This window comes from Streptomyces sp. NPDC090798, from assembly GCF_044768965.1.
Classification (GTDB): domain Bacteria; phylum Actinomycetota; class Actinomycetes; order Streptomycetales; family Streptomycetaceae; genus Streptomyces.
This window is the reverse complement of record NZ_JBIVXA010000017.1, coordinates 1-112,285: the sequence shown is the minus strand read 5'-3', so window position 1 is coordinate 112,285 and position 112,285 is coordinate 1. Positions and strand designations below refer to the sequence as shown.

At 71.2% G+C, this 112,285-nt stretch carries 101 protein-coding genes and 1 pseudogene (1 of these 102 cut by a window edge); 55 read left to right on the top strand and 47 right to left on the bottom strand.

From position 1 onward, the window contains the following. On the bottom strand, positions 1-6 hold the 5' portion of the coding sequence (locus ACIQTP_RS31885; RefSeq protein ID WP_403406390.1) for a MarR family winged helix-turn-helix transcriptional regulator. It extends 507 nt beyond the left edge of the window; 6 of the gene's 513 nt are visible here — the first part of the coding sequence; its start codon is at positions 4-6; its stop codon lies beyond the left edge, outside the window. A 126-nt stretch (positions 7-132) separates the two neighbouring features. Between ACIQTP_RS31885 and ACIQTP_RS31880 the strand changes: the two genes are divergently transcribed. The 4 genes from ACIQTP_RS31880 (at position 133) to ACIQTP_RS31865 (ending at position 2,599) form a co-directional block, all read left to right on the top strand. Next, the gene (locus ACIQTP_RS31880; protein ID WP_403406387.1) at positions 133-1,314 is read left to right on the top strand and encodes a PP2C family protein-serine/threonine phosphatase; all 1,182 of its coding nucleotides are present in this window, start codon (positions 133-135) and stop codon (positions 1,312-1,314) included. A 126-nt stretch (positions 1,315-1,440) separates the two neighbouring features. After that, on the top strand, positions 1,441-1,584 hold the full coding sequence (locus ACIQTP_RS31875) for a hypothetical protein (RefSeq protein WP_402040389.1): 144 nt from the start codon (positions 1,441-1,443) through the stop codon (positions 1,582-1,584). Then, positions 1,584-2,180 (top strand): PRC-barrel domain-containing protein, encoded by a 597-nt coding sequence (locus ACIQTP_RS31870; RefSeq protein WP_403406382.1) that lies wholly within the window; start codon positions 1,584-1,586, stop codon positions 2,178-2,180. Before ACIQTP_RS31875 ends, ACIQTP_RS31870 begins: the two co-directional genes overlap by 1 nt. After that, a complete protein-coding gene (locus ACIQTP_RS31865) occupies positions 2,177-2,599 on the top strand; it encodes a PRC-barrel domain-containing protein (RefSeq protein ID WP_403406379.1) in 423 nt (140 codons plus the stop codon). Before ACIQTP_RS31870 ends, ACIQTP_RS31865 begins: the two co-directional genes overlap by 4 nt. A gap of 7 nt (positions 2,600-2,606) precedes the next feature. Here the strand turns inward: ACIQTP_RS31865 and ACIQTP_RS31860 are convergent, their stop codons facing one another. Further along, positions 2,607-3,998, bottom strand: coding sequence for a DUF6777 domain-containing protein (locus ACIQTP_RS31860; RefSeq protein WP_403406376.1), 1,392 nt, complete (start codon positions 3,996-3,998; stop codon positions 2,607-2,609). 163 nt (positions 3,999-4,161) lie between these two features. Between ACIQTP_RS31860 and ACIQTP_RS31855 the strand changes: the two genes are divergently transcribed. Next, positions 4,162-5,475: a streptophobe family protein gene (locus ACIQTP_RS31855; RefSeq protein WP_403406373.1), complete on the top strand. Its 1,314-nt coding sequence runs from the start codon at positions 4,162-4,164 to the stop codon at positions 5,473-5,475. Between the two features lie 52 nt (positions 5,476-5,527). Here ACIQTP_RS31855 and ACIQTP_RS31850 read toward each other — a convergent pair whose 3' ends face one another. From ACIQTP_RS31850 to ACIQTP_RS31840, 3 genes are all read right to left on the bottom strand, one after another. After that, positions 5,528-6,154 (bottom strand): hypothetical protein, encoded by a 627-nt coding sequence (locus ACIQTP_RS31850; protein WP_403406370.1) that lies wholly within the window; start codon positions 6,152-6,154, stop codon positions 5,528-5,530. A 5-nt stretch (positions 6,155-6,159) separates the two neighbouring features. Then, positions 6,160-8,493, bottom strand: a complete 2,334-nt coding sequence (locus ACIQTP_RS31845) for an FHA domain-containing protein (protein WP_403406367.1) — start codon at positions 8,491-8,493, stop codon at positions 6,160-6,162. Positions 8,494-8,898: 405 nt separating this feature from the next. Further along, complete coding sequence (locus ACIQTP_RS31840; protein ID WP_261688162.1) at positions 8,899-9,309, bottom strand: hypothetical protein; 411 nt, start codon at positions 9,307-9,309, stop codon at positions 8,899-8,901. 383 nt (positions 9,310-9,692) lie between these two features. On the opposite strand from ACIQTP_RS31840, the gene ACIQTP_RS31835 reads away from it, so the two are divergent. From ACIQTP_RS31835 to ACIQTP_RS31825, 3 genes are all read left to right on the top strand, one after another. Next, entirely contained in the window at positions 9,693-10,073 is a 381-nt protein-coding gene (locus tag ACIQTP_RS31835; protein WP_403406364.1) for a nuclear transport factor 2 family protein, read from the top strand. A 178-nt stretch (positions 10,074-10,251) separates the two neighbouring features. Then, complete coding sequence (locus ACIQTP_RS31830; RefSeq protein WP_403406361.1) at positions 10,252-10,578, top strand: hypothetical protein; 327 nt, start codon at positions 10,252-10,254, stop codon at positions 10,576-10,578. Positions 10,579-10,635: 57 nt separating this feature from the next. Further along, positions 10,636-10,950 (top strand): DUF1905 domain-containing protein, encoded by a 315-nt coding sequence (locus ACIQTP_RS31825; protein ID WP_403406359.1) that lies wholly within the window; start codon positions 10,636-10,638, stop codon positions 10,948-10,950. Here ACIQTP_RS31825 and ACIQTP_RS31820 read toward each other — a convergent pair. Further along, positions 10,940-11,869: an AraC family transcriptional regulator gene (locus ACIQTP_RS31820; RefSeq protein WP_403406356.1), complete on the bottom strand. Its 930-nt coding sequence runs from the start codon at positions 11,867-11,869 to the stop codon at positions 10,940-10,942. The genes ACIQTP_RS31825 and ACIQTP_RS31820 overlap by 11 nt on opposite strands. A gap of 100 nt (positions 11,870-11,969) precedes the next feature. Between ACIQTP_RS31820 and ACIQTP_RS31815 the strand changes: the two genes are divergently transcribed. Further along, positions 11,970-12,965 (top strand): oxidoreductase, encoded by a 996-nt coding sequence (locus ACIQTP_RS31815; RefSeq protein ID WP_403406353.1) that lies wholly within the window; start codon positions 11,970-11,972, stop codon positions 12,963-12,965. A gap of 70 nt (positions 12,966-13,035) precedes the next feature. Here ACIQTP_RS31815 and mgrA read toward each other — a convergent pair whose 3' ends face one another. Continuing rightward, a complete protein-coding gene (gene mgrA / locus ACIQTP_RS31810) occupies positions 13,036-14,028 on the bottom strand; it encodes an L-glyceraldehyde 3-phosphate reductase (protein ID WP_403406350.1) in 993 nt (330 codons plus the stop codon). Between the two features lie 127 nt (positions 14,029-14,155). On the opposite strand from mgrA, the gene ACIQTP_RS31805 reads away from it, so the two are divergent. From ACIQTP_RS31805 to ACIQTP_RS31795, 3 genes are all read left to right on the top strand, one after another. After that, complete coding sequence (locus tag ACIQTP_RS31805) at positions 14,156-15,049, top strand: LysR family transcriptional regulator (RefSeq protein WP_403406347.1); 894 nt, start codon at positions 14,156-14,158, stop codon at positions 15,047-15,049. 100 nt (positions 15,050-15,149) lie between these two features. Next, positions 15,150-16,658: a carotenoid oxygenase family protein gene (locus ACIQTP_RS31800; RefSeq protein WP_403406344.1), complete on the top strand. Its 1,509-nt coding sequence runs from the start codon at positions 15,150-15,152 to the stop codon at positions 16,656-16,658. Positions 16,659-16,685: 27 nt separating this feature from the next. After that, positions 16,686-17,195, top strand: a complete 510-nt coding sequence (locus tag ACIQTP_RS31795) for a DinB family protein (RefSeq protein ID WP_403406341.1) — start codon at positions 16,686-16,688, stop codon at positions 17,193-17,195. On the opposite strand, the gene ACIQTP_RS31790 is transcribed toward ACIQTP_RS31795, so the two are convergent. Together ACIQTP_RS31790 and ACIQTP_RS31785 are read right to left on the bottom strand one after the other, a co-directional pair. Further along, positions 17,183-18,247: an adenosine deaminase gene (locus ACIQTP_RS31790; RefSeq protein WP_403406339.1), complete on the bottom strand. Its 1,065-nt coding sequence runs from the start codon at positions 18,245-18,247 to the stop codon at positions 17,183-17,185. The two genes, ACIQTP_RS31795 and ACIQTP_RS31790, sit on opposite strands and share 13 nt — an antisense overlap. A 61-nt stretch (positions 18,248-18,308) precedes the next feature. Continuing rightward, a complete protein-coding gene (locus ACIQTP_RS31785; RefSeq protein WP_403406338.1) occupies positions 18,309-18,701 on the bottom strand; it encodes a VOC family protein in 393 nt (130 codons plus the stop codon). A gap of 376 nt (positions 18,702-19,077) precedes the next feature. On the opposite strand from ACIQTP_RS31785, the gene ACIQTP_RS31780 reads away from it, so the two are divergent. From ACIQTP_RS31780 to ACIQTP_RS31770, 3 genes are all read left to right on the top strand, one after another. Further along, on the top strand, positions 19,078-19,824 hold the full coding sequence (locus ACIQTP_RS31780) for a phosphatase PAP2 family protein (RefSeq protein WP_403406336.1): 747 nt from the start codon (positions 19,078-19,080) through the stop codon (positions 19,822-19,824). Further along, positions 19,778-20,830: a sodium-dependent transporter gene (locus tag ACIQTP_RS31775; RefSeq protein ID WP_403406334.1), complete on the top strand. Its 1,053-nt coding sequence runs from the start codon at positions 19,778-19,780 to the stop codon at positions 20,828-20,830. Before ACIQTP_RS31780 ends, ACIQTP_RS31775 begins: the two co-directional genes overlap by 47 nt. A gap of 74 nt (positions 20,831-20,904) precedes the next feature. Then, positions 20,905-21,615, top strand: a complete 711-nt coding sequence (locus ACIQTP_RS31770) for a dienelactone hydrolase family protein (RefSeq protein WP_403406331.1) — start codon at positions 20,905-20,907, stop codon at positions 21,613-21,615. 55 nt (positions 21,616-21,670) lie between these two features. Here ACIQTP_RS31770 and ACIQTP_RS31765 read toward each other — a convergent pair whose 3' ends face one another. The 4 genes from ACIQTP_RS31765 to ACIQTP_RS31750 form a co-directional block, all read right to left on the bottom strand. Continuing rightward, positions 21,671-22,579 carry an aldo/keto reductase gene (locus tag ACIQTP_RS31765; RefSeq protein WP_403406328.1) on the bottom strand — a complete coding sequence of 303 codons (909 nt, stop codon included), beginning with the start codon at positions 22,577-22,579 and terminating at the stop codon, positions 21,671-21,673. 54 nt (positions 22,580-22,633) lie between these two features. Next, positions 22,634-23,524 carry a glycoside hydrolase family 19 protein gene (locus ACIQTP_RS31760; RefSeq protein WP_403406325.1) on the bottom strand — a complete coding sequence of 297 codons (891 nt, stop codon included), beginning with the start codon at positions 23,522-23,524 and terminating at the stop codon, positions 22,634-22,636. Positions 23,525-23,777: 253 nt separating this feature from the next. After that, on the bottom strand, positions 23,778-25,136 hold the full coding sequence (locus ACIQTP_RS31755) for an aldehyde dehydrogenase family protein (protein WP_403406323.1): 1,359 nt from the start codon (positions 25,134-25,136) through the stop codon (positions 23,778-23,780). Between the two features lie 113 nt (positions 25,137-25,249). Continuing rightward, complete coding sequence (locus ACIQTP_RS31750; protein ID WP_403406320.1) at positions 25,250-25,660, bottom strand: MarR family winged helix-turn-helix transcriptional regulator; 411 nt, start codon at positions 25,658-25,660, stop codon at positions 25,250-25,252. Positions 25,661-25,774: 114 nt separating this feature from the next. Here ACIQTP_RS31750 and ACIQTP_RS31745 point away from each other — a divergent pair. From ACIQTP_RS31745 to urtE, 6 genes and pseudogenes are all read left to right on the top strand, one after another. After that, positions 25,775-26,887: pseudogene (locus tag ACIQTP_RS31745) on the top strand (substrate-binding domain-containing protein). A gap of 302 nt (positions 26,888-27,189) precedes the next feature. Then, on the top strand, positions 27,190-28,422 hold the full coding sequence (gene urtA, locus ACIQTP_RS31740; RefSeq protein ID WP_403406317.1) for an urea ABC transporter substrate-binding protein: 1,233 nt from the start codon (positions 27,190-27,192) through the stop codon (positions 28,420-28,422). 83 nt (positions 28,423-28,505) lie between these two features. Beyond that, a complete protein-coding gene (gene urtB, locus ACIQTP_RS31735; protein ID WP_403406315.1) occupies positions 28,506-29,402 on the top strand; it encodes an urea ABC transporter permease subunit UrtB in 897 nt (298 codons plus the stop codon). Continuing rightward, positions 29,399-30,514: an urea ABC transporter permease subunit UrtC gene (gene urtC / locus ACIQTP_RS31730; protein ID WP_403406312.1), complete on the top strand. Its 1,116-nt coding sequence runs from the start codon at positions 29,399-29,401 to the stop codon at positions 30,512-30,514. Before urtB ends, urtC begins: the two co-directional genes overlap by 4 nt. Then, a complete protein-coding gene (urtD, locus tag ACIQTP_RS31725) occupies positions 30,511-31,332 on the top strand; it encodes an urea ABC transporter ATP-binding protein UrtD (RefSeq protein WP_403406309.1) in 822 nt (273 codons plus the stop codon). Before urtC ends, urtD begins: the two co-directional genes overlap by 4 nt. 4 nt (positions 31,333-31,336) lie before the next feature. Next, complete coding sequence (gene urtE / locus ACIQTP_RS31720) at positions 31,337-32,029, top strand: urea ABC transporter ATP-binding subunit UrtE (RefSeq protein ID WP_403406605.1); 693 nt, start codon at positions 31,337-31,339, stop codon at positions 32,027-32,029. 75 nt (positions 32,030-32,104) lie between these two features. Here urtE and ACIQTP_RS31715 read toward each other — a convergent pair whose 3' ends face one another. Further along, on the bottom strand, positions 32,105-33,301 hold the full coding sequence (locus tag ACIQTP_RS31715) for an RNA polymerase sigma factor (RefSeq protein ID WP_403406306.1): 1,197 nt from the start codon (positions 33,299-33,301) through the stop codon (positions 32,105-32,107). Continuing rightward, entirely contained in the window at positions 33,301-33,654 is a 354-nt protein-coding gene (locus tag ACIQTP_RS31710) for a YciI family protein (protein ID WP_168488921.1), read from the bottom strand. The genes ACIQTP_RS31715 and ACIQTP_RS31710 overlap by 1 nt, the downstream gene beginning before the upstream one ends. Positions 33,655-33,772: 118 nt before the next feature. Here ACIQTP_RS31710 and ACIQTP_RS31705 point away from each other — a divergent pair, with 118 nt between their 5' ends. After that, a complete protein-coding gene (locus tag ACIQTP_RS31705; RefSeq protein ID WP_403406302.1) occupies positions 33,773-34,864 on the top strand; it encodes an acyl-CoA dehydrogenase family protein in 1,092 nt (363 codons plus the stop codon). Here the strand turns inward: ACIQTP_RS31705 and ACIQTP_RS31700 are convergent. From ACIQTP_RS31700 to ACIQTP_RS31680, 5 genes are all read right to left on the bottom strand, one after another. Beyond that, entirely contained in the window at positions 34,854-35,996 is a 1,143-nt protein-coding gene (locus ACIQTP_RS31700; protein ID WP_402040291.1) for an LLM class flavin-dependent oxidoreductase, read from the bottom strand. The genes ACIQTP_RS31705 and ACIQTP_RS31700 overlap by 11 nt on opposite strands. Before the next feature lie 41 nt (positions 35,997-36,037). After that, the gene (locus ACIQTP_RS31695; RefSeq protein ID WP_403406299.1) at positions 36,038-37,222 is read right to left on the bottom strand and encodes an SfnB family sulfur acquisition oxidoreductase; all 1,185 of its coding nucleotides are present in this window, start codon (positions 37,220-37,222) and stop codon (positions 36,038-36,040) included. A 4-nt stretch (positions 37,223-37,226) separates the two neighbouring features. Then, complete coding sequence (ssuE, locus tag ACIQTP_RS31690; RefSeq protein WP_388149187.1) at positions 37,227-37,781, bottom strand: NADPH-dependent FMN reductase; 555 nt, start codon at positions 37,779-37,781, stop codon at positions 37,227-37,229. Between the two features lie 54 nt (positions 37,782-37,835). Continuing rightward, positions 37,836-38,969: a dimethylsulfone monooxygenase SfnG gene (sfnG, locus tag ACIQTP_RS31685; RefSeq protein ID WP_403406295.1), complete on the bottom strand. Its 1,134-nt coding sequence runs from the start codon at positions 38,967-38,969 to the stop codon at positions 37,836-37,838. 156 nt (positions 38,970-39,125) lie between these two features. Beyond that, positions 39,126-39,203, bottom strand: a complete 78-nt coding sequence (locus tag ACIQTP_RS31680) for a putative leader peptide (protein WP_351520955.1) — start codon at positions 39,201-39,203, stop codon at positions 39,126-39,128. 143 nt (positions 39,204-39,346) lie between these two features. On the opposite strand from ACIQTP_RS31680, the gene ACIQTP_RS31675 reads away from it, so the two are divergent. Then, positions 39,347-40,273, top strand: a complete 927-nt coding sequence (locus ACIQTP_RS31675) for a LysR family transcriptional regulator (RefSeq protein ID WP_403406293.1) — start codon at positions 39,347-39,349, stop codon at positions 40,271-40,273. Between the two features lie 10 nt (positions 40,274-40,283). Here ACIQTP_RS31675 and ACIQTP_RS31670 read toward each other — a convergent pair whose 3' ends face one another. Then, entirely contained in the window at positions 40,284-40,463 is a 180-nt protein-coding gene (locus tag ACIQTP_RS31670) for a hypothetical protein (protein ID WP_402040276.1), read from the bottom strand. A 163-nt stretch (positions 40,464-40,626) separates the two neighbouring features. Between ACIQTP_RS31670 and ACIQTP_RS31665 the strand changes: the two genes are divergently transcribed. The 3 genes from ACIQTP_RS31665 to ACIQTP_RS31655 all read left to right on the top strand — a co-directional run bounded on the left by ACIQTP_RS31665 (position 40,627) and on the right by ACIQTP_RS31655 (position 44,615). Further along, a complete protein-coding gene (locus tag ACIQTP_RS31665) occupies positions 40,627-42,162 on the top strand; it encodes an SDR family oxidoreductase (RefSeq protein ID WP_403406290.1) in 1,536 nt (511 codons plus the stop codon). A gap of 118 nt (positions 42,163-42,280) precedes the next feature. Then, entirely contained in the window at positions 42,281-43,654 is a 1,374-nt protein-coding gene (locus tag ACIQTP_RS31660; RefSeq protein WP_403406287.1) for a cryptochrome/photolyase family protein, read from the top strand. Between the two features lie 238 nt (positions 43,655-43,892). Then, positions 43,893-44,615, top strand: coding sequence for a DUF4142 domain-containing protein (locus tag ACIQTP_RS31655; protein ID WP_403406284.1), 723 nt, complete (start codon positions 43,893-43,895; stop codon positions 44,613-44,615). 30 nt (positions 44,616-44,645) lie between these two features. Here the strand turns inward: ACIQTP_RS31655 and ACIQTP_RS31650 are convergent, their stop codons facing one another. Continuing rightward, positions 44,646-45,677 carry a MerR family transcriptional regulator gene (locus ACIQTP_RS31650; RefSeq protein ID WP_403406282.1) on the bottom strand — a complete coding sequence of 344 codons (1,032 nt, stop codon included), beginning with the start codon at positions 45,675-45,677 and terminating at the stop codon, positions 44,646-44,648. Between the two features lie 132 nt (positions 45,678-45,809). Here ACIQTP_RS31650 and ACIQTP_RS31645 point away from each other — a divergent pair, with 132 nt between their 5' ends. Continuing rightward, complete coding sequence (locus ACIQTP_RS31645; RefSeq protein WP_403406279.1) at positions 45,810-46,403, top strand: sigma-70 family RNA polymerase sigma factor; 594 nt, start codon at positions 45,810-45,812, stop codon at positions 46,401-46,403. Here ACIQTP_RS31645 and ACIQTP_RS31640 read toward each other — a convergent pair. Beyond that, entirely contained in the window at positions 46,336-47,055 is a 720-nt protein-coding gene (locus tag ACIQTP_RS31640) for an MBL fold metallo-hydrolase (protein ID WP_403406601.1), read from the bottom strand. The two genes, ACIQTP_RS31645 and ACIQTP_RS31640, sit on opposite strands and share 68 nt — an antisense overlap. Before the next feature lie 148 nt (positions 47,056-47,203). Here ACIQTP_RS31640 and ACIQTP_RS31635 point away from each other — a divergent pair, with 148 nt between their 5' ends. Continuing rightward, on the top strand, positions 47,204-47,806 hold the full coding sequence (locus ACIQTP_RS31635) for a TetR/AcrR family transcriptional regulator (protein ID WP_403406276.1): 603 nt from the start codon (positions 47,204-47,206) through the stop codon (positions 47,804-47,806). A 137-nt stretch (positions 47,807-47,943) separates the two neighbouring features. Next, the gene (locus tag ACIQTP_RS31630) at positions 47,944-48,384 is read left to right on the top strand and encodes an SPW repeat protein (protein WP_403406273.1); all 441 of its coding nucleotides are present in this window, start codon (positions 47,944-47,946) and stop codon (positions 48,382-48,384) included. 252 nt (positions 48,385-48,636) lie between these two features. Here the strand turns inward: ACIQTP_RS31630 and ACIQTP_RS31625 are convergent, their stop codons facing one another. Together ACIQTP_RS31625 and ACIQTP_RS31620 are read right to left on the bottom strand one after the other, a co-directional pair. Then, positions 48,637-49,218 (bottom strand): hypothetical protein, encoded by a 582-nt coding sequence (locus ACIQTP_RS31625; protein WP_403406271.1) that lies wholly within the window; start codon positions 49,216-49,218, stop codon positions 48,637-48,639. Beyond that, positions 49,196-49,696, bottom strand: coding sequence for an ATP-binding protein (locus ACIQTP_RS31620; RefSeq protein ID WP_403406268.1), 501 nt, complete (start codon positions 49,694-49,696; stop codon positions 49,196-49,198). Before ACIQTP_RS31620 ends, ACIQTP_RS31625 begins: the two co-directional genes overlap by 23 nt. A 375-nt stretch (positions 49,697-50,071) precedes the next feature. Between ACIQTP_RS31620 and ACIQTP_RS31615 the strand changes: the two genes are divergently transcribed. The 3 genes from ACIQTP_RS31615 to ACIQTP_RS31605 all read left to right on the top strand — a co-directional run bounded on the left by ACIQTP_RS31615 (position 50,072) and on the right by ACIQTP_RS31605 (position 52,109). Next, positions 50,072-50,947 (top strand): helix-turn-helix transcriptional regulator, encoded by an 876-nt coding sequence (locus tag ACIQTP_RS31615; protein WP_075025857.1) that lies wholly within the window; start codon positions 50,072-50,074, stop codon positions 50,945-50,947. A 24-nt stretch (positions 50,948-50,971) separates the two neighbouring features. Next, positions 50,972-51,184, top strand: a complete 213-nt coding sequence (locus ACIQTP_RS31610; protein ID WP_402040689.1) for a DUF397 domain-containing protein — start codon at positions 50,972-50,974, stop codon at positions 51,182-51,184. A 112-nt stretch (positions 51,185-51,296) separates the two neighbouring features. Then, entirely contained in the window at positions 51,297-52,109 is an 813-nt protein-coding gene (locus ACIQTP_RS31605) for an SAM-dependent methyltransferase (RefSeq protein ID WP_402040220.1), read from the top strand. A gap of 186 nt (positions 52,110-52,295) precedes the next feature. Here ACIQTP_RS31605 and ACIQTP_RS31600 read toward each other — a convergent pair whose 3' ends face one another. After that, complete coding sequence (locus tag ACIQTP_RS31600) at positions 52,296-54,080, bottom strand: helix-turn-helix domain-containing protein (RefSeq protein WP_403406264.1); 1,785 nt, start codon at positions 54,078-54,080, stop codon at positions 52,296-52,298. A 149-nt stretch (positions 54,081-54,229) separates the two neighbouring features. Between ACIQTP_RS31600 and ACIQTP_RS31595 the strand changes: the two genes are divergently transcribed. The 3 genes from ACIQTP_RS31595 to ACIQTP_RS31585 all read left to right on the top strand — a co-directional run bounded on the left by ACIQTP_RS31595 (position 54,230) and on the right by ACIQTP_RS31585 (position 58,354). Further along, a complete protein-coding gene (locus ACIQTP_RS31595; RefSeq protein ID WP_403406261.1) occupies positions 54,230-56,023 on the top strand; it encodes an Hsp70 family protein in 1,794 nt (597 codons plus the stop codon). A 29-nt stretch (positions 56,024-56,052) separates the two neighbouring features. After that, positions 56,053-56,859: a hypothetical protein gene (locus ACIQTP_RS31590; RefSeq protein ID WP_403406258.1), complete on the top strand. Its 807-nt coding sequence runs from the start codon at positions 56,053-56,055 to the stop codon at positions 56,857-56,859. Positions 56,860-57,136: 277 nt separating this feature from the next. Then, complete coding sequence (locus tag ACIQTP_RS31585) at positions 57,137-58,354, top strand: aminoglycoside phosphotransferase family protein (protein WP_403406255.1); 1,218 nt, start codon at positions 57,137-57,139, stop codon at positions 58,352-58,354. Between the two features lie 175 nt (positions 58,355-58,529). On the opposite strand, the gene ACIQTP_RS31580 is transcribed toward ACIQTP_RS31585, so the two are convergent. Then, entirely contained in the window at positions 58,530-59,984 is a 1,455-nt protein-coding gene (locus ACIQTP_RS31580; protein WP_403406252.1) for an APC family permease, read from the bottom strand. A gap of 133 nt (positions 59,985-60,117) precedes the next feature. Between ACIQTP_RS31580 and ACIQTP_RS31575 the strand changes: the two genes are divergently transcribed. The 3 genes from ACIQTP_RS31575 (at position 60,118) to ACIQTP_RS31565 (ending at position 64,699) form a co-directional block, all read left to right on the top strand. Continuing rightward, complete coding sequence (locus ACIQTP_RS31575) at positions 60,118-61,299, top strand: ROK family protein (protein ID WP_403406250.1); 1,182 nt, start codon at positions 60,118-60,120, stop codon at positions 61,297-61,299. A gap of 183 nt (positions 61,300-61,482) precedes the next feature. Then, complete coding sequence (locus tag ACIQTP_RS31570; RefSeq protein ID WP_403406247.1) at positions 61,483-64,239, top strand: glycosyl hydrolase 2 galactose-binding domain-containing protein; 2,757 nt, start codon at positions 61,483-61,485, stop codon at positions 64,237-64,239. Positions 64,240-64,366: 127 nt separating this feature from the next. Next, positions 64,367-64,699, top strand: coding sequence for a hypothetical protein (locus ACIQTP_RS31565; RefSeq protein ID WP_403406244.1), 333 nt, complete (start codon positions 64,367-64,369; stop codon positions 64,697-64,699). 74 nt (positions 64,700-64,773) lie between these two features. Here ACIQTP_RS31565 and ACIQTP_RS31560 read toward each other — a convergent pair whose 3' ends face one another. Further along, positions 64,774-66,225, bottom strand: a complete 1,452-nt coding sequence (locus tag ACIQTP_RS31560) for a hydrolase (protein WP_403406241.1) — start codon at positions 66,223-66,225, stop codon at positions 64,774-64,776. A 233-nt stretch (positions 66,226-66,458) separates the two neighbouring features. On the opposite strand from ACIQTP_RS31560, the gene ACIQTP_RS31555 reads away from it, so the two are divergent. After that, positions 66,459-66,722, top strand: a complete 264-nt coding sequence (locus ACIQTP_RS31555) for a GlsB/YeaQ/YmgE family stress response membrane protein (protein ID WP_168505697.1) — start codon at positions 66,459-66,461, stop codon at positions 66,720-66,722. Between the two features lie 123 nt (positions 66,723-66,845). Here ACIQTP_RS31555 and ACIQTP_RS31550 read toward each other — a convergent pair whose 3' ends face one another. Beyond that, positions 66,846-67,619 (bottom strand): GNAT family N-acetyltransferase, encoded by a 774-nt coding sequence (locus ACIQTP_RS31550; RefSeq protein WP_403406238.1) that lies wholly within the window; start codon positions 67,617-67,619, stop codon positions 66,846-66,848. Positions 67,620-67,723: 104 nt separating this feature from the next. After that, on the bottom strand, positions 67,724-69,730 hold the full coding sequence (locus ACIQTP_RS31545; protein ID WP_403406236.1) for a ricin-type beta-trefoil lectin domain protein: 2,007 nt from the start codon (positions 69,728-69,730) through the stop codon (positions 67,724-67,726). Between the two features lie 246 nt (positions 69,731-69,976). Here ACIQTP_RS31545 and ACIQTP_RS31540 point away from each other — a divergent pair, with 246 nt between their 5' ends. Beyond that, the gene (locus ACIQTP_RS31540; RefSeq protein ID WP_403406233.1) at positions 69,977-70,726 is read left to right on the top strand and encodes an MBL fold metallo-hydrolase; all 750 of its coding nucleotides are present in this window, start codon (positions 69,977-69,979) and stop codon (positions 70,724-70,726) included. Between the two features lie 22 nt (positions 70,727-70,748). Here ACIQTP_RS31540 and ACIQTP_RS31535 read toward each other — a convergent pair whose 3' ends face one another. Then, a complete protein-coding gene (locus ACIQTP_RS31535) occupies positions 70,749-71,126 on the bottom strand; it encodes a MerR family transcriptional regulator (protein ID WP_403406230.1) in 378 nt (125 codons plus the stop codon). A gap of 64 nt (positions 71,127-71,190) precedes the next feature. On the opposite strand from ACIQTP_RS31535, the gene ACIQTP_RS31530 reads away from it, so the two are divergent. Next, on the top strand, positions 71,191-72,387 hold the full coding sequence (locus tag ACIQTP_RS31530; RefSeq protein ID WP_403406227.1) for an MFS transporter: 1,197 nt from the start codon (positions 71,191-71,193) through the stop codon (positions 72,385-72,387). A gap of 45 nt (positions 72,388-72,432) precedes the next feature. On the opposite strand, the gene ACIQTP_RS31525 is transcribed toward ACIQTP_RS31530, so the two are convergent. After that, positions 72,433-73,059 (bottom strand): TetR/AcrR family transcriptional regulator, encoded by a 627-nt coding sequence (locus tag ACIQTP_RS31525; protein ID WP_403406224.1) that lies wholly within the window; start codon positions 73,057-73,059, stop codon positions 72,433-72,435. 114 nt (positions 73,060-73,173) lie between these two features. Between ACIQTP_RS31525 and ACIQTP_RS31520 the strand changes: the two genes are divergently transcribed. Then, positions 73,174-74,202 (top strand): aldo/keto reductase, encoded by a 1,029-nt coding sequence (locus ACIQTP_RS31520; RefSeq protein WP_403406221.1) that lies wholly within the window; start codon positions 73,174-73,176, stop codon positions 74,200-74,202. Positions 74,203-74,210: 8 nt separating this feature from the next. Here the strand turns inward: ACIQTP_RS31520 and ACIQTP_RS31515 are convergent, their stop codons facing one another. Further along, positions 74,211-75,065 carry a GNAT family N-acetyltransferase gene (locus ACIQTP_RS31515; RefSeq protein WP_403406218.1) on the bottom strand — a complete coding sequence of 285 codons (855 nt, stop codon included), beginning with the start codon at positions 75,063-75,065 and terminating at the stop codon, positions 74,211-74,213. A gap of 111 nt (positions 75,066-75,176) precedes the next feature. Here ACIQTP_RS31515 and ACIQTP_RS31510 point away from each other — a divergent pair, with 111 nt between their 5' ends. Further along, positions 75,177-75,704, top strand: coding sequence for a GNAT family N-acetyltransferase (locus ACIQTP_RS31510; RefSeq protein WP_403406216.1), 528 nt, complete (start codon positions 75,177-75,179; stop codon positions 75,702-75,704). A gap of 103 nt (positions 75,705-75,807) precedes the next feature. Here the strand turns inward: ACIQTP_RS31510 and ACIQTP_RS31505 are convergent, their stop codons facing one another. After that, the gene (locus ACIQTP_RS31505; RefSeq protein ID WP_403406213.1) at positions 75,808-76,518 is read right to left on the bottom strand and encodes a chaplin; all 711 of its coding nucleotides are present in this window, start codon (positions 76,516-76,518) and stop codon (positions 75,808-75,810) included. Between the two features lie 217 nt (positions 76,519-76,735). Between ACIQTP_RS31505 and ACIQTP_RS31500 the strand changes: the two genes are divergently transcribed. Together ACIQTP_RS31500 and ACIQTP_RS31495 are read left to right on the top strand one after the other, a co-directional pair. After that, positions 76,736-78,301: an alpha/beta hydrolase gene (locus ACIQTP_RS31500; protein WP_403406210.1), complete on the top strand. Its 1,566-nt coding sequence runs from the start codon at positions 76,736-76,738 to the stop codon at positions 78,299-78,301. Positions 78,302-78,452: 151 nt separating this feature from the next. Continuing rightward, the gene (locus ACIQTP_RS31495; protein ID WP_403406207.1) at positions 78,453-78,953 is read left to right on the top strand and encodes a DUF4232 domain-containing protein; all 501 of its coding nucleotides are present in this window, start codon (positions 78,453-78,455) and stop codon (positions 78,951-78,953) included. Here ACIQTP_RS31495 and asnB read toward each other — a convergent pair. Continuing rightward, the gene (gene asnB, locus ACIQTP_RS31490; RefSeq protein ID WP_403406204.1) at positions 78,946-80,787 is read right to left on the bottom strand and encodes an asparagine synthase (glutamine-hydrolyzing); all 1,842 of its coding nucleotides are present in this window, start codon (positions 80,785-80,787) and stop codon (positions 78,946-78,948) included. The two genes, ACIQTP_RS31495 and asnB, sit on opposite strands and share 8 nt — an antisense overlap. A 367-nt stretch (positions 80,788-81,154) precedes the next feature. Between asnB and ACIQTP_RS31485 the strand changes: the two genes are divergently transcribed. The 3 genes from ACIQTP_RS31485 (at position 81,155) to ACIQTP_RS31475 (ending at position 85,033) form a co-directional block, all read left to right on the top strand. Further along, a complete protein-coding gene (locus ACIQTP_RS31485; RefSeq protein WP_403406202.1) occupies positions 81,155-82,669 on the top strand; it encodes an FMN-binding glutamate synthase family protein in 1,515 nt (504 codons plus the stop codon). Positions 82,670-82,870: 201 nt separating this feature from the next. Beyond that, the gene (locus tag ACIQTP_RS31480) at positions 82,871-83,968 is read left to right on the top strand and encodes a chemotaxis protein (protein ID WP_403406199.1); all 1,098 of its coding nucleotides are present in this window, start codon (positions 82,871-82,873) and stop codon (positions 83,966-83,968) included. A gap of 51 nt (positions 83,969-84,019) precedes the next feature. Beyond that, complete coding sequence (locus tag ACIQTP_RS31475) at positions 84,020-85,033, top strand: Gfo/Idh/MocA family protein (protein ID WP_403406196.1); 1,014 nt, start codon at positions 84,020-84,022, stop codon at positions 85,031-85,033. On the opposite strand, the gene ACIQTP_RS31470 is transcribed toward ACIQTP_RS31475, so the two are convergent. After that, positions 85,034-87,055, bottom strand: a complete 2,022-nt coding sequence (locus tag ACIQTP_RS31470) for a phosphocholine-specific phospholipase C (RefSeq protein WP_403406193.1) — start codon at positions 87,053-87,055, stop codon at positions 85,034-85,036. Between the two features lie 245 nt (positions 87,056-87,300). Here ACIQTP_RS31470 and ACIQTP_RS31465 point away from each other — a divergent pair, with 245 nt between their 5' ends. Both ACIQTP_RS31465 and ACIQTP_RS31460 read left to right on the top strand, forming a co-directional pair. Beyond that, positions 87,301-87,981 (top strand): TetR/AcrR family transcriptional regulator, encoded by a 681-nt coding sequence (locus ACIQTP_RS31465; protein ID WP_403406190.1) that lies wholly within the window; start codon positions 87,301-87,303, stop codon positions 87,979-87,981. A gap of 305 nt (positions 87,982-88,286) precedes the next feature. Continuing rightward, on the top strand, positions 88,287-89,717 hold the full coding sequence (locus ACIQTP_RS31460; RefSeq protein ID WP_403406187.1) for a PP2C family protein-serine/threonine phosphatase: 1,431 nt from the start codon (positions 88,287-88,289) through the stop codon (positions 89,715-89,717). A gap of 64 nt (positions 89,718-89,781) precedes the next feature. On the opposite strand, the gene ACIQTP_RS31455 is transcribed toward ACIQTP_RS31460, so the two are convergent. Beyond that, on the bottom strand, positions 89,782-91,284 hold the full coding sequence (locus ACIQTP_RS31455) for a hypothetical protein (protein WP_403406184.1): 1,503 nt from the start codon (positions 91,282-91,284) through the stop codon (positions 89,782-89,784). Between the two features lie 232 nt (positions 91,285-91,516). Here ACIQTP_RS31455 and ACIQTP_RS31450 point away from each other — a divergent pair, with 232 nt between their 5' ends. Together ACIQTP_RS31450 and ACIQTP_RS31445 are read left to right on the top strand one after the other, a co-directional pair. After that, positions 91,517-92,662 (top strand): aminoglycoside phosphotransferase family protein, encoded by a 1,146-nt coding sequence (locus tag ACIQTP_RS31450; RefSeq protein WP_403406181.1) that lies wholly within the window; start codon positions 91,517-91,519, stop codon positions 92,660-92,662. Positions 92,663-92,989: 327 nt separating this feature from the next. Beyond that, the gene (locus tag ACIQTP_RS31445) at positions 92,990-94,975 is read left to right on the top strand and encodes an N-acetylmuramoyl-L-alanine amidase (RefSeq protein ID WP_403406179.1); all 1,986 of its coding nucleotides are present in this window, start codon (positions 92,990-92,992) and stop codon (positions 94,973-94,975) included. Here ACIQTP_RS31445 and ACIQTP_RS31440 read toward each other — a convergent pair. Continuing rightward, on the bottom strand, positions 94,918-95,526 hold the full coding sequence (locus ACIQTP_RS31440) for a hypothetical protein (protein ID WP_403406176.1): 609 nt from the start codon (positions 95,524-95,526) through the stop codon (positions 94,918-94,920). The genes ACIQTP_RS31445 and ACIQTP_RS31440 overlap by 58 nt on opposite strands. A 193-nt stretch (positions 95,527-95,719) precedes the next feature. Here ACIQTP_RS31440 and ACIQTP_RS31435 point away from each other — a divergent pair, with 193 nt between their 5' ends. Further along, a complete protein-coding gene (locus tag ACIQTP_RS31435; RefSeq protein WP_403406173.1) occupies positions 95,720-96,739 on the top strand; it encodes an LLM class flavin-dependent oxidoreductase in 1,020 nt (339 codons plus the stop codon). A gap of 16 nt (positions 96,740-96,755) precedes the next feature. On the opposite strand, the gene ACIQTP_RS31430 is transcribed toward ACIQTP_RS31435, so the two are convergent. From ACIQTP_RS31430 to ACIQTP_RS31395, 8 genes are all read right to left on the bottom strand, one after another. Continuing rightward, on the bottom strand, positions 96,756-97,253 hold the full coding sequence (locus ACIQTP_RS31430; protein ID WP_403406170.1) for a hypothetical protein: 498 nt from the start codon (positions 97,251-97,253) through the stop codon (positions 96,756-96,758). A 148-nt stretch (positions 97,254-97,401) separates the two neighbouring features. Continuing rightward, the gene (locus ACIQTP_RS31425) at positions 97,402-100,293 is read right to left on the bottom strand and encodes an AAA family ATPase (protein WP_403406597.1); all 2,892 of its coding nucleotides are present in this window, start codon (positions 100,291-100,293) and stop codon (positions 97,402-97,404) included. A 151-nt stretch (positions 100,294-100,444) separates the two neighbouring features. Further along, entirely contained in the window at positions 100,445-101,074 is a 630-nt protein-coding gene (locus tag ACIQTP_RS31420) for a CGNR zinc finger domain-containing protein (RefSeq protein ID WP_403406167.1), read from the bottom strand. Positions 101,075-101,331: 257 nt separating this feature from the next. Next, positions 101,332-101,574, bottom strand: a complete 243-nt coding sequence (locus ACIQTP_RS31415) for a DUF397 domain-containing protein (RefSeq protein WP_054232930.1) — start codon at positions 101,572-101,574, stop codon at positions 101,332-101,334. Positions 101,575-101,657: 83 nt separating this feature from the next. After that, positions 101,658-102,824 (bottom strand): thiolase domain-containing protein, encoded by a 1,167-nt coding sequence (locus ACIQTP_RS31410; RefSeq protein ID WP_403406164.1) that lies wholly within the window; start codon positions 102,822-102,824, stop codon positions 101,658-101,660. Next, positions 102,821-103,876 carry a thiolase domain-containing protein gene (locus ACIQTP_RS31405; protein ID WP_403406161.1) on the bottom strand — a complete coding sequence of 352 codons (1,056 nt, stop codon included), beginning with the start codon at positions 103,874-103,876 and terminating at the stop codon, positions 102,821-102,823. The genes ACIQTP_RS31410 and ACIQTP_RS31405 overlap by 4 nt, the downstream gene beginning before the upstream one ends. Continuing rightward, positions 103,877-104,818 (bottom strand): Zn-ribbon domain-containing OB-fold protein, encoded by a 942-nt coding sequence (locus ACIQTP_RS31400; RefSeq protein WP_403406158.1) that lies wholly within the window; start codon positions 104,816-104,818, stop codon positions 103,877-103,879. A 212-nt stretch (positions 104,819-105,030) separates the two neighbouring features. Continuing rightward, the gene (locus tag ACIQTP_RS31395; RefSeq protein WP_403406155.1) at positions 105,031-105,831 is read right to left on the bottom strand and encodes a crotonase/enoyl-CoA hydratase family protein; all 801 of its coding nucleotides are present in this window, start codon (positions 105,829-105,831) and stop codon (positions 105,031-105,033) included. 273 nt (positions 105,832-106,104) lie between these two features. Here ACIQTP_RS31395 and ACIQTP_RS31390 point away from each other — a divergent pair, with 273 nt between their 5' ends. Further along, a complete protein-coding gene (locus ACIQTP_RS31390; protein WP_403406152.1) occupies positions 106,105-107,724 on the top strand; it encodes an acyl-CoA synthetase in 1,620 nt (539 codons plus the stop codon). A gap of 236 nt (positions 107,725-107,960) precedes the next feature. Here ACIQTP_RS31390 and ACIQTP_RS31385 read toward each other — a convergent pair whose 3' ends face one another. Next, a complete protein-coding gene (locus tag ACIQTP_RS31385) occupies positions 107,961-109,505 on the bottom strand; it encodes an acyl-CoA synthetase (RefSeq protein WP_403406149.1) in 1,545 nt (514 codons plus the stop codon). Between the two features lie 185 nt (positions 109,506-109,690). Here ACIQTP_RS31385 and ACIQTP_RS31380 point away from each other — a divergent pair, with 185 nt between their 5' ends. Further along, positions 109,691-112,114: a penicillin acylase family protein gene (locus ACIQTP_RS31380; protein ID WP_403406146.1), complete on the top strand. Its 2,424-nt coding sequence runs from the start codon at positions 109,691-109,693 to the stop codon at positions 112,112-112,114. The last annotated feature ends 171 nt before the right edge of the window (positions 112,115-112,285 follow it).

Genomic DNA, 112,285 nt, shown 5'->3' with positions numbered 1-112,285 from the left:
AGGCACCGATCCACCTTGTCATCTCCTGAAGGCCATTACCAGCCGCGCCGGCCCACCGGAGCCCTCGAAACAGACCACTGCGACCACGCAGACCCACTCGCACGACAACCGCACGAGAAAGTCATCACGACCGTGACCTCTGTGAACGACGTCGACAGAGCCCTGCGCGCGGCCCCGCCGCACGCGCTGCTCGACACCCTGCGCCCCCTCCTGACGGATGTCTGGGGGGCGATCGACGCCGACCTGCTGCTGGCGGACTACGGGATGACCGTGCTCCAGCCGGTCGAGGAGCCCGGCGACCCCGCGCGTGCCGTGTCCCTGCACAACAGCCCCGAGAGCCGGGCCTTCGGCAGTCAGGAGCCGCACGAGGAGCGCCCCCGAAACGGCGAGCGGACGCGTCTGCATCTGCCGGTCTCCGCCCGGGGCGAGCGTCTGGGCATCCTCACCGTCCTGCTGCCTCCGGGACCTGTGGACCCCGCGGTGACCGACGAGCTGGCGCAGGTCGCCGATCTGCTGGGCCACGCGATCCTCGTGGCCGAACGGAACACCGACGTCTACCGGCAGGCCCGGCGGGTCGGCCGGCTGACGCTGGCCGCCGAAATGCAGTGGGAGCTGCTCCCGGGCCGGGCCTGTGCCCGCGAGGAGTTCGCCGTCGGCGCCCAGCTGGAGCCCGCTTACGCGGTGCGCGGGGACAACTTCGACTGGTCCTCGGACGCGGACCGGCTCACCCTGTCGATCATCAACGGGATGGGGGACGGCATCCACGCGTCCTTGCTGACCCATCTGGCCGTCGGCGCCCTGCGCAACGCCCGCCGCGCCGGGCTCCCGGTCGCCGACCAGGCCAGACTCGCCGATCAGGCCCTCTACGCCCAGCACCACGGCGACCAGCACGTGTCGGCGCTGCTGCTCTCCTTCGACCTCGCCACCGGCCGCGCGCTCGCGGTGGACGCGGGCTCGCCCCGGATGTGGCGCCGACGGGGTACGGCCGTGGAGCGGATCGAGCTGGAGGCGCAGCTGCCACTCGGCATGTTCGAGGAGTCCGACTACGTGGCACAGGAGTTCGGCGTCCTGCCCGGTGACCGGCTCCTGGTGGTGAGCGACGGCGTGTACGACGCCCTGTCCCCGCTGGGCGAGGTCTTCGGGGAGCGGGCGCTGGCCCGTGCCGTGTCGGCCACCGCCCTGCTGCCCGCGGCCGACGTCCCGCGCGCCGTCCTCGACGAACTGGCCCGCTACCGCGTCACCGAGCCGCTGGACGACGCCCTGATCGTGTGTCTCGACTGGTCCGGCAGACCGGCCGGCACGCCGTCCGGCTGACGCCGGACCCGGGCTCGGCCGCCGAAATGACGGCGGCCACGGCGCATTCCCCGGTCCGCCCGGGGCACCCGGACAGGGCGGAATCCGGTCGACGGCGGCCGGGGCCCGAAGGCCCGGAGGTGGACGGTGGACTGGTTGATGTGGCTGGTCGTCGTGGTCGCGGCCCTGGTGCTGCTGAGCGTGGCGGCGGTCTGGGTGCAGACGAGAAGACGGTCGGGGACCGTCATCGCCGTGCGGCGCGGGCACCGGTTCGGGAAGCGGGAGGTCTGATGAGCGAGTTGATGTCCGCGCGCGACCTCGGTGGACGACCGGTGGTCACCCTGGGTGGTGAGGCGGTGGCGCGGGTCAAGGACACCGTCTTCGACGGGCCCGCGGGACGTGTCACCGGCTTTACGCTCAACGGCCGGGGGTTGCTCGCGGGCCCGTCGAAGCAGAGCCTGCCGTGGAGCGCGGTCCACTCGCTGGGCCGCGACGCCGTCATGATCCTCGGCCGGGAGGTCCTCGCCGAACCGGCCGCGGTGGTCGCTCGGGACGAGGCGGCGCACGGCCGGGTGCTGGGCGCCAGGGTGCTCACGGACGGGGGCACGGAGGTCGGGACCGTGCTGGACCTCGTCGTCCAGGCCGGTATCAGCGGGCGCGTGGTGGGGTTCCGGATCGCGGCCCGCCAGTCCCTGGAGCCCGGTTCGAAGCGCCGCCGACGCAAGGTGTACGTCCCCCGGGGCGAGACGCTCGCCGTGTCGGGACAGGCTCTTGTCATCCCCGCGGACGCGACCCGCTTCGTCGCGGACGACCTGGCCGGTTTCGCCGCCCAGGTCGAGGCGTTCCGGCTCCGGGACACCGCTGACCGGACGGAACCCACACCGTGACACTGTTCTCCCAGATCCGCGGCCTGCCGGTCGTCACGCTCGGCGAGGCGAACGAACTCGGCGTCGTCAAGTCACTCATGATCGATGTCGCGTCGGGGCTGATCGGCCAGGTGCGGCTGTCACCGGCCCGGGGTCGCAAGGACATCGCGATCGACTGGAGCGCCTTGCACGTGATCGGCCCGGACGCCGTCCTCGTCCGGTCGGACACCGCCCTGGACACCACCCCTCCCCCGGCGCCCGTGGATGTCGTGGGCGTCCGGGTCCTGACCGAGGACGGGGACGAGCGCGGCACCGTGCGGGACATCGCCTTCGACCCGGTCACCGGCCGCGTCGAGAACATGTGCACGGCCCTGGGCGACATCCCGGGCGACCGGCTGATCGGACTCGGGGACTACGCCCTGGTCGTACGGACCGGCTGAGGTCGCCTCAGTACCCAGGAGGCGTCGGGGCCGGCTCCGGGGCGCCGTGGGACGACGAGGTGTCCGCCGTCGTGGCGCCCTCACTCGCCGGAGCGTCGGTGGTCGTGCCGGAGGACGTGAGGCCGGAGTACGGCCCCGACTCGGATGCCGTCGTGGGAGGTTCGGTGGAGGGGTAAGACGGATCCGATGACGCAGAGGTGGACGGAGCCGGCACATCGGACGACAGCGCATCGGACGACGACGAGAACGACGAGGACGGGGACGACGCGGAGGACGCGGAGGCAGAGGACGACGACGGAGACGACGAGGACGAAGACTTCGGCGACGGAGACTTCGGCGACGACGACGACACGCTCACCGCGGGGGACGGCTTCGCCGGGGGGTACGTCTTCTCGTCCCGGCGGCCGTCGGTGTCACCCCGGTGGCGGCCGACCCATTCGTCGCGGTCGGCGTCGTAGATGACGAAGACGTCGATGGTGGTCGTGGCGGGCACGACGACCACCACGTTCTGCGACCGGTACGAGGCCCAGGTGTCACCCGTCCGTCTGGGCACGGTCTGCTGCGCGACCGCCGGTGTCAACGGGTTCCCGCAGGCACAGCGCACGCGCGGCACCCCGTGGCCGTCGACGAGGACCGCCGTGCCCGTCTGGAGCACCGCCTGGTAGCTGGTGGCCGCGCCGCCCCGGTAGCCGTGGTTGGTGACGCGGGTGTCCATCCGCAGCTGTACGGGGGTGAGCGAGCGCAGGTAGGCGGGGACCGCGGTGGGCTGGACGCCCTCCACGGAGGCGAACGTCTTGCTCTTCGCCGGGTCCGCCTGGAGCACCTGGATCTGCTTCTCCACATCGCAACTCGCGGTGTCGCGGGTGCCGCCGTAGAGCCCGGGCGCGGAACCCGACACGCCGCGCGTCACATTGGCGGACTCCGGCGCGTTGGCCGCGGGTGTCACCGGCACGGTGGAGCTGTCCTTCGCCGTCGACTCCGTGAACGGGTCGGGACCCGGTTTGTTCGCGGCCTGCAGGAACAGCTCACCGGCCGCCGCCGTGCCGGACGTGCCGCCCGAGCGGGTGAGGACGACACCGAGCACCACCCCGGCCACCACGACTCCGGTGATCAGCGCCATCCGCGGTGCCGACTTCCACCAGGGGCGGTCCGGTCCGCTGCCGTGACCTGGCGGGCCGCCGGGCCCGCCGCCTCCGGAACCACCGCCGCCCGGCGGACCGGTGGGGGGACCGGTCGGCGGACCGGTTGGACCGGTCGGGGGACCGGTCGGCGGTGGCGTGAGTGGGCGGCCGATGCCCTGGGTCGGAGCGTGGTCGGAGGCACCCGGCCGGGGGGAGCCCGACAGCGGGCCCGACGGGGGTCCGGTGGGCCGGTCGGGGAACGACAGGTCGACGCTCACGAACTCTTCTTCCGGGCGTAGGGATCTCGCGGCATTCCATGCGCCTTATGCCGTTTCATTCCGCAACGAGCCCATTGTGTGCTCCCGTCGGGCGCCCCCCGCAAGCCGACGCGGTCGGCCCTCCCGACGCGCGGTGGACCCCGGTGCTGCTTAGCGTGGCAGCGTGAGGCCGCAGACACCGTCCGACCAGGTCGTCGCCGCTCCAGGCGAGCGGACGGCCGCCCGCCACGGCTGGGTCCAGGCCCTGCTGGCGGTGGTGGCCGGGGTGATCGTGATGCTCGCGGTCGCCGCCCTCGGGCTGTGGGGGGCGGGTGCCACGGGCCTGCCCGCGCACGCCTACCCACGGGTCGTCGCGGCGTCCGTCGTGACCGCGGTCGGCGGCACCATCGAGCTCGCGGGTGACGCGGGAGTGATCGCCGACACCCGGGCGGGACTGACGGTGATCCCCCTGTCGGTCACGCTCGCCGGGGCCCTGGTGGTCGCCGCCGGGTTTCTGCGGCCGCTGCGGCACCGGGCTGTCGCGGGCGCCCCCGAGTTGGCCGGCTGGGCCGCCAGGATCGCGGTCCTGTGGCTGCTGGCCCTCCTCGGACTCGCGCTCTACTCGCACCAGAACTTCAAGATCTCCCTCGGCACCGGGACGATCAGCGACCTCGGCGACCTCATCGGGGTCTCGCCCGAGGTGGGCTTCAAGACAGCCGTGCCGGTGACGCTGCTCTACGGGGTGCTGTGGCTCGCGGGTGTCCTCGTCCTCGCCCTCCTGGTGTCGCGCGGAGCCCCGCTCCCGGCCCGGCTGCTGCGCTTCCAGGAGTCGGTGCGTCCGGCCGCGTACGCCATGGTCGTCCTGCTCCTCGCCTGCGTCGCCTTGGGAGCGGTCGTCGCGCTGGTGGTGGCCGCGACGCGCGGACACGTCCCCGAGACCTTCGCGGTGATCTTCCTCGGGTTGCCCAACCTCGCCTGGCTCGCCTTCACGATCGGGCTGGGCGCCACCTGGAGGGGGCGGGTGGACGGGCCGTTCGGGCTGCCCATGCCGCACGTCCTCGACCAGGTGCTGCGCACCCCGGACGTCTCCACGGTCAACCTGCGCACCCTGGGCCACCACGACGGCAAGGTGTGGTGGCTGCTGGTCGTCGACGCGCTGCTGCTCCTGGGCGCCGCGTTCCTGATGGCCGCCCGCTCACCGGCCCGGATGCGGGCCTGGCAGCACGCCGTCCGCATGGCCCTCGCGCTGGCGCTCACGGTGCTCATGATCTGCCTGGTCGGCAGGATCTCGGCGCACTACGCCCTGTCGCTCATCGGCATCGGTGACGCCGCCGGCGGCCTCGCCGGCGAGCTCTTCCTCACACCGGAACTCTGGAGCGCGCTCGGACTCGCCGTCGTGTGGGGCCTGGTGACCGGGTTCCTCGGCGCCCTGCTGGCGAGGGGAGTCCACCGAAAGGGCGAGGTCGTGAAGGACCGAAGGCTGGGGGAGGGGATTTGACGACAGGGCCCAGGAAGGACACCGCGGACCTGGGCGGTCCTCTTCCGCGTCGTCAGCGGTCACGCGGCTCGTCCGTCACCTCCGGGACGAGACGTGTCGGTTCATGGTCGTCGGATGCCCGTACTACATGTGTGCGAGCACGGCCCGGAACACCCCCGTTCCGCTCCGGGGCCGCCGCCGGTTCGTCCGCGACCGCGTACGTGCTCAGCCGCGTCCCGTCGGTGTACACCCAGCGCTCGTGCTCGGCGTCGTACAGCCAGAGGGACTCGCCGTCGACGACCACCCCGATCCGCTGCCCGCGCGTGATGCCGCGGAAGGACGCCCCGTCCAGCCGCCCGGCCGCGAGGTCCTCCGCCGCGCTCCGATAGCGGATGAGGGCCTGCTCGACGCGGGCGAGGAGCGGGCGCGGGTCGGCCGTTCGGGTGAGGGAGTCGCCCTCCGCGGGCGGCGGCTGCGGTACGGCGACCAGCAGCCGGCCGTCGACCCAGGCCGACCAGCCGTTGGCGCAGACGACCCGGCCCCAGTCGCCGAGCCGCTCGACGAGTTGCACCGGGAGCAGCGCGTCGAGCGGCACGGTGGGCCGGGACGGGTCCGGCGTCTCCCAGGCGTGCAGGCCGTCCGGCGGAACGACGTGCGTCGGGCGGAAGTCGTCGGGCGTCGCCGGGTCGGGAGTCGTCATGGCACCTACTTCCGCATGACCTCGGGTTCGTGCCGCCGCAGCAGCCGGGCCACCACGCACCCGAAGACGATCGACAGCGCGACCAGCATGCCCATGTTGACCAGCCACACGCTGGGCTCGTGCCGGAACAGCGGGTCGGAGGTGAGCGTCCCCGGGACGATCCGGCCCAGGGCGATGGTCCCCGACATCGCGCCCAGGGCCCAGCGTGCGGGGACGAGCCAGGCCAGCTGCTCCATGCCGGGCACCCCGTGCAGCTTGAGCAGCGCGCCGCTGAAGACCACCTGGACGACGGCGATCAGCACCAGCAACGGCATGGTGACCTCCTCCTTGGTCACCACGGCGGAAACCAGGAGGCCGAGCATCATCGCGCTGAAGGCCAGCAGGGCCACGGCCAGCGTGATCTCGAGAAGCGGCGGCATGAGGACTCCTTTGCCGCGGGGCGCGTTGAGGTCGACGCCGAACAGCGCGACGAGGGTCAGGACGACGGCCTGGAGAACGGTGATGGTGCCGAGGACCACGATCTTCGACATCAGGTACGCCGACCGGGACAGGCCGACCGCGCGCTCCCGCTGGTAGATGACCCGTTCCTTCACCACTTCGCGTACGGCGTTGGCCGCGCCCACCAGGACTCCGCCGATGCACAGGGTGAGCAGCGCGTTCATCGACGTCTCCAGCGTCAGTCTGCCGCCGGCCACGGCCCGGGCCATCACGCCCATGATGCACGGCAGTGCGATCATGACGGCGAGGAAGGTGCGGTCGGCGCCGAGCACGGCCGCGTACCGGCGCACCAGGGTGCCGAGTTGCGCGCCCCAGCTCTGGGCCTTGGGCGGCGGTCCGACGACGGCGGGCGTACGGGCCCGGGGCAGATGAGGCTGTGGACTGGAACTGTCGATGTACCGGCCCTGGAGCGGCGAGCTCCGGTACTCCCCCGCCCAGTCCCGGTCCTGGTCCCGCTCGAAGGCCTCGAAGGCCTCGGGCCACTGCTCGTAGCCGAAGTAGGCGAGCGCGTCCTCGGGCGGTCCGAAGTAAGCGACCTTGCCGCCGGGCGCGAGCACCAGGAGCCGGTCGCAGACGTCGAGGCTGAGCACGCTGTGGGTGACCACGATGACCGTACGGCCGTCGTCCGCGAGGCCGCGCAGCATGTGCATCACCGAGCGGTCCATGCCGGGGTCGAGGCCGGAGGTGGGTTCGTCCAGGAACAGCAGCGACGGCTTGGTCAGCAGCTCCAGGGCCACACTGACCCGCTTGCGCTGACCGCCCGACAGACTGTGGATGGGCTGGCCGGCGCGCTGCTCCAGGCCCAGCTCCTGGATGACCTCGTCGACCCTCGCCTGGCGCTCCGCCTTCGCGGTGTCCTGCGGGAAGCGCAGCTCGGCGGCGTACGCGAGGGCCCGCCGCACCGTCAACTGGGCGTGCAGGATGTCGTCCTGCGGCACGAGGCCGATGCGCTGGCGCAGCTCGGCGTAGTCCCGGTAGAGGTCGCGGCCGTCGTACAGGACCGCGCCGCGGTCGGCGGGGCGCTGCCCGGTGAGGGCGTTGAGGAGCGTGGACTTCCCGGCGCCGCTGGGGCCCACGACGGCCAGCAGGCACTTCTCGCCGACGGGAAAGGACACCTGGTCGAGGAGGATCTTGCGGCCGCGGTCGACGGCGACGGTCAGTTCCTGGACATCGAGGGAGACCTCGCCGGTGTCGACGTACTCCTGCAACTCGTCTCCGACGAGGCGGAACGCGGAGTGGCCGATGCCGACGATGTCACCGGCGGTGACCGCGGCGCGGGTGACGGGCTGCCCGTTGAGGAACGTGCCGTTGTGGCTGCCGAGGTCGAGGATCTCGTACGTCCGGTCCGGGTGGGCCAGCAGTTCGGCGTGTCGCCGGGAGACGACCAGGTCGTCGATGACCAGGTCGTTGTCTGCGCCGCGGCCGATGCGGACGGTGCGGGAGGGCAGCGGCCTTACGGTGGTCGGCCGTTGGAAGGTGCCGCTGGCCGAGGGCGGGAATTCGCCCGACGGCCGCTGTGGGGGCTTGCCGGCGAAGACCGCCCGGGGGCCGTCGGAGGGGCTGCCGAAGTGGATGACGCTGCCGGGTCCGACGCCCCATTCGCGGACCCGCCTGCCGTCGGCGTACGTGCCGTTCGTGCTGTTCTCGTCCTGGATCGTCCAGTGGTCCGCCTCGGGCCGCAGGACCGCGTGGTGCCACGAGACCCGGACGTCGTCGATGACGATCTCGCTCGACGGGTCACGCCCGACGTGATAGTCGCGGCTCGGACTCAGCACCGTGGAGCCCGTCTCGGTTTCGAGGACGAGTTCGGGCGCCGTCGGCGCGACCGACCGCTCTCCCATGCCCTGAATTCTAGCTATTCGTCCACATATGCGCCTGATCGGCGGCTCATGGCCGGTGCTGCGCGAGCTCCGCGAGGCGGGTCGGGGCGGGGAAAGGCCGCAACGTCTTCCGGACGGCGGCCGCCGTCCGGAAGCGGACGTGGAGACCGTCGCGGTCAACGATCTCGGCGACGCGCCGACCATGGCCCATCCGCCCACGACTCGATCCCGGTGACGCTTCCCCGGCGAGATCGGCGCCGGGCCCGGCGCGATCCGGGTCGGGACGGCAGCGTCGCGGTCCTGGCCGAGCGCGACCCGGGCGCACATCGACGGCCGCCCGTTCCCGCCGGCCCGGTCACCGATCGCACCGAAGGGAGGGCCTGTCCGGCGGCGGTCAGGCCGCGGAGCTGCCGAGGGCGGCGGCGGTCAGGCCGCGGAGCTGCCGAGGGCGGCGGCGGTCCGCTGCATGCGCAGCGCGTCCACGGATTCGGCGAGTAGTTCGTACTCGGTGGTGTCGTCGCTGGTGGCGATGCGGACGAGCTTTCCGGCGGCCAGTTCCTCGGCAACCAGCTCCTGTTGGAGGGTGTCACCGCACCAGGCACGCAGGACGCTCGGCACGTCCGGGACGGTGTCCGCCACCGGCGCGATCGAGTTCGGCGGGAAGGTCGGATCGTCGGGCTGGGGATCGAGCCGCGACGCCATCCAGGAGGCACGGTCCCGCATCCACCACAGGGCCAGCGCCAGGGTGGGCGCGCGATAGGTCCCCAACGGGACGCCGATGCGTCTACCTCCGCATATTCCGTATGCGGTCACATGGCACAGGAATTCGTCGTGCACGATCGCTCCCCCATTGCAACGCTGTCCGCCGGCCCGGCCTCGCTTTCCCTGCGGCTCGTTCACTGCGTGCGGCTCGTTCGTGGTGCACGGTGGTGCTGCGCGCGTCGTGCATGGTCGTGCAGCGCGCGGGCGTGGCTGAATCGCCCTGTTACTCGAGTATCGCCACTCCTGACACTCTGTCACCATGCCATTCCAGCCAGTCTCCTGGCATATTCACCGCCCGATTTGGCCGAAACGCGGCTCACTGCCCTTACCCGGGAGGTAATCGACGCCCTCGGGCGTCGGCGGGCATGGTTGCGGTATCGGATCCCGGCGGGGAACCACCGCCCGGAATCCACTCACTGACCAGCAACTACCCTACTTTCCACGGAGGTTGATCCACCATGTCCGCAGCCAACGACCGTTTCGAGAACGCCGTCGCCCGCTACTTCGAGGCCTGGAACGCCACTGACCGGGATGCGCTCACCAAGGCGGTCGCCGCCGCCTGGAGCGCGGACGGCAGCTACACCGACCCGCTGGCCGAGGTCCGCGGGCACGACGGGATCGCGGCGGTGATCACGGCGGCGCACGAGCAGTTCCCGGGTTTCTCCTTCCGGCCCGCCGGACCGGTCGACGGGCACCACGACATCGCACGCTTCGGCTGGGAACTGGTCAACGAGGCCGACGGCACGGCGCCCGTCGCGGGATTCGACGTGATCACCCTGGACGGCGAGGACCGGATCCGCAGCGTGCACGGATTCCTGGACCGCGTGCCGACCCAGTAGTACTCCAGGTAATCCTCCAGCCGTAGCCATGTACTGCCATGCCATGGATGAACGCTCCTCTCCCACTCGGCGGAGGGTGTGCCGATAGTGGCTCGGGGAGGGAGACCGGCCCCGTACGGGCCGGGACCCTTCCCCGCCACGCCACGCCACGCCACGCCACGAGGAGAAGAGCCCGATCATGTCCACCGAGACATGGACCCCCGCCCCGCTTCCCGACCTGTCCGGGCGCACGGCCGTGGTGACCGGAGCCTCCAGCGGGCTCGGCGCGGTCACCGCGCGTGAACTGGCGGAGTTCACCGAACTCTGGAACCAGCACGAGATCGGCTTCCGCCACGACGAACGCAAGACGATCGTCCACCCCGAACTCGGAGATCTCCACCTGCACTGCCAGGCCCTGCTCGCCCCCGACCAGGCCCAGGCCCTGCTCATCTTCACCGCCACCCCGGGCTCGGACAGCCACGAGAAACTCCGGCTCCTCACCGCGCTGGGCGCACGGCCGCGATGAGTTTTCCCGCCTCCGGTGGTCTCTTGAGCAGGACACCCACCGGCAGCGGAGGACCACATGAGCACCGTCGGCAGGAAGAACAAGGCGAGTGGGGCGGGCAAACTGGACCAGCAGTTCACCACGGTGCTGCGCAAGAGCCCCGCCAACGGCGGCTGGACCTACGTCGTCTGGCCGGAGTCCGTCTCCTTCTTCGGAACGCGCGGACTGGTCAAGGTCAGCGGCACGATCGACGGGCACCCCTTCCGCAGTTCCTTCATGGCCCTGGGCGACGGCACGCACAAGCTGCCGGTGAAGGCCGATGTGCGCAAGGCGATCGGGAAGGAGGAGGGCGACACCGTGACGGTCCGCCTGGAGGAGCGCCTCAGCCCGTGAGGGCCGCCCGTGCGACGTCACGGTAGCGCCGTGGAGCGACACCCGTCGTCCGCTTGAAAGCGTTGCTGAACGCGCTCTCGGACGTGTAGCCGACCCGCTGGGCCAGGGCCGACACCGACGTCTCGCCGTCCCGCAGGGCGCGCCGGGCCAGACTCATCCGCCAGTCCAGCAGATACGTCAGGGGCGGCACCCCGGCCACGGCCCGGAAGCGCTCGGCGAAGGTGGTCCGGGACATGGCCGCCGCCCTGGCGAGCTCCTCCAGCTGCCAGGGGCGGCCCGGCTCGGCGTGCATGAGCCGCAGCGCCGGGGCGATGCGCTCGTCGGCGAGGGCGCGCAGCCGTCCGGCAGGGAGGGCGTCGGCGTCCGCGAGATAGGCGCGCAGGACCTGGACGAACATGAGCTGGGCGAGCTGATCGGCCGCGAAGTCGGCCCCGGCCCGCCGGGCGGTCAGTTCGCGCAGCAGCTGGTCGAGCAGCCAGCGCACGACCGGCGCCTCCTCGGCGCCGGACCGCACGCACAGCAGCGGCGGCAGGGCGTGCAGGAGCAACTCCTCGCCCGCCCGGCCCAGTTCGATGTGCCCGCCGACGAAGACGGCGTCCTCTCCCCCGCCGTAATGAATCATGGACCCGGAGGTGTCCGCGAAGAGTGTCGTGGCGTCCACCGGCTCCACGGACGGATCGCTCGCGACCACGAACGCCCGGCTGCCGTCGAACACGGCCACATCGCCCGGCCCCAGCCGGGCGAACTCCGGCTGTCCGGCCACGGACACCGACATGCCGCCCCTCACCACCGCGGTGATCTTGAGCATCCCGGGTGACGGGAAGCGCAGCGCCCAGTCACCGCCGGCCGTGAAGCCGCCGGAGATGACGCACCGGGCGTCCATGAGGCCGAGGGTGTCGGAGAGAGGATCCGCTGGCATATCCGTACTATCGCGCAAGTAATGCGGACTATCAAGCATTCATCGTACGGATGCCTGGTTCTACGGTGGTCGGGAAGGCACACATGAGGAGATCCGAACCATGACCACCGAGCAACAGCAGCAGCCCCTCCACTCCGGGTTCGACGCCGCGTCCAGCGCCGAGGACGTCATCAAGGGCATCGACCTGACCGGCAAGGTCGCCGTCGTCACCGGCGGCTACTCCGGCATCGGCCTGGAGACCGTACGCGTCCTGCGGGCCGCGGGCGCCGAGGTCGTCGTACCGGCGCGGGACACCGAAAGGGCGCGGGCCGCGCTCAAGGAGATCGACGGCGTCGAGACCGCGACCATGGATCTGCTGGATCCGGCCTCGATCGACGCGTTCGCCGAGCGTTTCCTCGACTCCGGCCGGCCACTGCACATCCTCGTCAACAGCGCGGGCGTGATGGCGACGCCGCTGACGCGTGACGCACGGGGGTACGAGGTGCAGTTCGCCACGAACCACCTCGGCCACTTCCAGCTGGTCGCCCGCCTGTGGCCGGCGCTGCGCCGGGCGCACGGGGCCCGGGTGGTCTCGGTGTCCTCGTGGGGCCACCGGTTCTCGCCCGTCCTGTTCGACGACCCGCACTTCGAGCACCACGCGTACGACCGCTGGGTCGCCTACGGGCAGTCGAAGACGGCGAACATCCTGTTCGCGCTCGGTGTCGACGAGCGCGGTAAGGCGGACGGGATCCGGGCCTTCGCCCTGCACCCGGGAAGCATCGTCGACACCGGTCTGAAGAAGTACCTGGCCGAGGAGGACCTCAGGGCCGTCGGCGTCCTCGACGCGGACGGCCGGCCGATCCTCGACCCGGAGCGGCAGCTGAAGACCGTCGAGCAGGGGGCGGCCACCAGCGTGTGGTGCGCGACCAGCCCCCTGCTCGAGGGCAGGGGCGGCGTCTACTGCGAGAACAGCGACATCGCCCCTCCGATGTCCGCGGAGGAGGGACGTGACTGGTCCCTCGGGAACAGGTCGGCGAAGGCCGGCGTGGTGCCGTACGCCGTGGACCCGGCGGCGGTCGACCGCCTCTGGGCGCTCAGCGAGCGGCTCACCGCCTGACGGCCGAGCCGCACGGCCCGGCCGGCTTCGCCTACGGCCTGATCAGCGAGTACGGCCTGATCAGCGATCCTCAGGCCTTGATGATCGCGTCGATCCGCGCCAGCTCCTCCGCGGTGAAGTCCAGGGCGCCGGTGGCCGCGACGCTGTCCTCCAGCTGCCGGGGGCTGCTCGCGCCGATGAGCGCGGAGGTCACCCGGCCGCCGCGCAGCACCCAGGCGAGCGCCAGCTGCGCCAGGGACTGGCCGCGGGACTTGGCGATCTCGTCGAGGGCGCGCAGCTGCCGTACCAGGTCCTCGGTGACCGTGTCGGCGCTCAGGAAGGGGCTGTCGCTCGCGGCGCGCGAGCCCTCCGGGATGCCGTCGAGGTAGCGGCTGGTGAGCAGGCCCTGCTCCAGCGGGGAGTAGGCGATGGAGCCGACCCGCAGCTCGTCCAGCGTGTCCAGGAGCCCCTCGTCCTCGGGGCGGCGGTCGAGCATCGAGTAGCGCGGCTGGTGGATCAGCAGCGGGGTGCCCAGCTCGGCCAGGATGCGGGCGGCGTCGCGGGTCTGCTCCGCGGAGTAGTTGGAGATGCCGACGTAGAGCGCCTTGCCCTGCTGGACCGCCGAGTGCAGGGCGCCCATCGTCTCCTCCAGGGGAGTCTCCGGGTCGGGGCGGTGCGAGTAGAAGATGTCCACGTACTCCAGGCCCATCCGGGCGAGGCTCTGGTCGAGCGAGGACAGCAGGTACTTGCGGGAGCCCCATTCGCCGTAGGGGCCCGGCCACATCAGGTATCCGGCCTTGGTGGAGATGACCAGCTCGTCGCGGTGGGACCCGAAGTCCGCCTTCAGGGCGTCGCCGAGGGCCGACTCGGCGGCGCCGGGCGGCGGACCGTAGTTGTTGGCCAGGTCGAAGTGGGTGACACCGAGGTCGAAGGCGCGGCGCAGGATCGCGCGCTGGGTCTCCACCGGCCGGTCGGGGCCGAAGTTGTGCCACAGGCCGAGCGACAGCGCGGGCAGCTTCAGTCCGCTGCGTCCGGTGCGCCGGTAGGGCATGTCCGCGTAACGGTCGGGGTGTGCGGTGTACAACGCGTACTCCTGTAAAGGCCGGGAAAACAGGTCTCCACTCTCGCGCGGGCACGTGCAGAGGTCCAACGGGAGAATCGGATGGGACTGAGCGACGGCGCTTCTCAATCGGCGACTACTGTGGTGCCCCATGGAACTGCGCCACCTTCAGCACTTCGTCGCGGTCGCCGAGGATCAGCATTTCACCCGGGCGGCGGAACGGCTGATGGTGTCGCAGTCGGGACTGTCGTCCTCCATCCGCGCCCTGGAGCGGGAGCTTCAGGCCCCGCTGTTCGTGCGCACCACCCGGCGGGTCACGCTCACGGAGGCCGGTCGCGCCCTGCTCGGCGAGGCGGAGCGGATCCTCGCCCAGGTCCGCTCGGCGCAGGACGCCGTGGCCGCCGTACAGGGCGTCCTGCGCGGCACGCTCTCCCTGGGCACCGAGCAGTGCATCGCGGGTGTGGACGTGGCCAAGCTCCTCGCCGCGTTCCGGCGGCGCCATCCCGACGTCGAGATCCGGCTGCGGCAGGCGGGCTCCGAGGCGCTGGCCGAGGAGGTCGCCGCGGGCCGTCTCGACCTGGCCTTCGCCGTCAGGACGCGGGCGGACGGGGACCAGCTGCGGTCGGTGCCGCTGACCAGCGAGCCGATGACCGTGCTCTGCCACCCGGCGCATCACCTCGCGACCGCCGCCGTGGTCACGCCCCAGGAGCTGGGCGGCGAGGCCTTCGTCGACTTCCACCCCGACTGGGGGCCGCGCCGCACCACGGACGCGGCCTTCGCGGCGGCGGACGTACGGCGGACGGTGGCGCTGGAGGTCAGCGACGTGCACAGCCTCCTGGAGCTGGTCCACGAGGGCCTCGGGATCGCCGTCGTGCCCCGCCATTTCGGCCACAAGCGCGAGGCCGGCGATCTCACCGCCCTCCCTTTCAAGGGCGCCGGTGACGCCTCGTACGAGACCGTCGCCATGCTGCCGCCGCCGGACGCCACCAGTCCGGCCGCGCGGGCGCTGATGGTGCTTCTCGACACCCCGCAAGAGGGGGCCTGACACCACCCTCCGACGGGTTCCAGCACTCCTGACCCGGTCCGCTCCCCGGCCGCAGACTCGTGGACGTCCACGAAGGCAACCGCGAGGCTGGAGTACCGAGATGGCGGATCACACACGGCGGACGGTCCTGCGCGGGACGGCGGTCGCGGCGGCGGGAGGGCTCGTCGGCGCGATGGGGGGCCGGGGGGCAGCGGCGGCGTCACCGGCACCGGTGCCGGGCACAGCGACACAGGGCGGGCATCGGTTCCCGTTCCTGGAGGGCGCGTTCAAGCCCGTCACCGAGGAGCTGACGGCGTTCGACCTGCCGGTCACCGGACGCGTCCCGCGCGAGCTGAACGGCCGCTTCCTGCGCAACGGCCCCAACGTCCTGGGTCTGGAGGACCCGCGCGCCCACCACTGGATGCTCGGTGAGGGCATGGTGCACGGCGTGCGGCTGCGGGACGGTCGCGCGGAGTGGTACCGCAACCGCTGGGTCCGCTCGGCCTCCGTGGCGAAGAAGCTCGGCGAGCCGTACCCCGGGCCCGTCCCGCCGGACGACTTCCCGTGCAACACCCATGTGATCGGGCACAGGGGACGGATCCTGGCCCTCCAGGAGAGCGGGCCGCTGCCGTACGAACTCGACCACGAGCTCGGCACGGTGGGCACGTACGACTTCCGCCGCACCCTCGAAGGGGCCTTCACCGCCCACACCAAGTTCGACGCGGCGGCCGGAGAACTGTACGCGATCGCCTACTACCCCACCTGGGACCACGTCCGGCACCAGGTGATCGACCACACGGGCCGGGTCGCGAGGACCACGCGGATCCCGGTGGCGGACGCGCCGATGATGCACGACTTCGCGCTCACCGAGAAGTACGTCGTGATCTTCGATCTGCCCATCACCTTCGACCCGGCGGGCGCCGAGCGGGGCGACCTCGTGCCGTACGTCTGGAACGAGAGGCACCCGACGCGGGTCGGTCTGCTGCCGCGCGCGGGGGGCGAGGTCCGCTGGTTCGAGGTGGATCCGGTCTACTACTCGCACACCCTGAACGCGTACGACGAGGGCTCGTCCGTGGTCGTCGACATGACGACCTACCCTGCGCCCTTCTATGTCGCGGGCCGCGGCTCCGACGGACCGTACGGCGCCGGCACCGCCTCGCTCGAACGCTGGACGATCGACGTGGCGCACGGCCGGGTGCGCACCAGGACGCTCGACGACCGCCCCCAGGAATTCCCGCGCGTCCACGAGGCACTGGTGTCCAGGCGGCACCGGTACGCCTACACGGCCGCCGCCGCGGACATGACCCTGGCGTATCTGACGGCCGACGGGAACCCGCCCGACCGGGCCTTCGCCAACGCGCTGATCAAGCACGACCTGCTCCGCGGGACCACGCAGGTCCACCGGCTGCCGCGGGACGCCGCCGCGGGGGAAGCCGTCTTCGTACCCTCCGAGGGCGCACGGGCCGAGGACGACGGCTACGCGATCGCCTATGCGCACAACCCCGGTCGCGGGGCCGCCGACCTGGTGATCCTGGCCGCCCAGGACTTCACGGGCGAGCCGGTCGCCCGGATCCATCTCCCGGGGCGGGTGCCGCTCGGCTTCCACGGGAGTTGGATTCCGGACGCGTGAGGGACCGCGATGCGCGATGGTGGACGCATGCATGCAAAGGACATCCTCATCGACGCGTACAGCCGCATCCAGGAAGAGGTCCATGCCGCCGTCGAGGGCCTGCCGCCGGACGTTCTCAACGCCCGCCCCTCGGACGACGCCAACTCCGTCTCATGGCTGGTCTGGCACCTCACCCGCGTCCAGGACGACCATGTCGCGGACGCCGCCGGGCTCGAGCAGGTCTGGCTCGCGCAGGACTGGGAGAAGCGCTTCGGCCTCGATCTGCCGCGCCGGGACACGGGGTACGGGCACAGCTCCGCGAAGGTCGCCAAGGTGCGGGTCGACTCCGGTGACCTGCTGACCGGGTACTACGACGCCGTGCACGAACAGACGCTGGAGTTCCTGCGCGGGCTGACCGCCAAGGACTTCGAGCGGATCGTGGACGAGCGCTGGGATCCCCCGGTCCCGCTGGGCGTACGGCTGGTCAGCGTCTTGTCCGACGATCTGCAGCACGTCGGACAGGCCGCCTATGTACGGGGGCTGGTTCAGAGGGCGTAGCCGGGCAGCACGACGTCCTCGATGAGGGCCTTGCGCTCGTCGAACGGGATGAACGCGCTCTTCATGGCGTTCACCGTGACCGTGCGCAGGTCCTCCAGCGTCCAGCCCGCCTCCTCGACCAGCAGCGCCATCTCGCGCGTCATCGTCGTGCCCGACACCAGACGGTTGTCGGTGTTGAGGGTGACGCGGAAGCCGAGGTCGCGCAGGGCGGTGATGGGGTGCTCGGCGATGGAGGTCGCGGCGCCCGTCTGGAGGTTCGACGTCGGGCACATCTCCAGGGCGATACGGCGGTCGCGCACCCAGCCCGCGAGGCGGCCGAGCTTGCCGTCGACGATGTCCTCGGTGATGCGGACGCCGTGGCCGATGCGCTGGGCGCCGCAGACCTGGAGGGCCTGGTGGATGCTGGGCAGGCCGTGGGCCTCACCGGCGTGGATGGTGAACGGGACGCTCTCGCCGCGCAGGTGCTCGAAGGCGGCGAGGTGGTCGGCGGGCGGGAAGCCGTCCTCGGCCCCCGCGATGTCGAAGCCGACGACGCCGGCGTCCCGGAACGCCACCGCGAGGTCGGCGATCTCCCGGGTGCGGTCGAACATGCGCATCCCGCACAGCAGGGTGCCGACGCGAACCGGGGTGCCCGCGGCCGCGGCCTTGGCCATACCGGCCGCCAGGCCCTCCTGCACGGTCTCGACGACCTCGGGCAGGGTCAGTCCGCCGTTCACCATCAGCTCGGGCGCGTACCGGACCTCGCCGTAGACGACGCCGTCCTCGGCCAGGTCGAGCACGTACTCCTCGGCCGTGCGCAGCAGGCCCTCGCGGGTCTGCATCACGGCGAGGGTGTGCTCGAAGGTGGCTATGTAGCGCACCAGGTCCCCGGAGTTGGCGGCCTCGTAGTACCAGGCGGCCAGCGCGTCCGGGTCGGTGGTGGGCAGCGTGTGGCCGACCGTCCCGGCGAGCTCCACCAGAGTGGCGGGGCGCAGGCCGCCGTCGAGGTGGTCGTGCAGCACGGCCTTGGGGAGGCGGCGGATGGTGTCGGTGTCGATACGGGGCGCGGTCATGCGTGTCGTTCCTCGGCAGGTCGGTTCTGGGGGGTGCGGTGAGGGTAAAGATCTGGTTCGGCTACGGGGCGGGCTGGAGCAGGTCCCAGCGGTTTCCGTACAGGTCCTGGAAGACGACGACCGAGCCGTACGGTTCGTGGCGCGGCTCTTCCAGGAAGGTGACGCCCGCCTCGCGCATGCGGGCGTGGTCGCGGGCGAAGTCGTCGGTGTGCAGGAAGAAGCCCACGCGGCCGCCGGTCTGGTCGCCGACCCGGCCGCGCTGTGCCTCGTCCTTGGCCCGGGCCAGCAGCAGCCCGCTGCCGCGGTCCTCCGTGCCCGGCTCGACGACGACCCAGCGGGAGCCGTCGGGCCGCGGCTGGTCCTCGACGAGCCGGAACCCGAGGGCTTCGGTGTAGAAGCGGATCGCCTCGTCGTAGTCGTCGACGACGAGGGTGACCAGCGCGATGCGTCGCATCGGGACCCCTTAGGTAGTTATACGTAACACGTTAGGGTACGGCATCCCACCGCATGCTCCCGCCCGCCCTGCCCACGCCGAGTCGCAAGGTGCGGCGGGGTGCGCGACGCTGGGCACACCCTCGGCCCCCGTCCGTCGCCCGCCGGCGTCCGGCGAGGCCGTTCCCCACACACGGCGTTCATCTTCCGCGGCCGCCCCGGGAACGATCTCGAGCCGCCAGTCGTCTACAGTTCTGTAGACCGTCTACAGAACTGTAGTCACCGCGGACGCGGTCTCCCGACGCGCCCGCACACCCATCATGGAAGGGGCCTCCGTCGATGTCCGCAGCCCTGCACACCGCGCCGCCGTACGCGGTCGATGCCCCCCGGGCCCTGTCATGAGGCGTGCGGACGCGTCGGACCTCGCGGGATCGACCGCGGTCGGCAGCCTGGTCGCCTTCGTGCTGCTGACGCTGGTCGTGACCGGCCAGGACGGCGCCCCGCTCTACGGCGACCAGGACCTCAACGCCTGGTCCGCGGACCACCGCCCACCCGTGGCGCTGGCCGTGGCCCGCGGGCTGACCTACACGGGCACGGGCGTCGTACCGTACGTGCTGGTCGCGCTGGCAGGTGTCGTCCTCGGTCGCACCGCACGGCAGCGGATCCTGTTCGCCCTCGGCTGCGTCGGCTGTCTCGCCGCCGCCCAGGCCGTTCGGTACGGCGTGATGTCCCTGGTCGCCCGCCCCCGTCCCACGACGGCGGAGTGGGCCACGCAGGCCTCCGGCTGGTCCTTCCCCTCGGGCCACACCACCACGTCCGCCATCAGCGGCGGACTGCTCCTCCTCGCGGTGCTCGCGCGGGCGCCCCGTGGCGGGCGAGCCCTCGCGGCGCTCCTCGCATGCTGGGCCGTCCTGGTCGGACTCACCAGGGTCTACCTGGGCGTCCACTGGTTCTCCGACGTGCTCGGCGGCTGGCTGTTCGCCCTGTGCTGGCTGAGCCTCAGCGTCTACGCGCTCGCCCGCATCGCCCCGCACACGTTCTCCTCCATATCGGCGCTCCGTCTCCGCCCCGGTCCCACGACGACGGAAGAGCGCCCCGATGACTCCCACCCCCACCGCGAAGTCCCCCCTCACCCGGCTCCGTGACCACCTCGGCTGGGCCGTCGGCGCGTCGTACCTCGCCGCCGCGGCGCTGTCGGCGCCCGGGCGGTGGTTGCGTCATCCGCACCTGATCGGGGCGGCCTGGTTACCGCACATCTCCTTCGAGACACCGCGTTTCCTGCTCTCCCTGCTCCTGTTCACCGCCGGTCTGCAAGTGCCGGTCCACGCACTGCGGGCGTTGGTCAGGCGCCCCACCGCGCTGCTGACCGGGCTCGTCCTCCATCTGGTCGCACCCCTGCTGATCATTCCGGCCGTCGCCTTCGCCCTGAGCGGGTCGCCCGACAGCGACGGGGGCAGCGGAATGATCGCGGCGATGATCCTGATCGTCGCGATGCCGGTGGCGGCCGGGGCCACCGTGTGGACGAGCAAGGGGGACGGCGACCAGTCGACGACCGTGGGCCTGGTGCTGGCGTCCACCATCGTCAGCCCGCTCACGATCCCGGTCACCATGACGGCCCTGTGCCCCCTGCTGAGCGGCGACTACGCGAACACGCTGTCGGGAGCCGCCCGGACCACCGGACACGCCTTCGCGCTCACGGGAGTCCTGCTCCCCTGCGGCGCCGGAATCCTGTGCCGGCTCGCCCTGCCGGACCGTGCGCTGACCCGCCTCCTCGCCGCCGCGGTCCCCACGGCGATGATCGGCTCACTTCTCCTGACGTACATCAACGCCAGCGGTGTCCTCGGCCCCTTCCTCACCCATCCCGAACCGGTGCTGCTGGTGGCGGCGCTGGTCGTCGCCGCCACCGTCTGCGGCCTGTCGTTCGCTCTGGGCGGGATCACGGCCCGCGCGCTGCGGCTGGACGCTCCGGCGGGCGCATCCGTGACACTGGCCTGCGGGATGAACAACAGCAGCGCGAGCGCGGTCCTCATCACGACGACCCTGCCCGACCGGCCGCACGTCCTGCTGCCGGTGCTGGCATACAGCCTGCTGCAGAAGGTGGCCGCGGGGCGCGTCGTGCGGGCCGGGGTCAGGCCGGGCGCCCGCGCATGACATCGTGGAGATCAACTCGGGGCCGGTCCCGCCGGCCCTCCTGCCCAGCGCTGCCCCCACAGGAGTTGAGTGCGATGTCCGAGCTGCCGAAGCCGACCGGAGCCCCCGCCCACCAGAACGTGACCTTCCCCAGCGCCGGGACCACGGCCCACGGCTATCTGGCGCTGCCGCCGTCCGGGCAGGGACCCGGAGTGATCGTCATCCAGGAGTGGTGGGGTCTGACCGACCACATCGCGCAGGTGGCGGACCGGCTGGCCGCGGAGGGCTTCGTCGCCCTCGCGCCCGACCTGTACGGCGGCAATGTCGCCCATGACAGCGGCGAGGCCTTCCGGATGATGAAGGAGCTGCCGGTGTCGCGCGGCGTCGAGCTGCTCTCCGGTGCGGTCGATCATCTGCTCGGGCTGCCCGAGGTCACCTCGGACACGGTGGGCGCGGTCGGCTTCTGCATGGGCGGCGGCTTCGTCCTCTACCTGGCCGCGGCCGACCCCCGGGTCAGCGCGGCGGTGCCGTTCTACGGCGTGATCCAAGGTGAACTGCCCGACTTCTCGCGCCTGAAGGCACAGATCCTGGGTCACTACGGCGAACTCGACACGAGCATCCCGAAGGAGAACTTGGAGCAGCTGAGGGAGGCGATCCAGCGGCAGGCCGGCATCGCCGCGGACTTCCGTCTCTACCCTGCCAACCACGCCTTCTTCAACGACGGCCGCCCGGAGACGTACGACCCCGAGTCGGCCGCGCAGGCGTGGGAGAGCACGGTGTCCTTCCTGCACGAGCAACTGGGCTGAGCAGGTCACCGGGGGCGGCCCGACGAGGACCGCCCCCGGTGACAGGATCCATCGGTCACCCGCCCGGCCGATGGAGTGCGTCGAGGCGGGCCGTCTCGTCGTCGGTGAGCCGCAGCGAGCCCGCGGCGACGTTCTCGACGAGGTGGTCCGGGCTGCCGGTGCCGGGGATGGCGAGCACGTGCGGGCCCTGTCGCAGGGTCCACGCGAGGCGTACCTGCGCGGGCGTCGCGCCGTGGGCACGCGCGACGGCGAGCACCTCCTCGTCGCCGTCGCGCCCGCTCGGGCCCTGCGCGCCACCCTTGCCCGCGATCGCGAAGAACGGCACGAACGCGACGCCCTGTTCCCCGCACGTGCGCAGGAGTTCGTCGGTCCCGGCGTCCGGGGAGTCGAGCCCGTACCGGTTCTGCACGCTCACCACCGGCGCGATGGCCTGCGCCTCGGCGAGGTGCCTGGGTTCGATGCCGGAGACGCCGAGATACCGGATCAGCCCCGCCTCGCGCAGCTCGGCCAGCGCGCCGAAGTGCTCGGCGATCGAGTCCTGCCCCATCCGCCGCAGGTACACGAGGTCGAGGTGGTCGCGGCCCAACTGCCGTAGGTTCTCCTCGACATGGGCACGGATCTGGTCCGGCCGGGCCGGGGTGCCCCACTCCCCCGAGTAGTCGCGGAACGGCCCGACCTTGGTGGCGATGACCAGGCCGTCAGCGTACGGGGCCAGCGCGCTGTTGATCAGCTCGTTCGCGGAGCGCAGCGACGAGAAGTAGAAGGCGGCGGTGTCGATGTGGTCGACACCCAGCTCGATCGCGCGGCGCAGCACGGCGATCGAGCGGTCGCGGTCGCTCGGCGTGCCGAGGTGGAAGGCCGCGCTGCCCGTCAGCCGCATCGCGCCGAAGCCGATGCGGTGGACGGGGAGATCTCCGAGTGTCCAGGTGCCCGAGGCTGCCGCGGTGATCGTTTCCGAGGTCATCGCGGCAGTTTCGCACACCATCTCCGGGCCCGGGCGGCTGCCGTCTACGGCGGATCAGCAGTAGAGGTTGTTGCCGGCCGAGGTCCCGAGGATCTGCACGAAGCGCTGGTAGGCGTCCACCCGGCTCTGCACCTGTGCCGGGTTCTTGCCGTCGCACTCCAGGGAGCCGTTGATGCTCCGGATGGTCTGGCCGAATCCCGCGCCGTTGACCATGGCGTTGTGGCCCGTCATGGTGCCGGGCCCCGTCTGGGTGTTCCAGTACCAGAGGCCGGTCTTCCAGGCCACGGCGGCGTCGTTCTGCACCAGGTAGGGGTTGTTGAGGAGGTCGATGCCGAGCGCGTCGCCCGCGGCCTTGTAGTTGAAGTTCCAGCTGAGCTGGATCGGGCCGCGGCCGTAGTAGGCCGACTGTCCGGCCGGGCAGCCGTAGGGCTGGCTCCAGTCGCAGTAGTGGGGGTAGTTGGCGGTGTTCTGCTCCACCACGTAGACCAGGCCGCCGGTCTCGTGGCTGACGTTGGCGAGGAAGGCCGCGGCCTCCTGCCTCTTCACGGTGTCGCTGCCGGTGTTGGCGAAGGCCGGGTATGCGCTCATCGCCGCCCGCAGACCGCTGTAGGTGTAGAAGGAACTCCGGTTCGGGAACATCTGGTTGAACTGCGCCTCGCTCACCACGAAGCCGTCGGAGGGTGTCGTGGAACCTCCGTCGCAGGCGTAGGGGTCCCAGAACCAGGTGCTGATGGTGGGGTCGTAACCCGGGTTGTCGTGCTCGGCGACGTAGGTCTTCCCGTCGGTGTAGCGGACGACGTCACCGGTGACGTAGGACCTCCCGGCCACCCAGCTCGGATAGCTCGAACAGGCGGCGGCGGAGGCGCCGGAGGCCGGCAGCAGCAGCGGGGTGGCGGACGCGAGGGCGAGGGCGGTCAGAACGGCGGAGATTCGGCGCCTCGACACAGGTCAACTCCTTTGCGGGGCACGGCCGCTCCCGGACAAGGCAGCGCGGGGCGGAGCCTTGTGCGCACGTGCCGGCGAGGCCGGCCACGGCGTCGGGGGCGGCCGTGGTGGGGGGTGTGGTGCCACACTCAACCGCTTTGGTATGTACCAGTCAAGGGTGTAGACCAGTCAGATCTGACAACGTTGGCAGAGAGGCGCACGACGGTGCCCCGGCAGATCCTCGACGACCTGCCGGGGCACCGTCGGGGCCGCGTCAGACGAGCGGCTTCTCCAGCACCGCCTTGCGGTGGCTGAACGTCTCGATGGAGTAGCGGCCGTGGTAGCGGCCCATACCGCTCTCGCCGACCCCGCCGAACGGCAGGTCGGAGACGGTCAGATGGGCGAGCGGCAGACCGAGGCCGAGGCCTCCGGAGGACGTCTCCTCGGCGATCCGCTCCCGGGTGGTGTCCGACTCGGTGAAGACATAGAGCGCCAGGGGTTTGTCGCGGTCGTTGATGAAGTCGATGGCCTCGTCCAGCCCTGCCACCGTGACGATCGGCAGGATCGGTCCGAAGATCTCCTCCTGCATCACGGGGGCCTTGGGGTCGACGTCGGCGAGGACGGTGGGCGCGAGGTACTTGGTGGCCCGGTCTCCGGTGCCGCCGATGACGGTGCGCCCGGAGTCGAGCAGCGAGCTGAGCCGGTCGAAGTGCCGCTCGTTGACGATCCGCCCGTACTCGCCCGACCGCTCTGGCTCGGCGCCGAAGAGGGCCTCGACGGCGCGGACGAGCTCGGGCTCCAGCGCGCGGGCGGTCTCCGGGTCGGTGAGGACGTAGTCCGGCGCGACACAGGTCTGCCCGGCGTTGAGGAACTTGCCGCGGGCGAGCCGGTCGGCGACGACGGACAGGTCGGCGTCACGGTCGACGAACGCCGGTGACTTGCCGCCCAGTTCGAGGGCGACGGGGGTGAGGTGCTCGGCGGCGGCCCGCATCACGATCCGGCCGACCGCGCCGTTGCCGGTGTAGAAGATGTGGTCGAAGCGCTCCGCCAGCAGCGCGGTGGTCTCCGCGATGGCGCCCTCGACGACGGCGACCGCGTCGGTGTCGAGGTGGCGCGGCAGCAGCCGGGCGAGGGCGGCGGAGGTGGCCGGGGCGAGCTCACTGGGCTTGACGACCACCGTGTTGCCCGCGGCCAGCGCGCCGAGCATCGGCGTCAGCAGGAGCTGCACCGGATAGTTCCACGGGGCGATCACCAGCACGACACCCAGCGGGTCGTACCGCGTCCAGGCCGTCGCGTCGGCGCCGAGGTGGGCGGGGACCGGGGCGGACTCGGGGCGCAGCCACTCGTCGAGGTGGTCGAGGGTGTGGTCGATCTCGCGCACGGTGAAGTCGATCTCGGTGCGGAAGGCCTCGGTGGAGCTCTTGCCGAGGTCCGCGTGGAGGGCCTCCGCGAGCTCGGCGCCATGCGTGGTGAGCAGTTCGCGCAGCCGGCGCAGCTGGGTGGTGCGCCACGCGAGGGGCTTGGTGCGGCCGGAGCGGAAGGTGGCGCGCAGCCGGGCCACGATGTCGGCGGGCTGCTCGGGGGTGCGGTCGTTCACGGTGCCTCGCTGATCGGTGCGGACCTGGCGGCCCACGGGCGGTCGTCTTGAGCCGGAGGGCTCGGTGTAAACACCAACCTTTCATGTGCCCAAATAAATTCCGGGTACACGAAGAATACGTTCCGCGAGCATGGCGTCACGGACGGGTGTCAGAGGGCGGGCTCCGCGGGAGATCCGTGGAGCGCGTCCGAAAGGCGCTCCAACAAGCCCTTCAGCAGCTCGTCCTCGCCGTCGCTCAGCACCGGCCACCGCGCCCGGACCTCGCGGTCGAGGCGGCGCCAGTACGTCTCGCCGCGCGGGGTGAGATGCGCGAGGATGCGCCGCCGGTCGAGAGGGTCGACGCGGCGGTGGACGAGGTTCTGGTCGACGAGCTGGTCCACGAGCTTGGTCAGCGTCGCGGGCGGCAGGAAGGCGGCCTCGGCGACCGCGGTCATGTGGTGGCCCTCGCCGTCGGAGAGCAGGGCGAGCACCCGCCAGGCGTCGAGCGAGCAGCCGTCCTCGTCCAGGACGGTCTGGAGGTGGCGCGCGGCAAGCCGTTCGGCCCGCGTCAAGAGCTGCATCAGGTTCTGAGGCTCACGCGCAGATCGGCCGGCCATCATGCTCCTTGGTCACGAGGTGCGTACATCGTAAGAGACGGACTGGAGTTCACCGCGGGGACCCGAAATCATGACGCCATGTTCGGGAGCGCTCCCCCTCCGCTCGACTGGTTCACGGCCGACGACTCCGTGCTCGGTGTGGCGTTGGTCTTCCCGCTCCAGGGGTCGGCGGGCATCTTCGGGCCCACCTGCGAACTGTGCGCGCGGCTGGCCGCGGAGGAGGTCAACCGCGCGGGCGGCGTCCTCGGCAAGGAACTGCGGCTGCTGCCCGTCGACGGCGGCGCCCCGCCGGATGCAGTCGCCGACCACGTCCAGGCCCTGGTGGACCTGGGGGTCGTGTAGGGCGTCACGGGCTGGCACATCTCCTCGGTGCGGCAGGCTCTGGCGCCGAGGATCGCGCACCGGGTGCCGTACGTCTACACCGCGCTGTACGAGGGCGGCGAGCGCACCGCGGGGGTGTTCCTCACCAGCGAGACCCCGCGCGACCAGCTCCGGCCCGCGATGGGACTGCTGGCGCACGAACGTGGGGTGCGGCGCTGGTTCGTCGTCGGCAACGACTACATATGGCCACGTCGTACGGCCCGTGCGGCGCTCGGGTACGCCCGCGAGTCCGGGGCCGACGTCTGCGGGCAGTCCTATCTCCCGCTCGGCACCCACGACTTCGACGGCGTGCTGCGGCGCATCGAGCGGTCGGAGGCGGACGCCGTCCTGATGCTGCTGGTGGGCAGCGACGCGGTGCGTTTCAACCGGGCGTTCGCGGCGGCCGGACTCGACGAGCGCTGTCTGCGGCTGAGCACGTTGATGGACGAGAACATGCTGATGGCCAGCGGGCCGAGCACCACCTCGGACCTCTTCAGCAGCGCGGGTTTCTTCGCCTCGCTCGCGAATCAGGACACCCTCGACTTCCACGGCCAGTACGCCGGGAGGTACGGCATCGAGGCACCGGCGCTCGGAAGTCTCGGCGAATCCTGTTACGAGGGCGTCCTGTTGCTCGCCGCGCTCATCGCCCGGGCCGGGTCGCTCGACGTGTCGGCGGTCGGGGCGACGGCCGACACCGTGTCGTACAAGGGTCCGCGCGGACTGCTCCACCTGCGGGGCGGCCACGTACGGCAGCGGATCTATCTGGCACGGGCCGAGGGAGTCGACTTCGACGTGGTGGCCGAACTCGATCTTCACGGATCCCGCCCTTGACACGTTCGCGCCCACACCAAGATACTTCCTACAGGAAGTAATTAGAATGCTTCGGGCGATCTGTGAATTCATGCATCGAATTCCGCCCCTGGCATTTTTTCTTGCCCGGAGAGAGCCGGAATATACAGCCGGGAAAGTCTGGTGAAACGCCTTGGAAACAGGGCGACTTGAGGCTGTGACCGCACTTCAGGAACCAGCCGGTACACCATCAGCGGAAAGCTGGAGACTCGCGCGCCATCGCCGCCCCTGAAGGGCTGTCTCTTTCTTTCCGGCTGTCCCCTCATGGGACTTAGGGGGTTCTTTTGTCCAGAGTTTCCAGGGTTTCCGTGGCGCTCGCCGCGGTCGTCGCGCTCTCCGCGTGCGGCGCGAAGACCAACTCCGGCGGTACGTCCGACAAGGCGGCGCAGGCCGACACCAGCGGTGACACGGTCAAGGTCGGACTCCTCAACTCGCTCTCCGGCACCATGGCGATCAGCGAGGTGACCGTACGCGATTCGCTGAAGCTGGCGATCGACGAGATCAACGCCTCCGGCGGAGTGCTCGGCAAGAAGATCAGGCCGATCAGCGAGGACGGCGCCTCCGACTGGCCGACCTTCGCCGAGAAGGCGAGCAAGCTCATCAAGGAGGACCGGGTCGCGGCCACGTTCGGCTGCTGGACCTCGGCAAGCCGAAAGGCCGTCAAGCCGGTCTTCGAGAAGAACAAGTCGCTGCTGTTCTACCCCGTGCAGTACGAGGGCCTGGAGGAGTCGCCCTACATCTTCTACACCGGCGCGACCACCAACCAGCAGATCGTCCCGGCGCTCGACTACCTCAAGTCACAGGGCAAGAAGAAGATCTACCTCGTCGGCAGCGACTACGTCTTCCCGCGCACCGCCAACAAGGAGATCAAGGCGTACGCGAAGGCCAACGGCATGACGGTGCTCGGCGAGGACTACGCGCCGCTGGGCTCCACGGAGTTCAGCACGATCGCCAACAAGGTGAAGGCGTCGAAGGCGGACGCGGTCTTCAACACCCTCAACGGCGACTCGAACGTGGCGTTCTTCAAGGAGTACAAGTCCGCCGGCCTGACCGCCACCCGCATGCCGGTGGTCTCCGTGTCGATCGCCGAGGAGGAGGTCAAGTCGATCGGATCGCAGTACCTGGCGGGCCAGTTGACGGCCTGGAACTACTACCAGACGACCCCCGGCGCGGCGAACACCAGGTTCGTGAAGGCGTACAAGGCCAAGTACGGCCAGGACAAGCCGACCAGTGACCCGATGGAGGCCGCGTACACCTCGGTCTACCTGTGGATGGCGATGGTCGAGAAGGCGAAGTCCTTCGACCCGGAGAAGGTCAAGGCGGCCTCCGACGGCATCACCTTCGAGGCGCCCGAGGGCAAGGTCACCGTCGACGGCGCGAGCCAGCACATCTACAAGACCGCCCGCATCGGCAAGGTCGGCACCGACGGGCTGATCCAGGAAGTGTGGAACTCGGGCAAGCCGATCAAGCCGGACCCGTTCCTCAAGGGCTACTCCTGGGCCTCCGGCCTCTCCTGACCGCCCGTCGCGCGGGGGCCTCGAACACCACGGACCTCGTCCATGACGAGAGGCCCCTGTGTCCCGTCCCCCGGAGTCGCTCCATGACCGTGATCCTCGGGCAGATGTTCACCGGCGTCAGCATCGGTGCCGTCCTGCTGCTCATCGCGCTCGGCCTGTCGCTCACCTTCGGCCAGATGAACGTCATCAACATGGCCCACGGCGAGTTCATCATGGCCGGCGCCTACACCACGTACCTCCTCCAGAAGTCCATCGCCGGCGCGGGTCTCTCGCTGATCGTCGCGCTGCCCGTCGCCTTCCTCGTTTCGGGTGCCCTCGGCGCGCTGCTCGAATGGCTGCTCATCCGCAGGCTCTACCTGCGTCCCCTGGACACCCTGCTGGTCACCTGGGGTGTCTCCCTGATGCTCCAGCAGCTCGCGCGGGACATCTTCGGCGCGCCCAACGTGCAGACCCGCGCGCCGGACGTCCTCACCGGGAACATCACCGTCATCGGCGGCGACGACCCGCTCACCTTCGCGAGCAGCCGCCTGTTCATCCTGGGGCTGGCGGTCGCGGCGGTGGTCGCCCTGTCGCTCACCCTGCGGCTGACCCCGCTGGGGCGGCGCATCCGTGCCGTCGTGCAGAACCGGGACCTCGCCGAGGTGTCCGGCATCTCCACCGGCCGTGTCGACCGCACCGCGTTCTTCATCGGGTCCGGCCTGGCCGGCATCGCCGGGGTCGCGCTGACACTCGTCGGTCCGATCGGGCCCACCATGGGCACCAACGTCATCATCGACGCCTTCCTGGTGATCGTGGTCGGCGGCATCGGACAGCTCAAGGGCAGCGTCATCGTCGCCTTCGTGCTGGGTGTGCTGCAGTCCGTGCTGGAGTACTCGACCACGGTCAGCGTCGCGAAGGTACTGGTCCTCGTGGCCATCGTCGCGTTCCTCCAGTGGCGGCCCCAGGGCCTGTACACCGCGCGGACGAGGAGTCTCGTATGACGACCACCACTCCTCACGCCCCATCGGTGAAGCAACTCCCGTCCCCGAAGAGCCGGTTGACCTTCCTGCGTCCCGCGGCCGGATTCGCCGCGGCCGCCGTGGTGCTCTTCGCCGTGGCCCCGCTCGCGCTCTCCGACTTCCGGCTCGGGCTGCTCGCCAAGTACCTGTGCACCGCGATGGTCGCGGTCGGCATCTGTCTGGCCTGGGGCCGCGGCGGACTGCTGACGCTCGGGCAGGGGGTGTTCTTCGGGCTGGGCGGCTACGCCATGGCGATGCATCTGAAGATCGCGGACGCGGGGCCCGGCCAGGTCCCCGACTTCATGCAGCTGTACGGCACCGCCACCGAACTCCCGTGGTGGTGGCGGCCGTTCGCCAACCCGGTCTTCGCCCTCGCGGCCACCGTGCTGCTGCCGATGGCCGTCGCGGCGATCCTCGGCTCGTTCGTCTTCCGGCGCCGGGTCAAGGGCGCGTACTTCGCGATCCTCAGCCAGGCGCTCGCCGCGGCCTTCGCCATCTGGCTGGTCGGGCAGCAGGCCACGACCGGCGGCACCAACGGACTCACCGACATCCAGGGCTTCTTCGGCTACGACCTCGACGACCCGGTCAACCAGCGGATGGTGTACTTCGTCATCGCCGCCGTCCTGCTGCTCCTGATCGCCCTGGCCCGCCAGCTCATCCACAGCCGGTACGGCGAACTCCTGGTCGCCGTACGGGACTCGGAGGAGCGGGTACGGTTTCTCGGCTACAACCCGGCGAACGTGAAGCTCGTCGCGTACGTCGTCGCGGCGGGCATGGCCGGACTCGCGGGCGCCCTGTTCGTGCCCGCGGTGGGCATCATCTCCCCCGCGCTGATCGGGATCGTGCCGTCCATCGAACTCGTGATCGGCGCCGCGGTCGGCGGCCGGGCGAGTCTGGTGGGCGCGGTGCTCGGCGCGATCGCGGTCGCCTGGGCCAGGACCGCGCTGTCCGAGGAGTTCCCCGCCGCCTGGACCTACTTCCAGGGACTGCTGTTCATCGTGGCCCTGGCCTTCCTGCCGGGCGGCCTCGCCTCACTGGTGGGGATCGTCCGGCGGCGCAGGGCGAGCAGGGCGCCGGAGGGAGAAGCGGCATGACGGATCCGACGACCACCGAGCCCCGGACGGACACCGGGCTCTCGGGACTGGAGATACGGGGACTGCGCGTGTCCTTCGACGGTTTCACGGCCGTCGACGGAGTGGATCTCGACGTCGGCCCCGGCGATCTGCGCTTCCTCATCGGACCCAACGGCGCGGGCAAGACGACCCTGGTCGACGCCGTCACCGGCCTGGTGAGGGCGGAGGGGTCGGTGCGCTTCGGGGGCGAGGACATCCTCGGCCGCAGTGTGCACCGGATCGCCCGTTCGGGAATCGGCCGCACCTTCCAGACGGCCACCGTCTTCGAGGAGCTGACGGTCCTGCAGAACCTGGACATCGCCGCGGGCGCGGGCCGCGGCACGCTCACCATGCTGCGGCGCCGCAAGGGCGTACCGGAGTCCGTCGCGCGCGCCCTGGAGACAGTGGGCCTGACGGACCTCGCGGGCAGCCTCGCCGGGACCCTCGCGCACGGCAGGAAACAGTGGCTGGAGATCGGCATGCTGCTCGTCCAGGACGTCCGGCTGCTGCTGCTCGACGAGCCGGTGGCCGGCATGAGCCACGACGAACGGCAGGCCACCGGCGAGCTGTTGCGGCGCATCAGCCGGGAGCGGACCGTGGTCGTCATCGAACACGACATGGACTTCATGCGCTCCTTCGCGCGCAGCGTCAGCGTGCTGCACGCGGGCAAGGTGCTCAGCGAGGGGACGGTGACCGAGGTGCAGGCGGATCCGAAGGTGCAGGAGGTCTACCTCGGACACGCGGCCACCGAGCACACCACGACGAGCGTGCCCGAACCGACCGCCGTGCAGGAGGCCTGACGTGATGCTGGAGATCGACGACGTACGCGTCGGCTACCACCGCAGTACCGTCCTGCACGGCGTCCGTGTCGAGGTCCCGCGCGACGGAGTGGCGGCCGTGCTCGGGCACAACGGCGCGGGCAAGAGCACCCTGCTGCGCGCCGCCGTCGGGCTGCTCACCCCGCACAGCGGCCACGTCCGCCTCGACGGCGAGGACATCACCCGCCGCAGACCGCACGAGCGGGTGGCGCGCGGCATGGCGTACGTCCCCCAGGGCCAGCAGGCCTTCCCACACCTCACGACCGCCGAGAACCTCCAGCTGGTCGCGGACGGGCGCAGGCGCGGCAAGGCGGCGATCGCCGAGGCGCTGGACCTGTTCCCGGCGCTGAGGACGCTGTCGAACCGCCGGGCCGGGCTGCTCTCGGGCGGCCAGCGCCAGCAACTCGCCATCGCCCGAGCCCTGGTGACGGGCCCTCGGATTCTGCTCCTCGACGAACCCACCGAGGGCATCCAGCCCTCCGTCGTCGCCGAGATCGAGGAGACGATCCTCGCCCTGGCCGCCCGTGGCGGGCTCTCGGTCCTGCTGGTCGAGCAGCACGTCGGCTTCGCGATGCGGGCGGCGCAGCGGTACTACGTCCTGGAGGCGGGCCGGGTCACCTCGTCGGGCGAGGGCGGCCAGAAGGCCGAGCGGTCGGTACGGGAGGCGCTCAGCGTGTGATCGCGGGCGCTTCCCGGCTCGTACGGGCGCCGCTCGGTCTCCTGCGCGCGGCGCCCGGCTTGGTACAGGCGCCGCTCAGCTTCGTGGGAGTGCCGTGCGGGCCCGTTCGAGGTGGGCGCGCTCCGGTGCGCTGTCGGTCAGCGCGATGGCCGCCTCGTACGCGCGTAGGGCCTCGGAGTTCCGGCCGAGGCGGCGCAGCAGGTCCGCCCGTACGGCGTGGAAGGCGTGGTAGCCGTCCAGGTCGAGCGCCTCGACAAGGGCGAGTGCCGGCTCCGGGCCCTCGAGCTCGGCGACGGCGACGGCCCGGTTGAGGGCGACCACCGGGCTCGGGGCGAGCGCGGCCAGCTGGTCGTAGAGCCGGAGGATCTGGCCCCAGTCCGTGGCGGCCGCGGTCGGGGCGTCGCTGTGTACGGCGTTGATCGCCGCCTGGATCTGGTACGGGCCCGGCCGGTTGCGGCGCAGACAGCGGCGTACGAGGGTCTGTCCCTCGGCGATGAGATCGCGGTCCCACCGGGAGCGGTCCTGGTCGGGGAGGAGGATCAGGTCGCCGTCCGGGGTGGCGCGGGCGGGCCGGCGGGACTCGATGAGGAGCATCAGCGCGAGCAGGCCGAGTGCCTCGGGCTCGTCCGGCATCAGGTCGACGAGGAGGCGGCCGAGCCGGACGGCTTCGGCGCACAGGTCCTCCCGGCCGCCGTAGCCCTCGTTGAAGATGAGGTAGACGACCGCGAGCACCCCCCTGACACGGTCCGGGAGGTCCGCTTCGCGCGGGATGCGGTACGGGATCCGGGCGTCGCGGATCTTGGCCTTGGCCCGGACGATCCGCTGGGCCATGGTGGGCTCGGGGACGAGGAAGGCGCGGGCGATCTGCGGCGTGGTCAGACCGCCGAGGAGGCGCAGGGTGAGGGCGACCTGGGACCGGGTGGCGAGCGCGGGATGGCAGCAGGTGAAGATCAGGCGGAGCCGGTCGTCGCGCACGGGGCCCTCCTCGGCCGGTTCGTCCCGGACGTACAGCCGCTCGGCCTCGGCGTACCGGGCCTCGCGCGTGGACTCGCGGCGCAGCCGGTCGACGGCGCGGTTGCGCGCGGTGGTGATGATCCATCCGGCCGGGCTGGGTGGTACGCCCGACTCCGGCCACTTCCGCAGGGCGGTGGTGAAGGCGTCCTGGACCGCTTCCTCGGCGAGGTCGATGTCGCCGAGGAAGCGGACGAGGACGGCGACCGCGCGGCCGTATTCGGCGCGGAACACGGCCTCGATGTCGGCGTTCGGGGTCATCAGTCCTCGGCTTCGCCCATGAAGGGCCGCACCTCGATGGGGAGTGTGGTCGCCAGTGTGGCCTTGCGGCCCCATTCGAGCGCCGCGTCGAGGTCGGGTGCCTTGATCAGGCAGATCCCGCCCAGGTACTCCTTGCTCTCGGTGTACGGGCCGTCGGTGACGAGCACGTCGCCGTCCTTGGCGCGCACCACGGTGGCCGTCTCCGGTCCGTGCAGCCCCCCGGCGAACACCCACGCACCGGCCTCGCGCAGCTCCGCGTGGAAGACGTCGAGATTGTGCATGATCTCTTTCAGGATCTCGGGCGCGGGCGGCTCACCGGGCGGCTGCATCACGCTCAGCAGGTAGTACTTCATGATGTGTGCTCCTCGGCCGTGTCGTTCTCGGCTCGTTCTCGGGTGGTCTTTCACTGACTACACGAACGGGAGGCGGCCGGATCGACACACGACACGACGACAGTGGGAGATTTTCACGATGACCATCCCACCGCATCCGCTCGTCACGGCGGCCAGGCGGCTGGCGGCCGAGGTGCTGGCCCCACGGGCGGAGCGCGTGGACCAGGAGGGCGTGCCGGCGAGCAGCATCGAGGCGGTCAAGCGGTCGGGGCTGCTCGGGGCGAGCGCGCCGGTGGCCTACGGCGGGTCGGCCGCGCCCGCGGCGGTGGTCCGGGAGACCGCCGAGATCCTGGCCGGGGCGTGCTGCTCGACCTGGTTCGTGCAGACCCAGCACCACACTCCGGTGCTGACCCTGGCGAAGGGTGAACTCGCGGCGCGGGACCGGTTGTTGGGTCCGCTGGCGCGCGGGGAGCTGTTGTCCGGGGTCGCGTACGCACAGCTGCGGGCCCACCCGCGGGTCCCCGTCCGGGTCACCCGTGCGCGTGGCGGCTGGCGCTTCGACGGGAGGGTCCCCTGGTACACGGGCTGGGGACTGAACGACGTGATGCTGCTCGCCGGGGTGACGGAAGCGGGCGAGGCACTGTTCGCGTTCACCGAGGCGCGCGAGCAGCCCGGACTACGGCCTTCGCCGCCGATGCGGCTGGCGGCGCTCACCGCCTCGCGCACGGTGTCCCTGGAGCTGGACGGGCTGCGGCTCCCGGACGACGCCGTGGCCCTGCGCACGCCGTACGAGACCTGGGCGGTCACCGATCGCCCCAAGAACACCAACGCCTCACCGGCCGTCTTCGGGATCACCGCGTCGGCACTCGGCCTGCTGGACGGCGATCCCGCGGCGAAGGAGACCGGACAGGTGTTGCGCGGCCGCCTCGACGAGGTCCGACGGCAGGCGTACGAACTCGCCGACCACCCGGTGCCCACCGAGCGGATCGCGGAGCGGCTGGCGGTCAAGACGCGGGCGTACGACGTCATGCGCGCGGCCACGACCGCGGCGGTCGTGGCCGGTGGCGGGCGCGCGATGGACCTGGGCAGCCCGGCGCAGCGACTGGCACGCGAGGGGATGTTCCTGCTGGTGCAGGGGCAGACCGCCCAGGTGCGCGCCGCCCACCTCGGTGCGCTCGGTTCAGCCGGTTCGCCCGGCCCGCCCGGTTCGCCCGGTTCGCTCAGCTCGTGAAGGGCACCTGCGCGGCGGGGGCGGACGTCGGTGCGAACGGGTGCTGCCACAGGCCCTGTGCGGCCAGGCGCGGCAGCACGCCCTCGCCGAACCAGTACGCCTCCTCCAGGTGCGGATAGCCGGAGAGGACGAACTCGTCGATGCCGAGGGCGTGGTACTCCTTGATCCGCTCGGCGACCTCGTCGTGGCTGCCGACCAGGGCGGTGCCCGCGCCGCCGCGGACGAGGCCGATGCCGGCCCACAGGTTGGGGTGGATCTCCAGGTCCTCGCGCTTGCCGCCGTGGAGGGCGAGCATGCGCCGCTGCCCCTCCGACTCACTGCGGGCCAGACCCGCCTGGACGGACTTCACGGTGTCCGGGTCGAAGCCGTCCAGGAGGTTGTGGGCCTCGGTCCAGGCCTGTTCGGCGGTGTCGCGCGTGATGACGTGCAGCCGGATGCCGAAGCGGACGGTGCGCCCTTCCTTCGCCGCCAGTCCCCGTACCCAGGCGATCTTCTCGGCGACCTGGGCGGGCGGTTCGCCCCAGGTGAGGTAGACGTCGGCGTGGCGGGCGGCGATCTCGCCGGCGATGGGTGAGGAGCCGCCGAAGTAGACCTCGGGGACCGGGTCGGGTACCCGGGCCAGCCTGGCGTCCTCGACCTGGAGGTGTTCGCCGGACAGGTCGACGGTCTTGCCCTCCCACAAGTCGCGCACGATCTGCAGGAATTCGCCGGTACGGCGGTAGCGGGCGTCCTTGTCGAGGAAGTCGCCGTAGGCACGCTGTTCATGGCTCTCGCCGCCGGTGACCACGTTGAGGAGCAGCCGGCCGCCGGTCTGCCGCTGGAAGGTGGACGCCATCTGCGCCGCGAGCGTGGGTGAGACGAAGCCGGGCCGGAAGGCGACCAGGAACTTCAGCCGTTCGGTGTGCTGGCTGACCATCGCGGTGGTCAGCCAGGCGTCCTCGCACCAGGCGCCGGTGGGGGTGAGCGCCCCGACGAAGCCCAGGTCCTCGGCGGCGCGGGCGATCTGGCTCAGATAGGCGACTGTCGGTGGCCGGTTGCGGCCGAAGGCCGTGGCGGGGGTGCCGTGACCGCCGCCGACGACATGGCGGCTGTCGCCGTTGGTGGGCAGGAACCAGTGGAAGGTGAGGGACACGGCGGCGTTCTCCGATCGTGGGGGCCGATGAGCGAGTGGGGTCACAGCAGGCCGTGGCGGGGTGGCTTGGTGCCCGCCAGCACGTATCGGCCGATGTGCTGGATCTTCCAGCGGGCCGGGTCGTGCAGGGTGTGGGTGCGGGCGTCGCGCCAATGCCGGTGCAGATTGAGCGAGTTGAGGGCGGAACGGGTGCCGGACAGCTCGAAGAGGGCGCCTGCCACCTCCACGGCGGTGGCGGAGGTGTGCACCTTCGCGGCTGCCACCGCGATGGACGCCTCGGCCGCCGAGTCCTCGGTCAGCTCGTCGCGGGCCGCGTCGACCGTGCGGGCCGCGGCACCGAGCAGCGCCTCGGACGCCCGTACCTGGACGGCGAGTTCACCGAACCGCTGGATGAGGAGCGGGTCCTCGGCCGCCGTGTCGAAGCCGCTCTCGAACCAGGGCCGGCTCTTGGTGCGGACGAACTCGGCGGCCTCGGCCAGTGCGCCCGCGGCGATCCCGGCGTCGATGGCGGCGTGCAGCAACTGGGCCACGGCCCCGTGGAGCTGGGGTCCCCGGAAGGTGAGGTGGTGGGGGACGACACGGTCGGCGGGCACGTTGACGGCGTCGAGGCGAACGGTGCCGCTGGCCGTCGTACGCTGGCCCATGCCGTCCCAGTCGTCGACGACCGTGACCCCCTCGGCGCCGCGGGGGACGTAGGCGACGTGCAGGTTGTCGTCGGCGGCGCGGGCGAGGACGGGGATCCAGTCGGCGAAGAGCGCGCCGGTGGAGTAGTGCTTGACGCCGGTGAGGACGTACGAGCCGTCGGGCCCGGGGTCGAGTCGGGTGCGGATGTCCTGGACGTGTCGGGTGCCCGCCTCCGACTGGGCGTTGCCGAAGCGGCGCCCGGCCAGGACCTCGTCGAAGAAGAACGTCTGCTGCTCCGGGGTGCCCTGGCGGCGCAGCACGTTCACGTACACGAAGTGGTTCTGCGGGATCTGGGCGAGGCTGGCATCGGCCGAGGCCAGCAGCCGGAAGACCTCCGCGAGGGTCTCCTGCCTTACGTCCGCCCCGCCGTGCTCGGCGGGCACGGTGACGGCGAGCAGTCCGGAGGCGGAGAGGCGGTCCAACTCCTCGCGCGGGAGGCGCCGTTCGGAGTCCCGCGCCGAGGCACCGGCGCGGAACTCCTCGGCGAGCGCGGCGGCGACGGCCAGGGCCTCGACGTCGTCGGCGATCACTTTGGCGGACATCGCCTCAGCCCGCCGCGGCCAGCAGGGGCGCGCTGCCGAGGGCCGCCGAGAACTGGTCGACCACCTGGGTGAGGGCCTCGGCCGTGGCCGGGGCGACGGTGACGCCGCCGTCCTCGCCCGTGGTGATGTCCTTGTCGAGGGTGAACCAGCCCTGGACGATGTGCGCGGCGCCCATGGAGTTGAGGACCGGGCGCAGGGCGTAGTCGAGGGCGAGGACATGCGCGGTGCTGCCGCCGGTGACGAGCGGCAGCACGGTCTTTCCGGTGAGGGCGTACTGCGGGAGCAGGTCGAGCAGGGCCTTGAGGACGCCGGAATAGGCGGCCTTGTAGACGGGGGTGCCGATGACCACGCCGTCGGCGCGGGCGAAGAGTTCGGTCGCCTCGACGATCGCGGGGTGCTTGAAGTCGGCGCCGAGCAGGGCCTCGGCGGGGATCGTGCGCACGTCGAGCGGGATCACCTCGTGTCCCTGCGCGGCCAGCCGGGTGTCCAGATGGCGCAGGAGCTTCGCGGTGCGGGAGGAGACGGACGGACTGCCGGAGACGGACAGGACGGTGGCCATGGGGTCCTCTTTCGGGAACGGAGGGCAGGAGCGGGAGCGGAGTGGGGAACGGCTTCAGAGGTGCGCGGGGACGGACCCGGGCTCGGCCCCGCTGTCCGCTCGCGCCTCGAGCTCGCGCACCAGGGGCAGCACCCGGCGGCCGAAGTACTCCACCTCCTCGTGGTAGTGCAGGAAGCCGAGGAGGAAGAGGTCGACGCCGAGCCGCTTGTAGGCGACGATCCGTTCGGCGATCTGCTCGGGGGTGCCGATCAGGCCCGTACGGAAGCCGTCGTTGTACTGGACGAGGTCCTCGAAGCTGGAGTCCTGCCACATGCCCTTGCCGTCGGCGGTGGACTGTCCGGCCTGCTTCACGGCGGCGCCGAAGCCCTCGACGGCCTCGTGGTCGGCCTGGGCGACGATCTCGCGCAGGGTCTCGCGGGCCTCGGCCTCGGTGTCACGGGCGATGAGGAAGCCGTTGAGGCCGAACTTCGGTGCCGTGCGGCCCACTTCGGCCGCGGCCTTCCGGACGTCCGCGATCTGCTCGACCACCCCGTCGAAGTCCTTGCCGTTGGAGAAGTACCAGTCGGAGACCCGGCCCGCCATGGCACGGGCCGCGGTGGAGTTGCCGCCCTGGAAGATCTCCGGGTGCGGGCGTTCGGGGGTGTTGAGGGGCTTGGGCTTGAGCGAGAAGTCGCGCAACCGGTAGAAGTCCCCGGCGAGTTCGGTGTGGTCCTCGGTCCAGATCTGGCGCAGGGCGCGGATGAACTCCTCGGAGCGGCGGTAGCGCTCGTCGTGCTCCAGCCAGGGTTCGCCGAGGGCGGTGAACTCGCCCTTGAACCAGCCGCTGACGACGTTCACCGCGAAGCGGCCGTTCGACAAGTGGTCGGCGGTGGCGCCGAGTTTGGCGAGGACGCCCGGGTGCCACAGGCCCGGGTGCACGGCGGCGATGACCTTCAGACGCTGGGTGGCGAGCAGCAGCGCGAGGCTGAAGCTGGTCGACTCGTGCTGGTACTCGGCGCCGTAGCTGGCCATGTAACGGACCTGGCTGAGCGCGTAGTCGAAGCCGTTGTTCTCGGCCAGTACGGCCAGTTCGCGGTTGTAGTCGTAACCCCAGTCGGTGCGCTGCTCGATCTTGCTGGTGACCAGCCCACCACTGACGTTGGGAACCCAGTACGCGAATTTCACGGGATTCACGGGCGCTGCGGACATGCGGAACTCCTGTTGCGGATTTCGGGTACGCCGAATTCAGGGGGCGCGTTCAGGAGGGCGCGCGGGATCGCCGAATTCAGGCGGTGCTGTGAGAACGCCGCACACGGCTGCCCGACGGCAGCGGTGGGGCCGATGGGGTGCGGCGGATCCGGGGACTCAGGCCGCGGTGCAACAGGAGGCGCTGGAGACGCGCGCGAGGTCGACGTGGCGTCGCCGCGTGAGGTCCAGTCGCATCATCATGCCGTCGATCGTGGCAGCCTGCCGCGAGGGCAGTCAAGGAAAACCCGACCGGTCTCGTATCGCGGACCACCGAATTTCACGAACGCGTGACAGGGAAACCCTTGAACGGGCCGTGAAATGGACCGCATTCTGCTGGCGTGCGGACAGAACAACTGGAATACATCGCGGCGGTCACCCGGCTCGGCTCGCTGCGCCGGGCCGCCGAGGAACTCCACCTCTCCCAGCCGGCGTTGAGCGAGACCGTGCGGAACCTGGAGCGCGAACTCGGCGTCGATCTGCTGGAGCGCAAGCGGTCCGGCGCGCGGATGAGCGCCGAGGGGCGGGAGCTGCTGCCCCACATCATCAACGTGCTGGACGCGGTGGACCGGCTGCGCGGCGCGGCCGGCGAGCAGCACCGCATCAGCCGGATGGTCCGCGTCGGCACGGTGAACGCGGCGACGGTGCCCCTGCTCATCCCGACGGTCCGGGAATTCCGCGCGGCGCATCCGCTGACGCAGGTGGAGGTGGTCGGCGCCCAGCAGACGGAGATCCACCGAGCCCTGTCGGAGGGCGGCCTCGACCTGGGCCTGGTGAACCATCTCGACGGCGACGACCTGCCCGCCGACTTCGAGACCACCGAAGTGCTGCGCGGCCGACCCGTGGTGTGCCTGCGCCCGGACAGTCCGCTCGCCTCACTCGACGCGGTGTCGGCGGCGGACCTGCTGGACGGACGCGAGGCGCTGATCGCCATGCGCTCCGGGTACGTCATGCACCGCTATCTCCACCGGCTCCTGGAGGGCCGCGGCCCGGCCCTCTCGTACACGACCGACGGCGCCGAGATGGGCAAGCTCATGGTCGCCGAGGGGCTGGGCGCGACGGTCCTGCCCGATTTCAGTGTGATCGGGGATCCCCTGGAGCGGAGTGGCGCGATCACTCACCGGCCGCTCACGGACGACACGACACGGGTCCTGCTGATGCTGCGGCGCCGCCGGGCGGACTCGGTGCCCCGTGCCGCCCACGACCTGCATGAGGCGTTCGTGCGCAGGGCGGCGCAGCTCGGCGGCCACCTGTCGGATCGGCCCTGACCGGGGTCGTTCAGTCCTCGTCGCCGAGCGGCACCACCACGAGGAAGGCGTCCGACTTCAGGTCCATCACCACCGTCGCGGGCTGCCCCTCGGTGCGGCGCCGGGCCGCGTACTCCTCCGCCGTCCAGGATCCGCGCGGGCCTCCCGCGGGAAACCGCTCCAACACCTTCGTGCCCCTCACGGCAGACACCTCCAGCTGTGCCCTCGGACTCTCGTGCTGTCTCGGCTGCCCGCGATTCACGCGGACATGTCCGCGAAGACTCCGCGAGGCGCATCCGAGCGCCGCGTTCGCGTGGAAGAGATGAGGGAGGGAACACGGAAAGCGGGTGGCCCGACGAACGACGGAGGGACCCATGAGCGACGACGATCCCCGCCCCGGCCCGCGCTGTCTGGTGACCGGTGCCACCGGCTACATCGGCGGCCGGCTGGTCCCCGAGCTACTGGAGGCGGGTCACCGCGTCCGGTGTCTCGCCCGCTCCCCCGCCAAGCTGCGCGACTACCCGTGGGCGGGTGACGCGGAGGTGGTACGCGGCGACGTCACGGACTGCGGCTCGGTCGCCGAGGCGCTGCGCGGCATCGACGTCGCGTACTACCTGGTGCACGCCCTGGGCACGGGCCCCGACTTCGAGGAGACCGACCGGAAGGCGGCCCGGATCTTCGGCGAGCGGGCCCGCGCCGCCGGGGTGAGCAGGATCGTCTACCTGGGCGGCCTGACCCCGGCGGGTGTCCCCGAGGAACGGCTCTCGCCCCACCTCAGGTCGCGCGCCGAGGTCGGCCGCATCCTGCTGGAGTCGGGCGTGCCGACCACGGTGCTGCGCGCGGCCGTGATCATCGGCTCCGGCTCGGCCTCCTTCGAGATGCTCCGCTACCTCACCGAACGCCTCCCGGTCATGGTCACGCCCCGCTGGGTGCGCACCCGGATCCAGCCGATCGGCGTACGGGACGTGCTGCGCACCCTGGTCGGCAGCGCGCGGATGCCCGCCGAGGTCAACCGCGCCTTCGACATCGGCGGTCCCGAGATCCTGACCTATCTGGAGATGATGCGGCGGTACGCCGCCGTCGCCGGGCTGCCGCGCAGACTGATCCTGCCCGTGCCCGTGCTGACCCCCGGGCTCTCCAGCCACTGGGTCGGCCTGGTCACCCCCGTGCCCGCGTCCATCGCGCGCCCGCTCACCGAATCGCTGCGCCACGAGGTCGTCTGCCACGAACACGACATCGTCCGGTACGTCCCCGATCCCCCCGGCCGTCCGTTCGGCTTCGACGAGGCGGTGTCGCTGGCCCTGCAACGGGTGCGGGACGCCCAGGTCACCACCCGGTGGTCGTCGGCCTCCGTGCCCGGCGCGCCCAGTGATCCCCTCCCCACAGACCCCGACTGGGCGGGCGGCAGTCTCTACACCGATCAACGCGAGCGGGCGGTGGACGCGCCGCCCGGCGCGCTGTGGCGGGTGATCGAGGGCATCGGCGGTGAGAACGGCTGGTACTCCTTCCCGCCGGCCTGGGCGCTCCGCGGCCGGCTGGACCGGCTGGTGGGCGGTGTCGGACTGCGGCGCGGACGGCGCGACGCGGCCCGGCTGCGCGTGGGCGACTCGCTCGACTTCTGGCGCGTCGAGGAGATCGAGCCAGGCCGTCTGCTGCGACTGCGCGCCGAAATGCGGCTGCCGGGCCTCGCCTGGCTGGAGATGTACGCCGAGGCCGGCGCCGACGGCCGGTCCCGCTACCGGCAACGGGCCCTGTTCCATCCGCACGGCCTGCTGGGACACGCCTACTGGTGGAGCATCTCGCCCTTCCACGCCCTCGTGTTCGGCGGTATGGCCCGCAACATCGCCAAGGCGGCGGCCACGGCCGGCGTACCGGCCGGGGCGCGGCAGCCCGTCGTGCCGTCCCACTGAGTCCCGCATCCCTCGCCGACACCCGCATCCGCGAGGGACCGCGGGCCCGAAGCAGTCATGGCCACACTCGTCGCCGCCCTGTCACAGCACCGCGTCCCACCTGTCCCGGAGTCACACCATGAACGTCTCGGTCGTCCTGTTCACCTCGGACCTGCGCCTGCACGACCATCCCGCGCTGCGCGCGGCGCAGGACGGCTCGGCCGCGCTGGTGCCCCTGTTCGTACGGGACGACGCCGTCGCCGCAGCCGGGTTCACGGCGCCCAACCGCATGGCATTCCTCGCGGACTGTCTGGCGGACCTGGACGCCGGACTGCGGGAGCGCGGCGGCCGTCTCGTGGTGCGCTCCGGCGATGTCGTCGCACAGGTGTGCGAGGTGGTGGCCGAGGCGGACGCCGACGAGGTGCACATGGCGGCGGGGGTGAGCACCTACGCCCGCCGCCGTGAGGAGCGGCTGCGCGGCGCCCTGGAGGGCGAGGGGTGCCGGCTGCACGTCCACGACACCGTGATCACCGCGCTCGCGCCCGGCGCCGTCACTCCGTCCACCTCGGACCACTTCGCCGTGTTCACACCGTACTTCCGGCGCTGGTCGCAGGAGCCGCTGCGGAACGCGGTCGCAGCGCCCCGGGCGATCCGGGTGCCGGACGGCGTCGGCTCGCAGGAGATCCCCTCCCGCACGGGCCTGTCCGGGCTGTCGCAGGGGCTGGCGCGGGGCGGCGAGCGGGAGGGCAGGAAGCGGCTCGCGGCCTGGCTGCGGGCCGGGATCACCTCGTACGAGGACGGCCGCGACGACTTGCCGGGTGACGCCACCTCCCGGCTCTCCCCCCATCTGCACTTCGGCACCCTCTCCCCGGTCGAACTCGTGCACCGGGCGCGCGCGGCGGGCGGTCCGGGCGCCGAGGCGTTCGTACGCCAACTGGCCTGGCGGGACTTCCACCACCAGGTGCTCGCCGCCCGGCCGGACGCGGCCGTCGCCGACTACCGCACCAAGCACGACCGTTGGCGCTCGGACAGGACGGCACGCGAGGACATCCAGGCGTGGAAGGAAGGACGCACCGGCTATCCGGTCGTCGACGCGGGGATGCGCCAACTGCGGCACGAGGGCTGGATGCACAACCGGGCACGGCTGCTGACCGCCAGCTTCCTCACCAAGACGCTGTACGTGGACTGGCGGATCGGGGCCCGGCACTTCCTGGACCTGCTGGTGGACGGCGATGTCGCGAACAACCAGCTCAACTGGCAGTGGATGGCCGGAACAGGCACGGACTCGCGGCCGAACCGCGTCCTCAATCCGGTGACGCAGGCCAAGCGGTACGACCCGGACGGGGAGTACGTCCGGCGCTGGGTGCCGGAGCTGGCGGGGCTCGCGGGCGGCGCCGTGCACGAACCATGGAAACTCCCGGGGCTGGAGCGCGCCGCGTACGACTACCCGGACCCCGTCGTCGAACTCTCCGATGGGCTGGCCCGGTTCAGGGCCGCTCGGGATCGTGGCTGAGCGACAACACGAGCGAGCGGCGTCACGGCCGAGCGGCATCGCGGCGGATGGGACGGCGGCTCAGCCGCTCACGACCGCGCGGGTGGCGGCACGGATTTTACTATCCCTAGAGACTTCTCCGGCCCGCACAGCCGTATAGGTGGTCGTCCGAAACACCCGTACCGGATCCACGCACCGGATCCACCGAGCGGCCCACCGGAGCGTCACACTCCGGGCCGCCGCCCCGCCAGGAGGCTCAATGCGCATTGCACGAACCGCAGGAACCGTCTTCGTGGCAGGTGCGTTGGTCATGACTCTCGCCGCGCTCGCGTACCCCAGCATGCTCGGACTGCAGACCACGGCCACTGATCAGAGCCGCGTCATCGCCAACACCTCGACGGGCCCGGTGACCGAGGCCGACCGCGACTTCGTCGTCAAGGTGCGGGCGGCTGGGCTGTGGGAGTACCCCGTGGGGATGCTGGGTCTGCAGAAGGGCACCACCCCGGCGGTCAGGACCGCCGGTGACCACCTGGTCAGGGGCCATGCCGCGCTGGACGACACCGACCGCAAGGTCGCCGCCGCACTCGGCATCACCATCCCCAACAAGCCGTCTCCTCAGCAGCAGGGCTTCGTGTCGACCCTGAGCGGCGACACCGGCAAGCAGTTCGACGTCGACTTCGCCAACATCCTGCGGATGACCCACGGTTCAATCTTCAACACCGTCGCCAAGATCCGGTCCACCACCAAGAACTCGCTGGTCCGCCAGCTGGCCGACCAGGCCAACACCACCGTGCTGGACCACATCACGGTGATGGAGAAGACCGGACTGGTGAACTTCGACCAGACGCTGTTCCAGCAGACCACCCCGCCGAAGTTGCCCGCCTCCGATCTGACGCCGCCCGCGCCCGCGCCGGGTGAGCCCACCGTCGTGCTCACTCCGCCCGCCGGCGCCTCCCCCTCGCCCACCGGGACGGTCGGCTGAGCCGTACCCGGCCCGACGGCGCGCGGGCGATCAGCTCCGGGTGACCGGGACGAGCGGGTCGTACAGCGCCGAGAGGGTCCCGAGGGCGTCCCGAAGCCCGGGCGGGCGGAGCATCCCCCGCACCGGGCGGCCCGCCCAGCCCGGGCCGCCGAGCAGCACGGCCGGGTGGCTGCGGGCCCCCTTGACTCCCCACCTGGTGCCCGCGACATGGCGGGCCAAAGGCAGGTCGGCCGTCGAACGCGTCTGGGCCCACAGCAGGACGGCCTTCGGGCCCAGCCGTCGTACGGCGGCGGTCAGCGCCTCCGTGGGAACCGCCGCGCCGAACATCCGGGTGGGCAGGCCGAGTTCGACGAGCCCCGCGTGCAGCGCCTCCAGGGCCAGGCTGTGCTGTTCGCCCGGGACGCACGCCAGCACCACCGGCCCCGCGGCGGCGGCCGGGGTTCCCACGGGCCGGACCGGCTCGGTGGCGCGGTGCAGGGCACGTGAGATGTGCCAGGACAGCAGGTGTTCCACCTCCACGTAACGGTCGCCGGAGGACTCCCACTTGCGTCCGACCGCGTGCAGCGTCGGCACCATCACCTCGTCCCAGGCGGGGACCACTCCGTAGCGCGCCACGAGCGAGGCCAGTTGGTCGCCCACGGTCGGCGCGTCGAGGCGGACCGCAGCGCGCGCGAGACCCCTGCACTCCTGGCGGACGTCACCGAGCGGCAGCGCACCGGCCGCCTGCGAACGGTGCCCACCGGGCCGGTCGCCTCCCCCGGGCAGCCGCGGGCCGGGCTGAAGGCGCCCGACGCCCTCCTGGACGGTCCTGGCCGCCTCGGCGGGCGGTACCCCGGCCGAGGTCAGCCGGCACATCTCCTCGAGCATCGCCACGTCCCGCGGCGTCCAGCGGCGGTGCCGGCCGTCGAAGCGGACCGCGGGCCCCACGCCGTACCTCCGGTCCCAGGAACGCAAGGTCGTGGGCGACACCCCGAGGCGGCGGGCCAGGGACCCTGTCGTGACGCCCGCCTCGACGGGCCGCGCGGCGGCCTCCCGCCGCGGTGCCGGTCGGTTCTCGCCCATGCGGCGACTATACGACGCACAAACGATGCGAGTTGTCCGTCATGTGCCTCGGTTCACACGATGGGGATCACCGGGCGCGTCGCGGGAAGCGCACGGTGACCGGGAGCCCGCCCGAACCGAGGAGCCGTGGCCATGACCGTGGATTCCGTCACCGAGCAGTGCGTCGGCGGGCGATGGGAGGCGCTCTCCGACGCGGACGTGGCCCAGGGCCTCGTGGACGGCGACGAGGAGTGTCTGACCGCCGCCTACCACCGCTGGGGAACGCTGGTGCACACACTGGCCGGTCGTTCCCTGGGCGACACCCGGGAGGCCGAGGACGTCACCCAGCAGGTGTTCCTGGCCGCCTGGCAGGGCCGGCGGGGTTACCGCCCCGAGCGCGGCGCGTTCGCCGGCTGGCTCGTCGGCATCACCCGCCGCAAGATCGCCGACGCGCTCCGCGCGCGGACCCGCCGTACCGATCTGGTCGCCGCCGCCGGAGCCCTCCTCGACCCGGCCGACGACACCCCCGCCCGCCCGGAGACCGTGCTCGACCGCGTCCTCCTGCGTGGCGAGCTCGCCAGACTCCCCGCACCCCAGCGCCGGGTGCTGCACCTCGCGTTCTACGAGGACCTGACCCAGCCCCAGATCGCCCAGCGCACCGGCTGGCCGCTGGGCACCGTCAAGAGCCACTCCCGGCGCGGACTGCATCAGCTGCGCCGCTGTCTGCGCGCGCAGGCCGTCGGCTGAACACCCGGCGGCGCGCGCCACGCCCGCGAAACCGCCCCCGCCACGCCCGTGCCGAAGCCCCCACCGGTGAATGCGCCACCGCGGGCCAATCCGCCGCCCCACCGGCTCCGGATCCCACCCGAACCATTCGTCCGTCCTGGAGGACCCCCTGTGAAGGAAGCCGTGGAGATCGGGAGAAGCCCGGCCGCGGAGCGCAGTCTGCCGGACCTGATGACCCACGTCGCCCGAGGCGACCAGCAGGCCTTCGCCGCGGTCTACGACGTCGTGGCGGGGTCGGTGCAGGGCATCGTTCGCCGGGTGCTGCGCGACCGGGCCCAGTCGGATGGTGTTCGGCCTCGCTCAGATGGACCCTGGCCCAGGGGAAGTCGGGCAGTCCCCCGGCATGGTCGAGGTGGAGGTGGCCGAGGACGACGTGCCGGACGTCCTCCGGACGGAAGCCGAGCGCGGTGACCTGGTGCAGCGCGGTCTCCGCGAGGTCGAGGACGGGCTGGGCCCGGCCGAGGAAGCCGGGGCCGAGGCTCTCCTCGGGCCGCGCCACGTCCTGCGTACCGATGCCGCTGTCGACGAGGACGAGCCCGTCTCGGTCGGTCTCCACGAGGAGACAGTGGCAGACCGCGGGAAGGCTCCCCTCCTCGGTGTCGATCGTCCGCATGGAACCGCAGTTCAGGTGATGGATCTTCACGCTGAGTCCCTTCGGTGGGTCGGTTTCACGCGCCCGGAACCGTCCTTCACGGCCGCGGCCCATAGCTACCGAACGATCGTCAGCTAATCGCGAACGGTCGTTAGGTTAAAGTGCTCGCATGAGCCCCCGCAAGTCCGTCGCCGAAACCGCCGCCACGCGGAGCCGGATCATCGGCAGCGCCCTGACGCTCGCCTCCTCGGAGGGCCTCGAAGGCCTCACCATCGGCCGTCTGGCGACCGATCTGGAGATGAGCAAGGCCGGGGTGATCGGCCACTTCGGCAGCAAGGAAGCGCTCCAACTCGCCGTTCTGGCCGCGGCCGTCGAGAGGTTCCGGCTACGCGTGCCGGCCCGGGCCGTCGGCGCCAGACCCGGCACCGAGCGGCTGACGCGCGCCTTCGACGAGTGGATCGACTACATGGCCGAGGGCGAGGGGCACGGGGGCTGCTTCCTCAGCTCGGTGGCGAGCGAGTTCGACGGCCGGCCCGGTCCGGTCCGCGACGCGGTGCTCGACGCGCTCACCTCGTGGTCGGCCTATGTCGCGGCGGAGTTGGGCACGGCGGTCGAGGCCCGCGAACTGCCGCCGCGCACCGACGTGGAACAGCTCGTCTTCGAGCTCAACGGCGTGGCCCTGGCGGCGAATCAGTCCATCCAGCTCCATCGCGACCCCCAGGCAGCGACGCGGGCCCGCCGCGCCATCGCCCGCCTCCTCATCGCCCCCTGAGGACGGACCCCGCCCCACCGGGGAGAAAAGCGACCTCTACACATAAAGAAGAAATAAGAGCACAATGAAAACAAGCGGCGCCAACCGCACACCGCACCAGAAGCGGTCAGGCCTGCAGAGAACGAAGGAGACGACTCATGGCCAACGTCTCGCACCCCAGAAGCGACATCACGACCCACCCCGATGCATCCGAAATGCGGGAGCGGTATGACCGCGTGCTCGGTGGCCGCGATGTGGCGCTCGTCGACGGACCGGTGTTCCTGCTCGGTCTGTACTGCGCCGCGTCCCCGTGGATACTCCACTACACGACGAGCCAGCCCGCCCTGGGGACGCACAACCTCATCATGGGCATCGCCATAGGCCTGCTGGCCCTCGGATTCACCATGACCCCCGAAAGGATGTACGGCCTGAGCTGGGCCATCTGCGCGATGGGCGCGTGGATGATCATCTCACCGTGGGTGGTCGGAACCAGCCCGGACACCGGCGTCGTGGTCAACAGCATCATCATCGGCGCGTTGGCCGTGGTGCTGGGGGCGCTGTGCGCGGTCGCGACGACGAGGAGAAGTACTCGGGCGTAGGCGTGACGGACACCCTTCGGGGCGGTCCCGGCGGACGTCCCACGGGAACAGCGCCGAAGGCACCACACCTGGGCCCAGCCCCGCGAGTCGATGCCCGAGCTGAGCCCAGGCCCCACGAAAGGAACGAACGACCTCACAGGCCGGCCCGCTCGCGCGGACCGGCCTCCCCCATGCTGCGGCTCAAAGGGACTCGTAAAGGGACTCGAAGCCCTCCAGAGGGTCGAAGGGAGGGGGGTCGAAGGGAGGGGGGGGTCAGATACCCGCGCCGAGCGACCAACTCGGGGTGCTGCCCGCGAGGCGGCAGGTGAGGAAGTACAGCGGAATCGGCGGCGTGTATGGCGAGTCGCCCTCGGGCCGGTGGATCAGACGGGGGCGAGCGGACCGTGAGCGCAGCAGGGCCCGTGTCCAGGACGGGTCTGCCAGCCGCGCGCCCACCGCGTAGCTGGTGGAGGTCGGCCAGGTGACGCCTATGTGGGAGCCGGAGGGGACGATCCACCACCACCGCTCGTCGTCGGCGAAGACACACCCGACGCGGGGCAGACAGTCCATGATCCGTTCCCCGTGTTCCGGGGAGGTGCCCACGGCGTCGTATCCCAGACCGGCGGACAACTCGGCGGGTATCGCCAGTCGTGCCGGGGACTCGTGCGGCGGCGCGGTGGGGATGTACATGCGCAGGCCGAAGACGGCGGGGTACGGGCGCGGATCGACGGCGGCGCTGTGATCGCGGCCGTCGGGGGCCGGGAGACGGTCGCGGCCGTCGAGGGCGGAAAGGTGGTCGCCCGGGTGGTGGGCGGGCTGGTGATCGCGCAGGTCAGGGATGTGCTGTCGTTCCATCAGATAAAGATCCTTCGGCCGAGTGGGGGATGGGCCGGGCCATGGTCACGGTCGCCGGCGAGCCGGTCGACACGATGTCTCCTCCCTTCGACGGCAGTACGGGCTGTACGGGCAGTACGGCCCAGACGATGCGTCCGGAGCCGTCGGCGGTGTCTCTGACGCCCCAGTCGCTGCTCAGGGCGCCGACCAGCAGGAGTCCACGTCCACCCTGGTCGTCGGGCCCCGGCCGGCGCTGGGCCGGAAGGCTCCAGCCTCGGTGCTGGTCCTCGACCTCGATGTGGAGCCGCTCCTGGGCGATGTGGACTCTGCACACGATCCACTCGCTCGCCGTGTGCGTCAGCGCGTTGGTGACGAGCTCGGAGGTCACCAGGATCGCGTTGTCGCGGTTCTCGGGGTCGATGCCCCACCCGGCGAGCGACTCACGGACGTCTCTCCGGGCCATACCCACCGAGGCGGGGGTCGCGGGCAGGGCGAACACGCCTGCCCGATGGGGACATTCGTCCCCTGTCGGTAGGCCCAGAGGCTGGGGGAGGGAGGGCGGGGTCATCGCCGTTCGCCTTTCGTCTGCCTTCGCACCACAAGCGGTGCAAATGCCGTCCCCCGTGGCCCCGTACTGCCGCGAGATGCGCACAACTCATCGCGCAAGGCATCGCGTTGCAGCCCCGTCTCCCCCAACTGGGCCGCACGACCACTCCCTTCACCGGATCAGGGACGATAGGACCACTGTGGCAGCTGCCAACAACACCTCGCAACCGACAAGTTGAAAATTGCAATGTGCCAGGTGCATGCTTCCCCCGTCGACGGATGATCGTGACAGACTGCGACCTCGAAGCCCGCTGTGAGGGGGTAAGGCGTGTCCACGGAGACCGACTGGGGCGGCGCCCCTTCCGTCCTGCGCATGATTCTCGGCAAGCAGCTCGAGGAGCTTCGCACCCAGGCCGGGCTGACATACGAGCAGGCCGGCGAGGCGATCGGCGTCAGCCACTCCACCATCCGCCGGATGGAGGCCGCCAAGGTGGCCCGGCTCCGGCTCACCGACGCCGAGAAGCTCCTCCAGACGTACGGCGTGACGGACCAGCAGGAGATCGACACCTTCCTGAAGTCGGTCCGCGAGGCCAACAAGCGCGGTTGGTGGCACACGTACCGCGATGTCCTGCCGGACTGGTTCGCGGCATATCTGAGCCTGGAGCAGGCGGCCCTCCAGATCCGTGCGTACGAGGCGGAGTTCGTGCACGGGCTGCTGCAGACGGAGGCGTACGCGCGCGCCCTGCTCGGCGCGGGCAATCCGCACGCCTCGGCCGAGGCGACCGAGCGCCGGGTCGCACTGCGCATGCGCCGTCAGGAGCTGCTGTCCCGGCCCGCTCCGCCGCGCGTCTGGGTGGTGATGGACGAGACCGTGCTGAGGTGGCCGGTCGGCGGGCCGGAGGTGATGCGCGCGCAGATCGACCATCTGATCGCGGTCAACGCGCTCCCTCATGTGACCCTGCAGATCATGCCGTTCAGGAACGGCCCGCATCCGGCCATGCGGGCCGGCGCGTTCCATCTCTTCCGGTTCAGGGCACCCGAGTTGCCGGACATCGTCTATCTGAGCGGTCTGGTGGGCGCCGTCTACCTCGACAAGGACGACGACGTCGTGGTGTACCGCGAGGCCCTGGACCGGCTGGGCGCACAGTCGGCGCCCGCCAGGAAGACCGAGGAACTTCTCGGCGCGATTCGCAAGGAGCTATGAGTGCGCCACCACATACGCAACGGCATGCCGTCCCGGGAACTGGGCACGCAGGGCTGGTCCAAGCCGTGGAGCGACGACGCGGGCGGCGCCTGCGTCGAGGCGAAGAAGCTGGGCGACGGGCGCGTCGCGCTGCGTCAGTCCACCGATCCCGAAGGGCCCGCCCTGGTTTTCACGCCCCTTGAAATGACGAGCTTTCTTGCGGGCGTCAAGGCGGGGGAGGCCGACTTCCTCCTCTGACAGCCTTGTCTGATTCCTATGCCCTGTTCTTTCCCCCACTCTTTCCCCGACAAAGTTCCCATTCCCCCACGAACAGCAGCTGAGCACCGACGACTTGATGGGAGGGGCGGCGTTGCCCGACAACGGATGGCCTGCCGACCGTATCGACACCGAGAGCGCACACTCCGCGCGCATCTACGACTACATCCTGGGCGGTAAGGACTACTACCCCGCCGACAAGGAGGCGGGCGACGCGATGGCGCGGGAGTGGCCCGCCCTGCCGATCCACATGAAGGCCAACCGCGACTGGATGAACCGCGCGGTGGCCTATCTGGCCAAGGACGCGGGGATACGCCAGTTCCTGGACATCGGCACCGGCATCCCCACCTCCCCCAACCTCCATGAGATCGCCCAGTCGGTGGCCCCCGACTCCCGGGTCGTCTACGTGGACAACGACCCCATCGTCCTCACCCTGTCGCAGGGGTTACTGTCGAGCACCCCCGAGGGCAAGACCGCGTACGTCGAGGCGGACATGCTCGACCCGGCGACGATCCTGGGCGCGGCGGAACTGCGCGACACCCTCGACCTCACCCAGCCGGTCGCCCTCACGGTGATCGCGATCGTCCACTTCGTCCTGGACGAGGACGACGCGGTCGGCATCGTCCGGCGCCTCCTGGAGCCCCTTCCCTCGGGCAGCTACCTGGCGATGTCCATCGGCACCGCCGAGTTCGCGCCCGATGAGGTGGCCCGCGTCGCCCGTGAGTACGCGGCCCGCAACATGCCCATGCGGCTGCGTACCCACACGGAGGCCGAGGAGTTCTTCGAGGGCCTCGAACTCGTCGAGCCCGGCATCGTCCAGGTCCACAAGTGGCTCCCGGACGGCACGGAGACGGGCATCCGGGACGAGGACATCGCGATGTACGGGGCGGTGGCCCGCAAGCCGTAGCCCGTCCGCTCCACCCCATCCGTGCCGCCGGCCCCACGCGAAAGGGGCCCTGCGGCACGGGCGTTCTCGTCGGCCGAGTGCCAGGGCCTGTCCGGCGGATCACGCCGAAGACGCGGGGCCTGGCACGGCCTTCTGCGCTGATGAGGCACCGTCGCTTCCCTCCGGCCTGATCCCGCCGGACAGGACCTAGGCGTCCGCCGTGGAGTCCAGCAGGGCCGCACACTCGACCGCGAGGGCCGCCATGCCGTACGTCCGGGCCACGCGCAGCGCCTCCCGCAGCAGTCCGGAGGCGTGGGCGGCGGCGCCGGAGCGGCCGGACCTGCGCAGCGCGCGGGCCTGGGCGAGGCGGAGGCGGGCCAGCTGGGGCTGGGAGGAGCGGACCGGTTCGGTCGCGGTGCGGAAGTGGGCGAGGGCGGTGTCCGGCTCTCCGGCGGCCAGGGCCAGCAGTCCGCGGGCCCGGGCGGTCGGCCCGATCAGCACGGTGGGCCAGCCCGCGAGGGCGATCTGCTCGCCGTCGTGGGCGGCGAGCCGCTCACGCAGTACCGGCAGGACCTGGCGCAGCTCGGCCTCGAATCCGCCCCGGGCGTCGAGCGCGGCGCTCACCTCGGCGAGCAGCACCAGCGTGGGCACCGCCCATCCGGACGGCGGGAACCGGCTGAAGCCGTCGGTGTCGTGGGCGAATCCGACCAGCCGGTCCGCCCCTTCGGCGTACTGACCCGTCTCGCACAGCGCGAGCGCGAGCCCGGCTCGCCAGACGGGGAAGTAGCCGTGCCGTTCGACGGTGTCGGCCAGACCGGAGGCGAACAGGTCCGCCATCCGCCCCTGTTCGCGCAGCAGCCAGTAGGCCTGGCCGAGGCGGGTCTGGTGCAGATTGTCGGCGGGGACGGCCAGATCGGCGGGTAATCGCTCGACGAACGTCAGCGCGTCGCCGAAGATCCAGCCCGCGGCCTTGTCGAACCGGCCGTGCCACAGGTCGAGCAGTGCGTCCAGGGTGTGCTGCTGCCAGGTGGTCAGCACGCCGCGGGTGTCCGCGGCGTGCTTGCGGTACTGGTTGGCCGTGGCCAGCGCGCTGTACACCTTGCCGGCCCGCAGCTGGTCGAGGGCGACGGCCATGAGCGCCTCGCCGCGGAAGTAGGCCGAGCCGTGCCGGGCCGCGGCGTCCCGCAGGCGTTCGGAGAGCGTCAGGGACTCGGCGGTGGACATGAAGTCGTACAGTCCCCACCGGCATTCGGTGAGGACCTCGCAGGACACCTCGTCGTCCTTGCCGTCCACGGACAGCCTGCGCAGCGTGCTGCGCGCCAGCCGCGCGCCCTGCTCCGGGCCCGCCTGTCCGGCGGCGGTGTCCTGGCTGACCGCCATGGACAGCTTCTTCGCCAGGTGGGCGTTGAGCCTGAGGCGCAGCCCGGCGGCCTCGACGCTCCTGTCGTCGCCCAGCGCGGCCAGGCTCTCCCTGATCAGCTGGAGCAGTTCGTGGTCGACCTGCCCGGGGTCCGACCAGCGGCGGGCCATCCTGATGACGGCCTCCGCCCGGGCCGTGGGATCCCCCTCGGCGCTCGCGTACGCCGCCCGGTAGAGCCGGTCCGCCTCGCGCATGTCCCCGGCGGTGTGGCTGAGGTCGCCGCGCCGCAGCAGCCGGTCGAACTCGTCACGTTGCCGAGCGGCGGCCGAACCTCCGGTGCCCGCACCGGACTTCACCAGTTTGGCCGCCCGCTCCCCCGGGCCCGGGCCGATCGTCTTCGAGATCCGCTCGGTGGACGGATCGGGAACCAGGGTGAGCAGCGCGCCCTTCGCTTCCAGCCGTTCGTCGCACAGCTGTGCGAGCTCGTGCGTGACACGTCGCTGGCCCGTCTCGATCCTGCTCAGAAAGCTGCGGCTGCAGTGCACCTCTTCGGCCAGCTCACTCAGTGACTTGCCGGCCGCCGTCCGACGTCGGCGCAACTCCGCGCCGAACGCGTTCTCTTCGATCGCCATCCTCCCAACGGCCCGCTTCCCGCCCTGTGTTGCCAGAAAGCTTTGGCAACAGCCGACCGCTCCACGTCGCCGCGGAAACCCACCACTCTGTCTGTGAGCGAGCTTACAGCGAGCAAGGGTGCGAGCACCGGCGGACAGGAGCACTGGTCATGGGATCGGACGAAGCCAAGGTGGTGGCGGCCGTCGACTTCGGCACGCACGGCACCGGCTTCGCCTGGACGGTGCGAACGCCGCTCAACGACGATCCGCTGACCAGGCGGGTGCAGTTCTTCACCCGGTTCCCCGGCCGGCAGCTGGACAGTCCGAAGAACCTGACCGCGATCCTGGTGACGGACGACGGGGACACGGTCGCCTGGGGCCACGAGGCGCGCGCTCGGTGGGTCGAGGCCCTGGCGAAGGGGCAGTCCGAAGGGCTCGGCTACGCCTACGCCTTCAAGACGGCGCTGAAGAGCGGCGGTTCGCTGGCGGACCTGCCGATCACGGGCGGCTTCGTCGACCGCGCCGACCGCGGTCTGATACGGGAACTGGTCACCGCCTACCTCAAGGAGATCCGCGAACTGGCGACCGCGGAGATCAAGAGGATGACGTACACGGAACGAGAGGTCCGCTGGTGCATCACCGTGCCCGCGATCTGGGACGACGAGGACAAGGCGGTGCTGCGGCGGCTGGCCGTGGACGCGGGGTTCCCCGGTGATCCTGAGCGGCTGCTGCTGGCCATCGAGCCGGAGGCGGCGGCGCTGTACTGCCATCTGCGGATGCCCGACGCCGCCTCGGGTCCGCACCGGCGGGCCCGGCTGCCCCTGCACCTCGACGGTTTCCGGTCCGTGGTGGTCGACTGCGGCGGCGGCACGGTCGACATCACGGCGTACGAGTCGCACGGCGACGCCGGTCCGTCCATCGCGCTGCGTGAGATCGGCCTCGCCACCGGCGGATGGCTGGGTTCGGAACACGTCAACCAGGCCTTCCTGGACAAGACGCTCGGCGACCGCTTCGGTCCGGCGGTCCTGAAGCGGATCGAACGGGACCACCCCGGCGAGCTGCTCGAGCTGTCCGGGCAGTGGGAGCGCGCCAAGGCGACGGTGGAACTGGACCGGGAAGCGGACGCCGCCGCCCATGTGCTGGACCCGGTGCGGATCGAGGTTCCGGTCACCGTGTGGGACCTCCTGGACGAGCCGGTGCGGGCGCGGCTGACACGCGAGGCCGCCGGCCTGCCACGGCAGATCGTCCTGCCTCCCGAGGAGGTGGAGGGGCTGCTCGACGAGAGGGTGGACGGCATCCTGGACAAGGTCGCGGAGCAGCTCGCGACCATCGGCCGCACCAGCGGTACGGGCGCGGAACCGGAGACCCTGGTCCTGGTCGGCGGATTCGCCCGTTCCTCGTGGCTGCGCGAGCGGATGCGGGCCCGCTTCGGCGAGCGGCACCGCATCCTCGTCCCGCCGGACCCGGCCCTCGCGGTCCTGGAGGGCGCCGTCCACTTCGCCTACCGGCCGGACGTGTTCGTCTCCCGGCAGGCCAAGTACACCTACGGCTTCGAGACGGCCAAGCCTTTCGAGGAGGGGGTCGACTCCACGATGCGCATGTACCGCGACGACGAGGGCGACCTGCTGTGCGTCGGCCGTTTCGGTGTCGCGGTCCGGCGCATGGACAGCGTGCGGGTGAACGACGCCCACCCCTTCCGGATCGTGCCGGTCCGCGAGGACCAGGACGAGCTCGACGTACGCCTGTACCGCTCCGCGAGGACCGATCCCCGGTACGTCGACGAGGACGGGTGCGAGGAGATCGGCCGGCTGACCGTCGACCTGTCCGGCACCGTCGGCAGACCGCTGCGCGAGCGTCCGATCATGCTGCTGTTCTACTTCGGCGCCGCCGAACTGCGGGTCGACGTGTTCGACCCCGCCACCGGGGAGACCAGCCGGGTCTCCGTCGACTTCGACCGCGTATAGCCATGGCCTACCGCCCCGAAGGAGGAGACGTGTTGTTCAACCGCGACAAGGGCAAGCGGCCGCGGGAAGTGAGCATCAGGCTGGACGGCTTGGACACCCTGGAGTCGCGGATCCGGAAGCTGGAGGCCGCCGCGGACGACCAGCGCGCCGCGCTCGCCGCGCTCGACCCGCTGGGTGACCGGCTGATCGACTTGAGGCTGCGCCAAGAACGCGCGGAGGAACGGGCCCGGACGCTGGAGACGGCCGTCGCGGACACCCGCCGCGTGCTCGACGAGCAGAGCGAGGTACTGGATCTGGTGCGGGTCACCCAGGTGGCGGAACGGGCCGATCTCACTCGCGAGGACTTCCTCGTCCACTACGAACTCGCCCAGCGGCTTCGGGCGTTGTACACCCAACGGATGCCCGACCTGATCCAGCCGCGGCTGACGGCGGAGCGGCCACGTGACGTCGTACGGCGCCAGGCGCAGTTGATCAGCCGGCTGTGTGTGGTGCTGTTCGGCCCCGACGAGCGGGGTGGGCTCGGCGAACCCGACCTCGCCGAACTGGCCCGCATCGCCACCGACGCCGGGGTGGTGGGGCTCGACGCGCGCCACCAGCGGCTGTTGGAGCGGGTCGGCACGGAGGCCGCCCATCTGTTCCGGGCCATGACCGTCAGTGGCCATGCCAGCCATTTCGACTTCGCGGTGGAGCCCGGCGTCCCGGCGGATCCGGAGGAACACGCCCTCTGGCCCTCGTGCGAGGCCGGGCGGCCCGTCGCCTTCGTGGTGTGTCCGGGGTACCGGGCGGCGGACCGCCGGCTGCTGGAGACCTTTGTCTACACCGAGGCCGAGGCCTGACTCCGGGGGTTCGGTTCGATGTGCTGTCCGACCCTCGGGTCGGGGTCGGACAGAAGGATTTCGGTCCGGGGCGCGCGGGGGGCGCTCCGGCCCGGAAGGCCACAGGGCCCGCGGGGGGGACCGGGTTGGGGGACCCGGGGGAAGGGGAGCGGAGCCGCCGCATCGGCTCCGCTCCCCTTCCGATGTGCGCGTCGTCCGATATCCGTGCGTTCCGGTGCGCGCCCCGGCCGCCGATAATCGCTGGCCGGGAGCTCATCCGGTCGTTCACACTCGCGCGGTGACAAGAACTGTGAGTGCGTGGGTGACGTCGGGCGACGAGCTCCTCGGAAGCGCGGGGCCGTTCGCCGTGGACGTTCCCTGGTGGTCCGAAGTGGGGCCGGTCGTCGGGTGGTTGGAGGGGCTGCTCGGCGTGCCCGTGCTGGTACTGCGTCTGCTGGACGTGGAGGGGGGTGCGCGCGGGCGGGACGGCCATGTGACGTACCACGTCGAGGCGTTGGAGCGTCCGGCGAGTGGTCTGCTGGAGCAACGTCCCGTCGAGCCGGGGGTGTTGGACGGTGCCGAGGCCCTCAGGTCGCCATGGGCCCGGGCGGAGGGTGTGCGCGAGCTGCTCGACTGGGCGGCCGGGGAGCTGGCTTCGGTGGGGCGGCCGGTGTGCGGTCCGGTCGTGCAGCGGCGTACCTGGAACCTGTCCGCGCTCTTTCGCCTTCCCACCGCACGCGGTCCGGTCTGGCTCAAGGCGACTCCGCGCTTCGCGGCGGACGAGGCCGCCGTCATCGCCGCGTTCGCGGGGGTCGACCCGGGGCTCGTTCCCCCGCTCCTCGGCGTGGGTGAGCGGCGCGTGCTGATGGAGCACATTCCCGGTGAGGACTGCTGGGGGGCCTCGCCGGAGACGGTCGGTGCTGCGGTGGAGCGGTTCGTTGGCGCCCAGGCCGCGGTTGCCTCCGGCGGTTCGGGCGGGGTCGGGGGCGGCGTGGTGGCGGGGGTGCGGGATTGGCGTGCGTCGGTTCTTGAGGTGGCGGTTCGTGATCTGCTTGACGGGCCCCTCGCTGAGGAGTTGACCGAGCGGGAGGTGCGGGGAGCTCGGGAGTTGGCCGGGCGGTGGGAGCTTCTGTCGAAGTGCGGGCTGCCCGACACACTGGTGCACGGTGACTTCCACCCCGGGAACTGGCGCAGCGACGGCGGGGCGCCTGTGGTGGTGGACTTCGCCGACGCCTACTGGGGCAATCCCGTGCTCGACGGTCTGCGCGTCCAGGGCTTCCTTCCCGAGTCCGGCCGTGCGGCGGCCGCCCGGAGCTGGGTGGAGGCGTGGAAGTCGCGGGTGCCCGGGAGTGACCCGGCTCGGGCGCTCGATCTCGCCGAGCCGCTGGCCCATCTCACGTACGCCGTCCGGTATCAGGAGTTCCTGGACGGCATCGAGACCTCGGAGCGGCCCTACCACCGGGGGGATCCGGTGGACGAGGTCCGGGCGGCGTTGCGTTGCGCGTCGCTCGGGTGATCCCTGCGCCGGCCGTGGGTGCGTGGGTCGGGGCCGTGGCGGTACGTCGAGCCGTCGCCGCCGGATCAGGCGTCGCCCTGTAGGGAGCCGTTTCCAGATCCGAACGTAAGCGACGGGCTTGCGACGTGCCGTCACGGCCCCTTCCGTGTGTCGGCGGGTGCCGGTCGTCGGTCCGTCACGTGCCGGCGGGTGCCGGGTCCGGGGTCGAAGGAGTCAGGTACTCCTCCTTGATCTCCCTTGGGCCGAAGGGCCATACCTTTTCCAGGTTCGCCCAGACGACGAAGGCGACGCAGCCCAGGGCCAGCCAGGCCAGGGACCATTCGATGGGGTGGCGGCCCGGGGAGTTCTTGTCGGCGTAGCCGTAGATCGTGAGCCAGCCGACGAGGGCGAGGAGGCTGGGGATCGGGTAGAGCCACATCTTGTAGGGGCGGTCGAGGGTGGGCTGGCGCTTGCGCAGGACGGAGAGGGCGACGATCTGGGCCAGGGCCTGGACGATCACCATGACGGTGGTGAGGAGTTGGATCAGGGTGGCCAGGTCGGTGTGGCGGCCGATGAGGAAGCCGATCGCCGTGATGACGCCCATGGTCGCCAGGCCCAGCATCGGGAAGCGGTGCTTGGGATGCAGCTTGGCGTAAGGGCGGAAGAAGACGCGGTCGCGGGCGGCGTCGTAGGGGACGCGCGAGCCGCCGAGGAGTCCGGTGAAGACCGAGGCGAACGCGGTGATGAGGATGAGGACCGTGACGGTGTCGGCGGCTCCCTTGCCCCAGGTCTCTTCGAGGACGGCTGAGGCGACGGAGGTGGAGGCGATGTCCGTCGGATCGGTCATGCGGTGCCAGTCGATGACGCCGAGGGTGCCGATCTGGAGGAGGAGGTAGATCGCCATGATGCCGAGGATGGAGAAGATGATGGAGCGGGGCAGGGTGCGGCCCGGATCCTTGATCTCGGCGCCCATGTACGCGGTGGTGTTGTAGCCGAGGTAGTCGTAGATGCCGATGGTCAGGCCCGCGGCGAAGCCGATCCAGAAGTGGCTGCTGGTCAGTTCGAAGGCGTGCGCCGGGTAGGTGAAGGCCAGGTGGGCGCTGAAGTCGGTGGCCGCGGCGATGATCACCAGGAGGACCGAGGTGATCATGACCGCCCACATGACCGCCGTGATGCGGGCGATGTGTTCGATTCCGCGCCACAGGAGCAGCACCACGAGGGCGACGATGGCCAGGCCGATGAGGTCGCCCGTCGTCTTGCCCATGTCGGGGGCCAGGTAGCCGAGGTACTGGACGAAGCCGACCACGCCGGTGGACATGATCAGGGGGATGAAGAGCATGGCCGTCCAGACGAACAGGAACGGCATGAGGCGTCCGGTGCGGTACTGGAAGGCCTGGCGGAGATACACGTAACTGCCGCCGGAGCCGGGCATCGACGCGCCCAGTTCGGCCCAGATCAGACCGTCCGCGAGGGCCAGCAGCGCGCCCGCGACGAAGCCGATGATCGCCTGCGGGCCGCCGAACGCGGCGACCATCAGCGGGATCGTCACGAACGGGCCGATGCCGCACATCTGGCTCATGTTGATGGCGGTGGCCTGGAACAGGCCGACGCGGCGGACGAAACCGCCGGTGGGTGGTGGGCTACCGGACATGGGGTCTCCTGAAATCGGGACGCGGGGAGGCGGGCTCTCCTGCGGCCGGCCCGGCGAGGCTGACTGGGCGATAAAGTTAAGGAGACTTACTAGATGCGTCAAGAGGGCGTCAGGCATGCGTGAGAATGGTGCGATGACCGCCAGCGACGCCATAGCGCGGCCCGAACAGCCCTGGAACCGGCAGCGGCTGCGCAGCACCAATGAGCGGCTGCTGCTCGACCGGCTGCGTACGGGCGGTGCCGCCTCGCGGGCTCAGCTCGCGCGGGAGACGGGGCTGTCGAAGCCGACGGTCTCCAGCGCGCTCGCGGCGCTGGAGGAGGCGGGGCTGGTGCGTGAGGCGGGCACCCACGCACCCGAGCGCGGCCGGGTGGCGGTGCTCTACGCCCCGGATCCCGCGGCCGGGTACGCGCTCGGCATCGACATCGGGCGCAGCTGGCTGCGGGTGGCGGTCGCCGATCTGGACGGTGGCGTGGTCGCGCGCGCCGATGTGCGCAATCGGGCGCGCAGTTCGGGCGCCATGGCCGACCTCGTCGTTTCCACCGCCCGTCAGGTCGTCGCCAACTCCGGCGTGGGAGCACACGAGGTGGCCCACGCGGTGGTGGGCACGCCTGGCGTGTACGACGAGGAACGGCGCCGGGTGCGGTACGCGATGCATCTGCCCGGGTGGGGCCGCGCGGGCCTGTTCGACCGGATGCGTGAGGAGCTGGGCATCCCGCTGGAGGTGCACAACGACGCCAACCTCGCGGCACTCGGCGAGTACACGTACGGCGTCGGCGCGGGCAGCCGGCTGTTCACGTACATCCTGATCGGCACCGGTCTCGGCATGGGCGTGGTGAGCGAGGGGCGGCTCTTCACGGGGGCGCGTGGCGGGGCCGGGGAGATCGGTTTCCTGCCGTGGCCGGGGCGGCAGAAGCCTCGGACGCTGGAGGACGCGGTGTCGGGGGAGGCCGTCGTCGAGGCCGCGCGGCAGTTCGGCATGACCGGCCAGCTCACGGCCAAGGCCGTGTTCGACGCGGCGCGCGAGGGGGATTCCGCCGCGGTGCGGGCGGTACGGCTGGAGGGTGAGCGGATCGCCTACACGGTGGCCGCGGCCGCCGCGGTGCTCGATCCCGATCTGGTGGTGCTCGGCGGCGGCGTGGGCCACAGCATCGACCTGCTGCTGCGGCCCGTGCGCGAGACCCTGCGTACGCTCACGCCCCTGCGTCCGAAGATCGTGCCGAGCCGGCTGGGCGAGGACGCGGTTCTGCTGGGCGCGGTGGCGACGGCCCTCGGGACCGCGAGGGACGTGGTGTTCGAGCGACGCTCGGCGTCCTGAGCGGGGCACTCGCCTTCGGTGATTGACACGGATTGCTCGGCCGCCTAACTTGTGCGCCAGTTAGTAAAGTTTCCTAACTTGCAGCGCTTGCTCGCGCCTCCTTGCTTCCTGCCTTGCTTCTGCCTCGCAGTGCCGACATGCAGTCTCGTAGCGCGGATGCTCCCCACCCCCAAGGAGACCACCGTGTTCCATCGCCCTGCCCCAAGACGGCGTTCCGCCACGTCCGCCGTCGCCCTGGGCCTCCTGTGCACCCTCTCGACCAGCGCGTGGGCCGGGTCCCGGAGCGCCGGACCGGACGCGCCCGCACCCACGCCGGTCACCCCGGTGTCCGCCACCGCGGGCAGCACCACCGCGCTGTCCGGGTACGCGATCCAGTCGACGGCCAAGGTCACGGACGCGGCGTCCGACGTCTCGAGCCCGGGATATCCGGCGAGCGGCTGGTACCCCGCGGGTTCCCGCGCCACCGTCCTCGCGGCGCTGCTCGCGGACGGGAAGTACGCCGACCCGTTCTTCTCGACCAACCAGCAGAAGATCCCCAAGTCCGACTTCCAGGTGCCCTGGTGGTACCGCTCGGACTTCACGGTCACCGACACCACCGAGCGCAGCTACCTGGACTTCAGCGGGGTCATCTCGGCGGCCGACGTCTACGTCAACGGCAGGCAGGTCGCCACCGCCGCCGATGTCGCGGGCGCCTACACACGGCACGAACTCGACATCACCTCGCTGGTGCGGCCGGGCACGAACACGGTCGCCTTCCGCATCCGGCCCAACGAGCCCGACAAGAACCTGACCATGGGCTGGTTGGACTGGCTCCAGCCCCCGCCCGACCAGAACATGGGCATCGTGCGCGACGTTCTCGTCCGCCGGGGCGGTCCGGTCGCACTGCGCGACGCGCACGTCCTCACCGAGCTCGCCGTCCCCTCGCTCGCCTCCGCGGACCTGACGGTCAAGGCACAGGCCCGCAACGAGACCAGCGCTCCCGTCACGGCGACGGTCTCCGGCAGCATCGGCCCGGACGTCTCCTTCAGCAAAACCGTTTCCCTCGCCGCGCACGAGACGAAGACCGTCACCTTCTCCCCCACCGACACCCCCGGCCTGCATCTGAGCGCGCCGAAGGTGTGGTGGCCCGCGGGCATGGGCGGACAGCCGCTGTACGGCCTCGACCTGACGGCCTCCGTCGCCGGCACCGCCTCGGACACCGCGCACGAGGACTTCGGTATCCGCGAGGTGAAGGCGCCCCTCAACTCCGACGGCGCCCGGCAGTACAGCGTCAACGGCCGCAGGCTGCTCATCAAGGGCGGCGGCTGGTCCCCGGACGAGTTCCTGCGCTGGGACCGGACGTATGTCGAGGACCGGCTGAAGTACGCGCTCGACCTCGGCCTCAACACCATCCGCCTCGAAGGCCACATCGAGCCGGACGAGTTCTTCGACCTCGCCGACCGGTACGGCATCCTCACGCTGCCCGGCTGGGAGTGCTGCGACAAGTGGGAGGGGAACGTCAACGGCACCGAGGCCGGCGACAAGTGGACCGCGGCCGACTATCCCGTCGCCAGGGCGTCGATGGCCGCCGAGGCCGCCCGGCTGCGCGACCACCCCAGCGTCATCTCCTTCCTCATCGGCAGCGACTTCGCGCCGGACGCGACGATCGAGAAGAACTACCTCGACGCGTTGGACGCCGCCGACTGGCCGAACCCTGTGGTCGCCGCCGCCTCCGACAAGTCCGCGCCGATCAGCGGCAGTTCGGGCATGAAGATGACCGGGCCCTACGACTGGATCCCGCCGAACTACTGGTACGCCAAGCGCGAGGGCGGCGCCACCGGCTTCAACTCCGAGACCAGTGCGGGCCCCGACATCCCCACCCTCGACACCCTGCGCCGCATGATGTCCCCCGCCGAGCTGGACACCCTGTGGAAGAGCCCGGCCAGCAAGCAGTACCACCGCTCACCGTCGTCGACCTTCGGCACGCTCAAGCTCTACGACGACGCGCTCACGGGACGGTACGGAGCGCCGCGCGGCCTGACCGACTACGTACGCAAGGCACAGCTCGCCCAGTACGAGAACGTACGCGCGCAGTACGAGGCGTACGGACGCAACGCCACCGACTCCGCCAAGCCCGCGACCGGGGTCGTCTACTGGATGTTCAACAGCGGATGGACTTCGCTGCACTGGCAGTTGATGGACCGTTACCTCGACCAGGGCGGTGCCTACTTCGGAGCCAGAAAGGCGAACGAGCCGCTGCACATCCAGTACTCCTACGACACCCGTTCGATCGTCGTCGTGAACAACCGACACGCCTCCGCGTCCGGACTCACGGCCCGGGTCACGCTCTTCAACACCGACGGCACACGGAAGTACGACAGGACGGCTACCGGGGTGGACGTGGACGGTGACGGCGCCCACAGCACCCCCCTCACCGTGCCGTCCTCCGTGAGCGGCCTGTCGACGACCTACCTGGCGCGCCTCGTCCTCACCGACGCCGAGGGCAGGGAGGTCAGCCGCAACGTCTACTGGCTGTCCACCAAGTCCGACACCCTCGACTGGTCCAAGACCGACTGGTACTACACGCCGACGACGAGCTACGCGGACCTCAGGGGGCTCAGCTCCATGGCACAGGTGCCGGTTTCGGCGACGGCTTCGACCTCGGTCGGCGTGGACGGCGCTTCCATGACGACGGTCACGCTGCGGAACACCGGGACGGGGCGGACGCCGTCGCTGCTGACCGACGCGCACCTCGTGGATTCGGCCGGAAAGCCCGTCCTGCCCGTTCAGTGGTCCGACAACCAGGTCAGTCTGTGGCCCGGCGAGTCGACGACGCTCACCGCCACCTACCGGACGGCCGATCTGCACGGTTCGGCGCCCCGGGTACGGGTCTCGGGATGGAACACGCCGGAGACGACCGTCCAGGCGACCCGCGCCGGATCCGGACGGCACGGAGAGTGAAGACTTCTTCGGGGACCCGGCGCCGGGCCTGACCAAGGTCGGGTTCCACGTCTTCCAGACCGGCGAGAACATCGACTACGGCGGCCCGACGAACCTGCCGAACATCAAGTTCGAGATCGATCCGAACGTGGGCGCGCACCCGGGCGACACCTACTCCACTCCGGTGTGGGTACCGGACGCGGCCCCGGTGACGAACCGCTGGAGCGGCTACCTCGACGCCACCACGACCGGCTACTGGTACGTCACGGGTGGCGAGACCACCTGCAACGACGCCGCCCACTGCACCGTCGCGCAGGTGAAGGCCTCACTCAACGACGGCGGCGCGGTGCCGACCATCTACACCGCCGCCGTGGGCAAGGGGCGCGACCACCTGTGGGCCGGCGCCGTCGACGGGCTGCGGATCAACAAGTACGTCTACGACTTCGGGGCCGACGGCGTCAGGGTGCGTCGCGTCAGCTGACTCGGCGAGCGCCCCGAACCCTGGTGCCCGACGGGCGGGCCCGCTCCCGGGCCCGCCCTCTCGCTCGTTCGCGCTCAACTCACGTTGAGCGCCGTGTCGTCGAGGACGAACGACGTCTGCAGAGTGGAGCCCTCGGTGCCGGTGAACTTGACGCTGACCGTCTGCCCGGCGTAGCCGGACAGGTCGAAGCTGCGCAGCGTGTAGCCCGACGCGGCGTTCAGGTTCGAGTACGTGGCGAGCGTCGACAGAACCGTGCCGCCGCTGTTCAGCACTTGGGCCTTGAGGGTGTCGTACGCCGTGCTGGTGGTCGTCTCGGCCGTGTCCACATGGAGATAGAAGTTCAGGGTCGCCGCGCAGCCGGACGGGATGGTGACCGACTGGGAGAGCGTGTCCGTGTTGGCCGAGCCGTAGCCGTTCAGCCAGGCCTTGTAGGAGCCCGTACGGGCCGCCTCGCTGGAGCTGTTGGTGATGACACCGCTGGTCGCGGTCCAGGACGTGTTGCCGGACTCGAAGCCGGAGTTGGCGAGCAGCTGGGCTGCCGTGCAGGTGCCACCGCCGCCACCGCCACCGCCGCCGCCGCTGCTGCCGCCGCCCGCGAGCCACTCGGTGGCGTTCAGGGCGAGGGCGGCGTTGGTGGCGCCGGTGTCGTTCCAGCCGTCGTACAGGGTGTTGCCGGACTGGCCGGTGCCGTCGTCGATCGGAGAGCTGTCACCCCAGAACGCCACGCGGCCGCTGCCGAAGGTGCTGGTGGCGAAGAAGGCGCCGGTGTTGCCCGAGTATCCGCTGCGGTAGACCAGGCCCTTGACGGCGGAGTTGTCGGCCGGCTTGAGGGTGGCCGTGGTGCCGTCGGCGATCAGGCTCTTGGTGACGGTGCCGAACGAGCCGTGCAGGACCGCGTTGGTGCTGTCACTGATGGCCGCCGGGTAGCCGGAGCTGATGTCGAGCGTGTCGATGGAGAAGCCGAACGGGTCGGTGGAGTCGACGCTGTTGTTGGTCATCAGGTCGTTGAGGATCTTCACCGCGTCGTAGCCGTCGTTGTTGCGGTCGGCGCCGGTGTGGTCGGAGATCATGAACAGACCGCCGCCGTTGTTCACGAACGTCATGATCGCGGTCTTCTCCGCGGTCGTGAAGAGCGTGTTGGGCTCGGGCAGCACCAGCGTGTCGAACTTCGACAGGTCGGTGGCCGTCGAACCGCCGTAGGCCAGGCTGGAGCCCGAAGGCAGGGTCTTCAGGCTGTAGTCGCCGGTCTTCTGCAGGGCCACACCCCAGGAGGAGAGGGCTCCGGTCCAGTCGGTCTCCGCCGACGGCGTGGAGTCCTGGCCCAGCGGGTCGGGCTGGCTGGTGGAGATGATCCAGTCGGCGTTGCCTGCGGTCTCGGCGTGGGCGTTGTCGAACAGGATGCGGTGCGGGGTCGCAGCGGCGGCCGGCGCGGCCGTGGACGCCTGGACCGCCGCCCCCGCGACGAGCAGCCCGAACACGGCCGTGGCCGTGGTGAATCTGTGGCGGGATCTTCTGAATCCGAGCATCCGGCGTACCTCCATGAGGGGTGGGGAGAGGCGGTGCGGGCGCCAAGTCTGCGCGCGTAGAACGGTGGTTGGCCGTCTGCCGCGCGACAGATTCTTGAACGGTACATGGCAGGAACGCGACTGAACAGGATCCCGCGGGACCGGACGCGGGACGGCCGGAGAGCGGAACGGACTGTCTTCGCCCGCAGGGGGAACACACCTAACAGCGGGGGTCCTGACAAAAAGGGGCGGAGATGGAGATCTCAGGCATCATCAGTGCCATTCTCATCGGCATCATCATCGGCGTACTGGGCCGGCTCGTGGTCCCGGGACGCCAGCGCATCGGCATCCTGTGGACGATCCTCGTCGGCATCGTGGCCGCGTTCATCGGCTCGGGGATCGCCGCCGCGTTCGGCGTGGCGAACACGAAGGGCGTCGACTGGATCGAGTGGATCATTCAGATCGGACTCGCGGCGGTGGGCGTCGCGGCGCTCGACCGGGTGAAGGTGCGCCGCTGACGGGGCCGCCCATCCGGCCGAACAGCGGCAAGCGGGCCACGAGTTGACCTGCCGGCCCGACCCGTCGCCGCCGCGGCCGGCCGGCGGTCAGTGACGCCACCTCTGCCCGGATGGCGTCCGATGTCACCCGTACACGTACGGCGTTGTCGTGGTCAGGGGTTCGAAGCCCAGGCGGGCGAGAACCGGGCGGCTCTGGCTGGTGGCGTCGACCTGGACGTAGCGGTAGCCGCGCTCGGCGGCGACGCGGGCCCGGTGGGCGACGAGCGCGCGGTAGATGCCGCGGCGGCGCCAGGAGTCGATGGTGCCGCCGCCCCAGAGGCCGGCGAAACGGGTGCCGGGGACCAACTCCATGCGGGCGGCACTGACCGGGACGTCACCGGCGAGGGCCACCACCGCGACGACGTTGTCCTCGTCGCCGGTGAGCTGGGCGAGGAGTTGGTGGCGCATCCGGGTGCTGTCCGTGCCGAAGGCCTGTTCGTGGACGTCCGCGACGAGGTCGACGCCCGCGCGGTCGGTGACGGGCAGCAGCCGTACGCCCTCGGGCGGCTGGGCGTCGAGCGCGAGGTCGCCCAGCTCGGCGATCATCAGGGTCTCCTCGGGCTGGGCGACGAACCCGGCGGCGCGCAGCCGCTTCCCCAGGTCCTCGGGCTTGTCGTGCCCGTACAGCTTCCACTCGAACTCGCGGCCGAGGGCGCCGAAGTAGCGCATCTGCTCGGCGATCGCGGCGTCGGCGGTCGATTCGTCCAGGTCCGACCAGATCACCCCGTTCCAGCCGTGCTCGGTGCCGACCTGGCGCACCACCTTGTCGATGCGCTCGACCCGGGCTCCTGGGCTGTCGGGCCGCGCGTCCTCCCGCATGTCCCGGTCGAACAGGGCCAGTACCGCAACGTGATCCATGGGGTCACTCCAGCACCCCGGCGCGCATAGGGCAACGGCCCTGCACCGGGACGGAGTCGATCGGACCACCCCGCCCCGGTGTTTCGTCCCTGGTCAGGCGCGGTTCAGTTGCGGGTCCACTGCTGGTTGGATCCGCCGTTGCACGACCAGAGGTCGATCAGGGTTCCGCCCGCCGTCGCGGCGCCCAGCGCGTCCAGGCACAGGCCCGAGACGTTGTTGGTGACGGTTCCGTTGGAGTTGAAGGTCCACTTCTGATTCGTGCCGCCGTTGCAGTCCCACAGGACGACCTTGGTGCCGTTGGCAGTACCGCTGTTGTAGGCGTCGAGGCACTTGTTGCCGTAGACCACCAGTTCACTGCGCGAGGTGTAGGTGAACGTCTGGTTCTGACCACCGCCGCAGTCCCACAGTTCGGCCTGGCTGTTGTTGGTGATCGTGCTCTTGAAGAAGTCCAGGCAGCGCCCGGATCCGGTGCCGACGACCGCCGTCCCGTTGGTGCCCGGGACGGCGCGCACGGCCACGGCGTCGATGTCGGGCGCGGTGCCCAAGGCCCCGAAGGTCAGCGTGTTGGAGCCCTTCGCCAGGGACGCGAGGACGGAGACGGTCCGGTAGGTGGTCGCCGAGCCGGTGGGCGGGAAGGCCAGCGTCTGCGCGTACTGGCCACCCACCTGAAGCGTCGCCTCGCGGTCCGCGGTGCCGCCGTTGGCGTAGGTGATGTCGATCAGCTTGGTGCCCGCGGCGGACGCCGTGACTCCGGTGAAGGCCGGGGTCGAAGCGGAGGTGGTGTCCTCGTACGTCGTCCCGGACGCCTCGGTGCCGGAGACGGTGAGCAGCACGCCCTCGCCCGCGGGGACGCTGGTGGTGTAACTCGTCGCGAACGAACCGGTGTTGGACGCCGACCAGACGTTGCGTACGGCGGCGGAGGCGGTGGTCAGACCCATGTCCTGCCAGCGGGCGGTGATGTTCGCCGCGGCGGACGTACGGTTCAGCAGCAGGACCGCGCGCTTTCCGGTGCCGGAGAGGATCTTGCTGTAGACCTGCAGGCCGGTGCTGTCCTCGGCGACCTTGACGCCCTGGAGGCCGCGCGGGTCCTGGTCGATCGCGACGACCTCGGAGTTGGTGAGGATCGAGGCGGTCGTCGCGCTCATGGTGGCCAGGTTGTTGCCCGCGAGCAGGGGGGCGCCGGAGATCGCCCACAGGCCCATGTGGGTGCGGTTCTGGGCGGTGCTCAGGCCGTTCATGCCGACCGTCATCATGTCCGGGTCGTTGTAGTAGCCGGTGTGCTGGGCGGCGGGGTGCAGCGACTTGTCGAAGTTGGCCAGGATGTTGGTCATCGTCGGGTTGTCGGGGTAGTAGACGATGTCGGTGCTGGTGCGCCACATCGCGCCCGTGCCGGCGGCCCAGTTCCAGGGGTTGCCCGTGCCCCACTCGCACAGTGACAGCACGAGTGAGCGGCCCGTGACCGCGGTGGCGGCGGTGTTGGCGTCGCGGATCGCCTTGTACGTCGTCTCCTGGTCGAGGCCCTCGGCGTCACCGCCGCACCAGTCGATCTTCAGGAAGTCGAAGCCCCAGTTCTGGAAGGTCTCCAGGTCCTGCTGGTTGTGGCCCTCCATACCGGTGTTGGGGGCGGCGGGTGTTCCCGAGGGGGTCGGGTAGTAGTAGCCGCAGCCGTTCTTGCCCGCGTCGGTGTAGATCCCGGCCTTGAGGCCCTTGCTGTGGATGTAGTCGACGATGGCCTTCATCCCGCCCGGCCACTTGGCGGTGTCGACGGTGATGTTGCCGTCGCTGTCGCGGGTGCCCGGCCACCAGCCCTCGTCGATGTTCACGTACTTGTAGCCCGCGGCGGCCATGCCCGACGACACGAGGGCGTCGGCCTGGGCCTTGATGGTGTCGTAGTCGATGACGCTGGCGAAGGTGTTCCAGGACGCCCAGCCCATCGGGGCCGGGGCGACCCCGATCTGACTGGTGCTGACGGCGGTCGGCTCGGCGGTGAGCGGAGTGACGGAGCGCCCGACTCCGGCCAATCCTGCGACGGCCAGGCCCAGGACGGCACCATGAACGGCTGCGCGCTTCAGGAGACCCCTGAGGCGCGTGGTGTGCGAATGGGGGGACATACGGCTCTCCCTTGAGCGGTTTGTTCGCAGACTCGAACAAAAGTCAACGAGACTCGCCATATGGGAGCCGCCATTCCGCGAGCGCGTCAAGTCCCTTGCCGACAGGGCCCGTTCACGTTCGGCCACGCCGCCGGTGAACGCGGCCGTACCCCGGTGGCCGCCCGTCGCGTCGCCGTCCGCACGCGATACCTTCGGTTCGACCCGGGCCCGACCCGGCCGGGAAAGATCTCAAGCATCGGGATGGTCATGCGCGAGGACGCGATCGTCGAGGTAGCCGCCGGAATCCATCTGGTTCACGGCAGCAACACCAACTGGGTGATCCTGACCGAGGGGGACGCCGTCACCCTGATCGACACCGGATATCCGGGCGACCGCCCGGACGTCCTCGCCTCCCTCGACGCGCTCGGCCACTCCCCCGAGGCCATCAGCGCCGTACTCATCACCCACGCGCACAACGACCATGTCGGTTCGGCCGAGTACCTGAGCAGCACCTACGGCGTCCCGGTTCATCTGCACGAGGAGGAGGTGGCGCACGCGCGCCGCGAGTTCCTCCAGCAGGTGAGCGTGGGCGAGGTGATGCGCCAGGCCTGGCGCCCCGGCGTCCTGCCCTGGGCGGTGCACGCGATCCGGTCCGGGGGCACGGCGGACGTCCGGATGACCCGGCCCGAGCCGTTCCCGGGCGAGGGGGCGCTCGATCTTCCCGGCGGTCCGGTGCCGGTGCACACCCCCGGGCACACCGCCGGACATTGCGTCTACCACCTGCCGGACGCCGGCATCGTGATCTCCGGCGACGCCCTGGTCAGCGGTCACCCCACCTCCCGGATACGGGGACCGCAGCTGCTGCCCGACATGTTCCACGCCGAGCGCGCGAACGCCCTCGCGTCGCTGAAGCTCATCGAGACACTCTCGGCGGACGTCCTCCTGCCCGGCCACGGCCCGGTGCACCACGGATCCGTGAGCGAGGCGGCCCAGCGGGCCCAGGCGCTCGCCAACTGACGGCGGCCGTGAGCCGGCCGGCTCACGGCCGCGTGGTTCCCGGCTGGACCGTGTCGAGGTAGGCCCGCAGCGCGTCCCGGTTGCGGGCCAGGCAGTCGATGCGGCTCTGGATGCGGTCGATCTCGCCCCGCAGGAGTGCGGCGGTCTCCTGGGTCAGGCACTCGGGGTGGAGATGGATCTCGCCGGGGTCGGACAGGAACGGCAGGATGACACGGATGATCTCGGTGGTGAGCCCGGAGTCGAGCAGCCCACGGATCTGCCGTACGCACGGGACGGCCCCGTCGCCGTACGAGCGATAGCCGTTGGCGGTCCGCTCGGGGCGCAGCAGGCCCTGTTCCTCGTAGTAGCGCAGCATCCGGGTGGGGACACCGGTGCGGCGCGACAACTCACCGATCCTCATGACTCAGCTCTCCGGGTCGGCCGCTCTTGCCTTCACACTGATGTGAAGGTTTCAGCATGGTCGCATGTCGCTCGCACCGCCCGCCAAGGGCACCGCCCTGCCCGTTTCCAGGCTGCCGCTCTCGGGGCTGCTCGCCCTGTCCACGGCCGCCTTCACCGCCGTACTGACCGAACTGCTGCCCGCCGGTCTGCTGCCGCGGATGGCTCCGGCCCTGGGCGTGTCCGAGGGGCGGCTCGGTTTCCTGGTGACCGGTTACGCGCTCGCCTCCTTCCTCGCCGCGGCGCCCCTCACGGCCGCGCTGCGCGGGCTGCCGCGCCGCCGGGTATTGACCGGCACCCTCCTGGGTTTCGCCTTCTGCAACGCCGTCACCGCCCTGTCGTCCTGGTACGCGCTCACCTTCGCGGCCCGGCTCGGGGCCGGGGTCATGGGCGGCACGCTGTGGGCGATGCTCGTCGGGTACGCGGCCCGGATGGTGCCCGCCGAGCGGCGCGGCCGTGCCATCGCGATCGTCCTCGGTGGCATCACCCTCGCCCTGTCGCTTGGCGTGCCCGCGGGCACCGCGCTGGCGGACGCCGCCGGCTGGCGCGCGGCCTTCGGCGTGCTGTCCGTACTCGCCGCGCTGCTCGTGCTCTGGGTGCGGTGGCGGGTGCCGGGCCTGCCCGGCGAACCGGCGGGCGCACGGGTGCCCCTGCGCCGGGTCGCCGCGCTGCCCGGCATCGTGACCGTCCTTTCGGTGACCCTGCTCCTGCTGCTGGGGCACCAGGTGATGTACACGTACGTCGCCCCCTTCGCCGAGCGCACCGGATTCGGCCACACCGGTCTCGTGCTGCTGGTGTTCGGGGTGGCCACGGTCGTGGGGATCTGGATCGTCGGCACTCTGGTGGACGCGCATCCGCGCCGTACGCTGCTGACGGCCCTGGCCCTGATCGCGTGCGCGATGGCGGCGCTGGCCGTGTCCGCGGGCGAGCCCCTCGTGCTCCTCGTCTCGGTCGCCCTGTGGGGCGCCGCGTTCGGCGGAGCGCCGACGTTGATCCAGACCGCGCTGGTCGACGCCTCCGGCCCCGCCCACGCCGACGTGGCCACCTCCCTTCAGACCACCGTCTACAACGCCGGTATCGCGGCCGGTTCCCTCACCGGAGGACTCGTTCTGCAGAGCGCGGGAGCCACGGCCCTTCCCTGGACGTCACTCCCGCTGATCGCCGCCGCGGGCGGCGTGGTCGCGATGGGGCGGCGGGCGTTCCCTGCGCGGCGCCCCGCCTGACACCTCACCCGCAGGGCACCGGGACCGTGTCCGCACGCCCGTCCTTCAGCGGGTTTCCCGGGTGGGGGCGCCGTAGCGGAGTCCGTCGACGAGCAGGGCGATCATGCGTGGGGTGTGGCCGTTGTCGTCCTCCTGGGCGGGCAGGGTCAGATTGCGTGTGGCGACCAGGAGGTCTTCGGGGTCGACGTCGGAGCGGATCTCACCGGCCTTGGCCGCGGTGTCGAGGAGCGCGCCGAGGACGGGCATGAAGCGCTGCTGGAAGTAGGCGGGCAGGGTGTCGTAGGCCGGGTCTCCCGAGTGCAGGGCGGTACTGAGTCCGCGTTTCGCGGCGATGAAGCCCGCGAAGCGCTGGAGCCACTTGGCGAGCGCTTCGGCCGGTTCGTGCCGCGCCGCCAGGGAGGGTGCGGCGTCGGCGCAGGCGTCGACTTCGTGGCGGAAGACCGCGGCGATGAGGTCCGAGCGTTGCGGGAAGTGGCGGTAGAGGGTGCCGGCTCCCACGCCCGCCCTGGCGGTGATCTCCCGCACGGGTGCGTCCACTCCCGAAGTGGCGAAGACGTCCGCGGCCGCCGTGAGCAGGGCGTCGGTGCTGCGTTGCGCGTCGGCACGCAGCCGCTTACGGGGCTCCCCTTGCGCCGCGGCGGCGTTGACCTCCCGAGTCGTTTCCTCGCTCACGATGACTTCCCTTGCTAAACGGAACCTCGTTCCGTATCGTCCAAGTTGAACGCTGTTCCGTTTCCGCCAGCCTAACGCGCAGCGGCGGGCACCGGCCGACGCACAAGGAGACTCATGAAGTACCGCACACTGGGCCGAACCGGCATCAAGGTCAGTCCGTACTGTCTGGGCGCGATGATGTTCGGCGCCATCGGCAACCCCGACCACGACGACTCCGTCCGGATCATCCACAAGGCGCTGGACGCGGGCATCAACTTCGTCGACACCGCGGACGCCTACTCACGCGGCGAGTCCGAGGAAATCGTCGGCAAGGCCCTCAAGGGCCGCCGGGACAACGTCGTGCTCGCCACCAAGGCCCACCTCCCCATGGGGGACGACCCCAATCAGCAGGGCAACTCGCGGCGCTGGCTGGTCCGCGCGCTGGAGGACTCGCTGCGCCGGCTCGGAACCGACCACGTCGACCTGTTCCAGATCCACCGGCCCGCCCCGGACACCGACGTGGAGGAGACCCTCTCGGCCCTCACCGACCTGGTGCGCGCGGGCAAGGTCCGGGCCATCGGCACCTCCTCCTTCCCCGCCTCGGACATCATCGAGGCGCAGTGGGTCGCCGAGCGGCGCGGCCTGATGCGCTTCCGCAGCGAGCAGCCGACGTACTCGATCCTCAACCGCGGCATCGAGCGCGAGGTGCTGCCCGTCTGCGAGCGCCATGGCATGGGCACCCTGGTCTACAGCCCGCTCGCGGGCGGCCTGCTGACCGGCCGCTACCGCAAGGGCCGACAGGCCGACAGCCACCGTGCCGCCTTCGGCTTCAAGCACCTCAGCGACGAGCGCCGGCTCGACGCCGTCGAACAGCTCATCCCCCTGGCCGAGAAGGCGGGGATGCCGCTGACGCACCTGGCGATGGCGTTCGCGATCGCCCACCCCGGCGTCACCTCAGCGATCATCGGACCACGCACGATGGCCCACTTGGACGACCTCCTCGCGGGTGCGGAGACCACTCTGACCGACGAGATCCTCGACCAGATCGACGCGATCGTGCCGCCCGGCACCGACATCGGGACGCTCGACATGGCCTACAACCCACCCGCCGTCCAGCAGACTGCCCTGCGCCGCCGCCTGCCCGACGAACGCTCCGCCGCCTGACCCAGGGCCTAGCCGAGCTCCAGCGTGGTGACCCCGTAGACGCGCTCGCCGCTGAACGGCCTGACCGGGCCGGTGTACATCCGGGCCGTTTCGAAGGAGGGGGTGAGGCCGAACTCCTCGGCGAGGGCGACGCCCGGCGCGTTCGACTCGGGGATGTCGATGGCGACCTCACCCCCGGGAGTGTCGGCTGCCAGCGCCAGGAGGAGGGCGCGGGCGTCCTCGGGGGTGTCGGCGAACAGCGGGCCGACGCGCGGGCGGTCGAGGGCTGGCCGGACCACCGCGTAGCCGGTGAGGTGGCCGTCGGCGACACGGACGAAGGTGCGGTGGCCTGGACCGGTGAGCCACCGCTCCAGGAAACGGGGGCGGTCGGCCGGGCAGCAGGCACTGTCGTACGCCGCGATGGACGCGAAGTCGGCCGCTTCGGCGAGCCGCACCCCCGGTGGCGTCTGCCCCGCCGGCACGGTTCCGCCGAACCGGACGGTGCGGTGGGCGAGTTCGAAGCCGGACTTGCGGTAGTTGTCCTGCTGCGCCACCACACCGTCCAGACCGACGGTCCGGCCGCCGGCGTGGGCGAGGGCGGTCTTCCAGGTGGTGAGGCCGTGGCCGCGGCCGCGCAGATCCGGTCGTACGAGATAGAAGCCCAGGAAGGCGTAGTCGGCGTCGTACGTCACGACCGAGACGGCCGAGACCGGCTGCCCGTCGATCCTGCCGATGAAGAAACCCGCGGGATCCTGGGCGAAGAAGCTCGGTGCGTCGGACAGCCCCGGATTCCATCCCTCGTCCCCCGCCCACCCGCTGATCACCGACCAGTCGTCGAGCGAGGCCCGGGCGACGACGAGGTCCGCGGGACCGGGAGAAGTCATATGTGCGCTCCATTCGCTTGCGGCGGGGTGCGCGGCGGTCGCCCGCGCCCGCAGCATTTTTCCCGATCTCCACGGGGATTTCAGCGTCCGTCACTCATAGGCTTGCCGTCCATGACTGTCGATCATGTGACCCTGCGTCCGGTGGCCGAGGACGACCTGCCCGTCCTGGAGCGGTTCCTGACGGAACCCGAGACCGCCACTCCGTTCCAGTGGTTCGGCTGGCGGGACCCGGACCGCTGGCGGCGCAAGTGGGCGGAGAACCGCATGCTCGGCGACGACGCGGGCCATCTGATGGTCGTGCGCGGCGAGGAGCGGCTGGGCTTCGTCGGGTGGCGGAAGATCCGGCCCACCCCGAGCACGTACTACTGGAACATGGGCATCGGCCTGCTGCCGGAGGCACGCGGCAAGGGCTGGGGCACGGAAGCCCAGCGGCAGCTGGTCCGGTACCTGTTCGCGCACACGACCGTGGTGCGGATCGAGGCGGACACCGAGGCGGAGAACATCGCCGAGCAACGCGCCCTGGAGAAGGTCGGGTTCACCCGCGAGGGCGTGCTGCGCAGTGTGGGGTTCCGGGACGGCCGGTGGCGCGACGGCGTGCGCTACAGCATCCTGCGCGACGACCTCCCCGACATGCGCTGACCCCCGCCCGGAGGCCGCTCGAAGAAGCCACCCGAACGGGGCCCCACCGGCCGTGAACACGGTGGGGCCTTCCGCGTCAGCGGCCCGCCGTGGGCCTTCCGCGTCAGCGGCCCGCCGTGGGCCGGTACCGCCGGTACAGCACGGCGCCCCCCAGGAGCAGGGCGGCGCTCGCGGCGATCGCCGGGAGCGTCTGGTCGGCGCCCGTGTGAGCGAGGGAGGCCATGGGCGGCGGCGGGGCGTGGTAGGGCGTCCCCTGCGGCACGTACGCCCTGGGCGGCGTGTGCGGACTCGGAGCGGGCTTCACCGGCAGGGGGTGGTCGCCGGAGGTGTTCGTGGACGTGTTCCCCACAGACGCGTTGCCGAGGCCGACCACGTTCACGGAGTTGCCGCTGACGTTCACCGGGAGGTGCACCGGGAGCTGTAGGCCGTTGCCCGAGAGCACGCCCGGAGAATCCTTTCCGCTCCCGACCGCGACAGCACCGCCGCGTGTGACGGCACCCCCGTGGGCCACGCCACCAGCTCCTTCGCCACTCCTGCCGTGGCTCCTCCCGCCGGCGCCGGGGCCTCCGCCCTCGCTCACGTTCGCGCAGCCGTTGCCCGCGGCGGGGTTGAGGAGCCCGGCCACGTTCACGGTGTTCCCGCACACGTTCACGGGGACGTGCACCGGGAGCTGGAGGGTGTTGCCGGAGATCAGCCCGGGCGAAGCCGCCGTGCCGCCGTCCGCCGTGGCGTCGGCGTGCGCCGGCATCGTCACGGCCAGCGCGCCCGAGGCGGCGGCCGCGGCGATCAAACCATTTCGGGTAACCCGTTTCATAGGTTCCCTGCCTTCCAGACATGGACGCGGGCACTCGCCCGCACCGCGTAAAACGCGGGAGAACCATCCGACGTTATGGCTGATCGTGTTTTCACCCCATCGAGGGTCACGTTTATCGAACGCCCGCCCAGAGGCGCGCTCCGGGACACCCGCTTATCGTGATCGAGGAGCTATCCCCTGGCGCCCGGTACGACGCCGGGCGTCCCTGGAGGCATCCATGCTGTCCGCGCACCAACGCTGGGCGTACGCCGGAGCCGGCGTCGTGACACTGGCCATGCTGGCGGCGGGTCTGCCCTCGGCGGTGGCGACGGCCGCCGAGGGCCCCGACCTGTCCCGCTTCTACCACCAGCAGATCAAGTGGAGTGCCTGCAAGGGCGACGCGATGCCCGCGGATCTGCAGTGCGGGCAGGTGACCGTCCCGCTGGACTACGCGCACCCGGGGGCCGGGACGCTCGACCTCGCGCTGGCCCGCTATCGCGCCACCGGCCCGTCGAGGGGATCCGTCCTGCTGAACTTCGGCGGTCCCGGCGTCCCGGGTGTCCCGCAGCTCGCCGCCGACGGCGGCAAGAACTTCATGCCGCTCACCAACGGCTACGACGTGGTGACCTTCGACCCGCGCGGTGTCGGCCGGTCCTCTCCCGTCAGCTGCGGCGGCGATGCGGCCCAGGCTTCCGGCACGGCGGGCTCCGCCAGCCACGACAGCAGCCCGGAGGCACTCCTCAAGCAGGTACGGAAGGACGCCGACGAGTGCGCCAAGCACTCCAGCCCCGTACTGGCCCACATCGGCACGGTCAACGCCTCCCGGGACCTGGACGTGATGCGCCAGGCGCTCGGCGACAAGAAGCTCAACTACCTGGGATTCTCGTACGGAACGCGCCTGGGCGCGGTGTACGCGAGCCAGTTCCCCGACAAGACGGGCCGCATGGTGCTCGACGGCGTGGACACGCTCACCGAGCCGCTGTCCGAGTCGGGCCTGGTGAGTGCCGAGGGGCAGCAGACCGCCCTGGAGGACTTCCTCACCTGGTGCACCCAGGACGAGTCGTGCCCGTTCGGGCAGGATCCGCGCGATGCCCGTCAGCGGGTCGCCCGGCTCGTCGACTCGCTGGACAAGAACCCGGTGCCGACGAACTTCGGGCAGCAGTTCTCCGGCCAGGACCTGGTGGCGACCATGGGTCTTGAACTCTTCGTCCGCAAGGGGTGGCCGCGGCTCGAACGGTCCCTCGCCTCACTCGTCCAGGACGGCGACCCGAGCGGACTGTTGCAGGCGGCCGGGGGCGTCGCCCTGCCCCACGCCACGTACAGCGGGCTGGTCGACCCCGCGAAGGTGCCCCCGGACAACCTCGAGAGCGCACTGCTGGCGATCAACTGCGCGGACGACCCCGATCGGCCCAGCGCCGAGCAGCTCACCAAGGAGCTCGACGAGCTGAAGGCCGCCTACCAGGAGGCGTCGCCGGTCTTCGGCCCCCTCCGTCTCAACGAGCTGCTGATGTGCTACGGCCGCCCCAAGGGCAGCGACTACATCCGCGAGAAGGTACGCGATGTGCACACGCCGAAGATGCTCCTCGTCGGCACCCGCGGGGACCCGGCGACCCCGTACCGCTGGGCCGAGGAGACCGCCAAGCGGCTCGGCCCCTCGGCCGTCGTGCTCGACAACAAGGGCGAGGGCCACACGGGGTACGCGTCTTCCAAGTGCGTGCGCCAGAAGGTCACCGACTTCCTGCTGTACGGCTCGCTGCCGGACAACGGCAGCTCCTGCGGCCCGGAGGATCCGACGACGCCTTGAGCGGACCTCGCGCGGCGTGTCGCCGAACGGACGCGGACGGGTTGCACCGACACGTCGGATACGACCCGAAGCGCACCTCGGCCGTCACACTGGGCAGGCGTAGCTCACCGTCCGTAACACCGTTCCTGACCGAAACAGGGGGAACCCACCGATGCGCATCCGACCCGTTCTCACCCTCCCGGCCGTCGCCGTGGCGCTGCTCCTCGCCGTGCCCCAGAGCGGCTCGGCCGCCGCGCGGCCCGCCAGGTGTGCCGAGAAGGCCGTCACCATCCACGCCCACCGCTCCGCCGACCCCACCCTGCTGCACCTCGGCGTCACCAACCGCTCCACCCGGACGTGCGCCGTCGAGCGCATCCCGACCGTCATCTTCGGGGACCTCGACGGCGCCGCCCTGCCGGTTCCCGCCGGGCAGAGCGGGCCGTACCTGCTCGAGGCGGGCCGGACGGCGTACGCGGCCCTGCGGACCATCGCCGACCCGGCGGATCCGCAGGCTCGCCGGGTGGACTCGATCGGCGTCTCGCCGGACCCCTCGCGCTTCGGCCGTACGTTCTCCGCGCGTGAGCTGGGAGTCGGTCGCGTCGTCCTGGTGTGGGAGCCGGTGACCTCGTGGTGGAAGTCCTCACAGGCGGCCGCCGACCGGGCGCTCAGGTAAGGAGCACGTCCGGGGCGTACAGGTCCAGCCACAGCGCCAGGTCCAGGGTGCGTTCCAGGCCCCGCCGCGACGCCTGCGTGATCTGCGGGCTGTCGCGGTGGGCGGCCCGGTGGACCCGCTCCCGGTCGACGAGGTCGAAGACAGGGTGCGCGGGCCGGGCCAGGAGGTCCTTGGCATGTTCCTGGAGGGCGATCGCGTACTTGGGGTCCTGCGTCGACGGATAGGGGCTCTTGACCCTGTCGTACACGGACTTGGGGATCAGGTCGGCGGTCGCCTCCCGCAGCAGGCTCTTCTCCCGTCCGTCGAAGGACTTCAGGGACCAGGGCGCGTTGTAGACGTACTCGACGAGCCGGTGGTCGCAGAACGGCACCCGCACCTCCAGGCCGACGGCCATGCTCGCGCGGTCCTTGCGGTCGAGCAGGACGCGGACGAAACGGGTCAGGTGCAGGTGGCAGATCCGCCGCATCCGGTACTCGAAGTCGCTCTCGCCGTCGAGCCGCCGGATGCCCGCGACGGCCGTACGGTAGCCGTCGGCGACGTACGACTCCAGGTCCAGCGCCTTGGTGAGGTCCGGGCGCAGTACGTCGGCGTCGTCGCCGAAGTCCCGGCTGAACCGGACGAGCCAGGGGAAGGTCTCGGCGCTGCGGGCCTCCTCGTCGAAGAACTGCAGATAGCCGCCGAAGACCTCGTCCGCCGACTCTCCGGAGAGCGCGACCGTGGAGTGCTCGCGGATGGCCTGGAAGAGCAGGTACAGGGAGGCGTCCATGTCGCCGAAGCCCATGGGGAGGTCGCGGGCCCTGATCACCTTCGCGCGGACGTCGAGGTCGGCCAGGGCGTGTGCGTCGAGGACGATGTCCTGGTGGTCGGTGGCCGAGGCGCGGGCCACGTCGTGCACGAAGGGGGTGTCGGGGGTGCCCCGCAGCTCGTCGGCGACGAAGTGGTCGGTCTGGCCGACGAAGTCGACGGCGAAGCTGCGGACCTTCTCGCCGTGTTCGCCGAGCTGCCGGGCGGCCAGCGCGGTCATGGCGGAGGAGTCGAGGCCGCCGGAGAGCAGGGTGCAGCGCGGCACGTCGGCGACGAGCTGGCGGCGCACGATGTCCTCGAGGAGCGAGCGGACGGTGGCGATGGTGGTGTCGCGGTCGTCGGTGTGCGGCCGGGTCTCCAGCTGCCAGTAGACGCGCCGGCGCAGACCGGCGCGCTCGACGGTGACGACGGTGCCGGGCTCCACCTCGCGCATGCCGTCCCAGACCGCGTGTCCGGGCGTCTTGACGAAGGTGAACAGCTCGCGCAGTCCGTCGAGGCGGACCCGGGCCGGGGCGAGCGGGTTGGCGAGGATCGCCTTGGGTTCGGAGCCGAAGAGGACGCCGTCGGGGGTCGGGTAGTAGTAGAAGGGCTTGATGCCCATGCGGTCGCGGATCATCACGAGCTTGTCGTGGCGGCCGTCCCAGACCGCGAAGGCGTACATCCCGTTGAGCCGCTCGGGGAGCGCCTCGCCCCATTCGAGGTAGCCGCGCAGGACCACCTCGGTGTCGGAGTCGGTCGAGAAACGGTGCCCGCGGTCGGTCAGTTCGCGGCGCAGCTCGGTGAAGTTGTAGGTCTCCCCCGAATAGACGAGCGCGACCGTGCCGTCCGGGGTCTCGGCGGTCATGGGCTGGCGTCCGCCGGGCAGGTCGATGATCGCGAGCCGGCGGTGCCCGAGGGCCGCGGGCCCCTCGGTCCAGGTGCCGCGGTCGTCGGGGCCCCGGCAGGACATCGTCTCCGTCATTGCATCCAATGTCTCCGCCTCGGCGCGCAGGTCGCGGTCGAAGGAGACCCAGCCGGTGATGCCGCACATGTGTTACCTCCCGCGTCCGGTTCACCGGGAGCACTGCGCCTGCCTGCGGTTTCATGGGCGGCCCAGTGCTTCCGCAAAACCAGTTGTATTGAGCAGCTATATGACGAGGTTGTGTCATGTGCGCGAGTGCCGTCAACACGTACGTAACCTGACCGGCCCAGTCACCCCGACGGTTTCGGCCGCGCTTTGCCCCCCGCGGACGGGCGGATCTGCCCCCTGCCGGGCTTTTGCGAACGGGAATCGGCCACGGGCAAAGTCTTCCTCAACATCCGCCGGGGCGCCCGGGGGGGGCATTCTCGGGGGCCCGAGCGGCACGCTCGCTTTCGCCCCTTTTCGTCCCATGGGTTTGACTCATGGTGTGCGCCGGATGCTCTTGCCGCTGTTCGTCGCCCTGGGTGCGGCCGGGGCACTGGTCCTGGCATGGGCCGTTTCGCCCTGGTGGTGGTGGGCGGCCGCCGTACTGCTCGCCCTGACCGCGCTCGCCGTCCGGGACCTGGCCCAGCGCCGCCGCGCGGTCCTGCGGAACCATCCCCTGCTGGGCCACCTCCGCTTCCTCGCGCGGCCTGACGAGCGTGCTGTACGCGGCATCGTGTACGAGCGCGCCGAGGGCGTCGAGGCCGAGGAACCCTTCGGCACCCGGCTGGACCTGTACGGGGACGGGTACGAGTATCTGGAACCGTCGATGCGCCCGGTCGAGATGCCGGACGAGCCGCCCGTGGTGCGTGTCGGCGGCCCGGACTGCACCCAGCCGTATGACATGGCCCTGCTCAACGTCTCCGCGATGAGCTTCGGGGCGCTGTCCTCGCACGCGATCCTGGCGCTCAACAGGGGCGCGGCGCTCGGCGGTTTCGCGCACGACACCGGCGAGGGCGGTCTCTCGGACCACCACCTGCGGGGCGGCGGGGACCTGGTCTGGGAGATCGGCAGCGGGTACTTCGGCTGCCGCACCCCGGAAGGGGGCTTCGCGGCACGGGAGTTCGCGGACAAGGCCGCGCTGCCGGAGGTCAAGTGCGTGTCGCTGAAGCTCTCCCAGGGGGCGCAGCCGGGCATCGGCGGGGTGCTGCCCGGTGCCAAGGTGAGCGCCGAGATCGCACGGGCCCGCGGCGTCCCGGAGGGCGAGGCGGTGGTGTCGCCGCCGTACCACCGGGTGTTCTCGACCCCCCGCGAGCTGGTGCGCTTCCTCGCGCGGATGCGGGAACTCGCGGGCGGCAAGCCGACCGGCCTCAAGCTCTGCGTCGGCTCGCGCCGTCAGTTCCTCGCCGTCTGCAAGGCGATGCTCGCCGAGGGGGTCTCGCCGGACTTCATCGTCGTCGACGGCGCCGAGGGCGGTACGGGGGCCGCGCCGCCGGAGTTCGCCGGCTCCCTCGGAACGCCCCTGACCGAAGGGCTGATCACGGTGCACAACGCGCTGGTCGGCGCCGGGCTGCGCGATCGTGTGCGGATCGGCGCGAGCGGCAAGGTCGCCACCGGCTCGGACATCGTCAAACGGCTGGCGCAGGGCGCCGACTACACGAACGCGGCCCGCGCGATGATGTTCGCGCTCGGCTGCCTCCAAGCCCGGCGCTGCCACACCAACACCTGCCCGGTCGGGGTCGCGACCCAGGACCCGCACCGGGTGCGCGCCCTGGACGTGGCCGACAAGTCGGCGCGCGTGCACCGCTACCAGCGGGCCACGGTCCGCAGCGCGAGCCGGATCATGGCCGCCATGGGCGTACGCGATCCGGCCGAGCTCGGACCGCATCACCTGCTCCGGCGTACGGACCCGGCGACCGTACGGTCGTACGCGCAGCTCTACGAGTGGCTGGAGCCCGGGGTACTGCTCGCGGAGCCGCCCGCGTCCTGGGAGGCGGACTGGAAGGCGGCGGATCCGGACGCGTTCTGAACCGCCGGGGTCCAGCGAGGCGCTGCTTCAGGCCTTGCGCGGCGGGGTGTTGGCCGGGGTGTCGCCGGCGCAGGTGACCACCACGCCCGGACCCCGGCCCCATGGGTTTTCGGTGTCGGCCTGCGTCATGGGCGACCCGCGCGACATCGACAATCAATTGCCCCAAATGCCCGATAACTGAATCGGCTCTATCGTGCTGTTATGGAGCACGCACTCAGCCCAGCGACCCTCACCAAGCTGCGCAGGCCGCGGCCCTATCCCGCGGTGTCGGTGCTGACGCCCACCCACCGCCGCGAACCCGACAACGCCCAGGATCCGGTCCGGCTGCGCAATGTCGTGGCCGCGGCCAAGAGACAGATCGAGTCCGATCCGGCGGTCACCCGCGAACGGCGCACCGATCTCGTCCAGCAGCTCGACCAGGCCCTCGCGGAGGTCGACCTGGTGCACGCGGAGGAGGGTCTCGCGATCTTCGCGGCGCCCGGCGAGCACCAGGTGTGGTCGCTGACCCGCACCGTGCCCGAGCGTGTGGTGCTCTCGGACACCTTCCTGACCCGCAACCTCGTCGCCGCACAGGTCTCGGAGCGGCCGTTCTGGGTGCTCGCGGTGTCGGCCGACCGGGTGACGCTGTGGAACGGCGGCGCCGACCGGGTCACCGAGGAGCGCATCGGCGGTTTCCCGCGGACCCGCAGCCTCGAGGACCCGAACGCCGAGCGCAAGGAGCGCGTCGGAGACCTGCCCAGCACCTTCCGCGACGAGCGGACCAAGCACTTCGTGCGGGACGCCGACACCGCGATGAGCGCGGTCCTGCGCGAGGACCCGCGTCCGCTGTACGTCACCGGCGAGACCGCCGCGCTCTCCCTCCTCGACGAGGTCGGCACGGTCACCAAGGACGCCACGCACATCCCGCACGGCGGACTCGCGCACGGCACCCCCGAAGCCGTGTGGCAGGCGGTGCGTCCGCTGATCAGCGCCGAGGAGCGCAGGGACACCGACGCGGTGGCCCGGGAGCTCGAGTCGGCCCGTGGCCGCAAGGAGTTCGCGGCCGGAGTCGACGAGGTGTGGCAGAACGCCTCCCAGGCCCGGATCCGGCTGCTGGCCGTCGAGGAGAACTACCGCGTGACGGTACGCGACGACGGCGGCGACCATCTGGTCCCGGCCGAGAGCGGTGATCTGGACGCCCGCGAGGACATCGTCGACGAGATCGTCGAACAGTGCCTGGAGACCGGGGCGGAGGTCCGTTTCGTCCCCGACGGCAGTCTCGGTGACGCGAAAGGCATCGCCGGGGTGCTGCGCTACTGATCATTCCGGCAGACAATCGCCTCCAGAGCTGTCTGCCGGAGAGGTGAGCGCGTGAGTGAGCTGTTGGGTGTCGCGGTCCTGGGTGCCGGCCACATGGGGGCCGACCATGTACGGCGGATCGATCGGGTGGTGAACGGCGCCCGGGTCGCGGCGGTGGCCGATCCCGACACCGGGCGCGCCAAGGACGCCGTCGCCGGCATCGACGGTGTCTCGGTGCACACCGAGCCGGCGGCGGCCCTCGACGCGCCCGGCGTACAGGCGGTGTTGGTCGCCTCACCCGGGCCCGCGCACGAGGAGGCGCTGCTCGCGGCCTTCGAGCGCGGTCTGCCGGTGCTGTGCGAGAAGCCGATGGTGCCGGAGTCGGCAGGGGCGCTGCGGGTGGTGGAGGCGGAGGCGCGGCTCGGCCGGAGGCTGGTGCAGGTCGGGTTCATGCGCCGGTACGACGCCGAGTACCAGCGCCTGAAGTCCCTGCTGGACAGTCGGCGGCTGGGCCGTCCGCTGATGCTGCACTGCACGCACCGCAATGTGTCCTCCCCACCCGGCTTCACCTCGGCGATGCTGGTCAACAGCTCCGTCTCGCACGAGATCGACGCGGCGCGCTGGCTGCTCGACCAGGAACTCACCGCCGTGACCGTACTGCGCCCACGGCCGTCCGCGGATGCCCCCGAGGGCCTTCTCGACCCCCAGTTCGTGGTGTTCGAGACGGCCGAGGGCGCTCTCGTCGACGTCGAGGTCTTCGTCAACTCCGGCTTCGGCTACCAGGTGCGCTGCGAGGCGGTCTGCGAGTCCGGGAGCGCGCGGATCGGGGACGAGCACACCATGGTGGTGACGACGGCGGGAGGTGCCCGCGAGGAGGTGGCACAGGACTACCTCGTACGGTTCGCCGACGCCTACGACCGCGAGGTGCAGGCCTGGGTGGACGCCACCCGGGAGGGGAAGGTGACCGGGCCGAGCGCGTGGGACGGGTACGCGGCTTCGGCCGTCGCCGAGGCCGGGGTCCGGGCGCTGGAGAGCGGCGGCCGGGTGACCGTCGAACTCGCCCCGCGCCCGCACCTCTACGCGTGATCAGCCGCTGACGCTCGCCGTGCCCGTCTCGATGTGCCCGGTGAACCGGCGCGACCAGCTCGCGTCGGAGTCGACGGTGATCGTGAAGTCGTACCAGCCGTTCTGGTACGCGACGGCGTTGAAGTAGTCCTCGGTCGAACCGCCCGCGGCGACGTTGTACGTCCACGGCCCGTCGCCGCGGTACTGGTTCGAGGTGATCGTGAACTTTACCGGGGCGCTGGAGGAGTTGGTCATCCTGAAGTAGAGGGCGGTCCTGCCGGTGCCGGGTTCGGTGGCGTAACGGGTGCTCACCTCGGCCGACTTGCCCGCCTGGGTCGCGTCGCCCCTGAAGCGGCGCAGGAAGCGGTTGGGGCCGGTCATGGTGAGGTCGTACTTGCCGTTGCCGTACCCCGAGCCGATGCTGAAGGCGTCGGAGGCGGCGGCGCCGGCGTCGACGGTGTACTGCGAGGGCGTGGTGTCGCGGTAGGCGTTCGGATGGATCGAGAAGTGCGCGGCGCTCCTGGCCGGGGCGCCCTGGTTGGCCATCGTGAACCAGGCGAGGATCTTGCCGCTCGAACCGAACTCCAGGTGGTCCAGGTAGCCGTTCGGCTGGTAGGGCAGGGCGCGGGCGGGCCGGGTGCCGGGCTCCTGGGCGGGCAGGGCGTTGGTGGTGGGCACCGGGTTGGGCAGGGGGCCGCAGGTGGCGATCCCGATCACGCTCGTGGCGGGCAGCGGGACCGTCCCGTGGACCGGGTTGCCGAAGTCGAAGACTCCGGTGAGGTCGCCGGTGACCTTGCGGCGCCAGGCGCTGATGTTGGGGCAGGGGGCGGCCTTGCCGAGCGCCGTCGTCCACGTCTCCAGGAAGCGCAGGACCGAGGTGTGGTCGAAGACCTCCGAGGAGACCCAGCCGCCCCGTGTCCAGGGCGAGATGACGAGCATGGGGACGCGGAAGCCGAGACCGTACGGGGCGCCGTTGAGGAACTCCCCCGCCGTGTTCGCGGGCGGGGCCGGGGGCGGCACGTGGTCGAAGAAGCCGTCGTTCTCGTCGTAGTTGAGGAACAGGACGGTGGAGTCGAAGACGTCCGGGTCGGCGGCGAGGGCCTTGTACACCAGGTCGACGAAGTGGGCGCCGTCGCCGGGCGGGGCGTAGGGGTGCTCGGAGAAGGCCTGGTTGGCGACCACCCAGGAGACCTGGGGCAGGGTGCCCGCGAGGACGTCGGCCCTGATGGCGGCGGCGATGTCGTCGGGGGTGGAGCCGGTGGCCTTGGGCACGGAGGCCATGCCGCGGTCGTACAGCGGGTCGCCCGCCTTGGCGGAGGCGAACTTCTTGAAGTAGGCGCAGCCGTTGTCGCCGTAGTTGTCCTGCGCGTTCTGGTAGACCTTCCAGGTCACTCCGGCCGTCTGGAGCGCCTCGGCGTAGTTCTGCCAGGTCAGTCCGGACTCGTCGCCGCCGTCGTAGCTGGAGCCGTCGACCTTGCCGCTCCACAGGTAGGTGCGGTTGGGGCCGGTCGCGCTGAGTGCGGAGCAGAAGTAGGCGTCGCAGATCGTGTAGTTGTCGGCGAGCGCGTAGTGGAAGGGGATGTCGGAGCGGTCGAGGTAGCCGAGCGAGCGGACGTTGCCGACGCCGGAGACCCAGTTGTCGAGGCGCCCCTTGTTCCAGGCGGAGTGCTGCGAGGACCAGGAGTGCGGGAGGTCGCCGTTGCACTGTGCGAGGGTCTCGCCGTCCTTGCCGCCCGCCGCGGGCGTGGAGCTGAGCTTCCACGGGTACTGCCTTCCGCCGCCGTTCGGCTGGCTGAAGACGGAGTACCCGCCGGACAGGGTGATGCCGCTGCGGTCGTCGAAGCCGCGGACGCCCTTGAGGCGGCCGAAGTAGTGGTCGAAGCTGCGGTTCTCCTGCATGAGGACGACGACGTGCCGTACGTCCGAGATGGTGCCGGTCGCCGTGGCGGCGGCCGCCGCCGGACGCGAGCCGACGCCCAACGCGGCGCCCGCCGTCACGGATGCGCCGAGTCCCACGAAGCCTCTTCGGCTGATCGGTGTCATTCGCCCGCCCCCTCCTCGCCGGAGTGCCCCTGCGGCACACCGCGCGCCAGCGTGCACGCGGTGATTGCCGAGGTCCATACCGATGCGGTGAGGGACGGGTGAACAGCGGCCGAACGCCATCGGCGTCAGTCGTTAGTAGGTCGTTAGTGGTTAACACTTTCTATAATGGCTCTCACGAAAGCATGCTCCTCTATGCTGCATATGTCGAGGAACGATCCCCACGGGCAGACAAAGAGGGCGATGACATGGTCACGGAGAGCCGGACGGGACCCGGACCGCGCGATCGGTTCCGCGCCCAGGTACGGCAGGAGGTCAAAGCCGCGGCACTGGGGCAACTGGCCGACGGCGGTCCGGAGGCACTGTCCCTCAACGCCATCGCCAAGCAGCTGGGCATGACCGGGCCCGCCCTCTACCGCTACTTCGCCAACCGGGACAGCCTGTTGACCGAACTGGTCATCGACGCCTACGGCGACCTGGCCGCCGCACTCGCCCGCGCGGCCGACGCCTCCGCGAGCGACGCGACCGCACGCCTGGCCGCGGTCGCCCGGGCCTACCGCGAGTGGGCGCGCGGCGAGCCGCACCGCTACCGGCTGCTGTTCCGGGCCCCCCTGCCGGGGTACGACGCCCAGTCCACGCGGCTGGTCGAGGCCTCCCAGCCAGCCATGAACGTCGTACTGAACGTGACGAGCGCCCTGGTGGCGCCGGACGCGACGGCTCCGGAGGGCTCGGAGGGCCAGTTCGGGGAGTGGATGGAGCTCCACGGAGTCGAGGACGTCCCGCCGGCGGTCGCCGCCCGGACCACGATGCTCTGGGCCCATCTGCACGGTCTGGTGAGTTTGGAGATCGAGCAGAACTTCGCCTCGATGGGCATCGATCCCGCGCCCCTCTACGAGGAGGAGGTACGGGATTTCGTCCGTTCACTGTGAACGTGCGGCGCCTCGTTCCCTGGCATGGACACGCCGCGTACATATGACCGTCGAACAAAGAAATGAAGGAGGGTTCCGGCTACCCCAGGAACCCCTCAAGTCACGTACCCTTTCTACGACTTGGGCGCGCGACCCGCATACCGAATCCATGCCGGTCGACCCGTCCGCCTGGACTGCGGCATATGCCAGAAGCACCACCGGATCGTGTGTTGCCAAATCCCTTACAGAGCGTCGCAGGCTGTGCAACAGTCGTAACGGTCCTTCCGCCCAGCCTTGGTCGTACCGTCCCCCCATCGGAGTGCGTCATGCCGTCCCATCTCTCTGCGGACCGCCCAGCCGCCCAGCCGCCCCAGCGCGGCTCGGTCGACGCTCTCATTTCGCAGACGCGACGGCTGCGCGGCGAGGTGGACGCCGTACGGCGGGACGCTCCCTTCGACGGCACGGACCCCCAGGGACGCTGGCAGCGCGCGCTGTGCGATCTGGCGATGCACCAACTCAACGACCTCGACGATCACTTGGCACAGTTGCGGGACGGACCCCCGCCCGTACCCGCGGAGCCGGCCGACCCGCCCGCCGCACCGGTCGTGCCGGCCGCACCCCGGCGCGGCTCGCTGCTCAGCCGGGTGGGCAGTGCCGAGTGGAACCTGCTCACGGACGAGGCCAGTTGGTCCGGAGAGCTCTACGACATCCTGGGCCGCGACCCCGCCGCTCCCCCGCTCACGCTCGACGAGCTGCCGTCGCTGATGCTCGACGAGGACCGGCCGATGCTGACGGCGATGGTCACCGACTGCCTCATCGACGCGAAGACCATCGACGGCGAGTTCCGCATCGTGCGCCCCGACGGCGGGGTGCGGACCGTGCACATGATGGGCGAGCCCGTGCTCGACACCGACGGCAGCACCGCCGCGATGTGGGCCGTGCTGCGCGACGTCAGCGAGCTGCGCCGCAGCCAGCGGACGGTGAGCGAGACGCGGGAGTCGCTTCAGCTGCACCGGCACCACGCGCAGAGCGAGCGCCGGCTCGCGGTCCAGCTGCAGGAGGCCGTGCTGCCGCCTTGGCGCGGCTCCCTGCGGTTCCCGCAGCGGGGCCCCGAGGCCCTGGACCTCGCCGCCCGCCATCTGCCCTCCTCGAACAGCGCGCTGATCGGCGGCGACTGGTACGACGCGATGGAACTGCCCGACGGAGCGACGCTGTTGAGCGTCGGCGACCTCACCGGGCAGGGCGTCACCGTCGCCTCGGGCATGGCGATGCTGCTCGGCGCCCTGCGCGGCATGGCCGTCGCGGGCACCCGGCCCGGGCAACTCATGTCCTGGCTCAACCAGTTGCTCGACGCCTCGGTGCAGCCGGCCCTCGGCAGCGCCGTCTGCTGCCGCTACCGGCCCGAGACCCGCACCCTCACCTGGGCGCAGGCAGGACACCCCGCCCCGCTGCTGTTCCGCAACGGGACGGGGCGCATGCTGGCAGCGCCGGACGGCGTGCTGCTCGGCGCGACCTCAGGGGCCGTCTACGGGCAGGCCGAAGAGACCCTCGAGGACGGCGACCTGCTGCTCCTGCACACCGACGGACTGGTTCCCGGGCACTATGGAGCACAAGCCGTCCAGAGGCTGCTCGACCTGGCCCCGCGCTTCCACGGAGCCCGCACGACCCAGGACTGCGTACGGACGGTTGTCGAGGAATTCGGCGAGAGTGAGCGCGAGGACGACGCCTGCGTGCTCATCGCCAGGATCGGCTCATAGACCTCGCCAGGACCGGCTCATGGACCCCGCCTGGAACCCTTTCCGTGCACAAAGGCAGGAGTGCTCATGCCTGTGTGGTGGTGCCCCCGCGCTTCGGCCTGAGCGAGCCCTTGGGGAGGGCGAGTTGGATCTCCTCACGCAGTTCGTGGATCTTCGGGTAGCCGGAGTACTCGGCGGTGAGCCGGTACATCTCGCGCAGTCGGTCCCAGGTGCGGTGGGAGGAGTTCGCCCCCATCGACACCAGGGCCAGTCGGGCATAGCGGTCCGCCTGCTCGGGGTCGTCCGCGATGAAGCACGCCGAGGCCAGCGACAGCCAGTCGAAGATCTGTGACCGCTGCCGCCCGTTCTCCCGCAGATGCAACGCTTCCTTGGCGTGGCGCTGCGCCGTGGTCGCCGCGGCCGGGTCGTGCTCCGCGAGCGTCCGGTAGGCCAGGGCCTGCATGCCGTGCATGTCCGCCTCGTCGAACATCTGCATCCAGCTCGGCGGTGGCACATCACCCCTGTCGGAGACGAAGAGGTCCTCCGCCTCCCCCAGGGTGCGCCGCATGGCCTGGCCCTTGCCCATCGACGCCTGAGCCCAGGCCTCGATCGTGTAGAGCATGGCCCGGGTGCGCGGCAACATCTCGGAACCCGAGCCCGACTTGGCGAGCTTCATCAGGTCCAGGGCGTCGTCGGGCCGGCCCAGGTGCACCATCTGACGGGCGGCGCGGGAGAGCGCCTCCCCGGCGCGCGGCCGGTCGCCGCCTTCTCTGGCCGCGTGCGCGGCGATGACGAAGTACTTCTGGGCCGTGGGCTCCAGGCCGACGTCGTGCGACATCCAGCCCGCGAGGACGGCGAGATTGGCGGCGACGCCCCACAGGCGCCGCTGCAGATGGTCGGGGTGTCGGTAGGAGAGCATGCCTCCCACTTCGTTGAGCTGGCCCACCACGGCCTTGCGTTGCAACCCGCCGCCGCGGGCCGCGTCCCAGGCCCGGAACACCTCGACCGAGCGCTCCAGTTCCTCGATCTCCTGCGACCCGATGGGGGCGGCCTCGTAACGGTCGAACCCAGCGGGGTCGGCGTGCAGGGGATTGTCGACTACAGGGGCGTCGGCCGCCAGGGCCGGATCGGTGTGGAGCCAATCGTGCATGGCACTGCTGAGTGCGGATCCCGCGGCGAGCGCGGCACCCGCGCCCACCAAGCCGCGTCGGTTGAGCATGAGGTCCATTCCCGTGAATTCGGTGAGGACCGCAGCGGTTCGCTCGGGCGCCCACGGCACACCGTCGGGATGTTCCACACTCCCGCCGCCCGGCCGTTTCCCCACACGCCCGTGCCGCACCAGACCGAGGTCCTCGATGGTCACGACACGGCCGAGACGCTCGGTGAAAAGAGCCGCCAGCACCCGCGGAACCGGATCGCGCGGGATCTCTCCCATGTCGATCCAACGCCGCACCCGTGAGGTGTCGGTCGCCAGCTGGGGGTGGCCCATGGCCGCCGCCTGCTTGTTGACCAGCCTCGCGAGTTCGCCCTTGGACCAGCCGGCCAGGCCGAACAGATCCGACAGACGAGGGTTGGGTTGTCCGTTCACGTCAAGCCCCCAGGTTCTCGGCTGAGTTGACAGTAACCCTCTGTCAGTTGCTGAGCGACTATTCGCCAGGGTTCGCCAGGGTGCGCCAGATGGTCTGCCACTGGGCATCCGGTGTCAGGTAGGAATGCGCCACCCCGACCCGGTTACCGAGGGACATTCCCCAGGATGGACCAGGGCGGCCGGGGCGGGTAGCGCAGCAACTTGCAGGCACACGAAGGGATCTGTTTCGCCCATGTACACAGCATCGTCCTCCGTGTCCGCTCCGCCCCGGTCGCTTCACCCCCGCCCGGCGGCGGCGGGCAGCGGCCCCTACCTCGACCCCGCTCGACCGGCGGCCTCCGTGCTCGGCGCCGGCAGGACGCGGCGCGTTCCGGGGCTCGGCACCCAACCGCTCAGCGGGAGAATCGACTTGTCCGGCCCTCAGGGCGCGCAGCTGCGCACGGCGATCGCGTCGGTGCACCGGATCTGTCCGGAGTTCGCTCCGGTCCAGGTACTGCGCCGCAGCGGGCGCTCCGTGCTCCTCGTCGGCACGACGGGACGCAGCACGGCGGTCGCCAAGTGTTTACTCGACCACTCCTCGATCTGGGCCGAGCGGATCAGGCACGAAATAGCGGCATACCGATCGTTCGTGCGGCATCGGCCGCCGGTCCGGGTGCCCCGGCTGATCGCGGCGGACCCGGACAACTGCACCCTCGTGATCGAGCGGATGCCGGGGCGGGTGGCCGCGCTGCAGCGGCACCCGGCGGAGGCACCGCCCCGCGCGGACATCCGGGCGGCACTGGGTGCGATCTGCCGGCTGAACGCGTGGCGGCCGCCGGCGGGGACGTTCGACGCCCCGCTGGACTACGCGGAGCGGATCTCCCGTTTCCATGAGCTGGGTCTGCTCACGGACCGGGACATGGGCGACCTGCAGAAGCTGGTGCACGGTATCGCGCACTCGGCGGGCCGTCAGGGCATGGGCCAGTTCTGTCACGGGGACGCGTTGCTGTCGAACATCCTGCTCTCCCCGGCCGGTCCAGTGCTGGTGGACTGGGAGCACGCGGGCTGGTACCTGCCGGGTTACGACCTGGCGACGCTGTGGGCGGTCCTCGGTGACGCTCCCGTGGCACGCCGCCAGATCAGTCAGCTCGCGCAGTCCGCCGGTCCCGCGGCGCGCGACGCCTTCCTGGTGAACCTCATGCTCGTACTGACCCGGGAGATCCGTACGTACGAGACAGCCGTGCAGCGTTCGATGCACGACGCGACCCCGGCGGCACCTGGACCGGCCCATCCGGGTGCTGCGCCGTCCGGCGAGGAACAGCGGCTGCTGCTGCGGCGGCTGCACGACGACTGCCAGATGGCCCGTCGGGCCGTTCGAGCGGCGGTCGGCACTCGTTGACGGGGGCGAAGGCCCGCGGTGCGCCTGAACGGCGGCACACCGCGGGCCTTCGTCATGCGGGGGACCGCCGTGCGGCACCGATGTACGGCGAGCGGCGCTTGCCCACCGGCATCCCCTCCGGAGCATCTTCACCCGTTCGCGCCACCGGTCCACTCCACTGACGCCTTGCAGGCCGTCCCACTGCCGCCACGAAAACCTGTTCGCCCCTCGCTGACATGGGAAATCGCCTGCTCCTGGGCATGATTGACGGATCGTCGAAGAGCCGGTACCACTGACCCACGTTCGGCCCGCACGCCCCGCCGCGCTCGACCGTCCCAGGAGGCTGCATTGCGAGGATCCTTCACCGACCCCGAGGCCACCGCCGGGCACAGACGCGCGCGCCGTACCGCGGGCGCCGTCGCCTCGGCGGCGCTGTTGCTGCCGCTGCTCGGCGCGGCACCGTCGAGCGGCACCGCGCAGGCGTCCTCCGCGGGGCTCCAGAGGGCCTTCGCCGGCGCGGCCGCCGAGTACCACGTGCCGCTGAGCGTCCTGCTCGGTGTCTCCTACCTCCAGTCCCGCTGGGACACGCACGCCGGCGCGCCGAGCGTCAGCGGCGGCTACGGCCCCATGCATCTCACCGACGCGCGGACGGCGATCGCGGAGGCACCGCACCACAGCGAGGGCACGGAGGACGCCCGCGGCGACAGCTCGCGCACGGCCCTGCTGCCCACCACCAAGGTGCCGCGGAACTCCCAACTGCCGGACCGGCTCGCGACGTTGACGAAGGCGGCCCGGCTCACCGGCCTGCCCGAGGAGCGGCTGCGCACCGACGCCGCCGCGAACGTGGCGGGCGGGGCCGCGCTCCTGGCCGCCGCGCAGAAGGACCTCGGCGAGCCGCTGAGCGACGACGCGGCCGCCTGGTACGGCGCGGTGGCGCGCTTCTCCGGCGCGGACGACAGCGCGACCGCGGCGAGGTACGCCGATGACGTCTACGGAGTGATCCGCGAGGGCGAGGAGCGCACCACGGACGCCGGTCAGCAGGTCGCGCTCGCCGCCCGGCCCGGACTGAAACCCGACACCGCGCAGCTGCGGCGGGCCGGGCTGCGTACCGTCTCCGCCAAGGACACTCAGTGCCCCAGCACCGTGTCCTGCGAGTGGATCCCGGCCCCGTACGCGGAGTTCGGCGACGGTGACTACGGGAACCACGACCTCGGTGACCGGCCCGCGTCGCAGAGCATCAAGTACATCGTCATCCATGACACGGAGGGCACCTGGGACGGCGTTCTGAAGCTGGTCCAGGACCCGACCTACGTGTCGTGGAACTACACCCTGCGCTCGACCGACGGTCACATCGCCCAGCATGTGAAGGCGAAGGACGTGGCCTGGCACGCGGGCAACTGGTACATCAACGCCAAGTCGATCGGCCTGGAGCACGAGGGATTCCTCGCCGCGCCGGACGCCTGGTACACGGAGGAGATGTACCGGGCCTCGGCGCGGCTGGTGAAGTACCTCGCCGAGAAGTACCGCGTTCCGCTGGACCGGCAGCACATCCTGGGCCACGACAACGTGCCGGGCCCGACCACGTCGACCATCCCCGGCATGCACACGGACCCGGGCCCGTACTGGGACTGGCAGCACTACTTCACCCTGCTCGGCCACCCCTTCCAGCGTGCGACCAGGACAAGGACGAATGGCGGTCTGGTCACCGTGCTGCCGGACTTCGCGGAGAACCAGCCCCGGTACACGGGCTGTGTCACCAGCGGCGAGCCCTGCGCGGCGCACGGCTCCAGCGAGGTGCGGCTCTACTCCCGGCCTGACGAGACCTCGCCCCTGATCAAGGACATCGGGCTGCGTCCCAAGGGCGACGACTCGACGATCGACGTGAACGACGTGGGTTCACGGGTCTCCACCGGACAGCGGTACGCGGTCGCGGACCGTGACGGCGACTGGACGGCGATCTGGTACCTGGGCCAGAAGGCCTGGTTCAAGAACCCGCAGGACCGGCCGACGGCGGTGAACGCCTCGGGTCCGGTCGTGACCCCCAAGGCCGGCGTCACGGAGATCCCCGTGTACGGGCGTGCCTACCCAGAGGCGGCGGCGTACCCCGCGGGCGTGCCCGTCCAGGCCGTCTCGCCGTTGCCGTACAAGATCCTGGCCGGCCAGAAGTACGCGGTCGGTGACAAGGTGCCGGGCGAGTACTTCTACGCGCCGACGTTCGACACGACTCCGCACAGGGTCGTGATCGGCAAGGACATGTACTACGAGATCCAGTTCGGTCACCGGGTGGCGTTCGTACGGGCCGCGGACGTGGACGTGACGCGCTCGCGCGCATAGGTGCCGGGTGCCGGGTGCCGGGCCGCGGACAGCGCCCCGGCACCCGGAAGTCCCCGCTGCACCCAGTCCCGGCGAGCGGCCTGCCAGGCCAGTTGCATTCGGGTGGCCCCGGCGAACGTCATCAGTTGCTGGATGTGACGCTGGACCCTACGTCTGCTCAGGCCCAGTTGCGAAGCGATCGCCTTCTCCGTCACGCCCGCGACGAGCAGGGAGAGCAGCCGTCGGTCCGTGGTGGGGTGGGAGTCGGCGCCGGATGTCCCGTCGGTGCCGCTGACCGTCCCGGTGTCGTCGACGTGAAGAGGGACGGCGTCGTCCCAGTAGCGTCGCCCGTGATCATCCGCACGGTGGCGCTGCCGCCGGGCGCACCTCCCACCGGGGCAGCCGTGGCTGCCGTAGCCGTCGTGGTCGCCGTGGCTGTTGTTGTCGTCGTGGCCGTCCCGGCCGTACTGGACACACCAGCCGCGCCGGCCGCCGATGGCACGCCGCCGGCGGTCAGCGCCAGGCCGGCCGACATCCCGCCGCGAGGCGGAAGCGTCTCCTCTGATCAGCACCTTTCCGTGCATGGTTGTGCGCGCGAGGAGATCTTCGTGCGGGTGCCGCACGGACTCCGCCGCCGGACGCGATGTCACCGTTTCCCGGTGGCGCGGACGGGACATGTCGCAACCGCACCACCCTGGGCATAGCCGGCGCGGCGCTGATGTTCGACTGATCAACAGAGATCGTCACGAACGTTGGAGGAGCCTCGTGCCACTGCCCTCACACCCCTTGCGGAAGCTGGGCTTCTTGACCATCGGGCTGTTCGACGAGGCCGACCCGCGGCGGGGTCACGAGTCGACACTGGAGATCATCGAGCTCGGTGAGCGGCTGGGATTCGACAGCGCGTGGGTGCGACATCGTCATCTCCAGTACGGGATCTCCTCCCCCGTGGCCGTGCTGGCGGCGGCCTCGCAGCGCACCAGCCGGATCGAGCTGGGGACGGCGGTCATCCCGGTGGGCTGGGAGAACCCGCTGCGGCTGGCCGAGGATCTGGCGACGGTCGACATCCTGTCCGGGGGCCGCCTCAACCCGGGCGTCAGCGTCGGGCCGCCCATGCACTACGGCCAGGTCAAGCAGGCCCTCTACCCCGACACCGGCGACGTCGAGGACTTCAGCTACGCCCGCGTGGAACGGCTGCTGGATTTCGTGCGCGGCAAGCCGGCGACCGACTTCAGCGGCGTCGAGGGCTTCGAGGTGTTCTCCGACCTCGTCCAGCCGCACGCCGCGGGTCTGGGCCGGCGCATGTGGTACGGCGGCGGCAGCCTGCGCTCCGCGCGGTGGGCGGGCGAGCACGGGATGAACCTGCTGACCAGCAGTGTCGTCAAGGCGGAGGAGTCCGAGGACTTCGCCGAGATCCAGCGGTCGCACATCCGGACGTTCCGCGCCCACCACCCCGACGGCGACCGTGCCCGGGTCTCCCAGGGCCTCGTCGTCATCCCCACCGACAGCGCCTCATCCGAGCAGCGCGAGAAGTACGAGGAGTACGCCCTGAAGCGCACTCCTCGTACCGCGACCCCGCAGGGCCCGGCCCGGATGATGTTCGCGCCCGATCTCGTCGGCACCTCCGAGGAGATCGCGGAACGGCTGTACGCCCACGCCGCGTTCCGGGAGGTCGACGAGGTCGCGTTCGCGCTGCCGTTCACCTTCGGGCACGAGGACTACGTGCAGATCCTCACCGACATCGCCACCCGGCTCGGGCCGGCGATCGGGTGGCAGCCGGGCGCCTGAACGCGGCGCCGGGGCCTCAGCCCTGCTGGAACAGCTCCGGGGGCAGGGGCTTGAGCAGGGCGTACAGGTCGTCGGTGATGGGACGGTCCCAGGCGGCGATGGTCACCAGGACGTTGTCGCTGCGGTCGAACTGTACGCAGGAGATGCGGGTCTCGGAGAGCTTGAGACGGCGCACGATGAGGAGACCGTCACCCTGCATCACCGGGATGTCCTCGGTCCCGATGACGGTGACCTCCTCGTCGTTCTCCAGCGCCAGCAGCAGCTGGGCCACCTCGAAGGGGATCTCGTCCTCGGCGACCTCGCGGGCCGGGGAGCCCTCGGGCAGATTGCCGATGATCATCGCGGGGCCGCGGCCGCCGAACAGGTCGTAGCGCAGGAAGACACCCTGGCAACTGCCGTCGGGGGCGGGCAGCAGACCCGCGCCGAGATTGCCCGGCCAGTCACCCGGATCCATGGCCAGAACGTCGAAGTCGGGCCCGGCGGGCGTGGCGCTGCGGCGGCGGAGGAAGGACATGCCGCAATGGTACGTGCCCGGGCGCGAACCGGGCCTTGGGGGCGTCGCCCGTGCGTGGTCGCCGGACCGGGTCGCGCATCGCTGCCGGATCCGGTCGCGCATCGTCGCCGGACCCAGTTGTACGTGGTTGCCGGACCGGTCGCGCGTGCTACCGGACCGTTTGTTGGCCCAGCGCCGCCGCCAGTCCCGTACGGTCCGTGCCCACCTTCCGGTAGACCACGGAGAGCAGGCGGACGACGGTCGGTTCGTCGGTTCCCAGCTCTTCGGCGACCTCGGTCGTGGTGCGGCCCCGGGCGGTGAGCGCGGCGGCCGTGCGTTCACGTGCGGTGAGGGTGTCCGTCTCGGTGCTGTGCAGACGGCGTGGGCGCAGCCCGGCGGCGGCCAGTTCGGCGCGGGCCTCGTCACCGAGGCCGTCGGCGCCGCACTGCATGGCCGCGTCCAGTCCTCGGTAGAGGTGTTCGGCGGCTTCCTTGGGAGAGCCCGAGCGGCGCAGTTCGGTGCCCAGGGCGACCAGCGCGCAGGCCAGTTCGTAGGCGGCCGGGGAGCGCTCCAGATGGCTGACGGACTCTTCGAGGAGCTTGACGCGGGTCGAGCCGGAGGAGACGTCGGCGGCGGCCCGCAGCGCCTGTCCGACGGCCGAGGGGGCGCCGAACTGGCGGGCGCGGTGCACCGCTTCGAGTGCCGTGGCGACGGCGCGTTCCGGCGCGTCGTGGCTTTCGGCGCGGGCGAGGTGGAGCTGCCAGGGGCACCAGGAGGGGTTGCGCATGCCGCGCGGGTCCAGGCGGCGCCCGGCCGCTTCGAGCTCGGCGGCGGCGTCCTTGGTGAGTCCGCGGGCGAGCAGCAGTTCGCCGTGCACGGTCTGGACGTCGGGGAAGGTGACGGCGGCCGGGAAGGGCGCGCCGAACGCGTGGTCCTCGGCGATCCGGGCGGCCTCGGTGACGCGGCCGCGGGCGAGCAGGATCTCGATGATGACGCCGACGGCGTACCAGTGGACGGGGGTGCGGGCGCCGACGCGTTCGGCGAGCCTGAGGCCCGCGCGGGCGAAGTCCTCGGCCTCGGCGAGCCGGCCGCGGCGGTAGCGGACGTATCCGAGGAGGGTGTAGCCGAAGGAGAGGTGGGCGCCGTGCCAGCCCTGGGACTCGAAGTCGGCGATCCCGGCGGCGAACAGTTCCTCGGTGCGACCCGGGCGGTCGGCGTACATGAAGGTGAGGGCGACCAGGACGGGCACCTCGAAGCCGCGGTCGGCCTCGGCCCAGCGGATCCCTCCGGCGAGGGCGCGTTCGGCGTGGTGGAGCGCGACATGGGCGGGCTCGCCGCGCAGGGTGGCGTCCCAGGCGCGCAGGCCGATGACATAGCGCTCGGTGAGGTCGCGGCCGGTGAGTCGGTCGGCGAGGCGGGCCAGGCGGCGGGAGCGGGCCGGGGAGTCGGGTTCGTCGGCGCGGAAGGCGTCCCACATGAACTGTTCGGACTGCATGCGCAGCCGCACCCGGGCGTCGCCGGTCACGCGGATCTCACGGGCGAGCGTCTCGGAGGCCTCGGCGAGCCGGTCGCTGTGGGCGAGGACCTGGGAGAGCCGGTAGACGATGTTGTGGCGCAGCTCCGGGGCGGTGATGGGTTCTTCCAGGGCGGCCCGGAGGTGGTTGACGGTGGTCGCCGGTTCGGTGAGCAGGGAGGCGCAGCCCAGTTCGTGGAGGACCGCGGCGCGCTCCTTGGGGGGCGGCGGTTCGCGCAGGGCCCGGGCGAGATAGCGGCGGGCGGCGTCGGGGGCTCCGGCGCGCTGGGTCTCGCGGGCGGCGGCGCGCAGCTGCTGGACGACCCAGTTGTCGCCCTCGGGGTGGGTCTCCATGAGGTGGCGGGCGGCGGCGGAGGGGCCGAGCCCTTCGTCGATGACGCACCAGGCCGCCTGGCCGTGCAGGGCCACGCGGACGCCGCCGGGGATGGCGCGGTAGACGGCGGTGGCGATGAGCGGGTGGACGAACTCCAGGGTGTCGGCGCCGGCGAGGATGCGGGCGCCGCGCAGGGCGTCCGCGGCGTCGGCGGCCTCCTCGGAGCCGAGCCCTGCGACGGCGGCGGCCAGGGTCGGCGGGATCTCGGTGCCGAGGACGGCGCAGGCCCAGGCGAAGCGGACGGTGGAGGTGCCGAGGCGTTCGAGGCGGGCGATCAGCCCGCTGCCCTTGACGGCGGCGGCGAGGTCGCGCAGCAGGTGCGCCCCTTCCTCGGTCGGGACCAGCCCGCGGTCGCGGACCTTCGCGGTCAGCTCCACCGCCTCGAAGGGGTTGCCCGCGGTGACCGCCCAGCACTCGCGGCAGAACACGTCGTCGGCCTGGATGCCGAGGTCCTCGCGGACGAGTCCGGCGACGGCGGCTGCGCTGAGCGGTTCGAGGTCGAGGGGGCGCTGGCCGGCGCGTCCGGGAAGGCTCCTGAACGCCTCGGCGTGGTCGGGGAGTTCGTCGGGCCGGTAGGCGACGGCGAGCAGCAGCGGAAGTTCCTCGACGCGCGGCGCGAAGGCGGCGAGCCAGCTCAGCGACTCGGGGTCGGCCCAGTGCGCGTCGTCGAGGACGAGTACCATCGGGGCCCGCTGCACCGCGAGGTGGGTGAGCACCCAGTCGAGGCCGTCGCGCAGGCCCTGCTGGTCGGGCGGGGCGCCCTCGGACGGGGCGCACAGGCCGAGCGCGGGGCCGACGATCGCGTACCAACTCCCCAGCTGGGCGCGGAGTTCCGCCTCCGCGATCCCGGCGAGCTGCGGTTGCAGGAGCTGGCGGGCGACGTGGAAGGCGACGCCCTGTTCCTGGTCGCCGCCGCGCGCGGACAGGACGGTGCAGCCCTGGGCGGCGGCGCGCCGTCGTACCTCGGCGAGGAGCGTGGTCTTGCCGATTCCGGCACGTCCGGCGAAGGCGAGGAGTGCGCCGCGGGGCCGCTCGGATACTTCGGTCCCGTCCTCGCGCAGGCCGGTGAGTTCGTTCAACGCATCGTCGGCGGCGGCGAGTTCACCCTCCCGTTCAAAGAGTGTCCTTCTGCTGCGTGCACCGCGCTGTCCCATGATCCACCCCCTGGCCACGGTGGTGCGGTCCACGCGGGGAGCGGATGCGTACCGTGACCTCCAGGGACCTCAGCGTACGCTCGTAGCGCCTCGTGGGGAGCCCTTCCGCCGCTACCGGCGCGGGCTTCGGCCGACCGACCGGATTCTTCGGTCAATCCCCCACGGCCTGCGCGGATTTCCTGTGCCGTTCGTGATGGCGGGCGACGCGGGCGCGGTTCCCGCACGAGGGTTTGCACCACTCCTGCCGCGGATGTTCCTTGATGAAGTAGCGCACGCAGCGCGGCGCGTGGCAGGCGTGCAGCCGCGACCGGTCCGGGCTCGCGAGGAAGGCGAGGGCGGCGCGGGCGAGCAGCGCCGGGAGGGGAGCTGCGCCGCCCACGGCTTGTCGGCGTACGACGGGCTCGGCGCCGTCGTCCCAGATGAGGACGGGGACGGTCGGCGCGAGGGCGGCGGCGGTGTTGAGGCGTAGCACGGCCTGCGGTACGGGCGGCAGCCGCGCGGCGTCGGCCGGGCTGGGGTCGCCGGGGCGCACGGCGCGGGCGAACAGGGCGCGTACCGCGGCGCGCAGGTCGCGTACGGCGGCGAGCGCGGCGGCGTCGGCGATGAATGCGTCACCGTTGAAAGCGTCGGCTCCGGGCAGCAGGTCGGCGTGCTCCCGCACCCACGCGGTGAGTCCGCCGGGTTCCGTGAGGTCGTCGGCGACTCCGCCCTGTCCGTCGTGCCGGATGGTGAGGGCGAGGTCCAGGGCCAGCCGGGTGTCCGCGTCGATCGAGTCCGCCATGCCGTTAATGATAGATACAGGCACACCCATTAGCCCCACGGGGCCGCCGTGCCGTTCAGTCGCTCGGAGTCGCCGTGCCGTTCAGTCGCTCGGGGCCGCCGTGCCGATCACGGATCGCCCGCCCCCGGAAGAGAAGCCTCGTCCTGGGACCGGACCCCGGTTGGGGCACCGGCCCCGGGACGGGACCCACGTCGCGTATCGCCTCCTCGTACGGGGCGTCGGCTCGAAGTCTCGACGTCAGGTCGGGTCGGATCGGCTCAGGTCAGGTCGAACTCTCCCTCGCGGGCGCCCGACACGAACGCGCCCCACTCGGCCGGTGTGAAGATCAAGGAAGGGCTCGCGGGACGGCCACTGTTGCGCATCGCGATGAAGCCCTCGACAAAAGCGATCTGGACGTCTCCCCGCCCTCGGCTGCTGGACTGCCATTCGGCGTTGCTGAGGTCCAGCTCAGGCTTGTCCCACCCCGCCAGCGGGTGCTGCTCGATGGTGCTCTCGGCCACGTCCGTGCTCCTCCCGGTTCGTCGTCCGCCGCCAGCCTAGCGATCGGTTCCGGCGGCGGACAGGCCACGTGAGGGGGACGGTTTCAGGAGGCGGGCGGCTCGGCCCCGACCAGCCACATCGAGAAGAACTGGGATCCTCCTCCATAGGCGTGTCCCAGCACCCTGCGAGCCCCTTCCACCTGGTGTTCTCCCGCCTGACCGCGCACCTGAAGTGCCGCTTCCGCGAAGCGGATCATGCCGGAGGCGCCGATCGGATTGGTGGAGAGGACACCGCCCGACATGTTGACGGGCAGGTCCCCGTCAAGCTCGGTCACACCGGATTCGGTGAGTTTCCAGCCCTCGCCCTCCTCGGCGAAACCGAGGTTCTCCAGCCACATGGGCTCGTACCAGGAGAAGGGCACGTACATCTCCACGGCGTCGATGTCACGGCGCGGGTCCGCGATGCCCGCCTGCCGGTACACGTCGGCCGCGCAGTCCTTGCCCGCCTGCGGCGAGACACAGTCCTTGCCCGCGAACAGCGTCGGCTCGCTGCGCATCGCGCCGCCGTGCAGCCACGCGGGCGGCCTCGGCGAGCGGGCCGCCCCCGCCCGGTCGGTGAGGATCATCGCGCAGGCGCCGTCCGAGGACGGGCAGGTCTCCGAGTAGCGGATCGGGTCCCACAGCATGGGCGAGGCCTGCACCTTCTCCAGCGTGATGTCGTGCTCGTGCAGATGGGCGTACGGGTTCTTCAGCGCGTTGCGCCGGTCCTTGTACGCGACCAGCGAGCCGACGGTGTCGGGCGCGCCGGTGCGCCGCATGTACGCCCGTACGTGCGGCGCGAAGAAGCCGCCCGCCCCGGCCAGCAGCGGCTGCTGGAAGGGGATCGGCAGGGACAGGCCCCACATGGCGTTCGACTCGGACTGCTTCTCGTAGGCCAGGGTCAGGACCGTGCCGTGGACGCGGCCCGCGATCAGGTTCGTTGCGACCAGGGCCGTGGATCCGCCGACAGAACCCGCCGTGTGCACCCGCAGCATGGGCTTGCCGACCGCGCCGAGCGCGTCGGCGAGGTACAGCTCCGGCATCATGACGCCCTCGAAGAAGTCGGGCGCCTTGCCGATGACCACGGCGTCGATGTCGGCCCACGTCAACTCGGCGTCGGCGAGCGCCCGCCCGGCGGCCTCGCGGACGAGTCCCGCGAGGGACACGTCCCGTCGCGCCGCCACGTGCTTGGTCTGGCCGACGCCTACGACGGCCACGGGCTCCTTGCTCATCGGGGATCCCCTTCGAGTACGGCGACCAGGTTCTGTTGGAGGCAGGGCCCGGAGGTGGCGTGGGCGAGCGCCCGGTCGGACTCGCCCCGGTGGACGCGCGCGGCGGCCTCACCGATGCGGATGAGCCCGGCGGCCATGATCGGGTTGGCGGCGAGCGCGCCGCCGGACGGGTTGACGCGCACTTGCTCACCGAGCCGCAGCGCCTTGCGCAGGACCACCTCCTGGGAGGTGAACGGCGCGTGCAACTCGGCGGTGTCGACGGGCCGTTCGAAGGCTCCGGCCCGTTCGGCGGCGAGGCGGGTGGACGGCGAGTCCGTCAGGTCGCGCACGCCGAGGCCGTGCGCCTCGATGCGGTGGTCGATGCCCCGGATCCAGGCGGGCCGCTCGCACAGCTCGCGGGCCTGTTCCCCCGCCGCGAGGATCACGGCGGCGGCACCGTCGCCGACGGGCGGGCAGTCGCCGACGCGCAGGGGCCGTACGAGGTACTCGCCCTGGGCCACCGAACCCCGCAGCTGGGCATGGGAGTTGGTGGCGGCCGAAGCGCGGCTGCGGGACGCCACCCCCGCCAGCGCGGGCTCGTCGGTCTCGCCGGCGTCGATGAGCGCCTGCGCCTGGAGGGCCGCGAGGGCGACGGAGTCGGGCCACAGGGGCGCGACGTAGTACGGGTCGAGCTGCCGGGTCAGAACGTCCCGTACGGATCCGGGTGACGACTTCCCGTACCCGTACACCAGCGCGGTGTCGGCGTCGCCGGTGAGCAGTTTCGTCCACGCCTCGTACAGCGCCCAGGCCCCGTCCATCTCCACGTGCGACTCGGAGATCGGCGGCCAGGCGCCCACCCCGTCGAGGGCCATGGTGAAGGAGAAGGCGCGGCCCGCGAGGTAGTCGCTCGAACCGGAGCAGGTGAAACCGATGTCGCTGGTCTTCAGCCCGGTCTGGTCGAGGACGGCGTGCAGGACCGGGGTGAGCATCTCCACCTCGGAGAGCTCGTCGGTGCTGCGCAGATGGTCGCTCTGCGCGAAGGCGACGACGGCGATGTCCCTGATCGGCGGCATCTACAACAGCTCCTTGTACGTGTCGTACTCGGCGTCCGGTTCGCCGGTGGGCCGGTAGTGGTCGGGATAGCGGCCGCCCTCCGTCCACACCGGCTCCACCCGCAGCCCCATGCGCACCTGGTCGTAGGGGATGCCGCCGATCCGGCCGTGCAGCGCGAGGTCGGCGCCGTCGAGGGCGATGTGCGCGTAGACGTACGGCACTTCGATGTCGAGGTTCCTGGCCTTGATGTTGACGATGCAGTACGTGGTCACGGTGCCGCGCGGGCCCACCTCCACCTGCTCCGAGGTGACGACACCGCAGGTGGGGCACGCGCCCCTCGGCGGGACGTACACCTTGCGGCAGGACGGGCAGCGCTCGCCCACGGTGCGCCGCGAGGAGAGGCTGTTGATGTAGGCGGACTGGGCGCGGCCGGGCGAGTAGACGTAGTCGAGGCGCGCGGGAGCGACGATGCCGGTGACCATGTCCTCGAACCGCCCGTCGTGGCCCGCGATCTCTGGGCGGTCTCCGTCGTACGGCTCGAAGCAGGCGATGTCGGTGATGGCGCCGGTGCGCCGCGCCGTCCAGCGGACTCGCACGCGCATACCGGTGCGTACGGCCTCGGGACCCGGTGCGTCCAGGGCGTGCAGGAGGGCGGTGTCGGCGCCGTCGAGCCGGACCAGGACCCAGGCGAAGGGGGTGTCGAGGGGTTGGCCCCGACGGGGTTCGTGGTTCCAGGCCCAGGTGGTGACGGTGCCGGTGGGGGCGACCTCGACGAGCTCGCCCAGGTCCTCCGCGGTGACGGGGTCGTACTCGACGGGCGGGACGAGCGTCCGGCCGTCGGCGGTCTTCACACCGAGGACGACACGTTCACGCAGCCCGGTGAGAAACGCGCTCTGGACGGGACCGAGCGAACGGGTGAAGGGGAACTCGACGACGAGGGGGGCTTTGAGGACTTCGGGCATCCCGGTTGTCTCCTTAGGGGAGGGGGATCGTGCGCGTCACGACTCCGTCGGGGGGAGGGGGAGGATCGAGCACGTGGTGACTGCGTCGGGCGGAAGGAGAGGGCCGAGCACGCCCCGAAGGCAGAACCCGGGCCCTCGGGTCTCGCCCTGCCGGCCGCGGAAGGCCGCTGTCACGCCCGTCCCTGCCCCGCGCGCCGTTACGCCCCCGGACGTCACGCGCGCCGATAGACGGGTGGGCGTTTCTCGGTGAAGGCTCGGGAGCCTTCCTTCGCGTCGGCGGTGTCGAAGACCGGCCAGCCGCGGGTCAGCTCGGCCGCGAGGCCCTCCGTCTCCGTCATCTCGGCGGTCTCGTACACGGACGCCTTGACCGCCTCGACGGCCAGCGGACCGCAGGCGTTGATCTGGTCGGCGATCTCGAGGGCCTTCTGGCGCGCCGTCCCGTCGGGCACGACATGTCCGACCAGGCCGATCCCGGCGGCCTCCCGGGCCGAGTACGGACGCCCCGTCAGGAGCATCTCCAGGGCGTGCGTGCGTGGGATCTGGCGTTGCAGACGGACCGTGGAGCCGCCGATCGGGAACAGCCCGCGCCTGACCTCGAAGAGCCCGAAGGTCGCCGACTCGCCCGCGACCCGGATGTCGGTGCCCTGGAGGATCTCGGTACCGCCCGCGACACAGTGCCCCTCGACGGCGGCGATCACCGGTTTGCGGGGCCGGTGGTGACGCAGCATCGCCTTCCAGTGCAGATCGGGGTCGGCCTTCAGCCGGTCCCGGTACCGCTGCCCCTCCATGCCCCGCCCCGCCAGCGCCTTGAGGTCCATGCCGGCGCAGAAGGCGTCCCCCGCACCGGTGAGCACGATCGAGCGGATCGCGTCGTCCTCGTCGGCCTCGATCCAGCCGTCGTACAGACCGACGAGCATCGGCAGCGAGAGCGCGTTCTTGGCCTCGGGCCTGTTGAGCGTGAGCACCAGTGTGGCGCCTTCGCGCTGCACGGTGAGGTGTTCCGTACCACCCATTGCCGTCCTCCCGTCAGACAGGCTCTCTGGAACGAGAACAGGTTGCAGTAGGCGTGGGACCAGTACAAGGGTTTTCTGACAGGCAGTCAGATTTCTTCTGCGCGGGCCCTTCCCTGTTGTGGCGGGCTTTGCTCTGATGGCCGTCGAGCCCAGGGCCTGTCGTTTGGATCAGGCCGTTCCAGGAGACGGGGCTTGGTCAGACCCCGCGGCCCAGGCCTGATCCAAACGACAGGCCCTGGGGGCGGGCCCGGACGCGCGACGTCAGGAGGAGCGGTGGAGTACAACCTTGCCGACCTGTTCGAGTCGGTCGTCGACGTGGTTCCGGGCCGCGAGGCGCTCGTGTACGTCGACCATCCGGGCACGGGCGCGGAGCGCCGTCTGACGTACGCGCAACTCGACTCGGCGGCGAATCGCATCGCCCATCACCTGATCGACAGCGGCATCCGCCCCGGCGAGCACCTCGGACTGCACCTCTACAACGGCGTCGAGTACGTGCAGACCGTGCTGGGCTGCCTGAAGGCACGGATCGTGCCGGTCAACGTCAACTACCGCTACGTAGAAGAGGAGTTGGTCTACCTCTACCGGGACGCGGATCTGGTGGCGCTGGTCTTCGACACGGAGTTCACCGACCGGGTGGCGGCGGCACTGCCGCGGGCCTCTGCGCTGCGGCATGTCCTGCGGGTGGGGAGCGCGGCGACCGACGGAGCCTCCTTGGCCGCCCTGGACTTCGCCGAGGCCGAGGCCGCCGGCTCCCCCGAACGGGGCTTCCCGCCACGCTCGGCCGACGACCAGTTCATCATCTACACCGGCGGCACCACCGGCATGCCCAAGGGTGTCATGTGGCGTCAGGAGGACCTGTTCTTCTCCGGGTTGGGCGGCGGAGCCCCGACGGGCGAGCCGGTCAAGAAGCCGGAGGAGCTCGCTGAGCGGGTGGCGGCCGGCAGTGAGGGGATCACCTTCTTCCCCACTCCCCCGCTGATGCACGGCACCTCGACACTGACGGCGTTCATCGGGTTCAACTTCGGCCAACGGGTCGTGATCCACCGCAAGTTCGTGCCCGAGGAGGTCCTGCGGACGGTGCAGAAGGAGAAGGTCACCAGCATGTCGCTGGTCGGCGACGCGATGCTGCGCCCGCTGATCGACGCGCTGCGGGGACCGATGAAGGGCACGGACTGCTCCTCGATGTTCAGCGTGTCCTCGTCGGGCGCGATCATGTCGGAGACGGTGCGTGAGCAGTTCCAGTCACTGGTCCCGAACGTGATGCTGCTCAACAACTACGGCTCCTCGGAGTCCGGCTTCAACGGCACCGCGACCGCGGACTCGGGAGCCGGCAAGGGCTTCCGGCTACGGGTCAACTCCCGCACTCAGGTGGTGGATCCGGCCACGTACGAGCCGGTCGCCGTCGGCGAGCCCGGCCGGGTCGCACAGCGCGGCCATGTGCCTCTCGGCTACTACAACGACCCGAAGAAAACCGCCGAGACCTTCTTCCAGAAGGGCGGCGAGCGGTGGGTTCTGCTCGGTGACATGGCGACGGTCGACGAGGAGGGCATCGTCACCGTCCTCGGCCGCGGCTCCCAGTGCATCAACACCGGTGGCGAGAAGGTCTATCCGGAGGAGGTCGAGCAGGCCCTGAAGTCCCATCCGGACGTGTACGACGCGCTGGTCGCCGGGGTGCCGGACGAGAAGTGGGGCAACCACGTGGCGGCGGTCGTCCAGCTCCGCGAGGGCGCGGGCAGGCCCTCTCTGGACGACATCCAGACCCACTGCCGGGGCCACCTGGCCGGCTACAAGGTCCCCCGCCAGCTCGTCATCACCGACACCATCCAGCGCTCGCCCAGCGGCAAGGCGGACTACCGCTGGGCGCGCTCGGTGGCGACGGAGGCGGCCCGCTGACGCATACGGCGCGACCGCCGCCGTCGGGAAACCAGCGGCGGCCACCGCGAACGACAGCCGCGGCCCCGGCACCAAGTGGCCCGCGATCGACGTGCGGACGCGCTCGAAGCGGAGCGGGGCGAGGAACGGCGGTCCGTGGAAGCCCGGGCCGCGGAGAGCGCCCACGCCGAGCCCGTCCCGGGGCGAACGGTGACGGTCGAACGCGACGGTCGTCGGCCGTTTTTGCCAGGGGCGCTCTACCCCTGGGCGGTTTCGGCCCGTGCGTCCGCGAAGCGGTCCCTCAGCTCGCGTTTGAGAATCTTTCCGCTGGCGTTGCGTGGCAGTTCGTCCACGAAGACGACCTGTTTGGGCGCCTTGAAGGCGGCGAGCTTCTCGCGTGCGTGGGCGAGGAGTTCGGCCTCGGTGACCTCGGTGCGGGCGACGACGACCGCCGTGACCGCCTCGATCCACCGCTCGTCGGGGAGCCCGACCACGGCCACCTCGGCGACGGCGTCGTGGGTGTAGAGCGCGTCCTCGACCTGCCGTGAGGCGACCAGCACGCCACCGGAGTTGATGACGTCCTTCACCCGGTCGACGACGGTGAAGTAGCCCTCCTCGTCGCACACGGCGAGGTCCCCTGAGTGGAACCAGCCGTCGCGGAAGGCCTCCGCGGTCTCCTCCGGCTTGTCCCAGTAGCCCTCGCACAACTGCGGTGAACGGTAGACGATCTCGCCCCGCTCCCCGTCGGGCACGTCCTTGCCGGACTCGTCGACGACCCGCGCCTCGACGAACAGCACCGGCCGCCCGCAGGAGTCCATCCGCCCCTTGTGCTCGTGGGGTCCGAGGACCATGGCCAGCGGTCCGATCTCGCTCTGGCCGAAGCAGTTGTAGAACGCCAGCTTCGGCAGGCGTTCCCGCAGCCGTTCCAGAACCGGCACCGGCATGATCGACGCCCCGTAGTACGCCTTGCGCAGTCCGCTCAGGTCACGGGTGGCGAAGTCGGGGCGGTTGGAGAGTCCGATCCAGACGGTGGGCGGCGCGAACAGGCTGTCCGCCTGTCCGGCCTCGACCAGGTCGAGGATCCGCTCGGCGTCGGGCGCGTCGAGGATGACGTTCACGGCGCCGACCGCGAGATAGGGCAGCAGGAACACGTGCATCTGCGCCGAGTGATAGAGAGGCAGCGCGTGCACGGGCAGATCGCCGGCCTGCAGATCGAGGGCGGTGATCGCGCTGAGGTATTCGTGCACCAGCGCACGGTGGGTCAGCATGGCGCCCTTGGGCTGCGCGGTGGTGCCGGAGGTGTAGAGGAGTTGCGTCAGGTCCTCGCCGCGGGGCTCCGGTCCGTCGTACGGCGTGGTCGTGTCGAGGCGCGCGAGCAGCGAGTCGTCGCTGTCGCGCAGGGCCAGCACGCGGGTTCCCTCGGGGAGGTTCCCGGCCAGGTCCGGGTCGGCCAGGACCAGTCCGCAGCCGGCCTGTCCGACGATGTACGCGAGGTCGTCACCGGTCAGGTTCTGGTTGACCGGCACGTGCACCAGCCCGCCGCGCGCACACGCGAGGAAGCCGATCAGGTACGCGTCCGAGTTGTGGCCGTAGGCACCGACACGGTCGCCCGGTGCCAGTCCCGAGGAGCGCAGCACCTGGGCCGCGCGGGAGACGGCCTCGTCGAGTTCGGCGTAGGTCCAGGACCGGTCGCGGTAGTGGACCGCGACGCGTTCGGGGGTCCGCCGGGCGCTGCGCCGCAGCACCCCGTCGACCGTGACGCTCCGTCCCGCCGCCACCGTGGGGTTCTGACCCGCCGTCATGACCTGCTCCTTCGTCCGGCTGCTCTGCCGTGATCCTCGTTCCGGCCCGCGAGCGGGGTCAAGCGTCCCGCGTCCTTGGCGCGAAGAGGATCAACCCCGCCGTGGAACGTACTGACACCAGGTCACACGTCTGTGGCTGTTGTTACGCTCAACCGCCCCTTCCCTCAATGATGTCGGGAGGCACGATGCGCATCCGCCCCGGACGGTTCGCCGCCCTGGCCGTCGCCCTGCTCACCGCCTCGGCCGCGCTGCCCGCGACCGCCGCGAACGGCCAGGAGCGTCAGCACTCTCCGTCCCACCCGTCCTCCGGCGGTCTGTCCGCCGTGATCCGCTACACCGAGTACGGCATTCCGCACATCCTTGCGAAGAACTACGCGGACCTCGGCTTCGGCACCGGCTGGGCCCAGGCCGCCGACCAGGTGTGCACCCTCGCCGACGGGTTCGTGACCTTGCGCGGCGAACGCTCCCGCTTCTTCGGCCCCGATGCGGCCCCGGACGGTTCGCTGTCCTCGGCGGCCGAGAACCTCTCCAGCGACCTCTACTTCCGCGGCGTGCGGGCGACGGGCACCGTGGAGAAACTGCTCGCGGAGCCCGCGCCACGGGGTCCGAGCCGCGATTCCAAGGATCTGATGCGGGGCTGGGCGGCCGGCTACAACGCCTGGCTCGCCCAGAACCGGATCACCGATCCGGCCTGCCGGGGCGCCTCCTGGGTCCGGCCCGTGACCGCGGTGGACGTGGCCGCGCGTACCTTCGCGCTGGCGGTGCTCGGCGGTCAGGGCCGCGCGGTCGACGGCATCACGGCCGCGCGGCCGCCCGCGACGACCGCCGCGCGTACGGCCGTCGGCATACCCGACGCACAGAGTGCCGCGCGCGCCGCCCGAAAGCTCCTCGACACCGCCGACATGGGGTCCAACGCGGTCGCCTTCAGCGGTGCCACGACGGCCAACGGCCGCGGGCTGCTGCTCGGCAATCCGCACTACCCGTGGCAGGGCGGCCGTCGTTTCTGGCAGTCGCAGCAGACGATCCCCGGCGAGCTGAACGTCGCGGGCGGCGCGCTGCTCGGCTCCACCACGGTCTCCATCGGGCACAACGCGCGGATGGCCTGGAGCCATACCGTCGCCACCGGCGTCACGTTCAGCCTCCACCAGCTGACGCTGGATCCGGCCGACCCGACGACGTACCTGGTGGACGGGAAGCCGGAGCGGATGACGAGGCGGACCGTCACCGTCGAGGCGCGGGGCGGGCCGGCCGTCACCCGCACCCAGTGGTGGACCCGCTACGGCCCGGTCGTCACCTCGCTCGGCGCCGGACTCCCGCTGCCCTGGACGTCCACGACGGCGTACGCCCTCAACGACCCCAACGCCGGGAACCTGCGCGCGCCCGACACCGCCCTCGGCTTCAGCCGGGCCCGCAGCACGGCCGACGTCCTCACGACGCTCAGACGCACACAGGGGCTGCCCTGGATCAACACGGTCGCCGCCGACTCGGACGGGCACTCGCTGTTCACGCAGTCGCAGGTGCTTCCGCGTATCACCGACGAGTTGGCCCAGCGCTGCTCGACGGCGCTCGGCAAGGCCCTCTATCCGTCGTCCGGCGTCGCGGTCCTCGACGGCTCCCGCGGCGACTGCACGCTGGGCAGCGACCCCGACGCCGTACAGCCCGGGATCTTCGGGCCCGCGAAGATGCCGGTCCTCAAGGACGCGCCGTACGCGGAGAACTCCAACGACAGCGCCTGGCTGGCCAACACGGACCGGCCGCTCACCGGGTACGAACGGGTCTTCGGGCCGATCGGCTCGCCGCTGTCGGCCCGCGCGCGCGGCGCGAAGGCGGCCGTGTCCGCGATGGCCGCCCAGGGGGAGCTGACCGTACGGGACCTGCAGGCGCAGCAGTTCGCGAACCGGGCGACCTCGGGTGACCTCATCGCCGACGACACGGCCCGCGCCTGTGCCGCGCTCCCCGGTGGGACGGCGACGGGCAGCGACGGCAGGGCCGTCGACGTGAGCGAGGCGTGCGGTGTGCTGAGGGCGTGGGACCACTCCATGAAGACCGGCAGCCGGGGCGCGCTGCTCTTCGACCGGTTCTGGCGGCGGCTGACCGCCGTGACCGCGCCCGCGCAGCTCTGGAAGGTGCCGTTCTCGGCGGCGGACCCCGTGCACACGCCGAACACGCTCAACACGCAAGCGCCCGGCGTGGCCACGGCCCTCGCCGACGCGGTGAGCGAGCTGCGGGCGGCGGGCATCGCGTTGGACGCGACGCTCGGCTCGCACCAGGTCGTCGTCCGGGGCGGTCAGCGCATCCCCGTGCCGGGCGGCACGGAGTCGCTCGGCGTGTGGAACAAGGTCGAACCGGTGTGGGACGCGGCGGCCGGCGGCTACACCGAGGTCACCACGGGGTCCTCGTACATCCAGGCCGTCGGGTGGGACGGCGGCCGCTGTCCGGTCGCCCGTACGCTGCTGACCTACTCCCAGTCGTCGAACCCGAACTCGCCGCACTTCAGCGACCAGACGCGGCTGTTCTCCGAGGGGAAGTGGGTCACCTCCCGGTTCTGCGAGAAGGACATCCTGTCCTCGCCCGGGCTGTGGGTGATCCGCGTGGGTGAGCACCGCTGACGGCTGCGGGGTGGGGGGGGGGGGGGGCGGGGCCGCCCCCCCCCCCCCCCCCCCCCCCCCCCCCGGCCCCCCCCCCCCCCCCCCCCCCCCCCCACCCCCCCCCCCCCCCCCCCCCCGCCCCCCCCCGCACCCCCCCCCCCCCCCCGGGGCCCCGAGGCTGTGACACATGCG

Excerpts from the sequence above, each read along its gene's own strand:
- ACIQTP_RS31420 (WP_403406167.1), bottom strand. The coding sequence starts at position 101,074 with ATGGCGGACTCGATCGACGCGGACACCCGGCTGGCCCTGGACCTCGCC.
- urtC (WP_403406312.1), top strand. The coding sequence starts at position 29,399 with ATGACGACCACCACTCCTCACGCCCCATCGGTGAAGCAACTCCCGTCC.
- ACIQTP_RS31425 (WP_403406597.1), bottom strand. The coding sequence starts at position 100,293 with ATGGGACAGCGCGGTGCACGCAGCAGAAGGACACTCTTTGAACGGGAG.
- ACIQTP_RS31540 (WP_403406233.1), top strand. The coding sequence starts at position 69,977 with ATGCGCGAGGACGCGATCGTCGAGGTAGCCGCCGGAATCCATCTGGTT.
- sfnG (WP_403406295.1), bottom strand. The coding sequence starts at position 38,969 with ATGTCCGCAGCGCCCGTGAATCCCGTGAAATTCGCGTACTGGGTTCCC.
- ACIQTP_RS31795 (WP_403406341.1), top strand. The coding sequence starts at position 16,686 with ATGCATGCAAAGGACATCCTCATCGACGCGTACAGCCGCATCCAGGAA.
- ACIQTP_RS31485 (WP_403406202.1), top strand. The coding sequence starts at position 81,155 with ATGCTCTTGCCGCTGTTCGTCGCCCTGGGTGCGGCCGGGGCACTGGTC.
- ACIQTP_RS31515 (WP_403406218.1), bottom strand. The coding sequence starts at position 75,065 with ATGACTTCTCCCGGTCCCGCGGACCTCGTCGTCGCCCGGGCCTCGCTC.
- ACIQTP_RS31465 (WP_403406190.1), top strand. The coding sequence starts at position 87,301 with ATGGTCACGGAGAGCCGGACGGGACCCGGACCGCGCGATCGGTTCCGC.
- ACIQTP_RS31610 (WP_402040689.1), top strand. The coding sequence starts at position 50,972 with ATGCCGTCCCGGGAACTGGGCACGCAGGGCTGGTCCAAGCCGTGGAGC.
- ACIQTP_RS31630 (WP_403406273.1), top strand. The coding sequence starts at position 47,944 with ATGGCCAACGTCTCGCACCCCAGAAGCGACATCACGACCCACCCCGAT.
- ACIQTP_RS31500 (WP_403406210.1), top strand. The coding sequence starts at position 76,736 with ATGCTGTCCGCGCACCAACGCTGGGCGTACGCCGGAGCCGGCGTCGTG.
- ACIQTP_RS31645 (WP_403406279.1), top strand. The coding sequence starts at position 45,810 with ATGACCGTGGATTCCGTCACCGAGCAGTGCGTCGGCGGGCGATGGGAG.
- ACIQTP_RS31665 (WP_403406290.1), top strand. The coding sequence starts at position 40,627 with ATGAGCGACGACGATCCCCGCCCCGGCCCGCGCTGTCTGGTGACCGGT.
- ACIQTP_RS31770 (WP_403406331.1), top strand. The coding sequence starts at position 20,905 with ATGTCCGAGCTGCCGAAGCCGACCGGAGCCCCCGCCCACCAGAACGTG.
- ACIQTP_RS31550 (WP_403406238.1), bottom strand. The coding sequence starts at position 67,619 with ATGGATCACGTTGCGGTACTGGCCCTGTTCGACCGGGACATGCGGGAG.
- ACIQTP_RS31790 (WP_403406339.1), bottom strand. The coding sequence starts at position 18,247 with ATGACCGCGCCCCGTATCGACACCGACACCATCCGCCGCCTCCCCAAG.
- ACIQTP_RS31545 (WP_403406236.1), bottom strand. The coding sequence starts at position 69,730 with ATGTCCCCCCATTCGCACACCACGCGCCTCAGGGGTCTCCTGAAGCGC.
- ACIQTP_RS31430 (WP_403406170.1), bottom strand. The coding sequence starts at position 97,253 with ATGTCCTTCCTCCGCCGCCGCAGCGCCACGCCCGCCGGGCCCGACTTC.
- ACIQTP_RS31470 (WP_403406193.1), bottom strand. The coding sequence starts at position 87,055 with ATGACACCGATCAGCCGAAGAGGCTTCGTGGGACTCGGCGCATCCGTG.
- ACIQTP_RS31520 (WP_403406221.1), top strand. The coding sequence starts at position 73,174 with ATGAAGTACCGCACACTGGGCCGAACCGGCATCAAGGTCAGTCCGTAC.
- ACIQTP_RS31560 (WP_403406241.1), bottom strand. The coding sequence starts at position 66,225 with ATGCTCGGATTCAGAAGATCCCGCCACAGATTCACCACGGCCACGGCC.
- ACIQTP_RS31715 (WP_403406306.1), bottom strand. The coding sequence starts at position 33,301 with ATGACCCCGAACGCCGACATCGAGGCCGTGTTCCGCGCCGAATACGGC.
- ACIQTP_RS31400 (WP_403406158.1), bottom strand. The coding sequence starts at position 104,818 with ATGCCCGAAGTCCTCAAAGCCCCCCTCGTCGTCGAGTTCCCCTTCACC.
- ACIQTP_RS31785 (WP_403406338.1), bottom strand. The coding sequence starts at position 18,701 with ATGCGACGCATCGCGCTGGTCACCCTCGTCGTCGACGACTACGACGAG.
- ACIQTP_RS31625 (WP_403406271.1), bottom strand. The coding sequence starts at position 49,218 with ATGGAACGACAGCACATCCCTGACCTGCGCGATCACCAGCCCGCCCAC.
- ACIQTP_RS31505 (WP_403406213.1), bottom strand. The coding sequence starts at position 76,518 with ATGAAACGGGTTACCCGAAATGGTTTGATCGCCGCGGCCGCCGCCTCG.
- ACIQTP_RS31845 (WP_403406367.1), bottom strand. The coding sequence starts at position 8,493 with ATGGGAGAGCGGTCGGTCGCGCCGACGGCGCCCGAACTCGTCCTCGAA.
- ACIQTP_RS31450 (WP_403406181.1), top strand. The coding sequence starts at position 91,517 with ATGTACACAGCATCGTCCTCCGTGTCCGCTCCGCCCCGGTCGCTTCAC.
- ACIQTP_RS31575 (WP_403406250.1), top strand. The coding sequence starts at position 60,118 with ATGACCGCCAGCGACGCCATAGCGCGGCCCGAACAGCCCTGGAACCGG.
- ACIQTP_RS31380 (WP_403406146.1), top strand. The coding sequence starts at position 109,691 with ATGCGCATCCGCCCCGGACGGTTCGCCGCCCTGGCCGTCGCCCTGCTC.
- ACIQTP_RS31750 (WP_403406320.1), bottom strand. The coding sequence starts at position 25,660 with ATGCAGCTCTTGACGCGGGCCGAACGGCTTGCCGCGCGCCACCTCCAG.
- ACIQTP_RS31695 (WP_403406299.1), bottom strand. The coding sequence starts at position 37,222 with ATGTCCGCCAAAGTGATCGCCGACGACGTCGAGGCCCTGGCCGTCGCC.
- ACIQTP_RS31870 (WP_403406382.1), top strand. The coding sequence starts at position 1,584 with ATGAGCGAGTTGATGTCCGCGCGCGACCTCGGTGGACGACCGGTGGTC.
- ACIQTP_RS31830 (WP_403406361.1), top strand. The coding sequence starts at position 10,252 with ATGTCCACCGAGACATGGACCCCCGCCCCGCTTCCCGACCTGTCCGGG.
- ACIQTP_RS31660 (WP_403406287.1), top strand. The coding sequence starts at position 42,281 with ATGAACGTCTCGGTCGTCCTGTTCACCTCGGACCTGCGCCTGCACGAC.
- ACIQTP_RS31655 (WP_403406284.1), top strand. The coding sequence starts at position 43,893 with ATGCGCATTGCACGAACCGCAGGAACCGTCTTCGTGGCAGGTGCGTTG.
- ACIQTP_RS31650 (WP_403406282.1), bottom strand. The coding sequence starts at position 45,677 with ATGGGCGAGAACCGACCGGCACCGCGGCGGGAGGCCGCCGCGCGGCCC.
- ACIQTP_RS31775 (WP_403406334.1), top strand. The coding sequence starts at position 19,778 with ATGACTCCCACCCCCACCGCGAAGTCCCCCCTCACCCGGCTCCGTGAC.
- ssuE (WP_388149187.1), bottom strand. The coding sequence starts at position 37,781 with ATGGCCACCGTCCTGTCCGTCTCCGGCAGTCCGTCCGTCTCCTCCCGC.
- ACIQTP_RS31825 (WP_403406359.1), top strand. The coding sequence starts at position 10,636 with ATGAGCACCGTCGGCAGGAAGAACAAGGCGAGTGGGGCGGGCAAACTG.
- ACIQTP_RS31640 (WP_403406601.1), bottom strand. The coding sequence starts at position 47,055 with ATGCGGACGATCGACACCGAGGAGGGGAGCCTTCCCGCGGTCTGCCAC.
- ACIQTP_RS31410 (WP_403406164.1), bottom strand. The coding sequence starts at position 102,824 with ATGAGCAAGGAGCCCGTGGCCGTCGTAGGCGTCGGCCAGACCAAGCAC.
- ACIQTP_RS31815 (WP_403406353.1), top strand. The coding sequence starts at position 11,970 with ATGACCACCGAGCAACAGCAGCAGCCCCTCCACTCCGGGTTCGACGCC.
- ACIQTP_RS31635 (WP_403406276.1), top strand. The coding sequence starts at position 47,204 with ATGAGCCCCCGCAAGTCCGTCGCCGAAACCGCCGCCACGCGGAGCCGG.
- urtD (WP_403406309.1), top strand. The coding sequence starts at position 30,511 with ATGACGGATCCGACGACCACCGAGCCCCGGACGGACACCGGGCTCTCG.
- ACIQTP_RS31535 (WP_403406230.1), bottom strand. The coding sequence starts at position 71,126 with ATGAGGATCGGTGAGTTGTCGCGCCGCACCGGTGTCCCCACCCGGATG.
- ACIQTP_RS31495 (WP_403406207.1), top strand. The coding sequence starts at position 78,453 with ATGCGCATCCGACCCGTTCTCACCCTCCCGGCCGTCGCCGTGGCGCTG.
- ACIQTP_RS31595 (WP_403406261.1), top strand. The coding sequence starts at position 54,230 with ATGGGATCGGACGAAGCCAAGGTGGTGGCGGCCGTCGACTTCGGCACG.
- ACIQTP_RS31600 (WP_403406264.1), bottom strand. The coding sequence starts at position 54,080 with ATGGCGATCGAAGAGAACGCGTTCGGCGCGGAGTTGCGCCGACGTCGG.
- ACIQTP_RS31820 (WP_403406356.1), bottom strand. The coding sequence starts at position 11,869 with ATGCCAGCGGATCCTCTCTCCGACACCCTCGGCCTCATGGACGCCCGG.
- ACIQTP_RS31800 (WP_403406344.1), top strand. The coding sequence starts at position 15,150 with ATGGCGGATCACACACGGCGGACGGTCCTGCGCGGGACGGCGGTCGCG.
- ACIQTP_RS31805 (WP_403406347.1), top strand. The coding sequence starts at position 14,156 with ATGGAACTGCGCCACCTTCAGCACTTCGTCGCGGTCGCCGAGGATCAG.
- ACIQTP_RS31510 (WP_403406216.1), top strand. The coding sequence starts at position 75,177 with ATGACTGTCGATCATGTGACCCTGCGTCCGGTGGCCGAGGACGACCTG.
- ACIQTP_RS31705 (WP_403406302.1), top strand. The coding sequence starts at position 33,773 with ATGACCATCCCACCGCATCCGCTCGTCACGGCGGCCAGGCGGCTGGCG.
- ACIQTP_RS31850 (WP_403406370.1), bottom strand. The coding sequence starts at position 6,154 with ATGACGACTCCCGACCCGGCGACGCCCGACGACTTCCGCCCGACGCAC.
- ACIQTP_RS31385 (WP_403406149.1), bottom strand. The coding sequence starts at position 109,505 with ATGACGGCGGGTCAGAACCCCACGGTGGCGGCGGGACGGAGCGTCACG.
- urtE (WP_403406605.1), top strand. The coding sequence starts at position 31,337 with ATGCTGGAGATCGACGACGTACGCGTCGGCTACCACCGCAGTACCGTC.
- urtB (WP_403406315.1), top strand. The coding sequence starts at position 28,506 with ATGACCGTGATCCTCGGGCAGATGTTCACCGGCGTCAGCATCGGTGCC.
- ACIQTP_RS31395 (WP_403406155.1), bottom strand. The coding sequence starts at position 105,831 with ATGGGTGGTACGGAACACCTCACCGTGCAGCGCGAAGGCGCCACACTG.
- ACIQTP_RS31680 (WP_351520955.1), bottom strand. The coding sequence starts at position 39,203 with ATGCGACTGGACCTCACGCGGCGACGCCACGTCGACCTCGCGCGCGTC.
- ACIQTP_RS31835 (WP_403406364.1), top strand. The coding sequence starts at position 9,693 with ATGTCCGCAGCCAACGACCGTTTCGAGAACGCCGTCGCCCGCTACTTC.
- ACIQTP_RS31480 (WP_403406199.1), top strand. The coding sequence starts at position 82,871 with ATGGAGCACGCACTCAGCCCAGCGACCCTCACCAAGCTGCGCAGGCCG.
- ACIQTP_RS31530 (WP_403406227.1), top strand. The coding sequence starts at position 71,191 with ATGTCGCTCGCACCGCCCGCCAAGGGCACCGCCCTGCCCGTTTCCAGG.
- ACIQTP_RS31580 (WP_403406252.1), bottom strand. The coding sequence starts at position 59,984 with ATGTCCGGTAGCCCACCACCCACCGGCGGTTTCGTCCGCCGCGTCGGC.
- ACIQTP_RS31780 (WP_403406336.1), top strand. The coding sequence starts at position 19,078 with ATGAGGCGTGCGGACGCGTCGGACCTCGCGGGATCGACCGCGGTCGGC.
- asnB (WP_403406204.1), bottom strand. The coding sequence starts at position 80,787 with ATGTGCGGCATCACCGGCTGGGTCTCCTTCGACCGCGACCTGCGCGCC.
- ACIQTP_RS31555 (WP_168505697.1), top strand. The coding sequence starts at position 66,459 with ATGGAGATCTCAGGCATCATCAGTGCCATTCTCATCGGCATCATCATC.
- ACIQTP_RS31710 (WP_168488921.1), bottom strand. The coding sequence starts at position 33,654 with ATGAAGTACTACCTGCTGAGCGTGATGCAGCCGCCCGGTGAGCCGCCC.
- ACIQTP_RS31405 (WP_403406161.1), bottom strand. The coding sequence starts at position 103,876 with ATGCCGCCGATCAGGGACATCGCCGTCGTCGCCTTCGCGCAGAGCGAC.
- ACIQTP_RS31460 (WP_403406187.1), top strand. The coding sequence starts at position 88,287 with ATGCCGTCCCATCTCTCTGCGGACCGCCCAGCCGCCCAGCCGCCCCAG.
- ACIQTP_RS31765 (WP_403406328.1), bottom strand. The coding sequence starts at position 22,579 with ATGACCTCGGAAACGATCACCGCGGCAGCCTCGGGCACCTGGACACTC.